Genomic DNA, 115,343 nt, shown 5'->3' with positions numbered 1-115,343 from the left:
ACCTTCTTCCAGATGTGCGGCAACTTCTCGTTCGGCGACTACTTCAAGGAAGGCGCCATCGAGCTCGCCTGGGCGGCGCTCACCAACTCCGTGGCCGACGGCGGCTTCGGCCTCGACCCCGAGCGCCTGTGGATCACGGTCTACCTGGACGACGACGAGGCCGAGCAGATCTGGCGCGAGAAGATCGGCGTCCCCGCGGAGCGCATCCAGCGTCTGGGCAAGAAGGACAACTTCTGGTCCATGGGCGTCCCCGGCCCCTGCGGCCCGTGCTCCGAGATCAACTACGACCGCGGCCCCGAGTTCGGGATCGAGGGCGGCCCGGCCGTCAACGACGAGCGCTACGTGGAGATCTGGAACCTGGTCTTCATGCAGTACGAGCGCGGCGCCGGCGACGGCAAGGAGGACTTCCCGATCCTCGGCGACCTGCCGTCGCAGAACATCGACACCGGTCTCGGCCTCGAACGCCTCGCGATGATCCTGCAGGGCGTGCAGAACATGTACGAGACCGACACCCTGCGCGTCGTCATGGACAAGGCCACCGAGCTCACCGGTGTGCGCTACGGCGCCGAGCAGGCCTCCGACGTCTCGCTCCGCGTCGTCGCCGACCACATCCGCACCTCGGTGATGCTCATCGGCGACGGTGTGACCCCCGGCAACGAGGGCCGGGGCTACGTCCTGCGCCGCATCATGCGCCGCGCCATCCGCAACATGCGGCTCATGGGCGCGACCGGCCCGGTCGTCAAGGACCTCGTCGACGTCGTCGTCGACACGATGGGCCAGCAGTACCCGGAGCTCGTCACCGACCGCAAGCGCATCGAGACCGTGGCCCTCGCCGAGGAGGCCGCCTTCCTCAAGGCGCTCAAGGGCGGCACCAACATCCTGGACACCGCCGTCACCGAGACCAAGGCCGCGGGCGGCAAGGTCCTGGCCGGCGACAAGGCGTTCCTGCTCCACGACACCTGGGGCTTCCCGATCGACCTCACGCTGGAGATGGCCGCCGAACAGGGCCTCTCGGTCGACGAGGACGGCTTCCGCCGCCTGATGAAGGAGCAGCGGGAGCGCGCCAAGGCCGACGCCAAGGCCAAGAAGACCGGTCACGCCGACCTCTCCGCCTACCGCGAGGTCGCCGACACCGCCGGACTCACCGAGTTCACCGGCTACTGCTCCATCGAGGGCGAGTCGAAGATCGTCGGCCTGCTCGTCGACGGGGTCTCCTCGCCGGCCGCCTCCGAGGGCGACGAGGTCGAGGTCGTCCTCGACCGCACGCCCTTCTACGCCGAGGGCGGCGGCCAGCTCGCCGACCAGGGCCGGATCAGGCTCGACTCCGGCGCCGTGATCCAGATCCGCGACGTCCAGCAGCCGGTACCCGGCGTCTCGGTCCACAAGGGCTCGGTCCAGGTGGGCGAGGTGACCGTGGGCGCCTCCGCCTACGCCGCCATCGACAACACCCGCCGCCGCGCCATCGCCCGTGCCCACAGCGCCACCCACCTCACGCACCAGGCGCTGCGCGACGCCCTGGGCCCGACGGCCGCGCAGGCCGGTTCGGAGAACTCGCCCGGCCGCTTCCGCTTCGACTTCGGCTCGCCCGCCGCCGTCCCCGGCACGGTCCTCACCGACGTCGAGCAGAAGATCAACGAGGTCCTCTCCCGGGAGCTCGACGTCCAGGCCGAGGTCATGTCGATCGACGACGCCAAGAAGCAGGGCGCCATCGCCGAGTTCGGTGAGAAGTACGGCGAGCGGGTCCGTGTCGTCACCATCGGGGACTTCTCCAAGGAGCTCTGCGGCGGTACGCACGTCGGCAACACCGCCCAGCTGGGCCTGGTGAAGCTCCTCGGCGAGTCGTCCATCGGCTCGGGGGTCCGGCGCATCGAGGCGCTCGTCGGCGTCGACGCGTACAACTTCCTCGCCAAGGAGCACACGGTCGTCGCCCAGCTCCAGGAGCTGCTCAAGGGCCGTCCCGAGGAGCTCCCCGAGAAGATCTCCGGCATGCTCGGCAAGCTGAAGGACGCCGAGAAGGAGATCGAGAAGTTCCGCGCGGAGAAGGTGCTGGCCGCCGCCGCCGGACTGGTGGAGTCGGCCAAGGACGTGCGCGGGGTCGCACTGGTGACCGGACAGGTGCCGGACGGCACCTCCGCCGACGACCTGCGCAAGCTGGTCCTCGACGTCCGGGGACGCATCCAGGGTGGCCGGGCCGCCGTCGTGGCCCTGTTCACCACGGCCAACGGCCGTCCGCTGACGGTCATCGCCACCAACGAGGCGGCCCGCGAGCGCGGTCTCAAGGCCGGTGACCTGGTGCGTACGGCCGCCAAGACCCTCGGCGGCGGTGGCGGCGGCAAGCCGGACGTCGCCCAGGGCGGCGGACAGAACCCGGACGCCATCGGCGACGCCGTCGCCGCTGTCGAACGCCTCGTCACCGAGACGGCGTGACGCCGGAGATGTCGCAGATGCGCCGTGGACGCCGACTCGCGATCGATGTCGGTGATGCCCGTATCGGGGTCGCCTCGTGCGACCCCGACGGGATCCTCGCGACGCCGGTGGAGACCGTGCCGGGACGTGATGTCCCGGCCGCCCACCGGCGGCTCGGCCAGATCGTCGCGGAGTACGAGCCGATCGAGGTCGTCGTGGGGCTGCCCCGCTCCCTCGGCGGCGGTGAGGGCCCCGCGGCCGCGAAGGTCCGTGCCTTCGCGCAGGTGTTCGCCGCTGCGATCGCACCGATTCCGGTACGTCTTCTGGACGAGAGGATGACCACAGTGACGGCCGCTCAGGGGATGCGCGCTTCGGGCGTGAAGTCCAAGAAGGGCCGGTCTGTCATCGACCAGGCTGCCGCTGTGGTGATCCTCCAGAACGCTCTGGAGTCCGAACGGGCGTCAGGCGTTGCCCCGGGAGAGGGCGTCGAAGTGGTGGCCTGATCGCGATACGGTAACGTTCCGCGCGATGCGCCGGTGTTCGAACAGACACCGCACAGCAAAGCGAAGAGACGGAGCGTCGTCTCGCGGCTCAAGGGGATCGATGACTGAGTATGGCCGGGGCTCCGGCTCCGAACCGTGGCATCCCGAGGACCCCTTGTACGGGGACCAGGGGTGGGGAGGCCATCAGGCCGCCCACGGCCAGGGGCAGGGCCAGGGTCAGTACGACGGCCGGCAGCAGCCCTACCCGCAGGACCCGTACGCGCAGCAGGGCTACCCGCAGGACCCGTACGCCCAGCAGCAGTACCCGCAGGACCCGTACCAGCAGCAGCCGCACGGCGCCCCGCAGGACCCCTACGCCCAGCAGCCCCGGCAGCCCCAGTACGACGAGGGCGGCTGGGACACCGGTCAGCACCCGGCGATGCCGTACGGCGCCCAGCAGCCGTACGGCAACGACGCCGGGGGCTACCACGGGCAGGCCGACCACTACGGCACCCCCGACGCCTACCCCCCGCCGCAGCCTCCCGGCCGTCGCGACCAGGCCCCCGCCCAGCAGCCGCGACAGGAGCAGGACTGGGACCCGGACGCCCCGCAGGAGGAGACGCATCCTTTCTTCACGGGTGCGGACGAACCGGCCGACGACCGTGAGTCCGGCCGGCGCACCCGTTCCCGCTCCCGCGAGGACGACCTCGACGAATACGACGACGACCCGCGCGACTCCCGCCGTGGCGGTGGCGAGCGCCGCGGCAAGGGCAAGAAGAAGAGCCGCAACGGCTGCGCCTGCCTCGGTGTTGCGGCGGTCCTCGTGGGCGGCCTCGGAGTCGTGGGGTACTTCGGGTACTCGTACTTCCAGAGCCAGTTCGGTGAAGCGCCCGACTACACGGGCAGCGGCACGGGGTCGGTCGAGGTGGAGATCCCGGAGGGCGCGTACGGGAACGAGATCGCGAACATCCTGAAGAAGGCCGGCGTGGTGAAATCCGAGGATGCCTTCATCTCGGCGCAGGGTGCGAACCCCAAGGGGAAGTCTCTTCAGGCGGGTGTGTATCTCCTCAAGAAGGAGATGTCGGCCGAGAACGCCGTCGAATTGATGCTCGACCCGAAGAGCCAGAACGCACTGGTCATTCCCGAGGGGACGAGTGCTGCCGGGATCTACCAGAAGATCGACACCAGGTTGGACCTGAAAGCCGGAACCACGGCCGGGGTCGCCAAGACCAAGGCCGAGAGTCTCGGGCTGCCCGACTGGGCGGACGACGATCCGAAGATCAAGGACCCTCTGGAAGGATTCCTCTTCCCGGCGGCCTACGCGGTCCCCAAGGGCTCGAAGCCCGAGGACGCGCTGAAGAAGATGGTCACCCGGGCCAACCAGGAGTACGGGAAGCTCGACCTGGAGCAGAACGCCAAGAAGCTGAACCTGAAGTCCCCGCTCGACGTCATCACCGTGGCGAGCCTGGTTCAGAAGGAAGGCAAGTACAAACACGACTTCGACAAGGTCGCGCGGGTGGTCTACAACCGGCTCAAACCGAACAACACACAGACCGTCGGGCGGCTGGAATTCGACTCGACCATCAATTACATCCGTGCGGAGAGCACGCTGGACGTGGGTGCGGTCGACGACCTCCGGAAGATCGACGATCCCTACAACACGTACAGCATCAAGGGCCTGCCGCTCGGGCCGATCTCCAATCCGGGTGCCGACGCCCTGCACTCGGCGATCAACCCCGCCGACGGTCCCTGGTACTACTTCGTCTCCGTCACCGAGGACAAGACCGTCTTCGCCGTGACCAACGAGGAGCACAACCGCAACCGCGAGAAGTACGAAGAGAACAAGGGAGACCAGTGAGTACCCGCCGCCGGGCCGCCGTCCTCGGCTCCCCGATCGCCCACTCGCTCTCCCCGGTCCTGCACAGGGCCGCCTACGCCGCGCTGGGGCTCGACACCTGGTCGTACGACCGCTTCGAGGTCGACGAGGCGGCGCTCCCCGGATTCGTGCAGGGACTGGACGCCGGCTGGGCGGGACTCTCCCTGACCATGCCGCTGAAGCGTGCGGTCATCCCGCTGCTCGACGGGATCAGCGCGACGGCCGCCTCCGTCGAAGCCGTCAACACCGTGGTCTTCGACGAGGACGGCGGCCGGACCGGCGACAACACCGACATCCCCGGCATGATCGCGGCGCTCCGTGAGCGCGGGGTCGAGAAGGTCGAGGCCGCGGCCGTTCTCGGGGCCGGCGCCACCGCGTCCTCCGCGCTGGCGGCGCTCGCGGAGATCTGCTCGGGCCAGGTCACCGCCTACGTGCGCAGCGCGGCACGGGCCGACGAGATGCGTGGCTGGGGCGAACGCCTCGGCGTCGACGTCCGGATCGCCGACTGGGCGGATGCCGATGAGGCCCTGCACGCACCCCTGGTGATCGCCACGACACCCGCCGGTGCCACGGACGCGCTCGCGGAAGCGATCCCCGCGGCGCCGGGCACCCTCTTCGACGTGCTGTACGACCCCTGGCCGACCGCCCTGGCCTCCCGCTGGTCCGGAGCCGGTGCCCAGGTCGTGGGAGGCCTCGACCTCCTGGTGCACCAGGCCGTCCTCCAGGTGGAGCAGATGACGGGGCTGGACGCGCCGCTCGGGGTCATGCGCGCGGCGGGGGAAGCGGCGCTCGTGGCGCAGGGCCACTAGGGCTCGCGCAACCCGCGGCTGACGTTCCGTACCGGCTCGGGTTCCCGTTCTCCCGGCACGGGGACGGGACCCGCCGCGTCCGTCCCCTGGACCGGAGGCAGGTGGTCGTCCCCGTTCATGGGAGGATCAGGGGCGGCGGGCCAGGGCCGCGCACCCGGTCGCGCCGTTGCAGTTACAGGCGCGAGCATGAGGAGCACCGTTGAGCAGGTTGCGCTGGCTGACCGCCGGAGAGTCGCACGGCCCCGCACTGGTGGCGACGCTGGAGGGTCTTCCCGCCGGTATCCCCGTCACCACGGAGATGGTGGCGGATGCGCTCGCCAGGCGACGGCTCGGTTACGGGCGTGGTGCCCGGATGAAGTTCGAGCGGGACGAGGTCACCTTCCTCGGCGGCGTCCGCCACGGCCTGACCATGGGTTCGCCGGTCGCGGTCATGGTGGGCAACACCGAGTGGCCCAAGTGGGAGCAGGTCATGTCGGCCGACCCGGTCGACCCCGAGGTGCTGGCCACCCAGGCCCGCAACGCCCCGCTGACCCGGCCCCGCCCCGGCCACGCCGACCTCGCGGGGATGCAGAAGTACGGCTTCGACGAGGCCCGCCCGGTCCTGGAGCGCGCGAGCGCCCGGGAGACCGCGGCCCGTGTCGCCCTCGGAGCCGTCGCACGCTCCTACCTCAAGGAGACCGCGGGCATCGAGATCGTCTCCCACGTCGTCGAACTGGCCGCGGCCAAGGCGCCCTACGGTGTCTACCCGAAGCCGTCCGACGTGGAGCGGCTCGACGCCGACCCCGTGCGCTGCCTCGACGCGGACGCGTCGAAGGCGATGGTGGCGGAGATCGACCAGGCCCACAAGGACGGCGACACCCTCGGCGGAGTCGTCGAGGTGCTCGCCTACGGCGTGCCCGTCGGCCTCGGCTCGCACGTGCACTGGGACCGCAAGCTGGACGCCCGACTGGCCGGCGCGCTCATGGGCATCCAGGCCATCAAGGGCGTCGAGGTCGGCGACGGATTCGACCTGGCGCGGGTGCCCGGTTCCAAGGCCCACGACGAGATCCTGGCCACCGAGAACGGCATCAAGCGGGCCTCCGGCCGCGCGGGCGGTACCGAGGGCGGCCTGACCACCGGCGAGCTGCTGCGCGTCCGCGCCGCGATGAAGCCCATCGCCACGGTGCCCCGCGCGCTTGCCACGGTCGACGTGGTGACCGGTGAGGCCGCCAAGGCCCACCACCAGCGGTCCGACGTCTGTGCAGTCCCGGCCGCCGGGATCGTCGCGGAGGCGATGGTGGCCCTGGTGCTCGCCGACGCGGTCGCGGAGAAGTTCGGCGGCGACAGCGTCGCCGAGACCCACCGCAACGTCCAGTCGTACCTCTCCCACCTCCAGATCCGGTGAGCGGCCCACTGATCGTCCTAGTCGGCCCGATGGGGGTCGGCAAGTCCACGGTGGGGGAGCTGCTCGCCGAGCGCCTCGGCACCACCTACCGCGACACCGACGCCGACGTCGTGGCGACGGCGGGCAAGGCGATCTCGGAGATCTTCTTCGACGAGGGCGAGGAACGCTTCCGCTCCCTGGAGCGGCAGGCCGTCCGGGACGCGGTCGAGCAGCACACCGGCGTCCTCGCGCTCGGTGGCGGGGCCGTGCTCGACGGGGAGACCCGCGCGCTGCTCGCCGGCCGCCGGGTGGTCTACCTCTCCATGGACGTGGACGAGGCCGTCCGGCGCGTCGGGCTGAACACCGCCCGCCCGCTGCTCGCGGTGAACCCGCGACGGCAGTGGCGTGAGCTGATGGACGCCCGGCGCCCCCTCTACGAAGAGGTGGCCGCCGTGACCGTCGCCACCGACGAACGCACCCCCGAAGAGGTCGCCCAGGCGATCATCGACGCAACGGAGCTGCCGGAGCGCACGGACCAGACCGTGACGTCCGGCCGGGAGAACCCAGGTATGACCGAGCAGGGCACCACGCGCATCCAGATCGCCGGCACCGCGGGCACCGACGCCTACGAGGTGCTCGTCGGGCGTCAGCTCCTCGGCGAGCTCCCCAACCTCATCGGTGACCGAGCCAAGCGGGTCGCCGTACTGCACCCCGAAGCGCTCGCCGAGACCGGTGAGGCCGTGCGTGAGGACCTCGCCGCCCAGGGCTACGAGGCCATCGCGATCCAACTGCCGAACGCCGAGGAGGCCAAGACCGTCGAGGTCGCCGCCTACTGCTGGAAGGCGCTCGGACAGACCGGGTTCACCCGGACCGACGTCATCGTCGGCGTCGGCGGCGGAGCCACCACCGACGTCGCCGGATTCGTCGCCGCCTCCTGGCTGCGCGGAGTCCGCTGGATCGCCGTACCGACGACCGTGCTCGCCATGGTCGACGCGGCCGTCGGCGGCAAGACCGGCATCAACACCGCCGAGGGCAAGAACCTCGTCGGCGCGTTCCACCCGCCCGCCGGCGTCCTCTGCGACCTGGCCGCGCTGGACTCGCTGCCGGTCCACGACTACGTCTCCGGGCTGGCCGAGATCATCAAGGCCGGCTTCATCGCCGACCCGGTGATCCTCGACCTGATCGAGGCGGACCCCGAGGCCGCGCGTACCCCCAACGGCCCGCACACCGCCGAGCTGATCGAGCGTTCCATCCGGGTCAAGGCCGAGGTCGTCTCCAGCGACCTCAAGGAGTCCGGCCTGCGGGAGATCCTCAACTACGGGCACACCCTGGGTCACGCCATCGAGAAGAACGAGCGCTACAAGTGGCGCCACGGTGCCGCCGTCTCGGTCGGCATGGTCTTCGCCGCCGAGCTCGGACGGCTCGCGGGACGCCTCGACGACGCCACCGCGGACCGGCACCGCGCCGTCCTGGAGTCCGTCGGGCTGCCTCTCACCTACCGGGGCGACCAGTGGCCCAAGCTCCTGGAGAACATGAAGGTCGACAAGAAGTCCCGGGGTGACCTGCTCCGCTTCATCGTCCTGGACGGCATCGGCAAGCCCAGCGTGCTGGAGGGCCCCGACCCGGCCGTCCTGCTCGCCGCGTACGGGGAGGTCTCCGCGTGACGGTCCGCCGCGTCCTGGTGCTGAACGGCCCGAACCTCGGACGGCTCGGTTCCCGGGAGCCCGACGTGTACGGGGCGACGTCCTACGCCGGCCTGGTCGACACCTGCCAGGCGCTCGGCAAGGAGCTCGGCTTCGACGTCGAGGTCCGCGAGACCAACGACGAGGGTGAGCTGATCCGCTGGCTCCACGAGGCGGCGGACGGTTCCGTCCCGGTCGTCATCAACCCGGGTGCCTTCACGCACTACTCGTACGGGATGCGCGACGCGGCCGCCCAGCGCACCGCCCCGCTGATCGAGGTGCACATCTCGAATCCGTACGCGCGTGAGGAGTTCCGCCACACCTCCGTCATCGCCCCGGTGGCCACCGGCACCGTGGCGGGGTTCGGCATCGGCTCCTACCGGCTCGCACTGCGGGCCCTGGCCGACGAACTGACGGACTGAGGAACGGATACGGGCACTTCGTACCCTCCCCGCCCGTTCACCCTGTGGCGGCCGGGGAGGGTACGGTTGCCGTTCGACCAGCGGCAGTTGCCTGTACGAGACGGAGTGCCACCGGATGCAGCACGCAGTGGGGGCTCCGCTGCCTCCGCCCCAGGGGCCGGCCGGCCATGGACCGTGGACGCACCACGCCCAGCACCCGGGGAACCCCGGCCAGGCGGGGCCGCCGCTCCCGCCTCCGGCGCCGGGAGGGCCGCCGCAGGCACCCGTCCCCCCGCACGCCATCCCCTCCCCGCCCCTGCCGGACACCACCGGGCACGTCCGGCTGCCACCGGGCGGGCCCGTCGGTCTGCCCGCGCCCGTCACGGACCAGGGGACCGGCTCCGCCACCCTGGCCGTACTCCTGATCGGTCCCGCCGGAGCGGGCAAGACGACGGTCGCGAAGCTCTGGGCGGGGCGCCGCCGCGTCCCCACGGCCCATGTCTCCCTCGACGACGTCCGCGAATGGGTCTGCTCCGGTTTCGCCGACCCCCAGGCCGGCTGGAACGACCACTCCGAGGCCCAGTACCGGCTGGCCCGGCGGACCTGCGGCTTCGCCGCCCGGAACTTCCTGGCCAACGGCATCTCCTGCATCCTCGACGACGCCGTCTTCCCCGACCGGCCCGTGGTCGGCCTCGGGGGCTGGAAGCGGCACGTCGGCCCGGGGCTGCTGCCCGTCGTCCTCCTCCCCGGCCTGGAGGTGGTCCTGGAACGCAACGCGGCGCGCAGTGGCAACCGCAGGCTCTCCGACGAGGAGGTCGCCCGGATCCACGGGCGGATGGCCGGCTGGTACGGCTCAGGTCTGCCGATCATCGACAACTCCACCTACGACGTCGAGACGACCGCACGGGTCCTGGACGACGTCCTGGCCCGCTCCATAGCCAGCCCGCCCGCCTGGTAGACGCCCCGCGTTGCCCGGTCGGGTGCACAGGCCGGGCGGGGTCGGGCCCCCGCTCGTAGGCTCGGTCTCATGTCAGAGGTGTACGCCGTCCGACGCGGGCTGCTGCGCGACCGGTTCGCCGCCGCCGGACACGCGGCCGCCCTGGTCTCCCGCCCCGCCAACGTCCGCTATCTCGCGGGCGGGGCTCCGCCCGGCGCCGTGCTGCTGCTCGGCCCCGGAGAGGACGTCCTGCTCTGCGGCCGCGCACCGGCCGGGGAACCCGCCCGAGGGCGGCCGGACGAACAGCTGAAGCTGCATCTCCTCCCCGAGAACGACGGCGACCCGGTCGTCGTCGCCGCGGGACTGGCCGGCGGCCTGGAGACCGGCTCCCTGGCCGTGGAGGAGCACGATCTGACGGTGGCCCGCCACCGCGCCATGAGCGCGGTCGCCCCCCGCCTGAGCCTCGGTGACCTCGGCAGCACGGTGGAGCAGCTGCGCCTGGTGAAGGACGAGGAGGAGATCGCCTGCCTGCGCATCGCGGCCGAGATCACCGACCAGGCCCTGGGCGAGCTGCTCGAATCGATCCTGGTGGGCCGCACCGAACGGCACCTCGCACTGGAGCTCGAACGCCGGCTCGTCGACCACGGCGCCGACGGCCCTGCCTTCGCCACATCCGTGGGTACGGGTCCCCACTCCGGTCTCGGCCGGCACAGGCCCACCGACCGAAGGGTCGAGGAAGGGGATTTCCTCTCGGTCTGCCTGGGCGCGAACTACCACGGGTACCGGTGCGAGATCGGCCGGACGTTCGTCATCGGGACGAGCCCGGCGGACTGGCAGATCGAGCTCTACGACCTTGTTTTCGCCGCTCAGAGAGCCGGCCGGGAGGCACTCGTCCCCGGCGCCGCCTACCGTGACGTGGACCGTGCGGCCCGCCATCTCCTGGACTCGGCGGGCCACTCGGAAGGCCTTCCGGCCAGCACCGGGCACGGGGTCGGACTCGAAATCGACGAGGACCCGCAGTTGGCACCGGCAGCCATGGGTAAACTGGACGCTTGTGTGCCGGTCACCGTCGAACCGGGGGTCCACCTCCCGGGCCGGGGCGGTGTCCGGATCGATGACACGCTCGTCGTGCGCCCCGAGGCGGACGGCGGACCCGAGCTACTCACCATTACGACCAAGGAGCTGCTCGCGCTCTAGGGAATCTCCTCACGGAGGCTCCGGCGCGCATCCTCGGTCGTTCCACCAGCTTCAGTCCAGGAGATTCCGCAACCGTGGCTTCCACGAACGACCTCAAGAACGGCCTGGTGCTCAAGCTCGACGGAGGCCAGCTCTGGTCCGTCGTCGAGTTCCAGCACGTCAAGCCCGGCAAGGGCCCCGCCTTCGTGCGCACCAAGCTCAAGAACGTGCTCTCCGGCAAGGTCGTCGACAAGACCTTCAACGCCGGCGTGAAGGTCGAGACGGCCACCATCGACCGCCGCGACATGCAGTTCTCGTACATGGACGGCGAGTACTTCGTCTTCATGGACATGAAGACGTACGACCAGCTGATGGTCGACCGCAAGGCCGTCGGCAACGCCGCCAACTTCCTGATCGAGGGCTTCGAGGCCTCCGTCGCCCAGCACGAGGGCGAGGTGCTCTACGTGGAGCTGCCCGCCGCGGTCGAGCTGACCATCCAGCACACCGACCCGGGCGTCCAGGGCGACCGCTCCACCGGCGGCACCAAGCCCGCCACGCTGGAGACCGGTTACGAGATCGGCGTGCCGCTCTTCGTCACCACCGGCGAGAAGATCAAGGTCGACACCCGTACGGGCGACTACCTCGGCCGGGTGAACAGCTAACCGTGGCTGCCCGGAACAAGGCCCGCAAGCGCGCCTTCCAGATCCTCTTCGAGGCCGACCAGCGCGGTGAGTCCGTGCAGACGGTCCTCGCGGACTGGGTACGCCACTCGCGGACCGACGACCGTCAGCCCCCGGTCGGCGAATTCACGATGGAGCTGGTCGAGGGGTACGCGCAGTACGCGGACCGGATCGACGACCTCATCGTCACCTACGCCGTGGACTGGGAGATCGACCGCATGCCGGTCGTCGACCGGAACATCCTCCGGCTCGGTGCGTACGAGCTGATCTGGATGGACTCGACCCCGGACGCCGTGGTCATCGACGAGGCGGTCCAGCTCGCCAAGGAGTTCTCCACGGACGACTCCCCGACGTTCGTGAACGGTCTGCTGGCCCGGTTCAAGGACCTCAAGCCGAACCTCCGCCGGGAGCAGTAGCCCAGCGGCGGCGCGAGCCGGACGAAGGGACCACGGTCATCGGCCGTGGTCCCTTCGGCGTACCGGGCCGGCCGCTGACCGGGGGAGCGGAGACATGAGAAACGCCGGGTGGCGGGGCTCGATGCCCCGCCACCCGGCGTTCTGAGTTTGTCGTACGGGCCTCTGTCAGCCCTCGTCGTGGGCGACCGCCCGGCGCGCGTCCGCGTCCAGCACGCCCCAGCTGATCAGCTGCTCCGTGAGCACGGACGGCGACTGGTCGTAGATCACGGCCAGGGTCCGCAGGTCGTCCTGGCGGATGGAGAGCACCTTGCCGTTGTAGTCACCACGCTGGCTCTGGATCGTCGCCGCGTAGCGCTGCAGCGGTCCGGCCTTCTCCGGCGGCACGTGCGCGAGGCGCTCGAGGTCCAGGACCAGCTTCGGCGGCGGCTCGGCCGCGCCGCCGGGGGTCGTACCGGGCAGGAGCTCCTGCACCGGGACGCCGTAGAAGTCGGCCAGCTCGGCAAGACGCTGCACGGTCACCGCGCGGTCCCCGCGCTCGTAGGAACCGACCACGACGGCCTTCCAGCGGCCCTGCGACTTCTCCTCCACGCCGTGGAGGGAGAGGCCCTGCTGGGTGCGGATGGCGCGGAGTTTGGCCCCGAGCTGCTTTGCGTATTCGCTGGACATAAGGCTCCCCGGACGCTGGAACATTCTGCGGCTGGGCCGCGTGGCTGGTAACTCACTGTGAGGTTACGCAGCGTTACTTGGCTGCGTCAAGCCGAAAGGTCCGCACTGCGGCCTCCCGGGGGTGGGGGCGGGGCCTCGCACAAGCCCTGGTAACGTGGATGACGCAATTTCGACGTCCTTTAACGTCCGTCCAGTGAGGCGGAGAAGGAGGTCCGTTTCTTATGGACGCACAGCATGACCACCCCGGCAATGCGGCACGCCCCGTTCTCGAGGCTCCCGACATCGCCCGGGTACTGACCCGCATCGCCCACGAGATCGTCGAACGCGCCAAGGGCGCCGACGACGTGGTGCTGCTCGGCATCCCGACCCGCGGGGTCTTCCTCGCCCGTCGGCTCGCCGGAAAGCTCGAAGAGATCACCGGCCGGAAGACGCCGGTCGGGTCACTCGACATCACGATGTACCGCGACGACCTCAGGATGCGTCCGGCGCGAGCGCTGGGACGTACCGAGATCCCGGGCGAAGGTATCGAGGGCAGTCTCGTCGTGCTCGTCGACGACGTGCTCTTCTCCGGTCGCACGATCCGGGCCGCGCTCGACGCACTGGGAGACATCGGCCGGCCGCGCGCCGTGCAGCTCGCGGTCCTCGTCGACCGCGGCCACCGAGAACTCCCCATCCGGGCCGACTACGTCGGCAAGAACCTCCCCACGTCGCTGCGGGAGACGGTCAAGGTCCAGCTCGCCGAGGAGGACGGCCGCGACACCGTGCTGCTCGGCGTCAAGCAGACCGCCCCGGCAGGCGAGCAGTAGCGAGGCCGGAACCCGTGCGCCCCACCGGCCGCACGGCTGCCTCCGCACGCCCACCCGCCTGAATCCTCCACCCTTCACGGAGACTCCCAGATGCTGCGCCCCGCCGGGGACAACCCCCGCACCCCCCGCCACCTCATCTCGGCCGCCGACCTCACCCGCGACGACGCCGTGCTGATCCTCGACACCGCCGAGGAGATGGCCCGGGTGGCGGACCGGCCGATCAAGAAACTCCCCACCCTGCGTGGACGAACGGTCGTCAACCTCTTCTTCGAGGACTCGACCCGGACGCGGATCTCCTTCGAGGCCGCCGCCAAGCGCCTCTCCGCCGACGTCATCAACTTCTCCGCCAAGGGCTCCTCGGTCTCCAAGGGCGAGTCCCTCAAGGACACCGCGCTCACCCTGGAGGCCATGGGCGCGGACGCCGTCGTCGTCCGGCACGGCGCCTCGGGAGCCCCCTACCGCCTGGCGACCTCGGGCTGGATCGACAGCGCCGTCGTCAACGCCGGTGACGGCACCCACGAGCACCCCACCCAGGCCCTGCTCGACGCCTTCACCATGCGGCGCAGGCTGGTCGGACCCGACGCGGGCATCGGCCGGGACCTCGAAGGGCGCCGCATCACCATCGTCGGCGACGTCCTGCACAGCCGCGTCGCCCGCTCCAACGTCCACCTCCTGCACACGCTCGGCGCGCAGGTCACCCTGGTGGCCCCGCCCACCCTGGTGCCGGTCGGCGTCGAGAGCTGGCCCTGCGAGGTCAGCTACCGTCTGGACGACGTGCTGCCGAAGTCGGACGCGGTCATGATGCTGCGTGTGCAGCGTGAGCGGATGAACGCCGCCTACTTCCCGACCGAGCGTGAGTACTCCCGCCGCTACGGCCTCGACGGCGAGCGCATGGCCAAGATGCCCGAGCACGCCATCGTGATGCACCCCGGCCCGATGGTCCGCGGCATGGAGATCACCGCCGAGGTCGCCGACTCCGACCGCTGCACCGCGGTGGAGCAGGTCGCGAACGGTGTCTCCACCCGAATGGCCGTCCTCTACCTCCTGCTGGGCGGCTCCGAGACCGCCCTGCCCTCCGCCTCCGCCCGTACCGAGGAGAACAAGTAACCATGAGCAAGATCCTGATCCGCGGTGCGAAGGTCCTCGGCGGCGAGCCGCAGGACGTCCTCATCGACGGCGAGACCATCGCCGAGACCGGCACCGGCATCGAGGCGGGCGACGCCACCGTGATCGAAGCCGCCGGCCAGATCCTGCTGCCCGGCCTCGTCGACCTGCACACCCACCTGCGCGAGCCGGGCCGCGAGGACTCCGAGACCGTCCTCACCGGTACCAAGGCGGCGGCGGTCGGCGGCTACACCGCCGTGCACGCCATGGCCAACACCTTCCCCGTCGCCGACACCGCGGGCGTCGTCGAGCAGGTCTGGCGCCTCGGCAAGGAGTCCGGCTACTGCGACGTGCAGCCCGTCGGCGCCGTCACCGTCGGCCTGGAGGGCAAGCAGCTCGCCGAGCTCGGCGCCATGCACGATTCCGCCGCCGGGGTGAAGGTCTTCTCCGACGACGGCAAGTGCGTCGACGACGCCGTGATCATGCGCCGCGCGCTGGAGTACGTGAAGGCCTTCGACGGCGTCGTCGCCCAGCACGCCCAGGAGCCCCGCCTCACCGAGGGCGCCCAGATGAACGAGGGCGTCGTCTCGGCCGAGCTCGGTCTCGGCGGCTGGCCCGCCGTCGCCGAGGAGTCGATCATCGCCCGCGACGTGCTCCTCGCCGCCCACGTCGGCTCCCGGGTGCACATCTGCCACCTGTCGACCGCGGGGTCGGTGGAGATCGTCCGCTGGGCCAAGTCCAAGGGCTGGAACGTCACCGCCGAGGTCACCCCGCACCACCTGCTGCTCACCGACGAACTCGTGCGGACCTACAACCCGGTCTACAAGGTGAACCCGCCGCTGCGCACCGAGGCGGACGTCATGGCGCTGCGCGAGGCCCTCGCCGACGGCACCATCGACTGCGTGGCCACCGACCACGCCCCGCACCCGCACGAGGACAAGGACTGCGAGTGGGCCGCCGCCGCCATGGGCATGGTCGGCCTGGAGACCGCGCTGTCCGTCGTCCAGCAGACGATGGTGGAGACCGGTCTCCTCGACTGGGCGGGCGTCGCCGACCGCATGTCGGCGCGTCCCGCGGCCATCGGCAGGCTCGAAGGACACGGCCGGCCCGTCTCGGCGGGTGAGCCCGCCAACCTCACTCTGGTCGATCCGTCATACCGTGGAGCAGTGGACCCCGCGGGCTTCGCCTCCCGCAGCCGCAACACTCCCTACGAGGGTCGCGAGCTGCCCGGACGAGTGACCCACACCTTCCTGCGGGGCCGTGCCACGGTCGTCGACGGGAAGCTCGCGTGACAACACTCAACCCAGGTCATCAGCTGTTCCAGCTGGCCGAACAGAAGTCGGCCGAGGTGACGGACTGGTCCGCCCGCATCAGCTGGGTCCTCGGCCTGCTCGTCCTCATCGCCTTCGTCTACTGGCTGATGCGCCAGGGATGGAAGTGGCGGGAGCGCCTGCAGTCCGGTCTGCCCGAGCTCCCGGCCACGCCCGAGGGCTTCGCGGACGGCGAGACGCTCCTCACGCTGGACGGCCGCTACCACGCCTCCACGACCGCCGGGCAGTGGCTCGACCGGATCGTGGCACACGGCCTCGGAACCCGCAGCCGGGTCGAGCTGACCCTCACCGCGGAAGGCCTCGACGTCGTACGCCCCGGGGCCGCCGGCTTCTTCGTACCGGCGTCCGCCCTGCGGGCGGCCAGGCTCGAGAAGGCGCTGGCCGGCAAGGTGCTGCCCGAGGGCGGCCTGCTGGTCATCACCTGGGAGCACGGCGGCACGCTGATCGACTCGGGCTTCCGCTCCGACCGCTCGGCCGAGCACCAGGCATGGGTCGACGCCGTCGGCCACCTCACCGGCGCAGCCGGCACGAACCTCAGCAGCACCACCATCAGCACGACGGAAGGCACCGCACGATGACGATCTCCACCCGGGGAGCCGGAAAAGCTCCCGCCGTACTCGTCCTGGAGGACGGCCGCTCCTTCCGCGGCCGCGCCTACGGGGCCGTGGGGGAGACCTTCGGCGAGGCGGTGTTCTCCACCGGTATGACCGGCTACCAGGAGACACTGACCGACCCGTCGTACCACCGCCAGGTCGTCGTCATGACCGCCCCCCACGTCGGCAACACCGGTGTGAACGACGACGACCCCGAGTCCGGGAAGATCTGGGTCTCCGGCTACGTCGTCCGCGACCCCGCCCGGATCCCCTCCAACTGGCGCTCCCGCCGCACCCTCGACGAGGAGCTCGCGAGCCAGGGCGTCGTCGGCATCAGCGGCATCGACACCCGCGCGCTCACCCGCCACCTGCGGGAGCGCGGCGCGATGCGCGTCGGGATCTTCTCCGGCAACGCCGTCCAGGACGAGGGCGTGCTGCTCGCCAAGGTCCGCCAGGCCCCCGAGATGAGCGGCGCCGACCTCGCGGCCGAGGTCGCCACCAAGGAGGCTTACGTCGTCCCCGCGATCGGCACGAAGAAGTTCACCGTCGCCGCGATCGACCTCGGCATCAAGGGCATGACCCCGCACCGCATGGCCGAGCGCGGCATCGAGGTGCACGTCCTGCCCGCGACCGCCACCCTGGAGGACGTGTACGCGGTCAAGCCCGACGGAGTCTTCTTCTCCAACGGCCCCGGCGACCCCTCCACCGCCGACCACCCGGTCTCCGTCATGCGCGGAGTCCTGGAGCGGAAGACGCCGCTCTTCGGCATCTGCTTCGGCAACCAGATCCTGGGCCGCTCGCTCGGCTTCGGCACCTACAAGCTGAAGTACGGCCACCGCGGCATCAACCAGCCGGTGCAGGACCGCACGACCGGCAAGGTCGAGGTCACCGCGCACAACCACGGCTTCGCCGTCGACGCTCCGCTCGACCGGGTCTCCGACACGGAGTTCGGCCGCGCCGAGGTCTCCCACGTATGCCTGAACGACCAGGTCGTCGAAGGCCTCCAGCTGCTCGACCAGCCGGCCTTCAGCGTCCAGTACCACCCCGAAGCAGCCGCGGGCCCGCACGACGCCGCGTACCTCTTCGACCGTTTCGTCACCCTGATGGAGGGCCAGCGTGCCTAAGCGCTCCGATATCCAGTCCGTCCTGGTCATCGGCTCCGGTCCGATCGTCATCGGGCAGGCCGCCGAGTTCGACTACTCCGGCACCCAGGCCTGCCGCGTACTCAAGGCCGAAGGCCTGCGCGTCATCCTGGTCAACTCCAACCCGGCGACGATCATGACCGACCCGGAGATCGCCGACGCCACGTACGTCGAGCCGATCACCCCCGAGTTCGTCGAGAAGATCATCGCCAAGGAGCGCCCCGACGCGCTCCTGCCCACGCTGGGCGGCCAGACCGCGCTCAACACCGCGATCTCCATGCACGAGAACGGTGTCCTGGAGAAGTACGGCGTCGAGCTGATCGGCGCCAACGTCGAGGCCATCAACAAGGGCGAGGACCGCGACCTCTTCAAGGGCGTCGTGGAAGCCGTCAAGCAGAAGATCGGATACGGCGAGTCCGCCCGCTCCGTCATCTGCCACTCCATGGACGACGTCCTCGCCGGCGTCGACACCCTCGGCGGCTACCCCGTCGTCGTCCGTCCCTCCTTCACCATGGGCGGCGCCGGCTCCGGCTTCGCCCACGACGAGGAGGAACTGCGCCGCATCGCCGGACAGGGCCTCACGCTCTCCCCGACCACCGAGGTGCTCCTGGAGGAGTCCATCCTCGGCTGGAAGGAGTACGAGCTGGAGCTGATGCGCGACAAGAACGACAACGTCGTGGTCGTCTGCTCCATCGAGAACTTCGACCCGATGGGCGTCCACACCGGTGACTCCATCACCGTCGCCCCGTCGATGACGCTCACCGACCGTGAGTACCAGCGGCTGCGTGACATCGGCATCGCGATCATCCGCGAGGTCGGCGTCGACACCGGCGGCTGCAACATCCAGTTCGCGATCGACCCGACCGACGGCCGGATCATCGTGATCGAGATGAACCCGCGCGTCTCCCGCTCCTCGGCGCTCGCCTCGAAGGCCACCGGCTTCCCGATCGCCAAGATCGCCGCCAAGCTGGCCGTCGGCTACACGCTCGACGAGATCCCCAACGACATCACCGAGAAGACCCCGGCCTCCTTCGAGCCGACGCTCGACTACGTCGTGGTCAAGGCCCCCCGCTTCGCCTTCGAGAAGTTCCCCTCCGCCGACTCCACCCTCACCACCACCATGAAGTCTGTTGGCGAGGCCATGGCGATCGGCCGCAACTTCACCGAGGCCCTGCAGAAGGCCCTGCGTTCCCTGGAGAAGAAGGGCTCGCAGTTCGCCTTCACGGGGGAGACCGGCGACAAGGCCGAACTGCTCGCCGAGGCCGTCCGGCCCACGGACGGCCGCATCAACACCGTGATGCAGGCCATCCGCGCCGGAGCCACCCAGGAGGAGGTCTTCGACGCCACGCGGATCGACCCCTGGTTCGTCGACCAGCTCTTCCTGATCAAGGAGATCGCGGACGAGCTGGCCTCCGCCGAGCGCCTGGACGCCGACCTCATCGCCGAGGCCAAGCGGCACGGCTTCTCCGACGCGCAGATCGCCGAGATCCGCGGGCTCCGTGAGGACGTCGTGCGCGAGGTCCGCCACGCGCTGGGCATCCGCCCGGTCTACAAGACGGTCGACACCTGCGCCGCCGAGTTCGCCGCGAAGACGCCGTACTTCTACTCCTCCTACGACGAGGAGAGCGAGGTCGCGACCCGCACCAAGCCCGCGGTGATCATCCTCGGCTCCGGCCCGAACCGCATCGGCCAGGGCATCGAGTTCGACTACTCCTGTGTCCACGCCTCCTTCGCCCTGAGCGACGCGGGCTACGAGACGGTGATGGTCAACTGCAACCCGGAGACCGTCTCCACGGACTACGACACCTCGGACCGGCTCTACTTCGAGCCGCTCACCCTCGAGGACGTCCTGGAGATCGTGCACGCGGAGTCCCTCGCGGGCCCGATCGCCGGTGTCGTCGTCCAGCTCGGCGGACAGACCCCGCTCGGCCTCTCGCAGGCGCTCAAGGACAACGGCGTGCCGGTCGTGGGCACCTCCCCGGAGGCCATCCACGCCGCGGAGGACCGCGGGGCGTTCGGCCGGGTCCTCGCCGAGGCCGGTCTGCCCGCGCCGAAGCACGGCACCGCCACCACCTTCGGCGAGGCCAAGGCCATCGCCGACGAGATCGGCTATCCCGTGCTCGTACGCCCGTCGTACGTGCTCGGCGGCCGCGGCATGGAGATCGTCTACGACGAGACCCGGCTCTCCTCGTACATCTCCGAGTCCACCGAGATCAGCCCCACCAGGCCGGTCCTGGTCGACCGCTTCCTCGACGACGCGATCGAGATCGACGTCGACGCGCTCTACGACGGCACCGAGCTCTACCTCGGCGGCGTCATGGAGCACATCGAAGAGGCCGGCATCCACTCCGGTGACTCCGCCTGCGCACTGCCCCCGATCACCCTCGGCGGCTACGACATCAAGCGGCTCCGGGCATCCACCGAAGGCATCGCCAAGGGCGTCGGCGTACGCGGACTGATCAACATCCAGTTCGCGCTCTCCGGCGACATCCTCTACGTCCTGGAGGCCAACCCCCGCGCCTCGCGGACCGTCCCCTTCACCTCGAAGGCGACCGCCGTCCCGCTCGCGAAGGCCGCCGCCCGCATCTCGCTGGGCGCCACCATCGCCGAGCTGCGCGAGGAGGGCCTGCTGCCCAAGGAGGGCGACGGCGGCACCCTGCCGCTGGACGCGCCGATCTCCGTCAAGGAGGCCGTCATGCCGTGGTCGCGCTTCCGCGACGTCCACGGCCGCGGCGTCGACACCGTCCTCGGCCCGGAGATGCGCTCCACCGGTGAGGTCATGGGCATCGACTCGGTCTTCGGCACGGCCTACGCCAAGTCGCAGGCCGGGGCCTACGGCCCGCTGCCCACCAAGGGCCGCGCCTTCATCTCGGTCGCCAACCGCGACAAGCGCACGATGATCTTCCCGGCACGTGAACTCGTCGCCCACGGCTTCGAGCTGTTCGCCACCTCCGGCACCGCCGAGGTGCTCAAGCGCAACGGCATCAACGCCACCGTCGTGCGCAAGCAGTCCGAGGGCGAGGGCCCGAACGGCGAGAAGACCATCGTCCAGCTGATCCACGACGGCGAGGTCGACCTCATCGTCAACACGCCGTACGGGACGGGCGGCCGGCTCGACGGCTACGAGATCCGCACGGCGGCCGTGGCCCGGTCCGTGCCCTGCCTCACGACGGTCCAGGCGCTCGCCGCCGCCGTCCAGGGCATCGACGCGCTCAACCACGGCGGGGTCGGCGTACGTTCCCTCCAGGAACACGCGGAACATCTGACCGCGGCCCGCGACTAGGAAGCGCCAGCCAGGGGGACACCGGAAACGGTGTCCCCCTCTTCATGAGGACACCCGGATGTACAAACTCTTCTTCCAGCTGGTCTTCAAGCGGATGGACCCCGAAGGGGCACATCACCTGGCCTTCCGCTGGATCCGCCTCGCCGCCCGTATCCCCGTCCTGCGTACCTTCGTCGCCGCCGCGCTCGCCCCCCGGTACGAGGAGCTGCGCACCGAGGCCCTGGGCCTGCGGATGCACGGCCCCTTCGGACTCGCCGCCGGCTTCGACAAGAACGCCGTCGCCATCGACGGCATGTCGATGCTCGGCTTCGACCACATCGAGATCGGCACCGTCACCGGGGAGCCCCAGCCCGGCAACCCGAAGAAGCGCCTCTTCCGCCTCGTCGCGGACCGGGCCCTGATCAACCGCATGGGCTTCAACAACGAGGGTTCCGCGGCCGTGGCGGAACGCCTCGCCGCCCGCAACCCGGTCTTCCGCACGACCGTCGGCGTCAACATCGGCAAGACCAAGGTCGTCCCCGAGGCCGAAGCGGTGGGCGACTACGTCAAGTCCACCGAGCGGCTCGCCGCCCACGCCGACTACCTCGTCGTCAACGTCTCCTCCCCGAACACCCCCGGGCTGCGCAACCTCCAGGCCACCGAGGCGCTCCGTCCGCTGCTCACCGCGGTGCGCGAGGCGGCCGACCGTACCGTCACCGGCCGCAGGGTGCCGCTGCTCGTCAAGATCGCCCCGGACCTCGCGGACGAGGACGTCGACGCGGTCGCGGACCTGGCCGTCGAGCTCGGCCTGGACGGCATCATCGCCACCAACACCACCATCGCCCGGGACGGCCTGGGGCTGAAGTCCCCCGCATTTTTGACCGGCGAGACCGGCGGACTCTCCGGGGCGCCCCTCAAGGAGCGCTCCCTGGAGGTCCTGAGCCGCCTGTACGCCCGTGTGGGCACCCGGATCACCCTGGTGGGCGTCGGAGGCATCGAGAACGCCGAGGACGCCTGGCAGCGCATCCTGGCCGGCGCCACGCTGGTGCAGGGCTACAGCGCCTTCATCTACGAGGGCCCCTTCTACGCCCGCGCGATCCACAAGGGCCTGGCCGCGCGCCTCGCCGCATCCCCGTACGCCACCCTCGCCGAGGCCGTCGGCGCCGAGACACGGAAGGTCATGCAGTGACCCTTGAACCCTTCGGCGCGCGCCTGCGCCACGCCATGGACACCCGCGGGCCGCTCTGCGTCGGCATCGATCCGCACGCCACCCTGCTCACCTCCTGGGGCCTGAACGACGACATCGCCGGCCTGGAGCGCTTCACCCGCACGGTCGTGGAGGCACTGGCCGACCGGGTCGCCGTGCTCAAGCCGCAGTCCGCGTTCTTCGAGCGCTTCGGCTCGCGCGGCGTCGGTGTCCTGGAGAAGGCGGTCGAGGAGGCGCGCTCGGCGGGGGCCCTGGTGCTCATGGACGCCAAGCGCGGCGACATCGGCTCCACGATGGGCGCCTACGCGGCCACCTACCTCGACAAGGACTCGCCGCTCTTCTCCGACGCGGTCACCGTCTCGCCCTACCTCGGTTTCGGCTCGCTGCGCCCCGCGCTGGACGCCGCCGCCGTCTCCGGCGCGGGAGTCTTCGTGCTCGCCCTCACCTCGAACCCGGAGGGCGCCGAGGTGCAGCGGGCCACCGCCGCGGACGGGCGGTCGCTCGCACAGGTGATGCTCGACCACATGGCCGCGGAGAACGCGGCCGCGACGCCGCTCGGGTCCGTCGGCGCGGTCGTCGGAGCCACTCTCGGGGACGCGGGCGCCGATCTGTCGATCAACGGCCCGCTGCTCGCTCCGGGCATCGGCGCGCAGGGCGCGACGCCGGCGGATCTGCCGCGCGTCTTCGGCGCCGCGGTGGGCAACGTCGTCCCCAGCGTGAGCCGGGGCGTGCTCCGCCACGGACCGGACGCGGCAGGGCTGCGCGAGGCCGCCGGACGGTTCGCGGACGAGATCCGTACGGCCGTTCAGGGAAGCTGACCATGCCACGTAACTGGCTGTTGACGGAAACCTGACCCGAAAACAGGGTTGTTATGGCCGATATGTCCGGGTCGACAGAGGCTGACCAGGACTTTTCCGCTGTTCTCGCTGACTCGGGCGGCCTTGGCCGCTAGTCTCCGTCGAGAGCCAACGAGCACGCGTTGTTCGTTGCTCACCAGGTGTGGGGTCATCAGGGCTCCCCGCCGGTCCGTATCCGACAGATCGACATCCGAGGTGACGTAGGCGTGGCTCTTCCGCCCCTTACCCCTGAACAGCGCGCAGCCGCGCTCGAAAAGGCCGCCGCGGCTCGCCGGGAGCGGGCCGAGGTCAAGAATCGACTCAAGCACTCCGGCGCCTCGCTCCACGAGGTCATCAAGCAGGGCCAGGAGAACGACGTCATCGGCAAGATGAAGGTCTCCGCCCTCCTCGAGTCCCTGCCGGGCGTGGGCAAGGTCCGCGCCAAGCAGATCATGGAGCGGCTCGGCATCTCCGAGAGCCGCCGGGTCCGGGGTCTCGGCTCCAACCAGATCGCATCCCTGGAACGTGAGTTCGGCGGCAGCCCGGCCTGACGTTCTCAGGCACTCCTGAGAACGGGGATAATCGCCCCATGGCTGCAACATCCCGGGGGACGTCCCCCGTACCCCCGGACGTACGTCCGCGGCTGACCGTGCTCTCCGGCCCCTCCGGGGTCGGCAAGAGCACGGTCGTCGCTCACATGCGCAAGGTCCACCCCGAGGTGTGGCTCTCCGTGTCGGCCACGACACGCAAGCCGCGTCCCGGCGAGCGCAACGGTGTCCACTACTTCTTCGTCGACGACGAGGAGTTCGACAAGCTGATCGCCAACGGCGAGCTGCTGGAGTGGGCCGAGTTCGCCGGCAACCGGTACGGCACCCCGCGCCGTGCCGTGCTCGACCGTCTGGACGCCGGTGAACCGGTGCTGCTCGAGATCGACCTCCAGGGTGCCCGGCTGGTCCGCCAGTCGATGCCCGAGGCGCAGCTCGTCTTCCTCGCGCCGCCAGGCTGGGACGAGCTGGTCCGCCGGCTCACCGGCCGGGGGACGGAGGCGCCGGACGTGATCGAACGCCGGCTCGCGGCCGCCAAGGTCGAACTCGCCGCGGAGGCGGAGTTCGACACGACGCTCGTCAACACCTCCGTCGAGGACGTCGCACGCGAGCTGCTAACGTTGATGCTGCAGGCTTCCGGCCTCCGCGGTACCGAGAGCTGACCCACCGGTCCTCGACGGTCCACGGACGCAGAGCATCACCACTGCGGAACCAGCATGATCAAAGATCTCTTTGATCTCTATCCCCTTCGGAAGGCAGAGAGTGTCCTCTTCCATCACCACGCCCGAGGGCATCATCAACCCGCCGATTGATGAGCTCCTCGAGGCCACCGACTCGAAGTACAGCCTCGTGATCTACGCCGCCAAGCGCGCGCGCCAGATCAACGCGTACTACTCGCAGCTCGGCGAAGGCCTCCTCGAGTACGTCGGTCCGCTCGTCGACACCCACGTGCACGAGAAGCCGCTCTCGATCGCGCTCCGCGAGATCAACGCGGGCCTGCTGACCTCCGAGGCCATCGAGGGCCCCGCGCAGTAATCAGCGGTACGCAGGAACGCACCTTCACCACAGGCCCGGCGGTCGGTACCCGCCGGGCCTGTGGTGTGTCCGCACCCCGCGTGGAGCCGCCCGCGCGGTGAGGCAGCATGGGGGAGTACGTCATGAGGCCGCACGTGAGTGCGCGGAGACACGAGTGCGGGGAGACGCAGTGGAGAAGCCGAGGGTCGTCCTGGGGGTCAGCGGTGGCATCGCCGCGTACAAGGCGTGCGAGCTGCTGCGCCGGCTGACCGAGTCCGGCCACGACGTGCGGGTCGTCCCGACCGAGGCGTCGTTGAACTTCGTCGGGGCCGCCACCTGGTCGGCCCTCTCCGGGAACCCGGTGTCGACCGAGGTGTGGGAGAGCGTGCACGAGGTGCCGCACGTCCGCATCGGCCAGGCGGCCGACCTCGTCGTGGTCGCGCCCGCCACCGCCGACATGCTCGCGAAGGCGGCCCACGGGCTGGCCGACGACCTGCTCACCAACACCCTCCTCACCGCGCGCTGTCCGGTCGTCTTCGCGCCCGCCATGCACACCGAGATGTGGGAGCACGCCGCAACCCAGGAGAACGTCGCGACCCTCCGCCGCCGGGGTGCCGTCGTCATCGAGCCCGCCGTCGGCAGGCTCACCGGTGTGGACACCGGCAAGGGCCGGCTGCCCGACCCCGGTGAGATCTTCGAGGTCTGCCGCCGCGTGCTCGCCCGCGGGCCCGTCGAAGCGGATCTCACCGGCCGGCACGTGGTGATCAGCGCGGGCGGCACCCGTGAGCCGCTCGACCCGGTGCGCTACCTGGGCAACCGGTCTTCGGGCAAGCAGGGCTACGCCCTCGCCCGCACCGCCGTGGCCCGCGGCGCCCGGGTGACGCTCGTCGAGGCCAACACCGGGCTGCCCGACCCCGCGGGCGCCGACGTCGTGCGGGTGGGTACCGCGGTGCAGCTGCGGGAGGCGGTGCTCAAGGCCGCGGCCGACGCGGACGTGGTCGTGATGGCCGCCGCGGTCGCGGACTTCCGTCCGGCGGAGTACGCCACGGGGAAGATCAAGAAGAAGGACGGCCAGGAGCCCGCGGCCGTCGCGCTCGTCCGCAATCCCGACATCCTCGCCGAGGTGGCGGCCGAGCGGCCGAGGCCGGGCCAGACGGTCGTCGGGTTCGCCGCGGAGACCGACGACGTCCTCGCCCACGGCAGGGAGAAGCTCCGCCGCAAGGGCTGCGACCTGCTCGTCGTGAACGAGGTGGGGGAGCGCAAGACCTTCGGGTCGGAGGAGAACGAGGCGGTCGTCCTCGGGGCCGACGGGACCGAGACGGCCGTGCCTCATGGGCCCAAGGAGGCACTTGCCGATACGGTGTGGGACCTGGTCGCGGCGCGTTTCGGCCGGACTGCGTAAACGCCGCCGGTCAGGGAAGAAAACCACGTGTCCCGCGCCCGGAAGGAGGGATTGTCGTACTGCTGTCAACAGTGCGGCAGATCACAGACCTCCCAAGGGGCGAGACGCGTGACTCAATCACCGGAAGCGACCGATAAACTGGTCGACGGAATGTGCCGGGCGCAGCTCCCGGACTTCCACCAAATGATCAGCCAGCAGCCGCTGCAACCCCAGGGAGCGATGTGTCCCGCCGTCTCTTCACCTCGGAGTCCGTCACCGAGGGTCACCCCGACAAGATCGCTGACCAGATCAGCGACACGATCCTCGACGCGCTCCTCCGCGAGGACCCCTCCTCGCGCGTCGCCGTCGAGACCCTGATCACCACCGGTCTGGTGCATGTCGCGGGTGAGGTCACCACCAAGGCCTACGCCGACATCCCCAACCTCGTGCGCAACAAGGTGCTGGAGATCGGCTACGACTCCTCCAAGAAGGGCTTCGACGGAGCCTCCTGCGGCGTCTCGGTGTCCATCGGGGCGCAGTCCCCGGACATCGCCCAGGGCGTCGACACCGCCTACGAGAAGCGGGTCGAGGGGGACGAGGACGAGCTCGACAAGCAGGGCGCCGGCGACCAGGGCCTGATGTTCGGCTACGCCTGCGACGAGACGCCCGAGCTGATGCCGCTGCCGATCCACCTCGCGCACCGGCTCTCGCGCCGCCTCTCCGAGGTCCGCAAGAACGGGACGATCCCCTACCTGCGTCCGGACGGCAAGACCCAGGTCACCATCGAGTACGACGGTGACAAGGCCGTCCGGCTCGACACGGTCGTCGTCTCCTCGCAGCACGCCTCCGACATCGACCTGGACTCGCTGCTCGCGCCCGACATCCGTGAGTTCGTCGTCGAGCACGTCCTGAACCAGCTGATCGAGGACGGCATCAAGCTGGACACCGAGGGCTACCGGCTGCTGGTGAACCCGACCGGCCGTTTCGAGATCGGCGGCCCGATGGGCGACGCCGGCCTCACCGGCCGCAAGATCATCATCGACACCTACGGCGGCATGGCCCGCCACGGTGGCGGCGCCTTCTCCGGCAAGGACCCGTCCAAGGTCGACCGCTCCGCCGCCTACGCGATGCGCTGGGTCGCCAAGAACGTCGTCGCGGCCGGCCTGGCCACCCGCTGCGAGGTCCAGGTCGCCTACGCGATCGGCAAGGCCGAGCCGGTGGGCCTCTTCGTCGAGACCTTCGGCACCGCCGCGGTCGACACGGAGAAGATCGAGCACGCCATCGCCGAGGTCTTCGACCTCCGCCCGGCCGCGATCATCCGCGACCTCGACCTGCTCCGCCCGATCTACGCCCAGACCGCGGCGTACGGCCACTTCGGCCGTGAGCTCCCCGACTTCACCTGGGAGCGCGCCGACCGTGTCGACGCGCTGCGCGCGGCCGCGGGGCTCTGACCCACGGCGGGCGACGCTCGCAGAACATCAGCAGGGGCCCGGACGCCGAGCGCGGTGTCCGGGCCCCCGCGCGTCCGGCCGACGCCGGGCGGGGCGGGCGTGTCGGTGGTGTCTGGTAGGAAGGTGGCTGTGAGCAGCGACGACGAGCGGTCCGAGGACCCCGGGACCGGGGAGCCCGAGCAGCTTGCGCTCATCAGGGAGACGGTACGACGCGCCAAGGTGCCCCGGGCCAAGCCGCGTACCTGGCGGGGCGCGGCGCTCGCCGAGGAACTGCCTGTCGCCCGTGTCCTCGTGAACAAGGGCGCGCTCCACCTCGACCAGTACTTCGACTACGCCGTCCCCGAGGAGCTCGACGCCGAGGCACAGCCGGGTGTCCGGGTCCGGGTCAGGTTCGGCGCCGGAGGACGCCAGGTCCGCGGCGGCAGACGGGAGGGCGGCGGTCTCATCGACGGCTTCCTGATCGAGCGCCGGGCCACGTCGGACTACCAGGGCGCCCTGGCCGCCCTCGCCTACGTCGTCTCACCCGAGCCCGTCCTCGGGCCCGAGCTGCTCGCCCTCTCACGCGCCGTGGCCGACCGCTACGCCGGAAGCCTCGCGGACGTGCTGCAGCTCGCCGTCCCGCCGCGCAACGGCCGTGCGGAGGCCAAGCCCTCCCCGGCACCCCTGCCGCCCCCGCCCGCCCCGGAGCCGGGTACCTGGGAGCGGTACGCCCAAGGGCCCGGATTCCTGCGCGCCCTCGGCGAGGGCGGCGCACCCCGGGCGGTGTGGACCGCGCTGCCCGGACCGCACTGGCCGCAGGAGATCGCCCGGGCCGTGGCGGCGACCCTCTCGTCGGGCCGGGGCGCCCTCGTCGTCGTACCCGACGGGCGCAGTGCCGGACGGGTCGACACGGCGCTCACCGCGGTCCTGGGAGAGGGGCGCCACGCCCTGCTGACGGCCGACTCCGGACCGGAGAAGCGCTACCGGCAGTGGCTCGCGGTCCGGCGCGGCTCGGTGCGCGCGGTCGTCGGGACCCGGGCCGCGATGTTCGCACCCGTCGCCGACCTGGGGCTGGTGGCGGTCTGGGACGACGGTGACTCCAGCCACAGCGACGACAACGCCCCCTTCCCGCACGTCAGAGAGGTCCTGGAGCTCCGCGCCACACACGGCCGCTGCGCCTTCCTGCTGGGCGGGACGAGCTGCACCGTGGAGGCCGCCCAGCTGGTCGAGAGCGGCTGGGCCCTGCCCCTGCGGGCAGAGCGCGACCAGCTGAGGAGCGCCGCGCCACTCGTGCGTACGGTCGGCGACGGGGAGCTCGCCCGGGACGGCGCCGCCCGATCGGCGCGCCTGCCCAGCCTCGCCTGGCAGACCGTCCGCGACGGACTGCGCACCGGCCCCGTCCTCGTCCAGGTGCCCCGCCGCGGCTACGCCCCGCGGCTGGCCTGCGAGCGGTGCAGGGAACCCGCGCGCTGCCGGCACTGCGCCGGGCCGCTGCAGGCCCCGGACCAGCGTGACCTGGACTGCGCCTGGTGCGGCCGGGCGGAGACCGGGTGGAGCTGCGCCGCCTGCGGCGGTGTGCGCCTGCGGGCACAGATCGTCGGCGCCCGCCGTACCGCCGAGGAGCTCGGCCGGGCCTTCCCCGCCGTACCGGTGCGGACGTCGGGCCGGGACCACGTGCTGGACTCCGTCCCCGACCAGCCGGCGCTCGTCGTCAGCACCCCGGGCGCCGAACCGGTGGCCGAGGGGGGCTACGCGGCCGCGCTGCTCCTGGACGGCTGGGCGATGGTCGGCCGCCCCGACCTCAGGGCGGGCGAGGAGGCACTACGGAGGTGGACGGCCGCCGCCGCGCTGGTCCGGGGGCAGGGCGAGGGCGGCACCGTGGTGATCGTGGCCGAGCCGACCCTGCGGCCGGTGCAGGCACTGGTCCGCTGGGATCCGGTCGGTCACGCCCGCCGTGAACTCGCCGAACGGGCGGAGCTCGGTTTTCCGCCCGTGTCCCGGATGGCATCGGTGACCGGTACTCCGGAGGCGGTGGCCGCCTGTCTCTCCGGCGCGGATCTCCCGGCGGAGGCCGAGGTGCTCGGTCCGGTACCCGTGCCTGGCCCCGCGGCGGGGCGGCCCCGCAGGCAGGGCGACCCCCCGCCCGGGGACACCTGGGAGAGAGCCCTGGTCAGGGTCCCGCCCGGGAGGGGAGCGGCGCTCGCGGCCGCCCTGAAGACGGCACAGGCCGCCCGGACGGCCAAGGGCACCGGAGACCCCGTCCGCATCAGGATCGACCCGCCGGACATCGGCTGACGGAGCGGCCGGCACCCGACCGCCTCCACCCGGCGTGGCCTCAGCCGTTGCGCGGGCCGGGGAAGGCGCCGGGGCGGTCCGAGGGCTGCGGAGGCATCGAACGGGCGGCGGGCACCGCCGGCACGGTGGCGGCGTGGCCGCCCGGCCCCGCCGGGACCGTGCGGTTCACGGCCTCCGGGGCGGTTTCGGCCGTCCCCTGCTGCGGGTTGGCGCGGCGCGCGCCGTAACGGCGGTGAACCGCCTGCTTGGTGACACCGAGCGCGGAACCCACCGCGTCCCACGAGAAACCCAGCGAACGGTCGAAGTCCACCGCCGCCGTCACCAGCGTCTCGACACTGTCCCGCAGCTCCTGGGCCAGCCGGACCGTCGGAGCCGGTGCCCTGCCGTAGACGACGAAGCCCGCGGACGGGCCGGACCTGCGGGGGCGGTAGACGTTGCCGAGCTGCGCAGTCAGGGTACGCAGGGCGTCCACCTGCCGCCGGACCCGCTCGATGTCCCGCACCAACAGGTGCAGACTGGCACGCGCTTGGGCGTCGTGGGTTGCGTGGTCGGCCATGAACAAGCCTTTCGAACCGGCGTTGAAAGGGATCGGACCGCGCCAGGGCGGTCCACTTCGGTCAATCTCTCTTGACCAACGCGTCACACGGCCATGTGGTCACGCAACAGGGGCGTATGTGCATATGCCCGGGGCGCCCGTTCCCCGAGGCGCGCCCCCGCGGCGGGCCGGGCGGGCCGGAGGGGCTCGGGAGGAGGGCGGCACTAGACTGGTGTGCTGCTCGCCACGTTCCTTCCGGCCCGAGAGGCAGTCCTCCACCCATGAAGCTCGTCTTCGCAGGCACCCCCGAGGTCGCCGTCCCCGCCCTGGACGCCCTGATCGCCTCCGAGCGCCATGAGGTGGCCGCCGTGGTGACCCGCCCCGACGCGCCGGCCGGGCGCGGACGACGGCTGGTCGCCAGCCCCGTGGCCGAGCGCGCCGAGGAGGCCGGCATCGAGGTCCTCAAGCCCTCCAGGCCGCGCGACGAGGACTTCCTTGCACGGCTGCGCGAGATCGCGCCGGACTGCTGCCCCGTCGTCGCCTACGGCGCCCTGCTCCCCAAGGTGGCGCTGGACGTGCCGGCCCGGGGCTGGGTCAACCTGCACTTCTCCCTGCTGCCCGCCTGGCGCGGCGCCGCGCCGGTGCAGCACTCCCTCATGGCGGGCGACGAGGTCACCGGCGCGTCCACCTTCCTGATCGAGGAGGGGCTCGACTCGGGGCCGGTCTACGGCGTACTCACCGAGGAGATCCGGCCCACCGACACCAGCGGCGACCTCCTCACCCGGCTGGCCTTCGCGGGCGCCGGGCTGCTCGCGGCGACGATGGACGGCATCGAGGACGGCACTCTGCACGCGGTCCCGCAGCCGGCCGAGGGCGTCACGCTCGCGCCGAAGCTCACCGTCGAGGACGCGCAGGTCCAGTGGTCGGCGCCCGCCCTGCGGGTCGACCGGGTGGTGCGCGGCTGCACGCCCGCCCCCGGGGCGTGGACCCTCTTCCGCGGGGAGCGCCTCAAACTGGTCCAGGCCGTCCCCGTCGTCGACCGCACCGACCTGGCACCGGGCGAGCTCTCCGCGGGGAAGAACAACGTCTACGCCGGCACGGGCTCCCACGCCGTGGAACTCCTCTGGGTCCAGCCGCAGGGCAAGAAGCCGATGAGGGCCGCCGACTGGGCGCGCGGTGTGCGCATCGTCCACGGGGAGCTGCTCGGCGCCTGAGACCCGGGAGGGGGCACCGCCGGGGGACCGGGGCCGCGGCGGCGACGTACGCTGGACGGGTTCGGCCCCCTCACCATCAGCGGAGCACCTTTCACGTGAACGACCAGCAGCGCCGCCGTCCCGCCAAGCCCCACCGGCGCCCGAAGAAGGACCCGGTCCGCTTCCTCGCCTTCGAGGTGCTCAGGGCGGTCGACGAGCGCGACGCCTACGCCAACCTCGTCCTCCCCCCGCTGCTGAAGAAGGCCCGGGCCAAGGGCGACTTCGAGGGCAGGGACGCGGCGCTCGCCACCGAGCTGGTCTACGGGACCCTCCGCCGCCAGGGCACCTACGACGCGATCGTCGCCGCCTGCATCGACCGGCCGCTGCGCGAGGTCGACCCGCCGGTGCTGGACGTGCTCAACATGGGCGTCCACCAGCTCCTGGGCACCCGTATCCCCACCCACGCCGCGGTCTCCGCCAGCGTCGAGCTCGCCCGGGTGGTGCTGGGGGAGGGCCGGGCCAAGTTCGTCAACGCGGTGCTCCGCAAGGTCTCCGCGCACGACCTGGACGGATGGGTGGAGAGGGTCGCGCCCCCGTACGAGGAGGACGCCGAGGAGCACCTCTCGGTGGTGCACTCGCACCCCCGCTGGGTCGTCTCCGCCCTCTGGGACTCCCTGGGAGGCGGCCGCGCCGGGATCGAGGACCTGCTGGAGGCCGACAACGAGCGGCCCGAGGTCACCCTGGCCGCCCGCCCCGGCCGCTCCACCACCGCCGAACTGCTCGACGCGCTCGGCGAGGAGAGCGGCCTGCCGGGCCGCTGGTCGCCGTACGCCGTGCGGATGGCCGAGGGCGGCGAGCCCGGAGCCCTGGCCGCGGTCCGGGACGGCAGCGCCGGAGTGCAGGACGAAGGCAGCCAGCTCGTCGCCACCGCCCTCGCGAACGCGCCGGTCGAGGGCGAGGACACCCGCTGGCTGGACGGCTGCGCGGGCCCGGGCGGCAAGGCCGCGCTGCTGGCCGCCCTCGCCTCGGAGCGCGGCGCGGCGCTGCTCGCCTCGGAGAAGCAGCCGCACCGCGCCAGGCTCGTCGAGCGCGCGCTGGCCGGCAACCCGGGCCCGTACCAGGTGATCACCGCCGACGGCACCCGGCCGCCATGGCGGCCGGGCTCCTTCGACCGGGTGCTGATGGACGTCCCGTGCTCCGGACTCGGAGCGCTGCGCCGCCGCCCGGAGTCCCGCTGGCGTCGCCGCCCGGAGGATCTGGAGGGCTTCGCCCCGCTGCAACGCGGTCTGCTGCGCGAGGCGTTGAAGGCGGTCCGGATCGGCGGGGTCGTCGGATACGCGACCTGCTCGCCCCACCTCGCCGAGACCAGGGTCGTCGTCGAGGACGTGCTCAAGGGGCGTGGCGGGGCGCCGGCCGAGGCCGAGTGGATCGACGCCCGGCCCCTGCTCCCCGGCGTGCCCGCGCTCGGCGACGGTCCGGACATCCAGCTCTGGCCGCATCTGCACGGCACCGACGCCATGTATCTCGCCCTGCTGCGGCGTACGGCCTGACCACGGGGGGAAAAGCCGGGAATGCGCGAACCGTAATGATCCCGTGAGGCTTTGAGGCCCACCGGGGCGGGGAAGTCGCGCGAAGCATGGCAGGCTTGGGGCATGGCCCAGATCAACCCCAGCATCCTGTCCGCCGACTTCGCCCGCCTCGCCGAGGAGGCGAAGGCCGTGGAGGGCGCCGACTGGCTCCATGTCGACGTCATGGACAACCACTTCGTGCCCAACCTGACGCTGGGCGTGCCCATCGTGGAGTCCCTGAGCAGGGCCACGGACACCCCGCTGGACTGCCACCTCATGATCGAGGACGCCGACCGCTGGGCGCCGCAGTACGTCGAGGCCGGTGCGGGCTCGGTCACCTTCCACGCGGAGGCCGCGGCCGCGCCCGTACGGCTGGCCAGGGAGATCAGGGCCAAGGGCGCCCGCGCGTCGATGGCGCTCAAGCCCGCCACACCCATCGAGCCCTACGAGGACCTGCTCCCCGAGCTGGACATGCTGCTGATCATGACGGTCGAGCCGGGATTCGGCGGGCAGGCGTTCCTCGACATCATGCTGCCGAAGATCCGCCGCACCCGTCAGCTGATCTCCAAGCACGGACTGGAGCTCTGGCTGCAGGTCGACGGCGGGGTCTCGGCCGCCACCATCGAACGGTGCGCGGAGGCGGGCGCGGACGTGTTCGTCGCCGGTTCGGCCGTCTACGGGGCCGAGGACCCCGCCGAGGCGGTACGGGCGCTCCGCGCGCAGGCCGACGCGGTCACGGCTTCGGCACCCTGGGCATGCGGCCACTGAACCAAGCTCAGGTGAACGCGGCCCGACGGGCCTGATCAAGCATCGCCGGATCTGACAGGATGGACGGCGTAACGAGCGTGTGAACAGCAGTGAGGAGATCGCGGTGTCTGGCATCTCGGCGGGTCGGTCAGCCATGCGGATGGGACCCGCGGAGCTGGTGCAGGCGGCGGCCATGGCCCGCCGGTTCTATCTCGAGGGAAAGTCGAAGATCCAGATCGCCGAGGAGTTCGGCGTCAGCCGCTTCAAGGTGGCCAGGGTCCTGGAGACGGCCCTCGAGCGGGATCTCGTACGCATCGAGATCCGGGTACCGGCGGAGCTGGACGCGGAGCGCTCGGACGCCCTCCGCGCGCGCTACGGACTGCGGCACGCCGTCGTGGTCGAATCCCCGGCGGAGGAGCAGGACGACGCCGCGGATCCGGAGAACCTGGGCGAGGTCGCGGCAGACCTGCTCGGCGAGCTGGTGAACGAGGGCGACGTGCTGGGGCTGGCCTGGGGCCGGTCCACCATTCACATGGCGGCGGCCCTCGACCGGCTCCCGCCGTGCACGGTCGTCCAGCTCACCGGTGTCTACGACGCGGGGACGGCCGAGCGCGGCTCGGTCGAGGCGGTCCGCCGAGCCGCGCAGGTCTCCGGCGGTGAGGCGCACCCCATCTACGCGCCGATGCTGCTTCCCGATCCGGCGACGGCGGCGGCGCTGCGCCACCAGACGGGGATCGCCCGCGCCTACGAGTACTTCGACAAGGTGACGGTCGCCGCGGTCTCCATCGGATCGTGGGAGCCCGGCATCTCCACCGTCCACGACATGCTCTCGGACGAGGAGCGGCGGCACTACGCCTCCCTCGGGGTGGCGGCGGAGATGTCCGCCCACCTCTTCGACACCCACGGCCGACGCGTCGGCCGGGACCTCGGTGAGCGCTGCATCACCGTCGAGGCCGACCGGCTCCGCAGGATTCCCGAGGTGGTGGCCATCGCCGGCGGACAGCGCAAGGCCGCGGCGATCGGGGCGGTGCTGCGTTCCGGGCTGGTCACCAGCCTGGTGACGGACACGGCGGCCGCCGACTACCTGCTGACCGAGTCGGCCGCCGGGCAGCGGCCCGCGCTGGAGCGGGCCGACCCCGACGAGTGATCCACCCGGCGGTGGACGGGAGCGGCGCCGGCACACCTCAGGGTGTCCGGCGCCGCTCCCGTCTCCGCCGGGACCCGCGTCAGCGAGGACCGTGGCCCGCCCGGAGCCGTTCGCCGGCGGTGTCGTGCCGTGCGCCTCCGGGCGCCTGCCGGGGTACTCCAGCACCGGGCTCGGTGGCTTCCCCGCCGACACCCAGCACGGATTCCTCCAGGTATGCCTCCGGCTCCGCGTACTGTCCGACCTCCGCCGGGTTGTAGCGGGGAGTCTGCCGCGACCAGTCGAGATTGCCCCGCATCCAGCTCCGCATCCCGTCGAGGTAGGGCACGAGCAGGCCGCCCAGGTCGGGGTGGAGGGAGAGGAGCTCGGCCTCGGCGGCGAGGAATCGCCGCGTCTCGGTGGCTATCTCGGCGCAGACATGCTCCAGGGCCTGCTGCTTCCCGTAGCCGCGGTGGTGGCGGACCAGGTGCACGAGATTGTGGATCTCGCCCAGCACCTGTTCCTTCTCGTAGGAGTACACGTCGTTCGCCCAGCAGACGACGTTGCAGGAGGCCTCCAGCGCGGTGATGAACCGGGCGTCGTTGTGGACGGACTCCGGGGCACCGGTGCCGGTCACGATCTCTATCAGGTCCATGCACACGTGGATCGCCCCGGTGTGGCGGCGGTTGGCGATGTAGGTCGCCTCGGCGGGCACGACTCCTTCCGCCCGGTTCCCGGCCTCCCAGGTGGTCGCGGTGGTCAGATACCTCATGAGGTGCCAGGCGAAGCGGGTGCGCCAGTGGGGCGCTGCCTGCGGAATCGTGCGTTCCCACAGATCGGCCAGCGCGACCAGTGCGGCGGGGGCCTCCTTGTCGCCCTCGGGGCCGGGCCCGGAGCCTTCGACCACCGCACGCATCCGCTCGACCACGTCACGTACGCGTTCGGGGGTGTGGCCCAGGTGGCCGTCGTCGAGCTGGTCGTCGACGAGGAAGAGCCAGACGAACCAGTCGGCCACCAGGTCGAGGTGCTCGGCGTTCGCCGTGGGATAGACCATGCCGACGAACGCGCCGAAGTCGGCGTGTTCGAAGCGCTCCCTCGCGGACTCGCGGTGGACGAGGCCGGTGCGCCGTGTCCACTCGTCGAGATGTTCCCGGGTGTGCCCCACATGCGGATTGGTGCGTGAGGGGAACGGACAGTAGATGTAGGGCAGTTCGCTCTCCACAGGCGGATCCCCATCCTCTCCGGCCGGACGCGCGTCAGGCGTTCCGGTTCGTGAGCCCCAGGGGCCCACCACCGAGACCTGCGGATTTGAAGTTACCTGACCGTTCGTCACCCGGTCCAGCGATCGTGATCACGAACGAGCGAATCGCGTTCGGGTAGGCTCCCTGGGTAAGGCAGGTTTCCCCTTGCCCGTGGCCCCCGGGCCTCCGTCTTGGAGGAAAGTACGAACGCGGGGGTGCATCGCTGTGTCTTCGTGGAAACGACCTGCGCGGTTTCTTGTGAAAAAATGAGTGTCATGCGTTTTCTTGAGCCCGGCACCGGTCGCTACACGGCCGCCCCCTCGGTCCCCTACGACCTGACGTACGACGACGTCTTCATGGTCCCCGGCCGCTCCGCGGTCGGATCCCGTCAGGCCGTGGACCTCTCCTCGCCGGACGGCAGCGGCACCACCATCCCGCTGGTCGTCGCGAACATGACCGCCATCGCGGGCCGCCGGATGGCGGAGACGGTCGCCCGCCGCGGCGGCCTCGTCGTGATCCCCCAGGACATCCCGATCGAGGTCGTCACCGAGGTCATCGGCTGGGTCAAGAAGCGTCACCTCGTCCTCGACACCCCGATCGTGCTGGCCCCCGGCCAGACGGTCGCCGACGCGCTGTCCCTCCTGCACAAGCGCGCCCACGGCGCGGGTGTCGTCGTCGACGCGGACAACCGCCCGGTCGGCGTCGTCACCGACCACGACCTGACCGGGGTGGACCGCTTCACCCAGCTGTCCGAGGTCATGTCCAAGGACCTGGTCGTGCTGGACGCGGACATCGACCCGCGCGAGGCCTTCAACAAGCTCGACGGCGCCAACCGCAAGCTCGCCCCCGCGGTCGACGCGGACGGCCGGCTCGTCGGCATCCTCACCCGGAAGGCGGCGCTGCGCGCCACCCTCTACACCCCCGCCACGGACGCGGACGGCAAGCTGCGCATCGCCGCGGCCGTCGGCATCAACGGCGATGTGGCCGGCAAGGCCAAGCAGCTCCTCGACGCCGGTGTGGACACCCTGGTCGTCGACACCGCGCACGGCCACCAGGAGTCGATGATCAGCGCCGTCGCGGCGGTGCGGGCGCTCGACCCGGCAGTGCCGATCGTCGCGGGCAACATCGTCGCAGCGGAGGGCGTGCGCGACCTCATCGAGGCGGGCGCCGACATCATCAAGGTCGGCGTGGGCCCCGGCGCGATGTGCACCACCCGGATGATGACCGGCGTCGGCCGGCCGCAGTTCTCGGCGGTACTCGAGTGCGCCACCGAGGCCAGGAAGCACGGTAAGCACGTCTGGGCCGACGGAGGCGTCCGCCACCCGCGCGACGTGGCGATGGCGCTCGCGGCCGGCGCGTCCAACGTCATGATCGGTTCCTGGTTCGCGGGCACGTACGAGTCGCCCGGTGACCTCCAGCAGTCCGCCGACGGGCGGTACTACAAGGAGTCGTTCGGGATGGCCTCGGCGCGCGCGGTCCGTAACCGCACCTCCGAGGAGTCCGCCTACGACCGGGCCCGCAAGGGGCTGTTCGAGGAGGGCATCTCCACCTCGCGGATGTTCCTCGACCCCGCCCGACCCGGCGTGGAGGACCTGATCGACTCGATCATCGCCGGTGTCCGCTCCTCCTGCACCTACGCGGGTGCCTCCTCGCTCGAGGAGTTCGCCGAGAAGGCCGTCGTGGGCGTGCAGAGTGCCGCCGGTTACGCGGAGGGCAAGCCGCTGCACGCCAGCTGGAGTTGATGACGCGGGCTCCGCGCCCCACCTCCGAACGCCCCTCCCGGGAGTATGTGCCGGGAGGGGCGCTTCCATGTGTCCAGGGGCCGCGACCGGTCCGGGAGTTCATGTGCGTGCATACGGGTCCGCCCCCAACTCAACTGTTCGATAAGTAATATGAGTCGCAATCAGTTGCCTGCCTCTCTGCGGTAAGGGATTCCATGACCTCCTTCTTCACCGATCTGGCCCAGCAGTACATCGACGGCGAGTGGAGGCCGGGGAAGGGGTCCTGGGACATCATCGACTTCAACCCCTACAGCGGGGAGAAGCTCGCCTCCATCACCGTCGCGACCACCGGTGAGGTCGACCAGGCCTACCGCGCGGCGGAGCGCGCACAGCCGGAATGGGCCGGCACCAATCCGTACGCCCGTCGCGCGGTGCTGGAGAAGGCGCTGTGCGTGGTCGAGGAGCGCGAGGCCGAGATCGCCGAGGCCATCGTCGCGGAACTGGGCGGCACCCGGCTGAAGGCCGGCTTCGAACTCCACCTGGCCAAGGAGTTCCTGCGCGAGGCCGCGCAGCTCACCCTGCGGTCGACGGGACAGATACTGCCCTCGCCCACCGACGGCAAGGAGAACCGTGTCTACCGGCTGCCCGCCGGAGTCGTCGGTGTCATCAGCCCCTTCAACTTCCCCTTCCTGCTGTCGCTCAAGTCGGTCGCGCCCGCGCTCGCCCTGGGCAACGCGGTCGTCCTCAAGCCGCACCAGAACACCCCGGTCTGCGGCGGCACCCTGATCGCCAGGGTCTTCGAGGAGGCGGGACTGCCCGGCGGGCTGCTGAACGTCGTGGTCACCGACATCGCCGAGATCGGCGACAGCCTGCTGGAGCACCCCGTTCCCCAGGTCATCTCCTTCACCGGCTCGGACAAGGTAGGCCGCCACGTCGCGACGGTCTGCGCGGCCAACCTCAAGCGCGCGGTGCTCGAACTGGGCGGCAACAGCGCCCTGATCGTCCTCGACGACGCCGATGTGGACTACGCCGTCGACGCCGCGGTCTTCAGCCGCTACATCCACCAGGGCCAGGTCTGCATGGCCGCCAACCGCATCCTGGTGGACCGCGCCGTGGAGGCGGAGTTCACCGAGAAGTTCGTCGCCAAGGTCGCGTCCCTGAGCGTCGGCGACCCCGCGGACCCCGCCACCCACATCGGTCCGCTCATCAACTCCTCGCAGGCCGAAGCCGTTTCCAGGCTCGTCGACGAGACCGTGGCGGCGGGCGCCACGGCTCTCCTGCACGGCCGGGCCGACGGCAACGTGGTCAGCCCTTCGGTGCTGACCGGCCTCGCAGCCGACTCCCCGGTGCTCCAGCAGGAGATCTTCGGCCCGGTGGCCCTGCTGGTCCCCTTCGACGGAGAGGACGAGGCCGTGCGGATCGCCAACGACACCCCGTACGGGCTGAGCGGCGCCGTCCACACCGGTGACATCGAGCGCGGGGTACGCGTGGGCCAGCGGATCCACACCGGCATGATCCACATCAACGACGGCACCGTCCACGACGAGCCCATCGTCCCCTTCGGCGGGGAGAAGAACTCCGGGCTGGGACGTCTCAACGGTGAGTCGATGCTGGAGGCCTTCACCACCCAGAAGTGGATCTCCGTACAGCACGGGCGTTCGCAGTTCCCCTTCTGACCCGGCCGCCCCCTGCGGCGGGCACGCCCTCAGGGGCTGCCCGTGGTCTACTTCGGGGGCGGCCCGTGCCGCCCCCGAAGCCACCGCAGAGAGATGATCCACCCGACGTGCGCCTGAACGACCTCGACGAACGCATCGTCCACGCCCTCGCCGAGGACGCCCGCCGCTCCTACGCCGACATCGGCGCGCTGATCGGCCTCTCCGCCCCCGCGGTCAAACGCCGGGTGGACAGGCTGCGCGCCGAGGGCGCCATCACCGGCTTCACCGTGCGGGTGGACCCCGCGGCGCTCGGCTGGGAGACCGAGGGGTTCATCGAGATCTACTGCAGCCGCAACACCGCCCCCGAGGCCATCAAGCGCGGCCTGTCCGCCTACCCGGAGATCGCCTCGGCCTCCACCGTCACCGGCGACGCCGACGCGATCGTCCAGGTCTTCGCCGCCGACATGCGGCACTTCGAACAGGTGCTGGAGCGGATCGCCGGTGAGCCGTACGTCGAGCGGACCAAGTCGGTCCTCGTCCTGTCCCCGCTGCTGCGGCGGTACTCCTCGGCGCCGCCGGCCTGAGGGTGCGGCGGCCCGAGAGCGCCCCGGCCTGAAGGCGCGGCCGGCCTGAGGGTGCCACCGCCCCGAGGACGCGGCCGACCCCCTGCGGAGGGGGAGCCGGGCGGTGCCCGACCGGGCCCGGACGGGTCCGGACGGAGACCGAGATCACAGGCCTGACCTGCGAAGTCCCCTCGCGCAACGAATCGTCGCGGGCGGTGCTCATGGCGCAACGGATCGATGGTGGACGCGCAACAATCGCGCCTTGTCCAGGGTGATCCCCTGACCGTACCTTCGATACGTCTCCCACCCCGCCCGTCCCGCCCGAGGTCAGCCATGCCGCCGTTGCGTACCGCCCTGCTCCAGAGCTCCGGACGGCCCGGCGCCGTCGCCGAGAACCTGGCGGCGCTCGACGCGGCCGCGGCCCGCGCCGCCGAGGCCGGGGCGCGGCTGCTGGTCTCGCCCGAGCTGTTCCTGACCGGCTACGCCATCGGTGACGACGTACCCACCCTCGCCGAGCCCGCGGACGGGCCGGGAGCCCGTGAGGTCGCCGCCATCGCCGTACGCCACGGGCTCGCGGTCCTCTACGGCTACCCCGAGCGCGACGGCGACCGCATCCACAACTCCGCCCAGCTCATCGGCCCCGACGGCATCCCGCTCGCCAACTACCGCAAGACGCACCTGTTCGGCGCCTTCGAGGAGAAGTGGTTCACGCCCGGGGACGTGCCGGTCGTCCAGGCCGAGCTGGACGGCATACGGATCGGGCTGCTGATCTGCTACGACGTCGAGTTCCCGGAGAACGTGCGCGCTCACGCCCTGGCCGGGACCGAGCTCCTGCTGGTGCCGACCGCGCTGATGCACCCGTTCACGTTCGTCGCCGAGGCAGTGGTGCCGGTGCGCGCCTTCGAGAGCCAGCTCTACGTCGCGTACGCCAACAGGGCAGGCGAGGAAGGCGAGTTCGACTTCACCGGGCTCAGCTGTCTGGCCGGCCCCGACGGCACCGCCCGCGTCCGTGCCGGACGGGGCGACGAGCTCCTCGTCGGTGAGGTCGACCCCGGTCTGCTGTCCGCCTCACGCGCCGTCAACCCATACCTCCGGGACCGCGTACCGGGGCTGTACGGCTCCCTCGCCTGAGCATCCTCTCCCGCCCTCCCGCAGCTTTCCGCCGCTTCCGCCGCTTCCGCCGCTTCCGCCGCTTCCGCCGCTTCCGCGCAAGGAGTCCGTACCCCATGACGTCCACGGTGCCCAACGCCGTCCAGCACACCGACGGCAAGCCGCCGATCACCATGTTCGGGCCGGACTTCCCCTACGCCTACGACGACTTCCTGGCGCACCCGGCCGGCATCGGGCAGATACCGGCCACCGAACACGGCACCGAGGTCGCGGTCATCGGCGGAGGTCTCTCAGGCATCATCACCGCCTACGAGCTCATGAAGATGGGCCTCAAGCCCGTCGTCTACGAAGCCGACCGGATCGGAGGCCGGCTGCGTACCGTGGGCTTCGACGGCTGCGACCCCTCGCTGACCGCCGAGATGGGCGCGATGCGCTTCCCGCCGTCCTCCACCGCGCTCCAGCACTACATCGACCTGGTGGATCTCGAGACCCGGCCCTTCCCCAACCCGCTCTCCCCGGCGACCCCCTCGACCGTCGTCGATCTCAAGGGCGAGTCCCACTACGCGCGGACCATCGACGACCTGCCGCCCGTCTACCGGGAGGTGATGGACGCCTGGAACACCTGCCTGGAGGAGGGGGCCGACTTCTCCGACATGAACCGCGCGATGCGCGAGCGCGACGTACCGCGCATCCGGGAGATCTGGGCGAGGCTCGTCGAGAAGCTCGACGACCAGACCTTCTACGGCTTCCTCTGCGCCTCCGACTCCTTCTCCTCCTTCCGGCACCGCGAGATCTTCGGACAGGTCGGCTTCGGGACGGGAGGCTGGGACACCGACTTCCCCAACTCGATCCTGGAGATCCTGCGCGTCGTCTACACCGAGGCCGACGACCACCACCGGGGGATCGTCGGCGGGAGCCAGCAGCTCCCGCTGCGACTGTGGGACCGCGAACCGCGGAAGATCACCCACTGGCCGCTCGGCACCTCGCTGTCCTCGCTGCACGGCGGGGAGCCGCGCGGAGCGGTCACCCGTCTCGACCGCACCGCCGGGAACCGGATCACCGTCACCGATGCCTCCGGTGACATCCGCAGCTACCGGGCCGCGGTCTTCACCGGACAGTCCTGGCTGCTGCTCTCCAAGATCGCCTGCGACGACGCGCTCTTCCCGATCGACCACTGGACGGCGATGGAGCGCACCCACTACATGGAGTCGTCCAAGCTGTTCGTCCCCGTCGACCGTCCGTTCTGGCTCGACAAGGACGAGGTGACCGGCAGGGACACCATGTCGATGACGCTCACCGACCGGATGACCCGGGGTACCTACCTCCTCGACGACGGGCCGGACAAGCCGGCCGTCATCTGCCTCTCCTACACCTGGTGCGACGACAGCCTGAAGTGGCTTCCGCTCTCCCCGGAGGAGCGCATGGACGTCATGCTCAAGTCCCTCGGCGAGATCTATCCGGGTGTCGACATCCGCAAGCACGTCATCGGCAACCCGGTCACGGTCTCCTGGGAGAACGAGCCGTACTTCATGGGCGCGTTCAAGGCCAACCTGCCCGGCCACTACCGATACCAGCGGCGCCTGTTCACCCACTTCATGCAGGACCGGCTGCCCGAGGACAAGCGCGGACTCTTCCTCGCGGGCGACGACATCTCCTGGACGGCCGGCTGGGCCGAGGGGGCGGTGCAGACCGCGCTCAACGCCGTGTGGGGCGTGATGGCACAGTTCGGCGGCAGCACCGACCCTTCGAACCCCGGGCCCGGGGACGTCTTCGACGAGATAGCGCCCGTGGAGCTCCCGGAGGGCTGAGACGGTTCGCGGAGCCGGTGCGACGTCTCACCGGCAAGGACCGAGGAGGAGCGCCCCACCCGCCTCGCCCCGGCCTCCCTCCGCTCCTGAGCCCCGGCCGGTAGCGGGCACCCACGCGGCTGCCACATTCCGCCGGCCGGGGCGGGGAGCGCGCATCTGCCCGATCACAGCCCCGGCACCGATCACCGCCCCGGCACCGGTCGTCCTGCCGGCCACGGCGCCGGGACGGGCGAACTGTCCGATCCGGTCCGTGCGCGGCGTCCAGACAATAGGCTCGCACCGCGGCGCCTCAGGCCGGACGTCTCATCGGAACGGACGTTCACCGGGCGCCTGGGAGGGGACGAGGAATGCCGGGCGCACGCGCAGGGGGCAGGACCGAGGCAAGGCGGCGCGGTCGCGCCGCGCGCCGTCACACCATGGCCGTGCTGGCGTCGGTCGTCGTGGCGGCCGGTGCGGTGACGGGCGTGATAGCCGCCGGAGCGAGCGACGGTGGGCGCACCACGGCGCGCCCGGACACGACCGCGTCCCCGGTCCTGGAACCGCTGCCCGCGGTGCCCACCCAGACGGTGTCACCGTCTGCCACCGCGACGGTGCCACCGTCCCCGAGCCCCGCCCGATCCGCGCGCAGGAGTCCTGCACCGTCCGAGTCCCCGAAGCGGTCGTCCGCGCCCGCGGCGTCCGCCAGGCTCTACCGCCACCCGGAGTCGCAGGTGCTGGACTGGGTCGGCGCCAACCGGGACGATCCGCGCCGCCCGCTGATCGAGTCCAGGATCGCGGCGCAGCCCGCCGCGGTGTGGTTCCCCGCCCACAACCCGGGCGCCGTCACCGGCCAGGTCCGGGGCGTGACGTCCGCCGCGGACGCAGCCGGCCGTACGCCCGTCCTCGTGCCGTACGCCATCCCCGACCGGGACTGCGGCGGGGCCTCCGAGGGGGGAGCGCCGAACCTGGACGCGTACGACGCCTGGATCGCCGACTTCGCCGCGGGTCTCGGCGGCGGCCCGGTCATCGTCATTCTGGAACCGGACGCGATTGCCCTGTCGGACTGCCTCTCGGACGGGCAGCGGGCCGCGCGCTTCGCGTCCCTGGCGCGCGCCGGACGCGCCCTGCACGCCGCGAACCCTCGTGCCAGGGTCTACTTCGACGGCGGGCACTCCGGCTGGCACAGCGCCGCGAAACAGGCCGCGGCGCTCCGCGAGGCGGGCGCCGCGACCAGCGGCGACGGCATCTTCACCAACGTGTCCAACTTCCGCGGCACCGCCGACGAGACCGCGTACGCCCGGCGGGTGCTCGCCGCGCTCGGCGGGCCGCCCGGCCTGGGCGCCGTCATCGACACCAGCCGCAACGGCAACGGCGCCCCGCAGGAGGGGGAGTGGTGCGACCCGTCGGGCCGGGCGCTCGGCAGGACCCCGACGACGGACACCGGCGTGACCGGCATCGACGCGTACCTCTGGGTGAAACTGCCGGGGGAGTCCGACGGCTGCAAGGGCTCGGCCGGCTCATTCACCCCGGACTACGCCTACGAGCTGGCCATCGGCTGAGCGTTCCCCGATATCAGGGCCGTCCCGCCGGCCGGCGCCTCACATCCCGGGCCGGTACCTCCGCTCCACGTGCCCCTCCAGCTCGTCCGGGTAGAAGTAGACGCGCCGCAGGTCGCCGCTCGCGTAGCGTTCGGCCTGGTCGTCGAAGTGCGGGGAGCCGGGGTGGCCGCTCACCCCGCCCGCCGTGACCGCCCAGGCGCGGACCCGCGGCCCGAACTCCACCACCGCCACGAAGGAGTTGCCGCTGGTGCCGTAGTAGCGCTTCGTACCCGGGTAGGCCTTCGCGCCGAACGACGCGAGCGAACCCCAGCGCGAGGAGGCGAAGGGGACCGGGATGCTCGGCTTGTCGTCATCGAACTGCTGGACGATCGCGCCGTCGTTGCGCTGGTAGCGGTTGATCTCGCCCCACTCCACTTCCCAGCCGCCGAAGTCCCGCTCCAGCCGCGCCACCGCGGTGCCGAGCGCCTCGACGCGCTCGGCGTCGGTGGCGCGGTCGGCGATGTAGTCCCATCCTGAGAGGCCGGCGTCAGCCGCCGCCTGGGCGGTCATCGCCCACAGGTCCTCACCCCAGAACACGGCCACCGACATGGCCGTCGACTCCGCCGACCAGCGGAAGTCCCAGTCGCGGAGCAGGGCGATCGGACCGGCGAGCCGCTTCCGCTGCTCGCCGCCGCGGGGAAGCCTGTCCCACGCCGCGACGAGGCCGGGGAGCAACCGGGCGAAGGCCGTGAGGTACGGGTCGAAGGCGGCCTCGATCAGCGTCCGCGGGGTGAAGTCCTTGCGCGCGCTGAGGACCCGGATCGCCTGCGGCCCGCGCGGATTCTCGCCGGCCTTGTCGAAGTAGCGCGGGTAGTCGGTGGCGTCGGGGCTCTCGTCGCCGGCGGCGGTCCAGGGCCAGTTGTTGGTGTTGAAGGCCCAGCCGTTCCGCGGGTTCACGGCCTTCGGCATGCTCGCCAGGCTGTGCAGTCCGTTCCAGTCGGTGGCGGGGTCGCTGCCGTCGACGTTCTCGCGGTAGTCGAAGCGGTCGTCGCGCTTCGGCATGAACTGAGGCATCAGGAAGGCGATGTCGCCCCCGGAGTCCGCGAAGAGGGTGTTGTTGGAGCTGTTCGCCTTGAGCTCGGCGATCCGTACGTACTCCTGGTAGTTCTTCGTGGTGGTGCGCAGGAAGCTCTGCTCGAGCGCGTCGACCGGCCTGTTCATCAGCGCGCACGCGATCCACTTGCCGTCCTCCTCGCGGACGACCGGGCCGTGGTGGGTGGCGTAAGTGGTGAAGCTCCGTTGCTCCTGGCCACCGTCCTCGGTGCGGAAGGACAGTGTGACCGTCCTCGTGGTGACAGGTCGCAGCTCGTCGCCGTATCGGTAGAAGTACTTCCCGTCCTTGCCGCTCACGATGGTCTCGGCGAAGTTGTCGATGTTGTCGACCCCGGACGTCGTGTGCATCCAGCCGGTGTGGGCGTTGAAGCCCTGGTAGATGAAGAACTGGCCCCAGGTGGCGGCCCCGTAGACGTCGAGTCCCCGCTTGCTCGTCACGTGCTGCTCGGCGCGGAAGAAGAAGCTGGTGTGGGGGTTGATGAGGAGCAGCGCGTGGCCGTCGCGGGTGTGGCCCGGCGCGATGGCCATGCCGTTCGACCCGGTCGGCTCGCGGTAGGCGAGGCCGATCTCGTCCTCGGTCATCGGGACTTCGCGCTCGGCGTGGAAGGCTTCGAGCTGGCTGAGCGGGATCGACTCGATGTCGCCGCCGATGCTGCCTTCCGAGAAGCTCAGCGGCATCCACGGCTCGAAGCGGTGGATCACGCGGGGGCGCACCTCGGGGTGGGTGGCGAGGTAGTGGTTGAGGCCGTCCGCCCACGCCCGCATCAAGGTGCGCAGCCAGGCGGGGCACTTGGCGTAATCCTTCTTCAGCTTTTCATGGTCGAGGTAGAGCCGTTGGCGCAGGTCCTGCCATATCGCGCTCTCGCCCTCGGCTTCGGCGAGCCGGCCGAGGGCGGTCAGGTAGTTCGTCTCGATCCGGTTGAAGTCGTCCTCGGCCTGGCTGTACATCATCCCGAACACGGCGTCGGCGTCACTCTCGCCGACCACGTGCGGGACGCCCCAGTCGTCGCGGGTGATCGTCACCCGAGCGGCGTGCCCGCGCCGGCGGGCCGCGTCCGACGCGGTGTCCGACGCCGCGAACGCGTTTCCGGCCGACAGCCCCGCCGCGACGGCGGCCAGCCCGGCGGCACCGCCCAGGACGCGGCGCCGGCTCACCCCTCCGTGCTGTGCTTGCGTCTGACCTGTGCTCTTTACGTCGCCCATCGAATGCTCCCCATCGGCTGTCGCGGCAGGACGCGTGGATCCCGGTGATCATCCACGCGGACAGTCCTATCCATGACATGAGGCGTTGACAAGATCACTGGTCGCGCTCGGAGCAGCCCACACTTGATCTCCACCACCGCACGGGGGCATGGGCGGCGCGCTCGGCCGGGGTCAGTCCTTCCCGGCCGGCGGGTTCTCGTCGTACTGCGAGGTGCCCGAATCCAGCAGCGGTTCCTGCGTCTTCAGATGCGCGGGGGCGAACGCCCGCAGCACGTGGTAGCCGGTGATCACGACGATCGTGCCCAGTGCGATGCCGCTCAGCTCGAAGTTGTCGGTGATCTTGAGGGCGACTCCGCCGACGCCGATGATGATGCCCGCGGCGGCCGGGACGAGGTTCAGCGGGTTGCGCAGGTCGACACCGGCGTTCAGCCAGATCTGGGCGCCGAGGAGGCCGATCATGCCGTAGAGGATGACGGTGATCCCTCCGAGCACCCCGCCCGGGATCGCGGCGACGACCGCGCCGAACTTGGGGCAGAGGCCGAAGAGCAGGGCGAAGAAGGCGGCGGCCCAATAGGCGGCGGTGGAGTAGACCCGGGTCGCCGCCATCACCCCGATGTTCTCGGAGTACGTGGTGTTCGGCGGCCCGCCGACGGCCGTGGACAGCATGGACGCGGCTCCGTCCGCGGCGATGGCGGTGCCCAGCTTGTCGTCGAGGGAGTCACCGGTCATCTCGCCCACGGCCTTCACATGGCCCGCGTTCTCGGCGATGAGAGCGATCACGACCGGCAGGGCGACCAGGATCGCCGACCACTCGAAGCTCGGCGCGTGGAAGGACGGCAGCCCGACCCAGTCGGCGTTCCCGACGGCGGAGAGGTCGAGCCGCCAGTGGTCGACCGCCTCTGCTCCGCCCGCGGGGGAGTGGATCTTCCCGAAGACCAGGTCGAGCACCCAGGACAGCAGATAGCCGAAGACCAGGCCGAGGAAGATCGCGATACGCGAGAAGAACCCCCGCAGGCACACCACGGCCAGACCGGTGAAGAGCATCACGGCGAGCGCGGTCCACTGGTCCTGCGGCCAGTACGTGGACGCGGTCACCGGGGCGAGGTTGAAACCGATCAGCATGACGACGGCTCCGGTCACCACGGGAGGCATCGCCGCGTGGATGATCCGCGCGCCGAACCGCTGGACCACGAGTCCCACCAGGAACAGCACGGCACCGACCACCAGGACGGCGCCCGTCACCGTGGCGCTGGTGCCGCCGGTGGCCCGGATCGTGGCGGCCACGCCGACGAACGAGAGCGAGCACCCCAGATAGCTGGGCACCCGGCCCTTCGTCGCCAGCAGGAAGATGGCGGTGGCGACACCGGACATCATGATCGCGAGGTTCGGGTCGAGGCCCATCAGGACGGGCGCCACGAAGGACGCGCCGAACATGGCGACCACGTGCTGGGCGCCGAGCCCGAACGTACGGGGCCAGGAGAGCCGCTCGTCGGGGCGTACCACGGCCCCCGGTGCGGGGGTCCTCCCGTCGCCGTGAAGGGTCCAGCGCACGCCGAGACTCATGGGGGTCACTCCTGAAGGGCTGCTCGGTGTGCCGGCGGGTCCGTGACCCGGTGTTCGGTGTTCACCTGCGGAAAAGATCAGCGCCATGGTAGTGGTGCCGCGGCCCGGACCGCCTCCCCGGCGCCCCGCCGCGTGGAGCGATCGGGCCCTCGCCGAGGGCCTGCGCAACCTTGGAGGCTTCCCGGAAGCAGCCGGTGAGCGACGCAGATCACAGAGGACCGACCCTTGACGACCGGCTTCCAAACCGGTTTGGTTGTGCTCGTTCGGCGGATCAAACCGGTTTGAACGCAGGCCCTGCGTGCTGCGTCGGCCGGAAGCACCAGAGCACCTCAGGGAGTACGGCGCATGGCACGCAAGCCCACCATCGCGGATGTAGCGCAGCGTGCGGGTGTGTCGCGTGCCACGGTCTCCTTCGCGCTGAACGACCGCCCCGGGGTCGCCGAGGAGACGAAGGCGCGGATCCTGACGGCGGCCTCGGAGCTCGGATGGACACCCAGCCGTCAGGCGAGGGCGCTGTCGCTCGGCAAGGCCGGGGCGATCGGGCTCGTCCTCGCGCGGGACCCGGAGCAGATCGGCACCGATCTGTTCTTCCCGGCCTTCATGGCCGGCGTCGAGGCGGTCATCGGACGACGTGGGGACGGGCTCATGGTCCACCTGACCACGCCCGAAGACGAGCAGAGCGTGTACGAGAGGCTGGCCGCGCAGCGGCAGGTGGACGGTGTCCTCCTGACCGACCTGCGCAGCGACGATCCGAGGCCCCGGCTGGTACGGGAGCTGGAGCTCCCCGCCGTCGTGGTCGGGCAGCCGGAGTGGGGCGGCGGTCTGTCGACGGTGAGTCTGGACGACGAACCGGCGTACGCGGCAGCCGTCCGACGGCTCGCGGAGCTGGGACACCGCCGTATCGCCCATGTCGAGGGGCCGCAGGAACTGCTCCACGCCCACCGGCGCAGGGGTGCCTGGGAGCGGACGCTGCGGGAGCTCGGCCTGCCCGAGGGCCCGGTGCGCCCCGGAGGATTCAGCGCCGACGGCGGCGACCGCGCCACCCGGGAGCTCCTCGCCCTCGACGAACCGCCCACCGCGATCGTCTACGGCACCGACCTCGCCGCCATGGCGGGCCTCTCGGTCGCCCAGGAGCTGTCCATCCGCGTACCGGACCAGCTCTCGGTGGTCGGCTACGACGATGTCCCCCTGACCCGCTACACCTACCCCCCGCTCTCCTCCGCCCGGGCCGACGCCCGCGGCTGGGGAGAGGCGGCGGCCCGCGCGCTCGACGCGGTGATCGCCACCGGTGAGGTGGCCCATGTGGAGCTGCCGCCCGCCAGGTTCATCCCCCGTGCGTCGATCGGGCCCGCTCCTCGCGGGTGACCGCGGCGGTCCGCGCACCCAAGGACCGCGGGCCCTCATCCACCGGTCGCCCCCGCGCGCACCGGAACCTCCGCACGGCAACGGTGCCGCGCGTGAACAGTTCGGAGATCAATCATGCTGAGGAGAACGGCGTACGCGCTGGTCGCGCTCGCACTCGCGGGAACGGCGACGGCCTGCGGGAGGCAGGCCGTGGACCCGGCCACCGCGCAGGACGCTCGCGGTCCGATCAAGGTCTGGCTTTCCAACAACGCGCAGGAGGTGAGCTGGGGTAAGCAGATGGTCGCCGCCTGGAACCGGAGCCACCCCGGCCAGCACGTCACCGCGCAGCAGATCCCGTCGGGCAAGACGTCCGAGGAGGCCATCAGCGCCTCGATCATCGCCGGCACGAGCGCCTGCCTCGTCTTCAACACCTCACCCGCCGCGGTGCCCACCTTCCAGAAGCAGAACGGGCTCGTCTCCCTGAGCGACCTGCCGGGCGGTGACGACTACATCACCGGTCGCGGGGGCTCCCTGACCGACCAGTACCGGTCGGCGGACGGGAAGTTCTACCAGCTGCCCTGGAAGAGCAACCCGGTCATGATCCTCTACAACAAGAAACTGTTCGAGAAGGCCGGACTCGACCCGGAGCACCCGAAGCTCGCCACCTACGACCAGTTCCTGGAGACCTCGCGGAAACTGGTGCGTTCCGGTGTCGCCAAAGCCGCGATATGGCCTTCGCCCAGCAGCGACTTCTTCCAGCCCTGGTACGACTTCTACCCCGCCTTCGCCGCCGAGAGCGGCGGCAGGCAACTCGTCGAGAACGGCGTACCGCAGTTCGACTCGCCGGCCGGACGCCAGGTCGCGGCCTTCTGGCGGAAGCTCTACGCCGAGAAGCTGGCGCCCCAGGAGGCGTACCCCGGCGACCCGATGAGTGACGGCAAGTCCGCCATGGCGACGGTCGGACCGTGGGCCGTCGCCGCGTACAAGGACAGTGTGGACATCGGGGTCGCCCCGGTGCCGACCGCCGGCGGCGGCACGGGCAAGCACTCCTTCAGCGACGAGAAGTCCGCCGCGATGTTCACCTCCTGCGAGAACCGGGCCACTGCCTGGGACCTGCTGAAGTTCGCAACCTCCACCGACCAGGACGGCGAGTTCCTGGACGCAACGGGCCAGATGCCCATGCGTGAGGACCTGACGGGCAAGTACGCGGGCTTCTTCAGCAAGAACCCGACGTACAAGCCCTTCGCGGAACAGGCCGACCGGGTCGTGGAGGTACCCAACGTCCCCGGTTCCGTCGACATCTGGCAGGCCTTCCGGGACGAGTGGACGAAGTCGGTCGTCTTCGGCCGCCAGTCCACGACGGCGGGACTGCGCAACGCGTCGTCCACCATCACCGACCTGCTGAACGAGTACGGAGACCCGTCATGAGCGTGCATCTCCAGTCCGCCCCGGCGCACTCCACGACGCGCGAACCCGCCCCCGCCCGGTCCTCGGCCCCGCGCCGCAAGGAGGGCGGGCGGTCCAGGGCCGGCGCGCTGTTCGTGTCGCCGTACGTGCTGTTCGTCCTCGTGGTCTTCGCGGTGCCGCTGGTCTACACGGTGTGGATCTCCTTCCACCGCTTCTACTTCACCGCTCCGGGCACCGACATCGACTCGCCGTGGGTCGGGCTGTCGAACTACCGGGACGTCTTCACCGACCCGGTGGTCGGACGGGCCTTCCTCAACATCGCGATCTTCCTGGTCATCAACGTGCCGCTCACCGTGGGCCTCTCCCTGGTCCTCGCCGCGGCGCTGAACTCGAAGATACGGGGGCGCGCCTTCTTCCGGGCCGCCTTCTACGTGCCGTACGTGACGGCGAGCGTCGCCCTGGTCGCCGTGTGGCAGTTCCTGTTCGGCTCGGACGGCTTCGTCAACCACCTCCTCGGCTCGCACGCGCCGGACCCCTCGTGGCTGGTCAACTCGCACCTCGCGATGCCGATGATCGCGGTCTTCGTGACCTGGAAGCAGCTCGGCTTCTTCGTGATGCTCTACCTCGCCGCACTGCAGAACGTCGGCAAGGAGCTGTACGAGGCGTCCGCCATGGACGGGGCCGGACGGGTGCGGCAGTTCTTCTCGGTGACGGTGCCCGGGGTACGCCCGGCGACGACCCTCGTCGTGATCTACGCGATCATCACCGGCGCCAACCTGTTCAGCGAGCCGTACCTGCTGACCGGGGGCGGCGGCCCCGACCACTCCTCCACCTCGCCGGTGCTGCTCATGTACCAGAAGGGCATCGAGCAGGGGCACCCCGACTCCGCAGCCGCGATCGGCGTCGTCCTCGTCGCCTTCGTGATGGTCATCTCGCTCGCCGCCCGCAAGCTCACCGAGAGGGGCAACTGACATGAGCGCCACCACTCCTGAGCCCTCGGGCCCCGGGATCACCGTCACCCGCCGCCGCCGTCGAGGCGGCCAGGCCGGACGCCTCGTCCTCCTGTCGATCGGCGCGGTCGCCTTCCTGTTCCCCTTCTACTACATGATCGTCGGCTCCCTGCGGAAGAAGACGGTCGGCGACCTGTCCGCGGCCGTACCCACCGGCCTGACCGGTGACAACTACACGGCCGTCAACGGCGCCATCTCACTGGGCCGCTCCCTCCTCAACTCCGGGATCATGACGATCGGCGTCCTGATCTGCACACTCGTCTTCGGCGTACTCGCCGGATACGCGCTGGCCCAGCTCAGGTTCCCCGGCAGGGGCGCGGTCTTCGCCGCGCTGCTGCTCGTGCAGATGGTCCCGTTCCAGCTGCTCACCCTGCCGCTGTACGTCCTGGTCGTGCGCGACTACGGACTGGGCGACAACTACCTCGGCATGATCCTGCCGTTCGCGATCAACTCCACGGCGGTGTTCCTGTTCCGCCAGTTCTTCTCCCAGATGCCGCAGTCGCTCTTCGAGGCGGCGCGCATCGACGGCGCGAGCGAACTGCGCATCCTGTGGAGGATCGCCCTGCCGATGGCCCGGCCCGCCGTGCTCACCGCACTGCTGCTGACGTTCATCGGCCCGTGGAACGAGTTCCTGTGGCCCTTCCTGGTCACCAAGAACGCCGACATGCAGCCGCTCGCGGTCTCGCTGGCGAGCTTCCTCTCCAACCTCCAGGGCACGGTGGCCAACCCCGCCGGCGCCCTGCTGGCCGGCGCGTGTGTGCTGGCCGTCCCCGCGGTGGCCCTGTTCCTCCTGTTCCAGCGCCACTTCACCTCCACCGACATCGACTCCGCAACAAAGGGCTGATCGCACATGAGTAACACCACCCCCCACATCCCCTACCGCATGGTGCGCAAGGGCGTCGTGATGTCCCCGCTGCCCGGTGAGGCGAACGAGACCGAGGGTGTGCTGAACCCCGCCGCGGGCCGTACCCCGGACGGCAAGCTCCACCTGCTGCCGAGGCTGGTCTCCGAGGGCAACGTCTCCCGTGTCGGCCTCGCCGAGGTCACCTTCGACGAGGACGGCGTACCCGACGGCGTCGAGCGCCGAGGCGTGGTCCTCGCCCCCGACGAGGGCTGGGAGCGCGGCAAGAACAACGCGGGCGTAGAGGACCCCCGCATCACCTGGATCCCCTCGCTCGGCAAGCACGTGATGAGCTACGTCGCCTACGGCCCGCTCGGCCCCAAGCCGGCGCTCGCCGTCTCCGAGAACCTCACCGAGTGGACCCGGCTCGGACCGATCCAGTTCCAGTACCAGGCGGACCTGGACACCGACCTCAACCTCTTCCCGAACAAGGACGTCGTCCACTTCCCCGAGCCGGTCCCCGGCCCGGACGGCGAGATGGCGTACGCGATGCTGCACCGGCCCATGTGGGACCTGGGCTGGTTCCGCCCGGGCGAGGGCGTGCACCTGCCCGCCGGTGTCACCGACGAGCGTCCCGGCATCTGGATCTCCTACGTCCCCGTCGCCGAGGTCGAGGCCGACATCCGCGCCCTGACCCGCCCCCGCGACCACCGCCTGGTGGCGCTGTCGGAGTACCCGTGGGAGTCGCTGAAGATCGGCGGCGGCCCGGCGCCGATCCGGGTGCCCGAAGGCTGGCTGCTGATCCACCACGGTGTGTCCGGCTCCATCGAGGACCCGTGGGCGCAGAACCAGGACGTGTCGTACGCGGCCGGAGCGATGATCCTCGACCCGGCGGACCCGTCGCGTGTCCTCGCCCGGTCCGACAAGCCGCTGATGGCCCCGGAGACCGAGGAGGAGCGCGCGGGCACCGTCCCGAACGTCGTCTTCCCGACGGCCATCGAGGAGATCGACGGCGCGCTGTACGTCTTCTACGGCATGGCCGACGCGCACATCGGCGTCGCCCTCCTGGAGCGCACGGCATGACCGGCGCCCCCGCACCCGTGGGTGTCGGTCTGGTCGGCTGCGGCGGATTCGCCGAGTTCGTCCTGGACGCCGTGGCCGGCCTGCCCGGTCTGCGCCTGGCGGCCGTCGCCGACCCCTCGCGCGAACGGGCGGAGCGGCTCGGGACCCGGCACGGGGTGCCGGCGCTCGCCGGTCTCGACGAACTGCTGGCGCGCGACGACGTGTCGGCCGTGCTGATCGCGACACCGCCCGCCACGCACGCCGCGATGGCCACCACCGCACTGCGTGCGGGGCGCCACGTCTTCTGCGAGAAACCCCTCGCCACCACGACCGAGGACGCGGCGGCGGTCGCCCGTGAGGCCGAACGTGCCGGCCGCGTCCTGGTCGTGGACCACGTACTGCGCTACAACCCGCTGCTGCGCGCCGTACGGCGCCTGACCGACCGGGGGCTGCTGGCGCCCCCGCGCCGGTTCCTCTTCGAGAACGACGCCTCGGACGAGGACCTCGGACCCGGCCACTGGTTCTGGGACCCGGAGCACAGCGGGGGGATATTCGTCGAGCACGGCGTGCACTTCTTCGACGCCGCCCGGGAGCTGATCGGCTCGGACCCTGTCAGCGTGCGTGCCACGGCCGTGGCACGTCCCGGCGGTCCCGTGGACATGGTGAGCGCCGATGTCGTCCACCCCGGTGGGGTTCTCGCCTCGCACCTCCACTCCTTCACCCACGCCCACCGCGCGGAACGTCAGCTGATACGCCTGGACCACGGATTCGCCGAGACGCGGATCAGCGGCTGGATCCCCGTGCGTGCGGAGATCTCCGCGTGGACGGACGAGGAGGGCGCCCGGAGCTGGGAGGGGATCCCCCACGAGACGGCCGGACTGCTGGCCGTGGACGGCTTCCGGCCGCACGGCGAGGAGCGTGTCACGGTGCGTGTGGAGCGTGACGCGGGCGGCGCCGCTCCGGCCCGCGGGCGCGGAGAGCCGCGCACCGTACCCCACCACGTCGGGGTCGTCGTCGACCTGGGCGGAGAGGCCCGCAAGCCGTACGTGTACGCGCAGAGCGTGCGCGCCGCGATGGCCGACCTGGTACGGGCGGTGTCCGAGGGCACGGCCCCGGTGGCGGACGCCAGGAGCGGGCTGAGCGCCGTCGCGGTGGCCGAGGCCGCGACCGTAGCCGCCCGGACCGGCCGCGATCAGGCAGTGACGTACGACGGGGGTGCGGCATGAACTGGTGGCAGGACATGGTCTGTTACGAGGTCTACCCCCGTGCCTTCGCCGACTCCGACGGCGACGGCGTCGGCGACCTGCCAGGAGTCACCGCGCGCCTCGCGCACATCAGGGAGCTGGGCGCGGACGCCGTCTGGATCACACCGTTCTACCCCTCACCGCTGGCCGACGGTGGCTACGACATCGCGGACCACACCGGTGTCGCCGAAGACCTCGGGACCCCCGAGGACGTCGACCGGCTGACCGCCCGCGCCCACGAGTTGGGGCTCAAGCTGATCGTCGACCTGGTCCCGAACCACACCTCCGACCGGCACCCCTGGTTTCAGGAGGCACTCGCGGCCGGCCCCGGTTCCGCGGAGCGGGAGATGTACCTCTTCCGCGACGGCCGGGGCGCGCACGGTGAACTGCCCCCCAACGACTGGGTGTCCGCGTTCGGCGGACCCGCCTGGAGCAGGACCGGGGACGGCGAGTGGTACTGCCACCTGCACGCGCCCGAGCAACCCGACCTGAACTGGCGCAACCCCAAGGTCCAGGACGCGTTCACCGAGGTGCTCCGGCACTGGCTCGACCGGGGCGTGGACGGCTTCCGCGTCGATGTCGCGCACGCCCTGTTCAAGGCCGAGGGACTGCCCGACGCCGGCCCCGGCCAGCACCGGGACCCGCTGCGCAACCACCTGATGCCGTACTACGACCAGGAGGAGCTGCACCCGCTCTACCGCCGCTGGCGGGCGCTGCTGGACACCCATCCGGCGCCGCCGGGCGCGGTGGCACCCGAGCACCGGGTGATGGTCGCGGAGTCCGCGGTCTTCGACCCGGAGCGGCTGGCCCGCTACATCAGACCCGACGAGATGCACCAGGCGTTCAACTTCGCCTTCCTGGAGGCCCCCTGGGACGCGCCGGAACTGCGTCGCGTGATCGACGGATCGTTCGCCGTGCCGGGGAGCGCCGTCACCTGGCTGCTGTCCAGCCACGACGCGGTGCGTCCGGTGACCCGGTACGGATCACCCGCCCGAGCCCGCGCCGCCGCGCTGCTGATGCTGGCACTGCCCGGATCCGCCTACCTCTACCAGGGCGAGGAACTGGGCCTGCCCCAGGCCCAGGTGCCGGAGAGCCGCATCCTCGATCCGCTGTGGGAACGCTCCGGCCGCACCGAACGGGGCCGCGACGGTGCCCGGGTGCCGCTTCCCTGGTCCGGCGAGGCCGCACCCTACGGCTTCACGACCGCGCCGCCCGACGAGACCTGGCTTCCGCAGCCCGACGACTGGGCCCGGCTCACGGCCGCGGCCCAGGAACAGGACCCGGACTCCACCCTCCGCCTCTACCGGGCGGCGCTGCGACTGCGGCGTGCCCACCCCGCGCCGGACCCGGCGGCCCCGCCGTCCTGGCTCTCCGCACCCGGAGCGCACCACCTCGCCCTCCGCCGCGGAGACCTCACCTGCGTGGTCAACCTGGACGGCCGGCCCCTGCCGCTGGACACCCTCGGCCTGACCGGCCGGCCGGTGCTGAGCAGCGGCGAGCCGGTCACGGACCTGCTGCCACCCGACACCGCCGTATGGCTCACCGAAGGAGACCCCGATGGCGCCCACTGCTGAACCGGCGCACCGTACCGACCTGTCCGGCCTGGTCAAGGCCTATGACATACGCGGACTGGTCCCCGACCAGTGGGACGAGGCGACGGCGGAACTCTTCGGCGCCGCGTTCGTGCGGGTCACCGGCGCCGCGGCGATCGTCACCGGACACGACATGCGGCCGTCCTCGCCGGGGCTCGCCGAGGCGTTCGCCCGCGGTGCCCGCGCGCAGGGAGCCGACGTCACCGAGACGGGCCTCTGCTCCACCGACCAGCTCTACTTCGCCTCGGGCTCGCTCGGACTGCCCGGCGCCATGTTCACCGCCTCGCACAACCCGGCCCGGTACAACGGCATCAAGCTGTGCCGGGCGGGCGCCGTTCCCGTCGGGCAGGACACCGGACTCGCCGACATCCGCACGCTCGTCGAGCGCTGGACGGACGAAGGCGCTCCCGAACCCGCCGCCCGGCAGGGCTCGGTGACGCGCCGGGAGACGTTGGGGGAGTACGCCGCGCACCTGCGCTCGCTCGTCGACCTCGGCTCCGTCAGGCCGCTGAAGGTGGTCGTCGACGCGGGCAACGGCATGGCCGGGCACACCGTCCCGGCCGTGCTCGCGGGGCTGCCGCTCGATGTGGTCCCGATGTACTTCGAGCTGGACGGGACGTTCCCGAACCACGAGGCCAATCCACTGGACCCGGCCAACATCGTGGACCTGCGTGCCCGGGTCCGGGCCGAGGGGGCCGACCTCGGCCTCGCCTTCGACGGGGACGCGGACCGCTGCTTCGTCGTCGACGAGAACGGCGACCCCGTATCCCCCTCGGCCGTCACCGCGCTCGTCGCCTCCCGCGAGCTCGCCCGCTACCCGGGCGCCCGGGTGATCCACAACCTGATCACCTCGCGCACGGTGCCCGAGGTGATCCGTGAGGCCGGGGGCACCCCCGTCCGTACCCGGGTCGGACACTCGTTCATCAAGGCGGAGATGGCCCGTACCGGCGCGGTGTTCGGCGGGGAACACTCCGCGCACTACTACTTCCGTGACTTCTGGAACGCGGACACGGGCATGCTCGCGGCCCTGCACGTGCTCGCCGCCCTCGGCGAGCAGAGCGGGCCGCTCTCCGCGCTGACCGGCCGGTTCGAGCGCTACGCGGCCTCCGGCGAGATCAATTCCACGGTCACCGACCCGGCCGGGCGTACGGCAGCGGTCCGTGACGCGTGGGAGCGGGGCGAAGGGGTGAGCGTGGACGAACTCGACGGCCTGACGGTGAGCGGCCCCGACTGGTGGTTCAACCTCCGGCCGTCCAACACGGAACCGCTGCTCCGGCTCAATGTGGAGGCGCGTGACGAGATGACGATGAGCCGCCTCCGCGACGCGGTGCTCGCCGTCGTCCGAGTCTGAGCGCGGGGCCGGGCCGGACGACGGCCCGGCCCCGGGATGCCCGCTCAGGCTCCGGTGGAACTCCGCGTGGGCGCGGGAGCGGCGTCCGCCGGGCCCGAGACCTTCCGGTCGCCCGCCCGCAGCACCCCGGCCGCCAGAACCAGGCCGAAGGCCAGGGCCGTGACCACACCGAAGGACACCACCAGCGACGTCGCCTCGGCCAGCGAGCCGATCAGCGAGGGGGCGACGAGTCCACAGGTGTAGGTGACGGTCGCGACGCCCGCGATGGCCTGGCTGGGGTTCGGTCCGCTGCGCCCGGCCGCGGCGAAGGCCAGCGGGACCACCACCGCCACACCGAGCCCGAGCAGCCCGAACCCGCACATCGCGACGGCCGGGGCGGGGGCGACCACGACCAGCAGCCCTCCGGCGGTCGCCAGCAGCCCGCCGGTCCGCACGGTCCGTACGGCGCCGAAGCGGTCGACGACCCTGTCCCCGGCGATCCGGGCCACCGCCATCGTGAGGGCGAACGCCGTGGTGGACGCGGCCGCGAGCCCGGCGGAGCCGCCGAGGACGTCCTTCAGGTAGACCGCGGACCAGTCCAGGCTCGCGCCCTCCGCGAACACCGCGCAGAACCCGACGGCGCCGATGATCAGAGCGGACCTGGGCGGCAGGGCGAAGCGGGGCGGCGGCTCCTCGTCCTGGGCGCTGCGCAGGTCGAGGACGTCCCGGCAGGCGATCAGGCCCAGGGCTGTCAGGACGAGCGCCATGACGGTGTGGTGGAGCCGGGCGTCGGTCCCGATGTGGGCGGCCACCGTCCCCGCGGCCGAGCCGATCAGCGCGCCGACGCTCCACATGCCGTGCAGCCCAGACATGATCGACTTGTCGAGGCGGTTCTCCACCTCGATCCCGAGCGCGTTCATCGCCACGTCGGACATCCCCGCCGTGGCCCCGTACACGAGGAGCGCGGCGCAGAGAGCCACGAGGTTCGGCGCCAGCGCGGGCAGGATCAGCGCCAGCGTCCACAGCGACAACAGGCCGCGCAGCGCCGTACGGGCCCCGAAGCGGTGACTGATCCGGCTCGCCAGGGGCATGGCCAGCGAGGCGCCGATGGCGGGGAAGGCCAGGGCGAGCCCGAGCTGCCCGGCGCTCACCGAGGCGTGGTCCTGGATCCACGGGACCCGGGTCGCGAAGCTCCCGGTCACCGCGCCGTGCACGGTGAAGACCGCGGCGACCGCGTACCTGGCCCTTCTGACCCGCTCCGTGCCGAAGACCGGGACCTCTGGATCCTTCGTCATACGCCGTGCCCTCCCTCTGGACGCCCTCGCTCGTCGGCGTCCACGACGCCGCCTCCCACCGGATGGGTAAACTATCAGGAACCCTGCCTGATAAATACCCCACGGCGTGGGACGGTCAGTGATCTGGAAGGATCCCGGCATGCCCGCATCCCCGAGCACCGCCCGAGCCATCAACGACCGGCTCGCCCTGCGACTGCTCCAGCAGGACGGCCCGCTGACGGCCACTCAGCTGAAGTCGCAGACCGGACTGTCCCGCCCCACGGTCTCCGATCTGGTGGACCGGCTGCAGGGCGCCGGCCTCATCCGCGTCGTCGGCGAGAGCGGCTCGGACCGCCGCGGTCCCAACGCCCGGCTGTACGGGATCGTCGCCGACCGTGCCCACCTCGCCGCTCTCGACGTACGTATGGACAGCGTGGCCGTGGCCGTGACGGACCTGCTGGGCGTCACCCTCGCCGAGGCCACCCTCCCGATCGCCGGCGACACCGGGACGCGGCCTGCCGTCGAGCGTGCCGCGGCACTGCTGGAGCGGACCGCCCGCACCGCGGGCACGGCGCCTCTGCACAGCGTGGGGATCGGGGCCCCCGGGCTGATCGACCCCGTGACCGGTGAGCTCAGGAACACCGCCAGGCTTCCGGCCTGGCACCGGGACCTGGTCGGCGAGCTCCAGCAACGCCTCTCCGCCACCGTCCTGGTGGAGAACGAGACCAATCTCGCCGCGATCGCGGAGCACCGGGTGGGCGCCGCGCAGGACCGGGACACCTTCGTCCTCCTGTGGCTCGGCCACGGTGTCGGTGCCGCTGTCATGCTCGACGGGAAGCTGCGCCGCGGCGCCTCGGGCGGGGCGGGCGAGATCGGCTTCCTGCCGATGCCCGGGACCTCCGGGGTCCCGTCGGCCGACAACTGCGAAGGCGGGTTCCACTCCCTGGCAGGCTCGGCCGCCGTCCGCGACCTGGCCTCCGGACACGGCATCGACGCCGGGCGGTCCTCCGACGACGACACGCAGGAGCCGGCCGCGGTGTCCGTGGTCCGGGCGGCGCTGCGGGCGGACGGGCCGGGCGCGGCGGCCTTCCTGGGGGCGCTCGCCGACCGGCTGGCTCTCGGTGCCGCGGCCGTCGTCTCCGTGCTCGATCCCGGATGCCTCGTCCTGGCCGGTGAGGTCGGGCGTGCCGGGGGCGACGAGCTGGCCTCGCTGGTGGAGGAACGGCTGGCGCGGATGTCACCGCTGCGCACGGAGGTCAGGGCGGGTGTGCTGGGCGGGGGTGCGGTCCTGCGTGGCGCCCTCTTCGCCGCGCAGGACGCGGCGCAGGACGCCCTGTTCGCGCCGGGAGTGCCGAGCGCGACGGTCTGACGGCCTGACGGGCGCTCGGCCCTCGCCTCCTGCCGCGCGCCTCGGCCCCATCTCCTGCCCTGCGTCGCGTCCCCTTCTGCTGCGCGCCTCCGCCCCGCCTCCTGCCACGCCCGGCCCGTACGACGGAGCCCCGCGGTGACCGGCGGTGCGCCGGTCACCGCGGGGCGGTGTGTCCGTGGAACGCTTGGTCCCAGGGATGGGATCAGCAGGCCCCGAGGTCCTGCCAGACACCCCACTCACCCGTGGTGCCGGGGGTCTCGCCCTTCGTCCACCAGCGGGCCTTCCAGGTGTGCGAGCCGTGGCTCACCGTGGAGCCGCCCCCGTACTCGGCCGTGGCGCTCCACGCCGCCGCCGTGCAGCTGCCGCCGCCCGTGCTCGACGTCGGGCTCGGAGTGGGGGTCGGGGTGGGAGACGTGGGCGTCGGGGTCGGGGTCGGCGTCGAGCCGGTCCCCGGCTGGACGACGGTGGTGCCACGGGCCAGGTCACCCGCGAGAGCGTACGTGGAACCCCCGAAGGTAACGGTCCAGTTGGACGGCGTCGACGTCGGGAGGTAGTAGACGAAGTCCAGCTGCACGGAGGCGCCAGGAGCCAGCGTCTGCCACGACGGCAGCTTCAGCGAGACCCTGTTGTAGTCACCCTTCAGCCCGCCGACGTTGTTCGCCGCGGTGTGGTCGCTGCGCACGATCTTCGTACCGAAGCCGGACTGGTCCTTGGCGTTGGCGGGTGCGGAGGTCGCGTAGTCGAACTGGAACTCCGTGCCCCCGGGCAGCGTCGCCGTGGTGTTGTTGGTGATCTTCAGCTTGGGGCTGATCGGGTAGTTGGAGTCACCCAGCGGGAACTGGTCGAACGACACGTCGATGTCGAGTGCCTGGGAGGGAAGGCCGATGGTGGACCGCTTCGCGCCGTACGGCGAGGCCGACTTGAAGGTGTCGTAGAGCGACGAGGTCAGCGTCGATCCCGGCTCGTACTGGCCCTTGGCGGCGTTCCACGCGTAGTCGCCGGCGAGCTCCCAGATCATCGTGCCGCCGATGCCCTTGTCGACGACGTAGTTCGCCTTGGCGGCCACCGACTGCTCGTCCTCGGTGGAGAGGAACACCTTCTTCTGGGCGTTCCACAGCCATGGCGCGACGAGCGTGGAGTCGTAGTTGCGGACGTAGGTGCCGGTCAGCTGGGTCGACGCGGGGATGCCGAACTTCGTGACGTAGTCGCCGACCACGCCCTTCTCGAGGTTCTTCGCGTGCCACATCGGGTTGGAACCGGCAGGAGACTCCTTGCCGTTGGTGTCCAGGTCGTGCCAGAGGTTGTCGATGCCGACCGCTCCGTCACCGCACTTGGTCAGGCCGGCGCCCGCCGGGCAGTCCGTCGTGGCGGCCTTGCCCCACAGGCCGTTCGTGCCGCCCTGGACGTTCTTGAAGCCCCGTGTGTAGTAGGGGAGTCCGATGTTGATCCGGCCGGCCGGCATCGAGCCGCGGAAGTAGTGGTAGGCCCAGTCGGTGTTGAGGTACCCGACGCCTCCGTACTGCGAGGTGGAGTAGACCCCGGCCTGGGCGAGCTCGGCGTCCTTGCCGTCGTCGAACAGCGAGGCGTTGGGGCCGACGTACTCGTTCCAGGCGCCGTGCAGGTCGTAGGACATGATGTTCACGTAGTCCAGGTACTTCTGGACCTGGAAGGTCTCCATCCCGCGCAGCAGGTAGCCGGAGGAGGGGGCGGCGACCGTCAGCATGTAGTGCTTGCCGTCGGCGGCCGACGCGCGGTCCAGCTTCTCGCGCAGGGTCTTCATCAGGGCGGCGTAGCTCTTGACGAGACCGGCGCGGCGGGCGTTGGCCAGGGTGTGGTCCAGCGGGTTGCCCGCGTCCTTCATCGTCGTCGGGTACTCGTAGTCGATGTCGACCCCGTTGAACCCGTACTTCTTGATGAACGCGACGGTGGAGTCGGCGAAGGTGTTGATGCCGGTCTGGTTCACCGAGCCGTCGGCGTTCGTGGTCATCGAGTAGAAGCCGCCGGAGTCCACCCGGGCGCCCTTGTCGTCGAAGTAGCCACCGGTCTCGGCCCAACCGCCGACGGAGACCAGGGTCTTCACGTTCGGGTGCTGCTTCTTGAATTTGTTCAGCAGGTTGAAGTGGCCCTTGTAGGGGAGCGCGGGGTCCATCTCGGCTCCCGTGACGCCCGGCCAGGTCATCCCGGTGGAGGCGTTGTCGGGACCGTCGGTGCCCACGGAGATCTTGTTGCCGCCGTCGACGTGCGCGAAGGCGTAGTTGAGGTGGGTGACCTTGTCCCACGGGATGTCCGAGGCGAGGTAGGCCGGCTTGCCGTCCTTGCCCGTACGCCAGTTGGTGAAGTAGCCGATGACGCGCCGCTGGTGGTCGGCGCCCATCTTCTCGCGGCCCTCGCTGTCGTAGACCGAGCAGTAGGGGACGTCGACACCGGGGGTCTCGTAGAGCCCGTCGGGCCGACAGGACTCCTGGTCGGCCGCGGCGGCCGACGGGGACACGGTGAGAGAACCCAGCAGCAGGGCGGCGGCTGCGCCGGCTGCCATCAGGGTGGCTCTCGCGCGGGTGGGGGACAGCATGTGTTGATCCTCCTGGGAGGTCGGCAGAACACAACTGGCATACGGGGATGGCATTGCGTGGTGTCCGGGTGTGCGCACACCCTGCGGACGTTCCTCGGGAGGTGGAGCAGAGATTAAGAGGACTAGACCAATGAGTCAATAGGTACGGACCATTCGCCCTGGGCGGGGGGCATCGCAGGTCACGGCGGTGGTCTCCGTCCTGCGACGGCTTGTTGCCTCGTCCTGATGGGGGAGGGGCGGCTGTACGCTCGCGGAAAGGTGGAGAGGTGACCGGGGGCAGGACCACTTTCGACCGAGAACCGGCGGGTGGTGGGTCATCTCCTGGCTGCGGGGTCGAACACGCGGGCCGTCGCAGCAAGCGTGAGCGCGCAAGCGCGTCGAGGCCGGGAATCCATGCGTACGTTGACCTGTCGGATCTGCGTTTTAACCGCTGCGCGAGGCCAGGACGGCGAAGGATCACACTGCCGAGCTGGGGGCGCGCCGATTCAAGGCGGATTCCCTTGTGGGGCGGCGGCTTGGACCGAGGCCCCCGTTGCGATGCTCTGGCCCCGAATCCTGTCCGCCGGATAGTGTGATCGCCGGGGCGAAGTTGGCTAACTCCGGTGAAACTCACCGGTGTTGAATGTCGATTACGGGGGAGAGCTCGTGGCTGGTTGGTGGCGAAAGAAGTCCGCGTCGGAGAAGAACGTGCCTGAGAAGGACGTGCCTGAGAAGGACGTGCCTGTCACGGGCGAGCCGGAGTTCTCGGCCGGATCGGCGCGCGGGAAGCTGCCTGCGCATATCGACGGACCTGGCGGGCGGCGGGGGGTGACGCTCGCCGTGCACGATGACGGCGTGGTGCTGACCGGCGGCGATGAGCGCCGCGCCTTCCAGTGGTCGGAGGTTGCCCACGTGTGGCACGCCAACGACATGGACGGCGAAGCGGCCGACGGTTTGATGATCACGAAGTGGCTGCATGAACTGCTGCTGGAGTTCACCGACGGCACGGTCGTGGGCTCACTGCTGGCCGACCCGCCCGTCGTCACGCCGGAGCCCGCCTTCCGTACCGGCCAGTTGTCGTCCTCGCCCCCCTCTGTCATCGCGCCGCTGATGCAGCGCGTCATCGCTCCTGTGACCGAACTGCATCTCGCCAGGGCGAAGGCGACGCTCGCGGCCGGCGGCCAGGTGGATTTCGGCCCACTGACCGCCACGGCGTACGGGCTGCACCATGACGGCAAGAAGATCCCCTGGCACACCATCACCTCGTGCCGCTACAGCGTCGTCATCTTCTCCGAGGACGAGGAGGAACTGGGCGCGATGCTCCGCGTGGAGTACGAAGTCGACGGCGGCGAGTTCGGATTCCCGTTCGCCTGGCTGCGGATACCGGCGCTGGACGTCCCGGACCTGGATGTCCTGGTGCGGCTCGCCGAAGACAGCCGCACCTGAGCAGCAGTGACCCCGCCACGATCGGCTGCACCACTCTCCCATCGTCCTGGGTGGTGACGCAGGAGTGCAGCGGGTCGCGCACGGGTTCGAGGAAGCCGTGCGGGCCCTGATCTCTGGCGACTGGGACATGACGTTCTTCTAGTCGCCCCAGCCTCAGGTGAAGAAGAGTGCTGGGTCGTACCGAGGGCGGCCACCGGGCGGTGGTCTCGCAGGCCGGGGGTGCGCTGCTGGTCTTGCCAGGATCACGCACTGCCCGAGCCCTCCGCCCGTCGGCTGAAGTAGGAACCAGGACCTCAGAATCCTCATTCTCGCTGGTCAAGGGCGCTTCTCACTTACTTGCCCATCCGTCGGACAGCCCGCTCCCGTGAAGGCGGGTTAGGCTGCACTGATCGTTGCGGAAGAATCTTGACCACTGAGGAAGGCGCGGTACGGATGCCCCGAGCCATGCGGCAGGGCGGACCGGTGAAGAACCCCTCGGCGCCTCGACTGCCGTCCCAGCTCGACCCGGCGGAACCATGGCGGGACGCCCTGGAGGACGACGCGACCGTGAAGGGCGTCGCGTATGTCGGCACCTCGTTCGCCGGTGTGCATGCCGAGGCGTTCGAGGCTGAGAGCTGCCGGTTCGAGGGGGTCCGCTTCTCCGGGGCCATGATTCGGCAGAGCCAGTTCTCCGACTCGGTCCTCGACACCTGTGACTTCGCCGAGCTGAAGGCCGGCGATGTCTCCCTGATCCGCTGCACTGTGTCGGGCAGTCGTGTCACCGGATCGTCGTGGAGATCTTCGACCTTCCGTGATGTGCGTTTCGAGGGCGGCAAGGCCGACCACGTGCTTTTCCGTGAGTGCAGGTTCTACAGCGTCGCCTTCGAGGACGTCCCCATGCGCGGTGTGGACTTCCAGAGGTCCGAGATGCACAACGTCCGGTTCACCAACTGCGACCTCACAGGCGCCCAGTTCGCGCACCTGGTTCCGGGAAGCGTCCGCTTCGAGAACTGCACCCTTGCCGACGTGGGCGGCGCGGCCTCACTCAGGGGAGTCGTGGTGAAGGGTCCGGGCTCGATGGAACTGGCTCTGAGTCTGGCGAGCGAGGCCGGCATCGTCTTCGAGTAGTTCGCTGCCAGTGGTTCGTCGGCTGGTAAGCGGCGAGCTCGGGGCTCGAAGCGCTGTGGGCCCGACACGCACACCCCACTCCCAGCGATTGCAGAATGATGGTGGCCGCCGTCCGAGGGCCCCGGCACGGGCCAACTCGGACTTCGCCGTGTCGGTCAGCTGTCGCTGTCCGTCGCGCCGATGCGCAGGTCGAGGGTCCAGTTCTGGCCGACGAGATCCTTGCCGTAGCTGTGGTGGCGCTCCTCGTCGGCGAGGGTGAAGCCGAAGCTTCGGTAGAGCTTCCGCGCCGCAGTGAGCACGTCGTTGGTCCGCAGCGTCACCCGCTCATAACCCGCTTCACGGGCGAAGGTGAGGCACTCCTCCACCAGGTGCGTCCCGAGGCGAAGGCCTCTGCCCTCCGGGGTGACGAGCAGAATCCGCAGTTTGGCCACTTCCGGCCGGTCGCCCGCGACGAGGAAGACGCAGCCCACGCGTCGGCCGCCGACCTCGGCGATCCAGCCCGCCTCTCGTGCCGGATCGTGCCTGGTTCCGTAGTCGGCGACGATATTGGCGACCAGGACCTCGAAGTCCGTGTTCCAGCCGAACTGCTGGTCGTATGCCTCACCGTGGGCCATCACGACCCATCCCAGGTCGCCGGGACGGTCGGCGCGGCGTATGACGACTTGCTTCTGATCTTGCTGATGCATGCGCTGCTCTCCCGGCCCCGCGACTGAACCGCACTACTGAAACGACTGTTTCAGTTAGGCTAGCTGCATGTCCAGGGAAGCGCCAACCCCCTCCGCCCGGCAGGCCGAGCTGCTGGAAGCGGCCTACCGGTACGCCCTCGCCCACGGTCTGACCGACCTGTCGCTGCGCCCGCTGGCTGAGGCCATCGGCTCCAGTCCACGGGTCCTGCTCTTCCTCTTCGAGAGCAAGGACGGTCTGCTGCGGGCGCTCCTGGCGCGCGCCCGGGCCGACGAGCTGGCACTCCTGGACCGGGCCCGGCAGCCGGACGGCCCCGGTGGACTCGTGCCCGCCGTCGAACGGCTCTGGACGTGGCTCGCCGCGAAGGAGCATCGGCCGCTGCTGCGGCTATGGGCCGAGGCGTACACCCGCTCCCTCGTCCAGCCCGACGGGGCCTGGGCGGGATTCGCCCGGGCGACGGTGGAGGACTGGCTCGGCGTCCTGGCCGGCTTCCAGCCGCCGTCCGAGCGCGACAGCGAGGACGGTGTCACCTGCCGGACCCTGGCCCTGGCCGTTCTGCGGGGCGCCCTGCTCGACCTCCTCGCCACCGACGACGATGCGCGGCTCACCGTGGCCGTCGAGCACCAGCTCGCCCTGCTGCACGCCGGCACCACAGGCGCCTGACGCCTGACCCCCTCGATGCCGGACCGGTCCTCCTCCAGCTCCGGCACGTCTGCGGCGCGGCCTCAACATGATCTCGGCCAAGCCGATCGAAACGGACACCCGCCAACGGTCTGCGGATACGGGACCGCCCTCGACTCTGCGTGCACGTCGCGTTCGGCAGGGGGTGTTGCATCCGGAGGCCGACCGGCTCACGCGCCGCGCCGCTGACCAGCAGGGACGCGCTCGGCCGCCGAGCCCGGGCGCGATCACTGCTCCCGCAGTCGCGCCCACGCTCTGTGAGCCGTCCCACAGAGGTCACCCGTATGGACCGTTGACGGGCGTGGCAGAATGACCTGTGTACCAGCAGCAGCGCACTCCGGGGTCGGTGTAATTCCGAACCGGCGGTTATAGTCCGCGACCCGTCCGCATCCAGCGGCCGGTTGACCAGGTGAGATTCCTGGACCGACGGTGAAAGTCCGGATGGGAGGCAGTGCGCGGCGGGCCGTCACAGGTACGCCGTCGTGTCGGCGGACGCGTTCCGGGTTGTCCCGGGAGCGATCGCGTCCGTGTATCCGGCCGGAGGCGTTCCCTGTCGCGTTCCGCTTCATCTGTCGTCATCGACAGCCCCGGAGTCCGTGCCCGAAGAGGCAGGAGGACCCGGTGGCCACCGCAGCCGAAAGAACCGCCATGCGGCGAGCGATCACGCTCGCGGCACGCGGACTCGGCGCCACCAGCCCGAACCCGGTCGTCGGATGCGTGATCCTCGACGCGACGGGCGAGCAGGCCGGTGAAGGCTTCCACCGGCGCGCCGGGGGACCGCACGCCGAGATCCACGCCCTGCGCGACGCCGGGGAGCTGGCCAGGGGCGGCACCGCCCTCGTCACCCTCGAACCGTGCAACCACACCGGACGCACCGGGCCCTGCGCCCAGGCGCTCGTCGAGGCCGGGATCCGGCGCGTCGTGTACGCGGTGGGCGACCCGAACCCGCAGGCCACCGGTGGTGCGGACACCCTGCGCGCCGCCGGGATCGAGGTGGAACAGGGCCTCCTCGCCGAGGAGGCGGAGGCCGGGAACGCGGCGTGGCTGACCTCGGTCCGCCTCGGCCGCCCGTACGTCCTCTGGAAGTACGCCGCCACCCTCGACGGCAGGATCGCCGCCGCGGACTCCACCAGCCGCTGGATCACCTCGGCCGACGCCCGCGCCGACGTGCACCGGCTGCGCGCCGAGGCCGACGCCGTCGTGGTCGGTTCGGGCACCGCCCGTACCGACGACCCCCAGCTGGGTGTACGCGGCATCGAGGGCGCCACCCAGCCCCTCCGGGTGGTCGTCGACACCTCCGCCACCGCCGTCCGGCCCGGCGCCCGGGTCCTCGACGGGACCGCGCCCACGCTGGTCGCGGTCGCCGACGACGCCGAGGCCGGGCATCTGCCCGCGGAGGCCGTCCTGCGACTGCCGCGTGCCGCCACCGGCCCGGGCCTGGACATCCCCGCGCTGCTCGCCGCCCTGGAGGGGCGTGGGATCCGCTCCGTACTCCTCGAGGGAGGTCCGGTCCTGGCCGGCTCCTTCGTCGCCGCGGGAGCGGTCGACACCGTCGTCGGCTATCTCGCTCCGGTACTCCTCGGCGCGGGCCCCGCGGCCCTCGCCGACGCCGGAATCTCCACCATCTCGCAGGCGTTGCGCCTCGATGTGACCGAGACGGTCCGCATCGGCCCCGATCTGCGCATCACCGCCGTCCCCGTTCCCGCTCGGAAGGGAAACTGAGAGTGTTCACCGGAATCGTCGAAGAACTGGGTGAGGTCACCGCCGTCGAGAAGCTCGACGACGCCTCCCGTTTCCGACTGCGCGGCCCCGTGGTGACCGAGGGCGCCAAGCACGGCGACTCCATCGCCGTCAACGGCGTCTGCCTGACCGTGGTGGATCTCGGCGAGGGCGAGTTCACCGCCGACGTCATGGCGGAGACGCTGAACCGCTCCAGCCTCGGCGCGCTGACCACCGGGTCACGGGTCAACCTGGAGCGTCCGATGGCACTGGGCGGACGCCTCGGCGGCCACATCGTCCAGGGACACGTCGACGGCACGGGCCGCATCGTCGAACGCCGGCCCTCGGAGAACTGGGAGATCGTCAAGATCTCGCTGCCCTCGGGGCTCGCCCGCTACGTGGTGGAGAAGGGGTCGATCACCGTCGACGGTGTGAGCCTGACCGTCGTCGACGCCGCCCCGGACCACTTCACCATCAGCCTCATCCCCACGACCCTCGCGCTGACCACGCTCGGCATCAAGCAGCCCGGCGACCCGGTCAACCTCGAGGTGGACGTCCTGGCCAAGTACGTCGAACGCCTGCTCGCCCACGGCGTCACGCCCGCATCCGGGGAGAGCCTCGCATGAGCACTCTGGACTGGCTGAACTCGGAGGCGTTCACCGCCTTCGGGCAGCACATCATCTGGTCGGACATGCTGGGCAACACGATCGGCCTGGCCGCGCTGGCGCTCGGCTGGCTCCGCTCCGTTTGGACCTGGCCGGCCCAGCTCCTGTCGGGCGTCGTCCTGGTCGCGGCCAACGTCTCCGTCCAGCAGGCCGGCAGCGTCGGCAAGCAGCTGATCGTCATCGCCGTCGCCGTCTGGGGCTGGCAGCAGTGGACCCGCGGCAGGCAGCAGGCGCAGGACGGAACACTGGCCGTGCGCTTCGCCACCTGGCGCGAACGCGGCTACCTCGTGGGCGGCGCCGCCCTCGGGACGCTCGCCGTCGGCGGCCTGTTCACCGCCTTCCCGTCCCTGTCCTGGAGCCCCTGGGCCGACGCCTACATCTTCGCCGGAACCCTGGTGGCCATGATCGCCCAGGCACGCGGCATGGTCGAGTTCTGGTTCGCCTGGCTGCTCGTCGACCTCGTCGGCGTACCGCTCAACTTCCACAGCGGTCTCGCCTTCTCCGGTCTCATCTACGTCGTCTACGGCGCCCTCGTCCTGTGGGGCATGCGCGACTGGTGGCTGCGTACGCGGACACCCGCTCTGGAAGGAGCCCCGGCATGACTGCCCAGCCCGCCTGGCTGCACGACCGCACCATGGAGGACCTCTCGCTCGACCCCGTCGAGCAGGCGATCCGCGACATCGCCGCCGGACGGCCCGTCGTGGTCGTCGACGACGAGGACCGGGAGAACGAGGGCGACCTCGTCATCGCCGCCGAGAAGGCGACCCCCGAGATCGTCGCGTTCATGATGAGCGAGTGCCGCGGCCTGATCTGCGCGCCCATGGAGAACGACGAGCTGGAACGCCTCGAACTCCCGCAGATGGTCAGTCACAACACCGAGTCGATGAAGACCGCCTTCACGGTCTCCGTCGACGCCTCGCCCGCGCACGGCGTGACCACCGGGATCTCCGCCGCCGACCGCGCCACCACGCTGCGGATGCTGGCCGGCGGCAAGGCGGAGGCGGCCGACTTCGTGCGCCCCGGCCACATCTTCCCGCTCCGTGCCAGGACCGGCGGTGTGCTCGTCCGCAACGGCCACACCGAGGCCGCCGTCGACCTCGCCCGGCTCGCCGGACTGCGTCCCGCCGGTGCCATCGTCGAGATCGCCGGTGAGGACGGGGTGATGCTGCGCCTCCCCGAACTCGTCCCCTTCGCCCGGAAACACGGCCTGACGATCATCTCCATCGAGGACCTGATCGCCTACCGGCGGAGCTCCGAACCCACCGTGCGCCGTGAGGCCGAGGTGCGGCTCCCCACCACCTTCGGCCCCTTCACCGCGTACGGCTACCGCTCCACCGTCGACGGGGTCGAGCACGTGGCCCTCGTCCACGGAGACATCGGGGACGGCCAGGACGTGCTGGTCAGGGTCCACTCGGAGTGCCTGACCGGGGACATCTTCCAGTCCCAGCGCTGCGACTGCGGACCGCAGCTGCACACCTCCATGGAACGCGTGACCGCCGAGGGGCGCGGGATCGTCGTCTACCTGCGGGGCCACGAGGGCCGCGGCATCGGCCTGCTGTCCAAGCTGCGCGCCTACGAACTCCAGGAGCGCGGCTCCGACACCCTCGACGCCAACCTCGAACTCGGCCTCCCCGCCGATGCCAGGGACTACGCGGCGGGCGCCCAGATCCTGCGGGACCTCGGCGTACGCAGCCTGCGGCTGATGACGAACAACCCGGACAAGACCGCCGCACTCGTACGGAACGGCCTCAAGGTCACCGGGCGCGAGCCCATGCCCGTCCAGGCCGGCGAGCACAACCTGCGGTACCTGCGCACCAAGCGCGACCGCATGGGCCACGACCTGCCCTGGCTCGACGCCTCCGCGTCCGCCTGCGGCAACCAGTAAGCACCGAACACCAGCATCAGCACCACACACAGGAGAGACATGAGCGGCAAGGGCGCACCCGAACTGTCCGTACGCAACTGCGGCGACCTGCGGGTGGCGGTGATCGCGGCCCAGTGGCACGAGAAGGTCATGGACGGGCTCGTCGACGGGGCCCTGCGGGCCCTGCACGACCTGGGCATCGACGAGCCCACGCTGCTCAGGGTCCCCGGCAGCTTCGAGCTGCCGGTGGTGGCTAAGGTGCTCGCCGGCCGCGGCTACGACGCGATCGTCGCCCTCGGCGTGATCATCCGCGGCGGCACCCCCCACTTCGAATACGTGTCCCAGGGGGTGACCAGCGGCCTCACTCAGGTCACGGTCGACACCGGCGTCCCCGTCGGCTTCGGCGTGCTCACCTGTGACAACGAGGAGCAGGCCCTGGACCGGGCCGGGCTCGAGGGCTCCAGCGAGGACAAGGGCCACGAGGCGGTCACCGCGGCCGTGGCCACTGCCGCCACGCTGCGCACCGTGAGCGAACCCTGGCGCTGAGCGGCACGCGGGGACCCCGTATTCTAAGGACCATCATGGCCAACAAAACCTTCGAAGAGCTCTTCGCCGAGCTGCAGCTCAAGGCCGCCGACGGCGACCCCTCCACCTCCCGAACCGCCGAGCTGGTGGGCAAGGGCGTGCATGCCATCGGAAAGAAGGTCGTCGAGGAGGCCGCCGAGGTCTGGATGGCCGCCGAGTACGAGGGCAAGGAAGCCGCCGCCGAGGAGATCTCGCAGCTGCTCTACCACGTCCAGGTGATGATGGTCGCCCGCGGGATCTCCCTCGACGACGTCTACGCCCACCTCTGAGCCACTCACCGCTCGTTCACCCCGAACATCCCTTCGTGCAAAGGAAACCTGACCTCATGCTGCGCATCGCCGTCCCCAACAAGGGTTCTCTCTCCGGGCCTGCGATGGCGATGCTCCATGAGGCCGGTTACCAGCAGCGCAAGGAGTCGAAGGAACTCGTCCTGGTCGACCCGGTCAACGAGGTCGAGTTCTTCTACCTGCGACCGCGCGACATCGCGATCTACGTGAGCTCCGGCCGTCTCGACATCGGCATCACCGGCCGCGACCTGCTGCTGGACTCCGGGGCGGACGCCGAGGAGATCCTCCAGCTCGGCTTCGCCCGCTCCACCTTCCGCTACGCCACGAAGCCCGGGACGGCCACCGGCCCCCAGGACTTCGACGGCATGACGATCGCCACCTCCTACGAGGGAATCGTCGCGGCCCACCTCGCCGAGGCGGGAGCCAAGGCCTCCGTCGTCCACCTCGACGGCGCCGTCGAGACCGCCATCGAGCTGGGTGTGGCCCAGGTCATCGCGGACGTCGTCGAGACCGGCACCAGCCTCCGCAACGCCGGGCTGGAGGTCATCGGCGAGCCGATCATGACGTCCGAGGCCGTCGTGATCCGCCGCAGGGGCGCCGACGCCGAGGACCCCAAGGTGCAGCAGTTCCTCCGCCGCCTGCAGGGCGTACTGGTGGCCCGCAGCTACGTGATGATGGACTACGACTGCCGCGTCGAGCACCTGGAGCGCGCCGTCGCCCTCACCCCGGGCCTGGAGTCGCCCACCATCTCCCCGCTCCACCACGAGGGCTGGGTCGCCGTCCGCTCGATGGTCGAGTCCAAGGAGGCCCAGCGGGTCATGGACGACCTGTACGAACTGGGTGCGCGCGCCATCCTCACGACAGCCATCCACGCCTGCCGCCTCTGACGGCCGGTTCACGCACCCCCCGAGGACGACTCCCCGCCATGTCCGCCCCCAACCCCGGACCGAACGAACTCCCCGTCCTGCCCGCCACCTTCAGGCCCACCCTCACCCGGGTGGTCCTGCTGGCGGTGGGGGCGGCCATGTTCGTCGTGATCACCGCGGTCGCGATGATCCTGGAGAACCTCGGCGCGGGGGAGCGGGCCAGCTTCGTCTTCGTCGCCCTGCTCTTCTTCGGTGTCCTCGCCATGCTCAGCCGGCCTCGGGTCACCGCTGACGAGGCGGGCGTCACGGTCGTCAACATCACCCGGTCGCGCCGCCTGGCCTGGGCGGAGATCCTCCGCGTCAACCTGCGGGCAGGAGACCCCTGGGTCTTCCTCGACCTCAGCGACGGCACCAGCCTCCCGGCACTCGGCATCCAGCCCGGAATCGCCCGGGAGCGCGCCATCCGTGACGCGCGGGCGCTGCGCGCGCTCGCCGAACTCCACGGCAGCGGAGTGAACGAGGCCACGGAGAACGGCTGAGCCCCCTGCCCCGTACGGCCGGATCCCGATTATTCTGGGACCGGCGGCGCACCCGGTGCGCCCCGCCCCGCACAGAAGGCCGGTCAGGCCCGCGGGGCACTTTCCTGCGACCCAAGGAGTGACTCCCTCCAGCAATGGACGGATCGTCCGGTAGTACCTGCGCCGCCCCCTCCCCGGAGGCGGCGGCATGACAACCCCCCTGTTGCTGCTCCTCGCGGCATTCCTCCTCATCCTCGCCAACGGGTTCTTCGTGGCGGCCGAATTCGGGCTCGTCACGGTGGAGCGGCCGGACGCCGAGCGCGCCGCCGCGGAAGGCGACCGCCGGTCCCGGACCGTCGTCGCCGCCCTGCGCGAACTCTCCTTCCAGCTGTCCGGCACCCAGCTCGGCATCACGATCACCTCGCTGGTCGTCGGCATGCTGGCCGAACCGGCGCTCGCCCAGCTCCTCGAGGGGCCTCTCACCGCCACCGGACTGCCCCGAGGGGTCGTACCCGGCGTGAGCGTCGTGATCGGTATGCTGCTCGCCTCCGCGGTGCAGATGGTCATCGGCGAGCTGGTGCCCAAGAACTGGGCGGTCTCCCGGCCGCTCCAGGTCGCCCGGTTCGTCGCGGGGCCCCAGCACCGCTTCTCCGCCCTGCTGCGGCCGGTCATCACCGTCCTGAACACGGTCGCCAACCGGCTCGTCCGGCTGCTCGGCGTCGAACCGACCGACGAGCTCGCCTCCGCGAGGACGCCGGGCGAGCTGGTCTCACTCGCGAGGCACTCCGCCGAAGCCGGAACCCTGGAGCAGGACACCGCCGATCTCTTCGTGCGGACCCTGTCCCTCGCCGGCCTCACCGCGCAGCACGTCATGACTCCGCGGGTGCGGGTCAGCGCGCTCCAGGCGTCCGCCACGGCCGCGGACGTCCTCAACCTCACCCGGGCCACCGGTCTGTCCCGCTTCCCCGTCTACCGTGAACGCATCGACGAGGTCGTCGGCATGGTCCACCTCAAGAACGCCCTGGCCGTGCCCGCCGAGGAACGGCTGCGCACCCCGGTGAGCCGTATCGCCGTGCCGCCGCTCCTGGTGCCGGAGACCCTGCCCGTCGAACAGCTGCTCCAGCGACTGCGCAGCGAGCAGCCGATAGCCGTCGTGGTCGACGAGTACGGCGGCACCGCCGGTGTCGTCACCCTCGAGGACATCATCGAGGAGCTCGTCGGCGAGGTGCGCGACGAGCACGACGCGGAAGGCGACGACCGCCCCGAACTCGTCCCGGTCGTCGCCGACGACGGACGGCCGGGCTGGGACGTGGAGGGCAGCACACGGGTGCTGACCCTGCTCCGGATAGGCCTCGACGTCCCGGAAGGACCGTACGAGACCGTAGCGGGTCTGGTCGCCGATCTGCTCGGGCGCATCCCGGCTCCCGGGGACCGCGCGGAACTGCCCGGCTGGCGGATCCACGTACGACAGGTCGGCCACTACCGGGCCGAGCAGGTCCGCTTCGTCCGGCTGACCGATCCGCGGGCGTTCCCCGCCGTGGAGCCGCTCTCCCAGGACCTGCTGGAGGCAGCGCGATGAGCCTCGTACAACTCGTGCTCGCCGGCCTCCTCGTGCTGGCCAACGGCTTCTTCGTCGGTGCGGAGTTCGCCCTCGTCTCCGTCCGTCGCAGCCAGGTCGAACCCCTCGCGGCCGGAGGGTCCGGCAGGGCCCGGCAGGTGCTGTACGGCCTGGAGAACCTGCCGCAGATGATGGCGGCCGCCCAGTTCGGCATCACCGTCTGCTCCCTCACCCTCGGCGCCGTCGCCGAGCCGACCGTCGCCCACCTCCTCGAGCCGGTCTTCCACGCCGCGCACGTGCCGGAAGGCCTCATCCACCCGCTCGGCTTCGCGGTGGCCCTGGTCACCGTGGTCTTCCTCCACCTCGTCATCGGCGAGATGGTCCCGAAGAACCTGGCGATGGCCGCCCCCGAGAGGACCGCACTGTGGCTCAGCCCCGGCCTGGTCGGCTTCGCCCGGCTCTGCCGGCCGGTCACCACGGCGCTCGGGGCCTGCTCCACGCTGGTCCTGCGGCTCTTCAAGGTCGAACCCAAGGACGAGGTCGAGGCCGTCTTCACCAGCGAGCAGCTCAACCGGCTGGTGGAGGACGCCGGAGAGGCGGGGCTGCTTGAGCCCGAGGCACGGGAACGCCTCGGTGACGCACTCGAACTGGGCAGCAGGCCCGTCACGGACGTGCTGCTCGACCGGGCCTCCCTGGTGACGGTGGATCCGTCCGCGACCCCGCGGATGGTCGAGGAACTGACCGTACGGACCGGCTTCTCACGTTTTCCCGTCCGCGCCGAGGGCGGCGGACCCTTCATGGGGTACCTGCACGTCAAGGACGTCCTGGAGCTGGAGGACGGCGAGCGTGCCGTTCCGCAGCAGATCTGGCGGCCGATGGCGACCGTACGCGCGGAACTCCCGCTGGACGACGCCCTGACGGTCATGCGGCGTGCCGCCACCCACCTCGCCCAGGTCGCGGACGCGTCGGGCAGGGTGCTCGGCCTCGTCGCCATGGAGGACGTCCTGGAGATGCTGGTGGGAGAGGTCCGCGACCCCGCCCACCGGGTCTCGGTGCCGCGCCGCACGGTGGACGCCCCGAAGGCGAAGGCCATGGCACCCCTCGGGTGATCACGACCGCCGGGCCGCTCCCTCGGGGCGGCCCGGCGGACTTGCGAGTGGCCGGGCGCTCACAGAGCGCCCGGCTCCTGCGTGTCCCGGTTCACCGGCCCGCGCCCGGACAGCACCTCGCCGTAGGCCTGCATCAGGTCGGGCAGCCGCAGGGTCGCCAGATCGTCCCGGGTGGGCGCCGCGCCGTATCCCGACAGCCGCAGGTCCCGGTAGGCGCAGCTCTTCTCGTACAGGGTGCGCAGGAAGCGGCCGTTGCCCAGTTCGTCGATCCAGCCCTGGTCGACCACGTGCCCGCTGATGCTGCGCAGCTCGTCGAGCGACTCCTCGTCCCACGTGTCGCCGTTCTCCGCGGCCAGTACCTCGCCGATCGCGGTGAGTTCGAGGGGGCGGTAGCTCGGGAAGTCGACGCGGGTGGTGAACCGGGAGGACAGACCCGGGTTCGCCGTGAGCAGCCTGTCCATGCCCTCCGGGTACCCGGCCAGGATGACCACGAGATGGTTCCTGTTGTCCTCGGCCCGCTTCAGAAGCACCTGCAGGGCTTCGTCGCCGTACGCGTCGCCTTTGCTGTAACCGGAGTTGGACAGGCTGTACGCCTCGTCCACGAACAGCACACCGCCCAGCGCCGAGTCGATCAGTTCGTTGGCCTTGACCGCGGTCTGCCCGAGGAACTCGCCCACCAGATCGGACCGCTGAGCCTCCACCAGATGATCCCCGCCGAGGAGACCGAGCGCGTAGAACACCCGGCCCAGGATGCGGGCCACCGTGGTCTTGCCCGTCCCGGACGGGCCGGAGAAGACGAAATGGCGCTTCGGGGGCTGGACCGGGAGCCCTTGCTCCGCACGCAGACGCGCCATGTTCAGCTGTGCGGACAGGGCCTTGACCTGGCGTTTCACCGGTTCGAGCCCGACCATCCGCTCCAGCTCGGCCAGCGCCTGCGCGAGCAGCACCGGGTCGCTGGGACCGGCGGGGAAGACCGCTGTCCGGGGCGCCCCCGGCTTCACCCGGGGCCCGTCGACTCCGGGTGCGCCCGGTGACGGCGCGCCCGTGGCCACGCCCGGCGCGTCACCCCCGAACCCGGGCGCGCGGCCGTCCGCCAGATCCGTGCCCAGTGCCGTGTCCCCGTCGGTCCTGGCCTCGGTGCCCGGCAGGTCCGAACCGAAGCCGGCCAGCGAAAGGGGGGCGAGATCGACCGCCTCGTCGTACCCGTCCCCCTCGGAGATCGCCGCGAGTCTGGCCGAGGTGTCCATGAACGCCGGGTCCACGCGGTGCACCGCCCGGTACAGCGGCAGGGCCGCCGCGCTGCGGCCGGTGCCCTCGTGGGCACGTGCCAGCCAGTAGCGCAGCTCCTTGCGCTGGGGCTGCTCACTGCGGCAGCGCATCAGCGCGGTGGACAGCAGCGGCTCGGCCTGCCCGTACATCTCCAGGCGGACCCGCGCCATGCCGCCGAACAGCCCGGCCTCGATGCCGAGCAGCGGGTCCTCGATGAGCTGCTCGGTGGTGCGCACCAACTGTTCCCAGTCCTTGACCAGATAGGACCGGCAGGCGTGCAGAAAGCGGACCTGAGGATCGGCGTCCACCGGCGGCAGACCGGCCAGCGCGCGGTCGAGCTCGGCCACATGGCGGCCGTCCAGCCAGTGCGAGGCGTGGGCGAGCAGCAGGTCGCGCGGGCTCTCCAGCACGGGCTGCACCCACCACCCCAGCCAGTACCAGGAGTTGAGCGTACGGCGATGACGCGTGCGCTGCTCGCCGAAGCGGTCGCGGTGGCGGTACATGCGTAACAGCGCCGTCGTGGTGTCGATCCGAAGCGCGTGCAGCCCCAGCCAGCCGTCGGCCATGCCGGGGTCGAACCGCACCGCGGTTCTGAACTCCTCCTCGGCCTGTGGGTAGGCGCCCATCGTGTAGGCGTCCACCCCGCGCAGCCAGGCAAGGTCGGCCGGGGCGTGCGTGCCCTGCGTGCCGATGTCCATCAGGTCCCCCACATGCCGTGCCCCGGAATGCCCCGCCCGCACAGCATGCCCAGCCCGGCGCTCCTAATCACCGTGTCGGGGAGGGGAATTGACCACACCCGAGAGGCATCGTACCCGTCGGGTGAGCGCGTGATCAGACGGCATGTCAGCACTTCGGCGGCGGTGACCGAGGGTGAGTGGGGGTGGGCGCGGGAGGGTGGCCGGGGCAGGACGAAGCCCCCGGTCACGGGGGAACGACCGGGGGCTTCGCGTACGGGAGGGCTTCGGAAAGCCGCACGTTGAGACCGTAGAACCTGTACGGCCGCTCGGTCAAGACGAGTTGGGGGCAGTCGGGGCGGTGATTCCCCGTGGCCGGCCACCGGCCGGTACCAGCGGCGTCAGGTCTCACGTTCAGTGATGAAGCGACCCGTTCCCGCAGCCGAACGGGGCCCTTCCAGCCACTCGTAACCCGTGGGCACCAGGCGAATCACCGCATCGGCGAACGGCCGGGAAGGATCCTCGGCGAAATGCCGTCGCTCCGCGACGGTCCACCCGTCCCAGAAGTCCGAGAGCTCCGGTCCGTCACGGCGGCGTCCCCGCGCCCAGGACGCCTCGCTGTCCCCCTCGATCCAGAGCAGGGCCGCCAGGAACGGCCGCACCGCGGCACGGCCCGCGCCGACCCCTTCGATCAGCATCACCGGGGCGGGTGGCACGGTCCTCGGCGGCCCGAACACCCGGGCCGTCCAGTCGTACGGGGCGTAGCGCGCCGGCTCCCCGCGGGAGAGCGGTTCCAGCACCTGCTCCCGGAGCCGGCCCGTCCAGGTGAAGAGTTCCTCATGGGTGGCCAGGTCGTCCAGCGCGAGCACGGGAGCGCCCCCCAGGTTCGCGGCCAGACGTCCCGTGAAGGTGCTCTTCCCGGACCCCGCGTGGCCGTCGACGGCGATGAGCCTGACCGGCCCGCAGGACGGTTCCAGGGACCGCAGTCTCCGTGCTCGGTCCATAAGGTCGTCCATGCGCCCACCCTATGCCAGCCGGGCGCGGCCGTTCGGGTTCCCCGCAGGTCACGCCAGTGGACCAGACCAATATTGGTTCTGCGGCACGGGAAGAATCACTGGCCGGATCCGGCCTCGACCGGCGATAGTTGGCGCACCGATCGGCACCCGTAGCCCCAATCCGCCCGACGACCGGGGGTCTCGCCCATGACCAGACCGACTTCACGCAGGACCGTGCTCACCGCCGCGCTCGCGGCAGCGGCGGGGGCAGGCGCCGTGGCCACCGCCGGCCAGGCGGGCGCCGCCCCTATCCGTACCTCCTCACCCCCGGCGGCATCCTCGCTCGTGGACAACAGCTTCTGGAGCAGCTACACCGACTGGCGGTGCGGCTCCGCGTCCGGCACCCGCGCCGTCGCCGGGCTCCGGCCGGGCCTCGTCCTCGCGACGCCCGCCGGCAGCACCGACTACACCGACCCGCACACGGGTACCACCAGGACGTGGGAGTACGCGACCTGGACCTCCCCGGTCCACCGCTCCGCGGTACCCGCCACCGAGGTGATCGCCTCCTGGAACGCACACACACCGGAGGGCACCTGGATCCAGATCGAACTGCTCGGCACGTACTCCGACGGGACGGACACCCCCTGGTACGTCATGGGCCGCTGGGCATCCGGGGACACCGACATCCGCCGTACCTCCGTGGACGATCAGACGGACGGCAGGAGCACCGTCTGGACGGACACCTTCTCGGTGGACGACGCGGCGAGCGGCCTGCGCCTGAAGTCCTACCGCCTGCGCCTCACCCTCTACCGGACCCCGGGTACCCGCCTGACGCCCACCGTCCACCGGCTGGGCGCCATGGCATCGGACGTCCCCGACCGCTTCACCGTGCCCGCCACCACCCCGGGGGTCGTACGGGAACTCGCGGTGCCCCGCTACTCGCAGAACGTCCACGTCGGGCAGTACCCCGAGTACGACAACGGCGGCGAGGCGTGGTGCAGTCCCACCTCCTCGCAGATGATCATCGAGTACTGGGGCCGTAAGCCCACAGCCGAGGACCTCGCCTGGGTGAAGCCGGGCCTCGTGGACCCACAGGTCTGCCACGCGGCCCGCCACACCTTCGACTGGCAGTACGACGGCTGCGGCAACTGGCCCTTCAACGCGGCCTACGCGGCGACGTACAAGGACATGCACGCGGCCGTCACGCGGCTCGGATCCATGGCCGACCTGGAGGCGCTGGTCGACGCGGGAATCCCGGTCATAACGTCACAGTCCTTCCTGAAGGAGGAGCTGACGGGGGCCGGCTACGGCACCTCCGGCCATCTGATGACGGTCATCGGCTTCACCGCGGACGGCGACATCATCGCCAACGACCCGGCATCGCCGTCCGACGAGGCGGTACGCCGGGTGTACAAGCGGAGCGAATGGTCGAACATCTGGCTGAGGACGAAGAGGTACGACGCGACGGGCAAGGTCAGGAGCGGGACCGGCGGGGTCTGCTACATCTACTGGCCGGCCGCACCGACCTACCGTCAGCGGCGCGTACTCCGGTCGCTCGGCCTGCTGTGAGCACGGGTGCCCTCGTCCCCGCCACCAGGATCCGAAGGCGGGGCTCCCGTCCGTCCCGCCCGAGGCGGCCGCACCAATCCACCGTGACCTCGACCGGACGACGTCCGAGCCGGTAGGGGGCCTGACGGCGGCGGCCGGTCCCGGGCACGCGCCGGCCGGAAGCCGAAGCAAGGGGCCGTCATGGCACGGGGTCCGGCGCGCCGCTGCGGCGTCGCGCCGGACCTTCGCGGGTCCCCGCCTCAGGAGGCGGTTTCGAGCTCCGGCGCCAACAGCTCCGCCACCGTCTGGCGGCGGCGGATCAACCTGGTCTCGTCCCCGTCGACCAGGACCTCGGGGATGAGCGGCCTGGAGTTGTAGTTGGACGACATGCTCGCGCCGTACGCGCCGGTGTCGTGGAACACGACGAGATCGCCTACCTCGGTGCGGGGCAGCGGCACCGGCTCGACATCGCCTCCCTCGATCTGCGTGAAGACGTCTCCCGACTCGCAGAGAGGACCGGCCAGGACCGTGTCGCGGGCGTCCCGGTCGCAGAGTGCGCCGTCCGGGCCGAGGACCGAGACACGATGGGTGCTGCCGTACATGGCTGGCCGCATCAGGTCGTTGAACCCGGCGTCGACCAGCACGAAGTAGTTGCTGCCCACCGGCTTCTGCGCGCGGACCTCGGCGGCCAGCACGCCCGAGCCCGCCACCAGGAAGCGTCCGGGCTCGATCTCCAGACGGACCGGGTGGCCGAGTTCGGAGACGAGCTCCCGGCGGGCCGAATCCCAGAGCTCGAAGTAGCGGTCGGTGTCGATCTCCGGGTCGCCCGGCCCGTACGGTACGGAGAGGCCACCTCCGGCCGAGATGGCCCGGATGTCCCGCCCGGCCATCCTGACCTGCTTGACCATGGTTTCGCAGACCGACTCCAGGTGGCCGTAGTCCACCCCCGAGCCGATGTGCATGTGCAGGCCGACGAGGTCGAGCCCGTGCCGGTCGACCAGCGCGAGGCTCTCCTCCAGGTGCTCGTGCCAGATGCCGTGCTTGCTCTGCTCGCCACCGGTGTTGGTCTTGCGGCTGTGACCGTGCCCGAAGCCGGGGTTCACCCTGATCCACACCGGGTGCCCCGGGGAGGCCGCGCCCACCTGGTCGAGCATCTGCGGGGACCCGGCGTTGACCGGGATGCCCAGCTCGACGACCCGGCGAAGCGTGGAGCGGTTCAGCAGGTCGGCGGTGAAGACGATCGGCTCGTCGGCTCCCTCGACCTGGTACCCGGCCGCCAGGGCCCGCTCGATCTCCCCTTCCGAGACCGCGTCGACCAGCACGCCCTCCTCGCGCATCAGACGCAGGATGTGCAGGTTCGAGCACGCCTTCTGGGCGAAGCGGATGACGTCGAAGCGGCGCAGCCGGGCGATCTGCGCGCGGATCGTCCCGGCGTCGTACGCCCACAGGGGGGTGCCGTACTCCGCGGCCGCGTCGGCGAGCCGCGGCCCGTCGAGGGCGCCGGGAAGAGGCGGGGCGGCGTGGGAAGAGGAGGAAACAGCGGTCATGGTCAGTCCTTCTCACCGATCATCAGGGCTACGCCCAGATCCTCTTCCAAACGGCGCAGGATCCGCTCGGCCGTCCGTACCACGGACGGATGGTCCGGGCCGCGCAGCATGAAACGGGCCACGATCTGCCCCGCGGAGACCCGTTGGCCGGGCCCGGTGCCGTAGCTGTCGAAGCCGACGACCTCCAGGACCCCCGGCTCGTCGGCGATCCACTCCAGGGCGGCACCGGCCGCGAGGGTGCCACCGTCGCGGGCCATCACCTTGCGCCCGCCGACGCAGCCGTCGAGCGCCCCCGGACGCACCACTTCGGCTCCGGGCTCCAGGATGCTCAGCAGGCCGGAGAAGATGTCCGTGCCGGTGGCGTGACGGTAGATCGTGGGCAGCGCGCCGCCCATCACACGGGGGTTGACCTCCACCAGGACCGGTCCGCGCTCGGTGACCATGATCTCCAGGTGGAAGACGCCCAGGTCCAGGCCGATCGCCCGGCAGACGTCGACGGCGTACGCGACGCAGGCGGCGGTCCCGTCGCCGGGGAGGTTCGCGGGGATGTACGAACCGAGCTCCACCACCTCGTCCTCGGCCCAGCGGAACCGGCCGGAGACGGCGAACGGGAAGAACTCTCCGTCCCTCGCGCCCAGTTCGACCGAGACCAGTGTGCCCACCAGGTACTCCTCGACGAGGACCCCGCGGGTGAACTGCTCGTGCCACTGCGCGGGTACGGCGTCCAGGCCGGTGAGCACGGCACGGCAGCCGGCCGCCGCCTCGTCGGCGTTCGTGGCCACGCAGGAGAGCAGGCTGTCCGCGCCCGACGGCGGCTTGAGGATCACCGGGTAGCCGATCTCCTCGGCCGCGGCCAGCACCTCCTCCTCGGTCCCGGCCAGGGCGTACCGCGCGGAGGCGAGTCCGGCCTTCTCCAGGGCCGCCCGGCAGCGGTCCTTGCGGCGGGCGGTCAGGACGGCGTCGGTGTCCGTGCCCCGGAGTCCGAGCTCCCGGCAGGCGATCGCCACGGCCTCGGCGCTCAGCTCGAGTTGGCCGGTGACGACGTCGATGGGGTCCACGGCGTGGCGCTCCGCGAGCACCCGGGTGACGGTCCCGGCGTCGGTCGTCACCAGCCCGTCGACCAGGTGGTCCACGGAACCGACGATCCGCAGGTTCTTCTCGGTGGGCGGGTAGAACGGCTCGGCGGACTGGAGGTAGGTGACCCGGTGGCCGGCTTCCTTGGCCAGCCTGATCGCTTCGAGTGCTGCGGGGTTCGAGTCGACGAACGCGATGTGCATGGTTCTGCCTTGCGGTCGGTTGAGGGGGCGGACGAGCGGTGGGGAGGCCGCTCAGAAGGTTACGGCGATGAGGCCGGACAGATCCGGGACGCAGCCCGGAGCGGCATCCTCGTACCGGTCCTCGATCGTGGACGCCAGTCCGGGCACCAGCGGCGAGGCCTGGGCGGCGAGGACGCGCAGTCCGGCGGTGGCGAGCCCGGGATCATCGGACGCCCTGGCCGCGAGCAGCACGAGCAGGTTGGCCGTCGTCTCCGCCGCCAGACGCATCGAGAACGTCTCCAGCGTGTACGCCCGACGCATCCGGTCCCGGTAGCGGTCCAGGAGAGCCTCGGTGCCGGGTCCCGCGGCGACCGGCCGACCGGTGTACGCGGCCAGCTCCGCGGTGATCCTCCGGAGCGGCTCGTGCAGCCGGGTGCGTACGGTCTCCAGGAAGCCGGCCTCCGTGAAGTCGGCCGGCTGGTGCTCCGGGTTACCCAGGGCGAGGTGGAAGCGCACGTTGTCCGGACCGTACTTGCCCACCAGGTCCCGGGCCCAGATCAGGTGGCGCCGGCTGGTGGAGAACTTGGCCCCGTCGAGGTGGTAGAACTCGTTGGTCACGATGGCCGTCGGCTCGATCAGGCCTCCGTGAGCGAACGCCAGTCCGAGATGGGCGAACGAGAAGTAGAACGTGTTGTCGTAGCCGAGGAACTGCACGAGTTCGAAGCCGGACCCTTTGTCCCACACACCGGCAGGCGTCTCCGGTGTCCGATCGGCCCTGGCCGCCTCGGCCATGTGCCGCAGTCCCGGCAGCATCTCGGCCCAGACGTTGATCACCTGCCCCTCGAAACCCTCGATCCCCACGGGGATCCCCCAGTCGGCCGGATAGCTGACCGGGAAGTCGGGCAGCGGGCGGGAGAGCATCTCGTCCACGAAGCGCAGCACGTGCGGGCGCATCGTCGAACGCCGCCTGCGATAGAACTCCGTGAACCGCTCCCGGTAGTCCTCGAGGGGAAGGACCAGGATCTCCACCTCGCGCGGCTCCTTCGCGGAGCCCTCCCCGGCACCGGTGCTCTCGGGGAAGAGCAGCGAACCGGCGTCGTTCGGGTGGCCGCAGTTCTCACAGATCGCGCCGCAGGTGCCGGCCAGGCACTCGGGGCAGAAACCGGTGGCGAAGGCCTCCAGGAGGTAGCGCCCCGTCTCGGCGCAGTACGGGAACGTCCAGGTGCGCGGCACCAGCCCGCCCGCCCGGTACAGCCCCGCGAAGAACTCACGGATCTCCTCCCGGTAGGCGTCGTCGGGGCGGGTGAACGCGTCGATGGCGACGTCGGCGAGTTCCAGTGTCCCGGTGATCTCGTCGTTGCACCGCGCGGCCAGCTCGACCGGGTCGACGCCCAGGCGCTGCGCCGTGGTGACCACATAGGTCTGGTGGTCGTCGCCCCCGGAGGCGTACAGGGCGGTGTGCCCCGCCATCCGCTGGGCGCGGCTGAAGACGTCCGCGCCCAGGTACGGCCCGGAGAGGTGGCCCACGTGGAGATCGCCGTTGGTGGTCGGGGGAGTGGCGGTGACCAGGAAACGGCGTGGTTCAGTCGTCATCGGCCCTCCTCCGGGCCTCCGGCCAGCTCGGGCTTCCCGCCGAGCGGGCCGAGGGACCACACCGACACGAGTTCCAGCTCCTCGGTGTCCGAGCCGTTCTCGAAGTGGTGCGTCCGGTGGGAGCCCACCACCAGGGCGTCACCCGCCGCGATGTCGGTGCGGGTCCCGTCCACCTCGACGCGGCCGCTGCCTCGGACCACGTAGAACTGCTCATGGTCCTCGTGGGAGTGGGGGGTGGTCACCGCGCCGGGCGCGACCGTACAGACGCCCATTCCGGTGTCCGAGGGACCGTTGGACCCCCAGGGCAGGATGCGCCGGAACGCGCAGCCGTACTCGTCCTCGGTGACGGCTTCGTGCCGCCGCTGGATCTGGATGCCGCTCACGCGTGGACTCCTTCGAGAAGAGGGGCGGAAGGGATGGGACGAACAGGGTTGTCCAGCACCGCGTCGAGGATGTCCCCGGCGCGGTGGGCGAGCAGGGACAGCAGGGTGCTGGTCAGGCCGTGGGTGTGCTCGGCGGCGCCGTGCAGGAAGACCCGCGGGGCGAAGCCCTCGGCCGTCCGCACCGCGTAGTCACGGTCGACGAGCAGCTCGCCGTCCCCGTCACGCAGCAGATACGGGTCGAGCCCCGTCAACAGGCCGCGAGCCTCACGGAAGTCGTAGCCGGTGGCCAGCACGACCGCGTCGTAGCGCCCGGTGCGCGCCTCGCCGGAGAGGAGGTCGCGCAGTGTCGCCGCGGCGAGCCCGTCCTCCGCGTGGGCACCGGCAAGCTCCGTGAACCTGCGGAGCCGCAGCCGGTCACCCCCGTGCACCCGCTGGTCGTAGAGGAGTTCGGCGACGGCCGTGATGTCCTCGTCGTCGACGGCCGCGTAGTTGGTGGCCCTGAGGTCGTCGAGGATGGCGCGGCGGCGCCCGGGATCGGCACCGTGGAACAGGTCGACCGAGGCCGGGTCGAAGATGGCGTTGGCCAGCGCGCTGCTGTTGGCCGGCATCAGGGCGAAGCCGCGGTGCGCCAGCGTCACTTCGGCCGCGGGGAACTCGCCCGCGAGATACCTGAAGATCTCTGCGGCACTCTGTCCGGCTCCCACCACCAGGAAGCGGTAGGGGAGTTCACGGCCGCGGTCGTGGAAGGAGCTGATGCGGCCGAGGAAGGAACTGCTGTGGAAGACGCTTCCGCCCTCCAGGGCGAGCGGATCGACCCCGGGCGGGACGACCGGTGTGCCGCCCGGCGCCAGGGAGACGTGCTCGGCCGAGACGGTGTGCCGTACGCCGTCCGGCCCGCGATGGTCCACCTCCAGGCGGGTGACCTCCCCGTCCGGCCCGGTCACCGGGCGGATCCGCTCGGCCGTGCTGCCGTACGTGACGTACGGGGCGAGCCGCCCGGCCGCCCAGCGGAAGTAGTCCACGTACTCCCGGCGGGTCGGGTTGAGCGTGCCCAGGTTCAGGAACGACTCCAGCCTGCCCTTGGACACCAGGTAGTTGACGAAGCTGTACGGACTGGTCGGGTCCCGGGGGGTCACCAGGTCCTTCAGGAAGGCGACCTGCATCCGGGCGCCGGGCAGCAGCATGTCCGGGTGCCAGGAGAAGGCGTCCCTGGACTCCAGGAAGTGAAGTCCGTTCCCGGGTACGGCCGTTCCGGCCGACGCGTGGAGCGCGCTCATGGACAGGTGCGACGGGCCGAAGCCGATGCCCAGGAGCCGGTGGTGCGCGTGCCCGGGGGAGGCGCTGGTCATGCGATCCGCCTCCACGGGTCAGCCGGCCTGCACGGCGGGGCCGGCCTGGCCGGCCTCGGCCGGCCGGTAGTGGGCGTAGAACTTCTTGGTCGGCTCCAGGACCTCCCAGGTGCCGGTGAACCCGGCGGGGACGACGATGGTGTCGCCGGGGACGAACGTGCGGGCGTTGCCCTCGTCGTCGGCGATGATCACCCGTCCGTGGAGCATGTGGTAGAACTCGTCCTCCTCGTACACCGCGCGGAACTTCCCCGGTGTGCTCTCCCAGATGCCCGAGGTGAAGGCGCCGTCGGAGCTGGAGAAGTGCAGGGTGTTGGTGATCGCCAGCTCCCCGGAGATCCAGCGGTCGGGACCCTTCTTGACGTTCCGTACGTTCTCCGGCTCGGACTCACCGAAGACCACGATGTCCTTGATCGTTCTGCTGGTCATGCCGATCCCTTCGATATCTGGGTGCGGAGGAGTTCCGCGACGAGCCCGGCGGCGGCCCCGCGGACCACCGAGTAGTGCGATTCGGGCAGCGGCCGGACGGCCGCTTCGGACGGGACGAGGGCGCCCGGATGCAGATGGAGCGGAGCCAGGCCCCGGAAGGCGTCGGGGCGTTGCCGCTCGGCCGTCACCAGGAGGAGCGGGCAGTCCCCCGGAAGCGGTTCCGGCCGGTGGGCGAGCAGCAGCCGGTACAGGGCGCGGTACTGGCCGTACAGGTCGCGCAGGGCCTCCGGCGCCTCGTCCGGGAGGTGGACCGCTGCGAGGTGACCGAACGGGTCCGGGTGGCCGGAGGGCACGGTGATCGTCACCTCGCCGCCGTCGCCCTGCCCCAGGTGGTCGGTGAAGAAGCCCACGGCGGCTGCCGACTCGTCGAAGTCCTCCACCGCGCCGCCGGCGGCGACGAAGCTGTCCACCAGGGTCAGCGACCGGACGTGCACGAGGTCCGTGCGGCGCGCCGTCTCCGCCGCGAGGACGCCGCCCATCGACCAGCCCAGCAGGTGCACCGGCCTGCCCAGTGCCGCGAGCGCGGTCGCGTACTCGGCCGCCAGACCGGCCAGGCTGTCGGGCAGTTCGTGCTCCGCAGGCGACTGGAGGCCGTAGACGGCGTACGAGTCGGGCAGCGCGTCGATCACGGCGCGGTAGCCGAGGAGGTGTCCGCCCACCGGGTGGACCAGTACGACCACCGGCCCGCCCGTCGGCCGGACCGGGACGAGGAGCCCGTCGACCCGCTGGTCGAGAAGGGCGCACTGGCCGGCGATCGTGCTCGCCTCGAACAGGCTGGACGGCGCCAGCCGCACGCCGAACTCCTCCCTGATCCGGCGGACCAGGCGCACGGCGGAGACGGAACTGCCGCCGACGGCGAAGAAGTCGTCGTCGACCGAGCGGACGGACGTCCCGCAGACCTCCCGCCACAGCCGCGCCAGCGCCGCCTCCCTCTCGGTGCTCGGAGGACGGCCGGCCGTCACACCGGAATCCCCGCAGCGCACGGCCTGTTCCTCGGCGAGGGCGAGCAGCGCCCGTGCGTCCCGCTTGCCGTTCGCGGTCAACGGCAGTGCGGCAACGGTGTGGAAGACGCTGGGCACCGCGTACGAGGGAAGAGCGGCACCGAGCCCGGCACGCAGCGCCACGGGATCGAGGAGCGTGACGTCCTCCGCGCCCTCCGCGTCCGCCGGACCGGGCACCACGAAGGCGACCAGCCTGCCGTCGGCGCCGCTGCCCGTGACGGCGCAGGCGGCAGCCGATACACCGGGGCACGCCGTCAGCTGCTGCTCGACCTCCAGCAGGTCCACCCGGTAGCCACGTACCTTGACCTGGCTGTCCACCCGGCCGAGGAACTCCAGGGTGCCGTCGGGACGATAGCGGGCGTGGTCGCCGGTTCGGTACAGACGTTCGCCGGTGCGGGGATGGAGGGGGAAGCGGGCCGCGGTGAGTTCCGGCTGTCCGTAGTACGCCGTGGCGAGGCCGTCGCCCGCGATGAACAGCTCTCCGGGCACCCAGTGCGGCACGTCCGCGAAGTCCTGGTCCAGTACGTGGTAGCGCTGGTTGGCGAGCGGCAGACCGTACGGCACGGACTTCCACGACGGGTCGATCCGTTCCACCACGTGGTAGTTGGACCAGATCGACGCCTCGGTCGCCCCGCCCAGGGCGACCACCTGGGCCTTCGGCGCGGCCCGCCGGAGACGGTCGGGCAGGCCCAGCGGGATCCAGTCCCCGCTGAGCAGCACCAGCCGCAGACCGCCCAGTACGTCGGTGGCCCGCTCCCCGAGGTGGTCGAGCAGCATCTCGAGCAGCGCCGGAACCGTGTTCCATACCGTGGCGCCGCTGCGCCGCACCCAGTCCGCCCACAGGTCGGGGTCGGGCCGTGAACCGCAGGGCGGGACCACGACGGTGCCCCCGGCGCACAGGCCGCCGAACAGGTCGAACGCCGAGAGGTCGAAGTGCAGTTCGGAGAGGGACAGCAGCCGGTCGTCCGGCCCGACGCCGAAGCGTTCGACCATGTCCTGGACGGTGTTGAGCAGACCGCCGTGCGGGATGGCGACGCCCTTGGGGACCCCGGTCGACCCCGAGGTGAAGATGACGTACGCGAGCTCGTCGGGCGCGGGGACCGGCAGCGGCCCCGATTCACCTGACGGACCGGGGGCGCCGATGTCCAGCGTGGTGACCGGCCGTCCGAGCTCCGCGAGGAGCCGCGCGCCCTCCGCGTCAGCCAGCACCCTGCCGATGCCGTGCCGGGCGAGCAGCGCGTCGACGCGGGCGGGCGGCCAGTCCGCGCCCAGGGGCACGTAGGCCCCTCCGGCGGCGATCACCGACAGGGCGGCGAGGTACTGGGCAGGGCTCTTGCGCGCCAGCACACCGATCAGCTCACCGGGAGCCGACCCGGACGCGGTGAGTGCCCCCGCGGTGCGTGCGACGCGCTCCGAAGCCTCGCGATAGGTGATCTCCCCCTCCTCGCCGTTGAACGCGACGCGTTCCGGCGTCCGGGACGCACCCTCGCGCAGTCCGTCCAGGACCCCGCCGCCGGGGAACGTCCGGCCGGTGGCGTTGGCGGACCTGCGGGCCGCCGAAAGGGCCTCGGGCAGCGGCGGTACGTGCCGCGCCGACCAGGGCTCCTCCTCCTCGGCGAGCCGTCGCAGCAGGTCGGCGTGGGCCGCCGCCAGCTCCTGGGCCATGCCCTCGGGGAACGCCTCGGCGACATGGTCGAAGGTGCAGACGAGCTCGCCGTCCTCCTCGGACACCTGGTGGTCGAGGAGGACCTGCGGGGTGTGCATCGACTTGAACACCAGATCCCAGCCCCGGGCACGCAGGTGCGGGGGCAGCTCCCCGGCCGTCGAGTCGTCGAGACCCGACGCGAAGACGTACGGGCTGCCCACCGCCGAGCCCGGGTGGTGGCGACGCGCGCGGCGGGCCACCTCGACCCCGGACACCCAGGCGTGCGGGAGGTCCGTCATCAGCCGTCGCTGGAGTGCGGTGGCCCGCTCCGCGAAGGAGCCGCCGGCGCCGTCGCACTCAAGGAGCAGTGTGCTGCCGAAGTTGCCCACGCAGCCGGCCAGGGCCGGGCCCTCCTCCGGCTCCGCCGCCAGCATGCCGCGGGTGGCGACGAGGACGGTCAGGGAGAAGGACGCCTGGCCCGACCAGCGACGCAGCACCTCGGCGTAGGCGGCGCAGAGCACACTGTTCGCGGAGAGGCTCGCCCCGCGGGCCCGCTCGCGCAGCCGCTGCCAGGTGCCGGCCGGCAGCCGGTGCCGAACCCGGGAGAACCTGGCCTCGGCGGGGCGGGAGAGCGCGGGCAGCTCCGGAGGGCCGGGCAGCACGGACGACCGCCGCTGCCAGTGCGCGACGGCGTTGCGGTACGCCTGGCTGTCCCGGTGCGTGCCGAGGGCCTCCACGTACCGGGCGAAGTGACCGGCGGGCACAGGCGGGTCCTCGAACTCCCGTCCCTCGTAGGCGTCGGCGAGGTCCCGGCAGACCAGCCCGATCGAACGGGCGTCGAGGACGAACAGCCGCAGACACAGCAGGACGAACGTCGTGTCCCGCGCCGAGTAGACGGTGCAGCCCACCTGGGGCCCGTCGGTGAGGGCGGGCAGGTGCGCGGCCGCCGTGTCCCGCTCCTCCTGGAACGCGGCACGCGCCTCCGCGGCGTCCAGGTGGGTCCAGTCCACCCGGGCGGGCTCCCAGGAGCCGTCGAGCGGGACGACCCGCTGGAGCCCGTCCGCGTCGACCGCGCAGCGCAGCATCTCGTGGCGGTCCAGGACCGCGCGGAGCGCCGTACTCCAGCGCCCGGCCTCGAAGCCGGCGACCTCGAAGCCGTGCGCGATGTAGGCGGGTGTGGCCAGCTGAGGGAAGTCCGACTCGCCGACCTGGTAGGCACTCTGGAGATCGGTCACCGGGAACGGGGCCGGAGCCGCCGCCGGTCCGGCCTCCGCACCCGCTGCGGGCAGGCGGGGTCCGGGAAGGCCGGTCCCGGCCGCGATCGTGTCGAGCACCGGCCCCTCGTCCGCGGTGAGACGGCGCAGCAGCTCCACCGGGGTGTCCGGCGGGGCGTCGACCGACAGCCGGCCACGGCGTGACCGCACCGAGACGCCGTGCTCGGCCAGCTCACCGAGGAGCGCGAGAGCGCCCCGCTCCTCCGTGCCCCACCGTCTGTTCTCCACCGTGCCGTCCCCTTCCGACCTGCGTACGTCTCGCCCTGTGGTCCCGGCCCGGCGGGAGCCCGTCGCTCCCGCCGGGCGCGTCGGCTACCCCGCGGCCCCGTCCGCCGCGAGCCGGTGGACGGTGCCGTCCTCCGTGAACAGCTCGCTCAGCTCGAAGTCGAAGCCCTCCGCCTGGGCCAGAGCGAGGAGCCGCATGGCCGCCAGCGAACTGCCGCCCAGCGCCAGGAACGGCGCGTGGACGTCGACCTGCTCGACCTGGAGCACCTCGGCCCAGATCCTGGCCAGTGCGATCTCGTCCTCGGTGCCCGGTGCGGTGCCCGCCCCGGCCGTGGCGGCGGTGCCGCGCGCGGGGAACAGTGCAGGTGCGGCCGCGCTCCCGGCGGGCGGTCCGGCCGCCTCAACGGGCACGCCGGCCGCGATGTGCTCCGCGAGCTTGCCCACCGGCTCCGTACCGCCGTCGGCTATCGACTCCAGGACACCGCGGAACGCCCCGAGGATGCGGTCCACGGACTCCGCGTCGAAGAACGCCAGGTCGTACTTGACCTGGAAGAAGAGCTGCTCCTCGGGCATCGCCTCGATGGCGAACGGGTAGTTCGTCCAGCCGACGTAGCGTTCCTGACGCACATGGACGCCGCCCCGCCCCGACCAGCCGGTGCCCCGGGGAAAGTTCTCGAAGATCAGCAGGGACTCGAAGAGGGGCTGGCCGCTCGGCAGGTCGGTGCGCTGCTGGATCAGCGGAAGCGGGTAGTGGTCGTGCGAGCGGGCCGCGACCTGGGTGCGCTGGATCTGCTGCAGCCAGCGGCCGATCGGCTGGTCACGCTCCAGGCCCACCCGCATCGGGAGGCTGTTGATGAAGATCCCCACGATGTCCTCGACACCGGCCAGCGCCACCGGACGGTGGGTGATGGTGATGCCGAAGCAGACGTCGTCCTGCGCGCTGCAGCCGCCGACCACCACGGCCCAGGCGCCCTGCACCAGGGAGTTGAGGGTCAGCTGGTTGGCGCGGCCGAATGCAAGGAGGCGCTCGGTCAGTTCCTCGCCGAGGTCGAGGCGTGCCTCGGCGTGCATCTCCTGCGAGCTGGCGGAGAGGCCGAGCTGCGCCGACCGGCCGATCACCGTAGGACGGCGGAACCCGGCGAGCCGTTCCAGCCAGTAGCCGCGGGCTCCCGCGATGTCCTCGTGCTCCAGGAAGGCCACGTAGTCACCGAAGGAACGCGTGGGCCGGAGTTCGGGCAGGCGCCCCTCCAGCTTCGAGTGGTAGATCTCCAGCGAGTCGCGCAGCAGGACGAAGAGCGACCAGGCGTCGAGGATCAGGTGGTGATAGCTCATCACCAGCTTGTAGGCGGTCTCGCCGAGCCGGACCAGGGTCAGTCTGAACAGCGGCGCCCGGTCGTACGCGAACCCCCGGCGCCGGTCCTCGTCGAGGTACCGCTCCAGGAGCTCCGCCTGCTCCGCCTCGGTCCGGCCGGACCAGTCCAGTACCGTCCAGCCGAGCTCGGCCGTCCTCTGCACGGCCTGGAGCGGCTCGGAGAGCCCCTTGGTGGCGATCCAGACCCGCAGGATCTCGTGCCGGTCGACGACCTGCTGCCACGCCTGGTGGTAGGCGTCGAGGTCGACCTCGCCGTCGACGGCGTACAGGAACTGCTCGAAGTACACACCGGAGTCGGGGTCGAGCAGCGAGTGGAAGAGCATGCCCTTCTGCATCTCGGTCAGCGGGTACACCGTCTCGACCCCGTCGGGGTCGGCGGCGGCCGCGCGCACCGCGGCCAGGTCCGCCTCCGTGAGCGTGAAGGCCTCCGGGTCGAAGGCCCCGGTCAGAGCCGGCCGTGTCCGGCGCTGCTCCTCGATGAAGGCGGCGGTCTCCGCGACGGTGGGGGTGGCGAAGACCTGGGTGGCGCTCAGACTGATGCCCTCGCGGTTGGCCTTGGCACTGATCAGGAAGCCCTGGATGGAATCCCCGCCCAGCGCGAAGAAGTTGTCGTGGATGCCCACGGCCGGCAGTTCGAGGGTCTCGGACCACAGCGTGCACAGATAGCTCTCGAGCTCGTTGCGCGCCGCCGTGTACTCCTCGGCCAGCTCCAGATGGGCGCCCCGCAGCTCGTGCAGGGAGCGGCGGTCCACCTTGCCGTTGTGGGTCAGCGGGATCTCGTCGATGACGGTGAAGGCCGCCGGGACCATGTAGTACGGCAGCCGGTCGGCGAGACGGGCGCGGATCAGAGCTGCTGTCGGCGGTTCGTCCGTGCAGGTGAGATGGGCGACCAGACGCTGGTGCCCGCCGGCTCCGCGGAGGCCGGAGGCGACGGCGCCGGTGACGCCGGGGACCTCCAGGAGACGGGCCTCGACCTCGCCGAGCTCCACCCGATAGCCCGCGATCTTGACCTGGTCGTCCATCCGGCCGAGGAGTTCCAGGCAGCCGTCCTCGGTCTGCCGTGCGAGGTCGCCGGTCCGGAACACCCGGCCCTGGGCGGTCTCGGCGAACTTCGCCGCGGTGAGCTCGGGCAGCCGGTCGTAGCCCTCCGCGATGCCCACACCGGCCAGGCACAGCTCGCCCGTCTCGCCCGGCGCGACCGGGGAGAGGTCCTCGCCGAGCACCCGGGGCGTGAGCTCCGCCGCGTGTCCGACCGGGACGAAGCCGTCGTACTCGGCGCCCGGCAGGCACTCCCAGTACGTGCTGTAGAGGGCTTCGGTCAGGCCGTAGACGTTGAACAGCCGTGCGCCGAGACCGGTGGCGAAGTACCTCTCGGGCAGGGCGCCGGGCATCACGTCGCTGCTGCAGAAGACGTACTTCAGCGAGGTGTTGGTGGCGAACGCCGGGTTCTCCAGGATGCCGGAGAGCAGCGCCGGCACGACCATGAGAGTCGTCACCGAACCGCTGTTGATCAGCTCCACCAGGCGGTCGGGGTCCTTGTGGTCGCCGGGCGGCACGATGACGACGGTGCCGCCCGAGAGCACGGGCCAGAAGACCTCGCGGACCAGGTTGGTGATGCTGAGGGTGGTGCGCAGCAGCTGGCGGTCCCCGGGCTGGAGCGGGAAGGTGCGCTGGAGCCACCGCTGGCCGCTGAGCAGGGCACGGTGGGTGAGCATCACGCCCTTGGGCGTGCCGGTGGAGCCGGAGGTGTAGAAGATGAACGCCAGTGCGTCCGGCGCGAGTTCGACGGGCCCGGCGAGCGGCTGCGCCGCACCGTCGAGCAGGTCCTCGAAGGCCAGGAGGCGGACGCCGTCGGGAGCGCCTCCCCCGAGCAGGGCGCGCTCGGTGAGGACGAGTCCGGCGCCGGAGAACTCCAGGATGGTGGAGCGGCGTTCCTCGGGGTCCTCCGGGTCGACCGGAACACAGACGCCGCCCGCGCGCAGCACGCCGAAGAGGGCGGGGAGCAGGGCGGAGGAGCGGGACATGTGCAGACCGACACGGCTGCCGGGACGGACGCCCTCGGCGACGAGAGCCGCCGCGATCCGGTCCGCCTCGGCTTCCACCTGGGCGTAGGAGGCCGAGGAGTCCCCGTGGAGGGAGGCGATGGCGGTGGGGGCCGACGTGGCCTGCGCCGTGAGCAGGTCATGCAGGAACGACATGCGTGGACACCACTTTCCGTGTGGTCGGTGCGGAACGGGTAGCGGACTGAAGTGAGTCGAGGGAGTCGAGCGGGGAGCGGGGAGCGGGGAGCGGGACGCGAGGAGGGCGGATCAGCTCCGAGTCGCGGGGGACGCGTCGGCCTGGCCGGCGGGTGTGTCCGCGGCCGCGTCCTCCGCGCGCTCGCCGGCCTTCTCGACCGTGGGCGAGGCCCCGGGCGGGGACAGCAGGGCCCCCGCGATCAGAGGCAGTGCGCCCGCGGCCAGGAAGACCCAGGTGATACCGGCGGTCGAGGCCAGGACGCCACCGATCAGCGAGCCGAACGGGATGACGCCCCAGGTCAGCCACCGGTAGGTGGCGTTGACACGGCCGAAGAGCGGTACGGGGATGGTCGTCTGGCGGTAGTGCACCACCGCCAGGCTCCAGACCATGGACCCCAGCCCGTAGGTGAAGAGACCGGCCGCCACGACCGGCACGCTGGGCACGGCCAGGGAGAGGAAGCAGACGCCGAGCAGCGGCGTCCCGAACCGCAGGACGGGCCCGTCCCCGAGCGTGGCCCGGACCCGGCCGGTCACAGCCCCGGCGAGGATGCTGCCGACCGCCAGGCAGGTGAGCAGCAGCCCGTACCCGGTCGAGGACAGGCCGAGCCGTCCGGGCGACACGGCCCACAGTGGCAGCATGGTCAGGCACATCGCGTACGAGAGGTTGTTGACGGCTGCCGCGCTCGCGAGCCGGGCGAGATCCCTGTGGTCGCGGAAGTAACGCAGCCCGTCGCCCAGTTCGCCGGCGAGCGAGCGGAACGTGGTACGCCGATCAGGCCCGGGGGCGGACGCCGACGGCTGCTCGTGGCTCGCCTCCCGGACGGCCGCGGGCAGCAGCCCGAGCGCCCAGACGGTGATCACGTACAGGCCCACCACGACGGCGAGCCCGCCACCCGATCCCAGCGCGGCCACGTAACCGCCGAGAGCCGGGCCGATCAGCTGCGCCAGGAACATCTGGGTGGACTGCAGGGACGCGTTCGCCCGGGGCAGCCGCTCCGACGGCACCAGTCTGGGCAGCTGGGACTGGGAAGCCACGTCGACGAAGTTCCCCGCGCAGCCGATGAGGAAGGCGGCGGCCACGAGGGGCCACAGGGACAGCCGGTCGAACGCCGCCAGGGCGCACATCACGGCGACCAGCGGAAGCCGGACCGCTGAGGCCCAGCGCATCACGGTCCGGGGTGGGTACCGGTCCGCGATCACTCCGGCGGGGAGGGTGGAGATCAGCCAGGGCAGCCGTACGGCGAAGCCCACCACCGTCACCGAGAGCGCTGAGTGGCTGATCCCGAGTGCCAGCAGCGGGACCGCGATCTTGTAGATGCCGTCCGCCAGGTCCGAGGCGACGACGGCGGACTGGAAGAGCCTGAACGGCGAACCGAGCCGCTCCTTGCCCGGGGTGTCCCGTCCCCTCCGGAGGACGCTCAACATCGGTCCACGAGCAGGACGGAACTCATCACGGCGCCGTGGTGGGCGTTGAGCACGGGGCCACCGCCGGGCACGCCGTGCCGGACCAGAACCCCCGACGGCGCGCCGCCGAACATGAACGGTCCCAGTACGAAAGGCACTTCCGCGTGCTCGACCGCGCCGGTCTCCTGGTCACGGAAGTCCAGGGCGAGCCGGTCGGGCGTCACGTGCCGCTGAAGGATGTGGTGTCCCTCCCGCGCCGCCCGCTCCAGTGCTTCCCGCCACTCCTCGTCGGAGACCTCGGGGCCGAGGACGACGCCCCCGCCGCCGTACCCGCCGGCCGGCTTGAGGACCAGTTCCGAGCGGTGGGACAGGGCGTGCGCGAGCAGTTCGGGGCCCCCGGTGCCGGAAGCGGGGAAGAGGACCGTCCAGGGCAGATGACGCTCGACGAGCCGCTGGTCGGCGCTCGGGAGCGACTCCTTGTCCTCCCAGAGCCAGGCCATCGTGGTCTTGTCGCTGAGCAGCCAGGTCGCCTCGGAGGTGTGCATGCGCACGCGCCCGGCGCGCACGGCACGGATCAGCGCGTCCAGGCCGTCGCCCGGTGGCTGGTCGAAGCTGAGGAAGAGCCTGAACACCGCGTCCACCCGCCGGCCGTCGAGCAGCAGGACGTCCTGCTCGCCGGTCTCCAGCTGATCCATCCGGCAGGCGACGGTGTCCATCCCGTGCTGCCGCCCGCTGTCGCACATCGGACCCAGCCAGGCGAGGAAGGCGTCGGCCTCCTCCAGCCCTGGTGCGGCGCCCTTGCTGAAGACGGGGATGGCGACCCGCGAGCCCTCGGAAAGCTCCAGCGACCTGCGGATCCAGGCGAACCGGGAATCCACCGCGGAAGGCGGGGCGTCGATACGGTCCCCTCCGGGAAGCGGGCGACAGAGGTCCCGGAATCGCGAGGCGAGCAGATCGGCCTGGAGCGTGCCGCCGAGCGCCCCGTCGATGTTGAACTCGACGAACCACGGGATCCCGGACCGGTAGACGACATCGGGCCGCGCCGCGACGAGAAGGCTCTCGTCGAGTGGCTCCGCGCGGGACAGCAGCGGGGTGTCGGCCGGGTCGACGCCGAGGACGTCCTGGAGCTCGCCGGCGGTGCCGGCTCTGCGGCGGCAGGAATCGAGGAGAAGAGTCATCAGGCGCGCGGAGACGCGTCCCAGTTCCTCGTAGTGCTCCCGGTCGACGAAAGCCGGCCGGAGAGGGCGCCAAGTCCCCTTGGAGCCGCTGATTCCGCCGTGAACGCGCCGTGCCCCGGTGACGGAACCGCTGAGCAGGCCGTCCCTGAAGGACTGGGGGAGTTCGCTCCACACATCCACTGAGCGGCGGAGAGAATCGACAATTCCGCTTTCCATGCCCCCACGTTTCCCTGATCGCCAACCGCAGGTGGGGGGTCTGGTCGGCGTCCCCCCGGTCGCCGGAACGAGACACTATCGCTGCGAAGTCGGTGGTGATCTTGGTTCCCGGAGCATGTCGCTGGTCGGCGCGGACCTGGGCGAAGGAGTTTCACGACGCGCCGGAGGGGGCGTGAGTATTTACGAAACGTTCACATGAAACCGAGAAGTATCACTACTCGGACAGAAGAGTGTTTGTTGTGTGTTGTCCCGAACGGTCCCTGCAGGAAGGGCAGTTGTATGCTGCGCCGGTGACGACCCGGGTGATGTCCAGCGAGATACGTCCACCCCTGGAGCTGGGTGACGGGCTCCGGGGCGGGCCGCCACCGGCGCTGGAGGAGGGCGGGCAACCCGTGCTGTGGCTCGTGCGCTCCGACCGCTTCGGGGACGTCGCCGCGGGGTCGGCCGCCTCCGTGCTCGACCGCGGTGAACGCGGGCGGGCCGAGCAGTTCCGGCGGGACGAGGACCGGGCCACCTATCTCGCGGGGCATGTGGGGCTGCGGTCGCTGCTCGGCGCCTACCTGGGCGTGCCGCCCCGGGAGGTTCCGCTGGAGCGGGAGCCCTGCTTCTCGTGCGGACGGCCCCACGGCCGTCCCTTCGTGCGGGGCAACCCCCTCCACTTCTCCCTCTCGCACACCGGAGGGCTCTGCCTGCTGGCCTTCGCGGTGGCACAGGTGGGGGCGGACATCGAGGCGATCCCCACGCTCACCGTCGCCGACGAGGCCGGCGCGTCCCTCCACCCCCGCGAGACGGCCGAGCTGGGAGCCTTGGGTCCCGCGGACCGTCCGGCCGCGTTCGCCCGGACCTGGGTGCGCAAGGAAGCGTGGCTGAAAGGGCTGGGCACCGGACTGGCGCGCTCTCCCTCCCTGGACTATCTGGGAACGGCGCGGGCGGAGGTCGCCGGACCGCGGGGCTGGTGGGTGGGTGACGTCCCGGTGGACGACGGATACGCCGCCGCGGTCGCGGTGGCGGACTGACGCCGAGGAAGGCTCCGGGGCCGCCGCGGTCCGGCGACCTCCGCACCAGGATCGTCGGCCGGGGCGGTCCCGAGCCACCTGGGGTCCGGGCCCGGGGAGGGGAATCCGTGGCGGGCCAGGCACACTCTGAGTGTCGTAGTTCCCGCACCGGAGGATGATTCACGCATGATCACGCTCAGCAAGGAAGACGGACCGGCGGACCTGGACGGAGTCACCCACCTGTCCATCGGGGTGTCCTGGGACCCCACCGCGGGCAGCAGCGGCGGAGTGATGGGTGTCCTGCGCCGCAAGACCGGCACCGACCTCGACCTGATCGCCATCGCCATGCAGGGTGCGGATCCGGTGCGTCTGGCGGGCCTGGACTCGCTGGATCCCATGGGTAACGGTTCCATCGTCCACAGCGGCGACAACCAGACGGGACGCGGCGACGGGGACGACGAGACGGTCACCGTCGAGTTCGGGCGCATCCCCACGAACATCACGTCGGTCGTGTTCGTCGCCGCCGCCTTCAAGAAGGGCAGCTCGTTCCAGAAGGCCCGCAACATCAGCTTCAAGGTCTACGACGCGACCGGCGGCAGCAGCCAGCAGGTGGCCGACATCTGGCCGAGCCTGCTCACCCAGGACAACGCCTGCGCGGTGGCCAAGGCCGTACGGGTCGGAGGCTCGTGGAAGCTCGAAGTGATCAATACGACGGGGAAGGTCAAGCAGGGCGACGAGCACGCCCTGATGCGCTTCGCGATCAGCAAGTAGTACGGCGTTCCGGCCGTCGAGGACGGGGACCGGGACAACGGGTCCGCGCGACCGGCCGGTGCGCGGGGCCCGCCTCCCGCCCCGTCCCCGGCCGGCCGCGGGGCGACCGCCCGGGGCGTCCGCCGCTTCAACTCTCCTGGAGCACGGACGACTTCGCCCTCGATCCGGATGCCGGAGTCACGCGGGGTAGGCGTGGGTCTGGGTCGCCTTGACGGCGGCCCAGACCGATGCTCCGGGGTGAAGGCCGAGTTCGGCGGCGCCGGCCGTGGTGAGATCGGCGGCGAGCGGGAGTTCACCGGTCAGGTCCGCCCGGATCCGGTCGCCGTGCGTCTCCAGCCCCGCCACCTCGCAGCGCCACACGTTCCGGGCGCTGGAGCCGGTGGGGCGCTCACCGAACAGGGTGACGGCGCCGGGCGGGAAGGCGACGAAGACAGGCCCGGAGAGTTCCTCGGTCGTGGTGATCAGCGGCCCCGTCTCCAACCGCACCGTGTGCCCGTCCGCCCGGCCCCGGTAGAGGTTCAGGCCGACCAGCTGCGCGATGTAGTCGGTACGCGGATGGCGGGCGATGTCCGACGGGGTCCCCTCCTGGACGACCCGGCCGTGTTCGACGACGACGAGCCGGTCGGCCAGCACCATGGCATCGAGCGGGTCGTGGGTGACCAGCACGGCCACCGCCTCGAAGTCCGCCAGGTGACGGCGGAGCTGGGTACGCACCTCGAGCCGGGTGCGTGCGTCGAGCGCCGCGAGCGGCTCGTCCAGGAGCAGCAGCCGGGGGTGCGTGGCCAGGGCTCGGGCGAGCGCCACTCGCTGGGCCTGGCCGCCGGAGAGACGGCGGGGCCGGGAGCCTGCATGGTCGGCCAGCCCCATCCGGTCGAGCCACGCGGCGGCCTGCACGCGGGCGTCGGCCTTGGACGCGCCCTGGCACCGGGGGCCGAAGGCGACGTTGTCCAGCGCGGTCAGGTGCGGGAAGAGTAGGTAGTCCTGGAAGACCACGCCGACCGGCCGCGACTCGGTCGGCGTCCCGTGCAGCGACGTCCCGTCGAGGCGCAGATGGCCGCCGCTCGGCGGGACGAGCCCGGCGAGGGCGCGCAGAGCGGTGGTCTTTCCGGCCCCGTTCGGGCCGAGCAGCGCGACGACATCACCGGGCGCGGCCGTGAGTGCCACATCGAGGCGGAAGCCGTCCCGGTCGACGACGAGGTGGGCGTCCAGCCCCTCCGCGGGGGCGGGGCCCGCCTCGGAGCCTTCGTGGGAATCCCGTTCGGTACGGGTCATGAGCAGGCCGTCCAGCGGTCGTACGGCCCGCCGTGGACCGTGGGAGAGGAACAGGGGCAGGGGCAGATCATGACACCGTCATCCAGCGGTCCCGCAGCCCCGCCAGGACCGCGATGGACACGGCCAGCAGGACGAGGCTCAGCGCGATGGCGGCTGCCGGGTCGCTCTGCAACGCCAGGTAGACGGCGAGCGGCATCGTCTGCGTACGGCCGGGGAAGTTGCCCGCGAAGGTGATGGTCGCGCCGAACTCGCCGAGCGCGCGCGCCCACGCCAGCACCGCGCCCGCCGCGATACCCGGCATGATCAGCGGCAGCGTCACCCTGCGGAACGCCGTGAACCGGGACGCGCCCAGGGTCATCGCCGCCTCCTCGAAGCGCGGGTCCGCGGCGCGCAGCGTGCCCTCGACGCTGATGACCAGGAACGGCAGTGCCACGAACGTCTCCGCGATCACCACACCCGCCGTCGTGAACGGCAGGGTGATCCCGAACCACGAGTCCAGCCACTGACCCACGACCCCGTTGCGGCCGAGCGCCAGCAGCAGCGCCACACCGCCCACCACCGGGGGCAGGACCAGGGGAAGCGTGACCAGGGCGCGGACGAGGCCGCGCCCTGGGAACTCGGTACGCGCCAGAAGCCACGCGAGGGGCACCCCTAGGACCAGGCTCAGCGCCGTCGCGGCGGTGGCGCAGACCAGCGACAGCCGGAGGGCGTCCCAGACCTCCGGACTGGTGAGCTGCTCCGGAAGGCTGCGCCAGGGCGCGCGTACGAGGAGGGCGACCAGCGGCAGGAGCAGGAAGGCCAGCCCGACGAGAGCGGGCAGCAGGAGCGGCAGAGGCGTCCCGCGCACCGGACCCGTCCGGGCACGCCGGCGCCGCGGCCGGCCGTCACGGGCGTCGCCACCCGTGACGGCCCGGTCCGCGGCGCCCGTCCGGTCCTTCTCCGTCACGGCTTGAGGAACCCGGACGCCGTGAGCACCTTCTGGCCCTCCGCGGACCGCACGTAGGCGATGAACTCCTTGGCCGCGGCGGCGTTCGGGGCGTCCTTCAGGAGCGCGATCGGGTAGTCGTTGACCGCGTTGGCGGACTCGGGGAACTCCACGCCCTCCACCTTGTCACCCGCGGCCTTCACATCGGTCTTGTAGACGACCGCGGCGTCCGCCTCCTTCAGTTCCACCTTCGTCAGGGCACTCTTGACGTCCTGTTCGTAGGAGACGGGGGTGAGCTCGAGCTTGTCGGCGTCGAGGGCCTTCTGCGCCGCCGCTCCGCACGGCACGGTCTTGTCGCAGAGCACGACCTTGAGACCGGCCTTCGTCAGGTCCTTCAGCGAGCCGATCCCGTCGGGGTTGCCGGGCAGGGTGGCGATCTCCAGCTCGTTGCGGACGAAGGTGGCAGGCGTGCCTGAGGCGTCACCCGCGTCCGTGACGATGGCCATCGTCTTCGGGCTGGCCGCGGCGAAGACGTCCGCGGGCGCGCCACCGGTGATCCCGGAGGCGAGGCTGTCGCTGCCACCGAAGTTGAAGGTGACCTTCGTTCCCGGGTGCGCCTTCTCGAAGTCCGCGCCCAGGGTGGTGAAGCTCTCCTTGAGGGACGCCGCGGCGAAGACGGTGACGGTGCCGGAGAGCTTCTCCGGGGCTCCCGCCGATGAGGCGTCCTCCGTGGAGCTGTCGCCGGAGGAGGAGCAGGCGGACAGTGCCAGCAGCGCGGCTGCGGCCGCACCGGTTACCCGCAGGGTCCTGCGCACGGAACGAGTCATCACGGGGCTACTCCCTCTGGCTCTTCTCGGAAGAGTCCGTCTGCGTGTCTGCCGGGAGGGACCGTGGTGCCCCTCCGAGCCTTGCGTGACCGCACCACCGGCGTGACCCCGGTGTGGTGCCGTCGCCCCGTTTCCGGCCGGCCGGCTGTCCGAACCGCCGTCCGGACCGACGCTCCGGTGAGCGGCTGTGTGCTGATCATAGTGCCGCAGATTCTAGGGAGAAGTCACTTGTGGTATCGCATGAGCAAGACCTGGTGTGCATTGGAGCCGCATGTGCGTTTGTACGGGGCGGTGGCGTGGGTACGGTCCCGCGCGGAGGTGGTGGCCCGTGAGTCGGCCCACGACGACCGACGGCCCGGTGGCGGAGCTCGCCCTGACCGGTGACCTCGCACGTCCCGCGACTCTGACCGTGCGCGACCTGCTCGCATGGCCGCAGCGATGCGCGGAGGTCAGCTTCGAGTGCGCCACCAGCGGGATCCGCCGCCATCGCTTCGAGGGGCCGCTGCTGCACGACGTGCTGAAGGACGCCGGGCCCGGTTTCGACCCGGCGCGGCGGAAGGACAGGCTGCGTTTCCTCATCGCCCTGTCAGGGGCTGACGGCCACCGCGTCCTCCTGTCCTGGGCGGAGATCGACCCGGACTTCGGGCGGGCTCCCGTGCTGCTGGGGGTGAGCATCGACGGCGTCCCCCTCGATCGGGCCGGACCTCAACTGGTCCTGCCCCAGGACCGCTGCGGAGCCCGGCACGTCAGCGCCGTCGACTCGATCCTCGTGGACGGCCGTTACCGGGCGGGCGGCTGATGCGTGGCCGCGGACCCGCCACTCGGTCGGCACCTCACCCGCCTTCCCGGTTGCCTGTCCGGCTTCCGTGAGGGGCGTTCGCCCGACAGCTCAGGCGCGGTCGATGTGCACGTTGGTCGACTTGATCCGGGCGGTGGCCTCCATGCCGACCTCCAGGGCCAGTTCCTCCACCGCCTCGCGGGTGAGGAGCGAGACGAGGCGGTGGGGGCCTGCCTGGATCTCCACCTGGGCCGCGACGTCGCCCAGCTTCACGGCCGTGACGATTCCGGGGAACGCGTTGCGCACCGAGGTGTAGGAGGCGTCCGCCTCGCCGCTGGTACCGGCGATCTCCACCGAGAACGCGGCCAGATCCCTGCCGTCGATGAGCCGCCGCCCGGTCTCGTCCCGGTGCGTCGCCACTCTGCCCGCGTCCGCCCACCGGCGCGCGGTGTCGGAACTGACGCCCAGTAGCCGAGCCGCCTGGCCAATTGTGTAAACCTGCATATGCGGCACTTTACAGCCGGGAAGTTCTCAAATGGACGATCGAAACGCCAATATGCCTGGCATGTGCAATGGTGCGTCACCACCGCTACTGGACCGCGTGCGATCCGCGGCTCAACCGCACCCGGTCGCTGGACCTGGCGTTCCCGCTGGCAGTGATGTACCGGGATCCGGGGTCCCGGCCGGCGGCCACGACCGGTTGACGAGGTCGAACGGTGCGGCGTCCGAAAGGTAGAAATGGCCTCCGGGCAGGGTGTGCAGGGAGAACCCGGCCCGGGACATCTCCCGCCACCGGGCGGCCTGGTCCGCGCCGACCTGAGGGTCGTCCGCGCCGACGAGCACCGTGACCGGACAGTCGAGGAGGGCCTCCTCCCGGCAGGAGTACGCGGCGAGCATCCTGAAGTCCGCCTTGACGTAGGGCATGACGAGCTCCGCGAAGAGCGGGTTCTCCAGGATCCCGGCGTCCGTACCGCCGAGCGTGAGCAGCGCGGCCCTGACGGATGCGTCGTCCCATGTCCGCCGTGGATCAGCCGAGGGGGTCATCAGATGGGGGGCGCGGGCGCCCGAGGCGAAGAAGTGTGACGGACCGTCTCCGGAACCCTGCAGAGCCAGCGCGGTCTCGAACGCCACCATGGCGCCCATGCTGTGGCCGAAGAACGCGGTCGGCCGGCCGTCGGCGCGGGAGCGTACCTCGTCCGCGATCTCCTCGGCCAGGGCACGCAGGTCCTGCGGGGGAGTCTCGGCTATTCGGTCCGCCCGCCCCGGATAGCAGACCGTGTGCACCTCGCAGTCCTCGATCCCGCTGCCCCAGCCGCGAAACGCGTAGGGTGACCCGCCCGCGTGCGGAAAGCAGATCAACCGCCTTCCGGCGAAGGGCCGATGCTCCACATGGCGAACCCACACTGCTCCAACGCCCTTCGTCACCCGGCACGGCCGTGGTTCAGCATAGATTCCCCACGCTGACGGCGAACCGACACCCGTCGGACCGGCTCCCGGCGGGCGTCCGTAGATGAGCGCTCACACAACGTTCACCCCCTGGTCGACCGCCCTCCCTGGCCATGTTCCTGCCAATCCAGTGGGATCGCGCCATGGGAGACCAGGGACACCACCACACACACGACCACCACGGGCACACCCATGACGGGCACGGGGCGGAAACGCGGCCCGGCGGTCCCGGCCGGCGGGCGCTGCTCGGCGCAGCCGCCGGCGGGATGCTCTTCCTCGCGGCTTCGCCGGGCAGCGCCGCGGCCGCGACCACGGGTACGGCCTCCTCCGGGGATTCCCGGGCGAAGGCCGCGGGCGGAGCGGCCCGCTCGTCGCTGATCACGCAGGGCACGACCCTCGTCCACGCGGACCTGCACAATCACACGGCGATGTCGGACGGCGACGGGGACCCCGCTCTCGCCTTCGCGTCGATGCGCAGCGCCGGCCTCGACGTGGCCGCCCTCACCGACCACAGCGGCGTGTTCACCATCGGAGGACTCAGCTCCTCCGAGTGGAAGCGCACGGCCCAGTTGGCGGACGCGGCCAACGTCCCCGGCGTCTACACCGCGATCCGCGGCTTCGAGTGGACACACGCGCTGCTCGGCCACGCCAACGTGTGGTTCTCCGACTCCTACGTCGACATGTCGCTGGCGCCGGGCATGGGCGCCTTCTTCGACTGGCTCGACGACCGGGACGCCATCGCGGGCTTCAACCACCCCGGGCGGGAGGAACTGCGGTTCAACGAGTTCGGGTACAACGCGGCCGTGCACGACCGGATGGTCAGCCTGGAGATGTTCAACCGCGGTGACGACTACCTCTTCGAGGGCTGGTCGTCAGGCAAGAGCTCACCGCTGGTGGCCTGTCTGAACGCCGGCTGGCGTACCGGCCTGACCGGTGTGACCGACGAGCACGGGACCGACTGGGGCTTCCCCGAGGGGAAGGGCCGCAGCGGGCTGTGGGTCACCGAGAACACCAGGGCGGGCGTCCTCGAGGCGATGCGCGCGCGGCGGTTCTTCGCCACCCGTGTCTCCGGCCTGCGCCTGGACGCCACCGCCGCCGGCGTGCGGATGGGTGGGCAGCTGCCCCTCACCTCCGGTGACGTCCGCTTTCGGGTCGACCTCGACCGGGGCCCCGAGTGGGTCGGCAAGCAGCTGAACATCCAGGTTCTGCGGCCCGGCACGGCGGCACCCGAGGTCATCGACGTCGTCCCCACGACGGCCGGCCGGATCGCCGAGTTCACGGTCCCGCTGGACACCGCTGACGGCGACTGGGTGGTCCTTCGGGTCTCCGACCCGACCCAGGCCAACGGCTCACCAGGCCCGGCCGGGCACGCGTGCAACGACTGGGGTGTGGCCTACAGCAGTCCGTGGTGGCTCCAGGGCTGACCGGCCAAGTGTCCGAGGACCCAGGCCGCGCGGACGCTCCGGCCACGGGGACGCACGTACCGGTATGACCTGCCGCACATCCGGCCCGGCCGCGCCCGGTGCGGGGGCCCGTGGATTCCCCGGAGCGACGGGGATCCGCGCCCCCGGCCGGTTCGTGCACGCCGGTCGCTGTGACCCGGATCTCTACCGCGCCGAGGGCTCCCGCTGGCAATGTGGTGGGGTCACGGGGGGAACCGACTGCCGACCGACCGAGTGAGATGCCATGACCGCGACCACGGCTGAGAACCGCACCCACGCCCGCGCCCGCACCGGCGGGCCCGACGACGGGCCGAAGGTGCTGGAGCACGTGCTCGGCTGGACCCTCGTCGTCGTCCTCGCCATGTTCGTCACGCAGGCCGGACTCATGTGACCTGCGGAGTCCCGTAAAGACGGGTGGGGTGGGGCGCCCGCCCGGCACCCCACCCCTGACCCGCCCTGCTGTTCGCCTACCCCGTCAGGGCCGGTTGATTGCAGGGTCAGTCGATGGCTTTGATGAGCTCACCGTCGGCGGTGTCGCCGCTCAACTCCCAGAAGAAGGTGCCTCCCAGGCCCTGCTGGTTCTTGTAGTCCATCTTCGTGGCGATGGTGGCCGGGGTGTCGTAGCTCCACCAGTCGGTGCCGCAGTGGGCGTAGGCGGTGCCGGCGACGGTGCCGGTGGCGGGGCAGCTGTTCTTGAGGACCTTGTAGTCCTCGATGCCCGCCTCGTACGTGCCGGCGGCGGCTCCGGTGGCCGTACCACCGGGGGCGTCCTGGGTGACGCCGGTCCAGCCGCGGCCGTAGAAGCCGATGCCGAGCAGCAGCTTCGAGGCGGGAACACCCTTGGCCTTCAGCTTGCTGATGGCCGCGTCGGTGTCGAAGCCGTCCTGCGGGATGCCGTCGTACGTGGTCAGCGGTGAGTGCGGGGCGGTCGGGCCCTTGGCCTCCCAGGCGCCGAAGAAGTCGTACGTCATCACGTTGTACCAGTCGAAGCTGGTCGCGGCGCCGGCGTAGTCGGCGGCGTCGATCTTGCCGCCGTCCGAGCCGTCCGCGGTGATCGCGGCGGTGACCAGGTTGTCGGAGCCGAACTTGGTGCGCAGCGCCGAGGCGAGGTTCTTCAGTGCGGCGGGGCCGCTGGTGTCACAGGTCAGGCCGCAGGCGTTGGGGTACTCCCAGTCGATGTCGATGCCGTCGAAGACATCGGCCCAGCGCGGGTCCTCCACCAGGTTGTAGCAGGACTCGGCGAACGCGGCCGGGTTCTGCGCCGCGGCACCGAAACCACCGGACCAGGTCCAGCCGCCGAACGACCAGATGATCTTCAGGTCGGGGTGAAGCTTCTTCAGCTTGCGCAACTGGTTGAAGTTGCCCCGCAGTTCCTGGTCCCAGGTGTCCGCGACGCCGTCGACCGACTGGTCGGCGGTGTAGGACTTCTCGTAGTCGGCGTAGGAGTCGCCGATGGTGCACTTGCCGCCCTGCACGTTGCCGAAGGCGTAGTTGATGTGCGTGAGCTTGTCGCCCGAGCCCGAGGTCTCGATGTTCTTGACGTGGTAATTGCGGTCGTAGACACCCCAGTTGGTGAAGTATCCGACTACCTTGTTCCCGGCTGCCGTGGGGGCGGCTGCCGCGGCCGGTTGTGCGGCGGTGGGGGCAGTGCCGGCCGATGCGGCACCGGCAACGCCGAGAAGGGCGGCTCCGAGCGCGACCGTGCACAGCGTCGCGGCGAGCGCCCGGAGGCGGGCGCGAGGACGGTGAAGTCCGTTCATTGTGGCTCCTCGTGGGGGAGGGCGTGGTGGTGTGGGGGGTGCGTACCCGGGCTGTCCGTTTGGCATGGACGCGCCGAGGCATGGGGCAGACCGTAGATGGACTAGACCAGTTGGGTCAATGGTTCGGACCAATTTCCCCCGGAGCCCCCTCCGTCGACCGGTGACGCGCGGCCTCCGATCGGGCATACTCGACGCGCCACAGCCGCTGACCGGCGCCTCCCGTGATCCGGGCGGGCAGGATCGGCTGAGGAGTCGTTGTTTTCCGGGCAGGGCCCGGGACCACCCGGCGGTGCCGCACACCCCGCGCGCGACCGTCGCCACGCCCGACAGGGAGGAGAGCGCCGTCATGTCCGACCGTGCCCCGCAGCCGGTGGAACGCCGTCTGCCCACCGAGGAGTCCCGGCAGCTCGTCGAGCTCGTACGCGACATCATCTCGAAGGAAATCGCTCCCAGGGCGGCCGAGGAGGAGGAGGCGGGCGTCTTCCCGCGCCCGGTCTTCACGCTGCTCTCCGAGTCCGGACTGCTCGGTCTGCCCTACCCGTCCGCGCACGGCGGCGGTGACCAGCCCTACGAGGTCTACCTCCAGGTGCTCGAGGAGCTGGCGGCAGCCCGGCTCACCGTCGGGCTCGGCGTCAGCGTCCACTCGCTCGCCTGTCACGCACTCGCCGGATTCGGCACCCCCGACCAACAGGCCGCGCACCTCCCCGCGATGCTCGGGGGCGGCCTCCTCGGCGCCTACTGCCTCTCCGAGCCCTCCTCCGGCTCCGACGCGGCCTCCCTCCGCACCAAGGCCGTCCGGGACGGAGAGGACTGGGTGCTCACCGGGACCAAGGCCTGGATCACGCACGGGGGCATCGCCGACTTCTACACCGTCCTCGCCCGTACAGGGGAGGACGGGCCGCGGGGGATCACCGCCTTCCTCGTCCCCGGGGACTCCCCGGGGCTCGAAGCGGCCCTGCCCGAGAAGAAGATGGGCATGAAGGGCTCGCCCACCGCCCAGCTGCACTTCGACGGCGTGCGGATCTCCGGCGACCGCCGCATCGGTGAGGAAGGGCAGGGGTTCGCCATCGCCCTCTCCGCGCTCGACTCGGGGCGTCTGGGAATCGCCGCCTGCGCCATCGGAGTCGCGCAGGCCGCCCTGGACGAGGCCGTCGGATACGCCGCCGACCGGCGCCAGTTCGGCAGGCCCGTCGCCGACTTCCAGGGGCTGCGTTTCATGCTGGCCGACATGGCCACCCAGATCGAGGCCGGCCGGGCCCTCTACCTGGAGGCGGCACGGCTGCGCGACGCCGGCCTGCCGTTCTCGCGCCAGGCCGCCATGGCCAAGCTGTTCTGCACCGACGCGGCCATGCGGGTGACCACGGACGCGGTCCAGGTGCTGGGCGGTTACGGCTACACCCTCGACTTCCCCGTGGAGCGCCTGATGCGCGAGGCGAAGGTGCTGCAGATCGTCGAGGGGACCAATCAGATCCAGCGCATGGTCATCGCACGTCACCTGGCCGGTCCCGAGACGCGCTGATCCGGACGGGCCGGTCGGACCAGACCGGGGTCGTCATGATCCGGTTCCACTCCTGGTCGCGACGGCCCGGCACGGTCCGGCCCGTGCCTTCCCAATGGCGCAGCATGGCGCGGTAGATGGGCGGGTCCGTGCTGTGCGGCGTGGACTGGCGCGCGGGCTCGCCGGGCGGCGGTCCGGGCTGCGGAACCGATTCGCCGGACGCCGGTTCCGGGAGACGGTGCCGTGCGGGTCCGGCCGTTGAATGCAGCGTGGTCATACCGAGCCAACGCCGCTACGGCCTCCAGGGTCACTGTCCGGCCGAATCGCGCGCCCGTTCCTCGGGTGCCGGGACGGGCCGGCGACCGGTCTTGCGCGGCACGGCGGGCGGACCGCCGTGGCGCACGTGGGCCCGCGCCGCAGGGGCGCGGGAACCGTTCAGGCGGCGTGCCGCCGCGTCTGCGGCACGAACCGCAGGGGACGGGAGCCAGGCCCTCCGGCGTGTGAGAAGGGCTGCATCCGCCAGTCGAGCCCCTGAGGGAGCGTCAGCAGAAGTCCGGTCTCCTGCTCCTGGGCGTCGGACGAGTCGTCGGCCGGGAGCGCCTGCGAGGCGTCACGCCTCGTGCCGGGGCACACGGTGAGCACGAACGGGTTCCACGGCGTGGGGCAGAGCGCGTGCTCGGGAAGCACGTCCTCGTCCGCCAGCAGGGCGATCGGCTGTGCGCAGTCCGGGCAGATGACCCGGTACATCTCGAACGTGTCGTACGCGTCGGGGACGATGTCCTCGTCCTGCGCGGCGTACGACTCGGGTTCCGGTTCGACAGGTCCGGTGAGCTTCAGGCTCTGCATGGGTCTTTCCCCCCTCGGGTGGGCCGGCCAGGCGCCACGGCCTCGGCCACAGCAAGCACTTCCCGCCGGAAGTCGGCCGTAACCCGCGAGCCGTCCGGCTACCGGAGCGTAAACATGTGGCATTCATCACATGGACGTCGAACGTGCCCCTCCTGAGCTCCCGCGGCTGTGCCTGGAGGGTCCCGGGGCCATAGGTTGATCCGCATGGAGGAGCTGGACCGTCAGATTGTTGAGTTGCTCGTCAAGGACGGGCGCATGAGCTACACCGACCTGGGCAAGGCCACCGGCCTGTCCACCTCGGCCGTTCATCAGCGCGTCCGCAGGCTGGAGCAGCGCGGGGTGATCCGGGGCTATGCCGCCGTGGTCGACCCCGAAGCCGTCGGTCTGCCCCTCACCGCCTTCATCTCCGTGAAACCCTTCGACCCCAGTGCCCCGGACGACATCGCGGAGCGACTCGCCGGGGTGCCGGAGCTGGAGGCCTGCCACAGCGTCGCCGGTGACGAGAACTACATCCTCAAGGTGCGGGTCGCGAGCCCGCTGGAGCTCGAGCACCTGCTCACCCGGATCCGTTCGCTGGCCGGAGTGTCCACCCGTACGACCGTCGTCCTCTCCACGCCCTACGAGGCGCGGCCGCCGCGCGTCTGAGGGGCACCCGGCCCGGGGTGGAGGGGGCCGGGGGCGGAGCCGCGCCCGCGAGGCGCGAGACTGGTCCCATGACCGAGAGCACCGCCCCCCAGAGCGAACACCGCACCGTGCTGCTGCGCGGTGGAGACGTCCACAGCCCCGCCGATCCGTTCGCCACCGCGATGGTGGTCGAACGCGGCCATGTCGCCTGGGTCGGCTCCGAGGGGGCGGCAGACGCGTTCGCCGGCGGGGTCGACGAGGTGATCGATCTCGAAGGGGCCCTCGTCACACCCGCGTTCACCGATTCGCATGTGCACGTCACTTCGACCGGACTCGCGCTGACGGGGCTGGACCTGTCGGCCGCCCGGACCCTCGCCGAGGCACTCCGGAGCGTACGCGCGTACGCGGACGCCCAGCCGTCGGGCGGAGTGATCCTCGGTCACGGCTGGGACGCCGCCCGCTGGCCCGAGCAGCGGCCGCCGTCGCGGGCCGAACTCGACGAGGCGGCCGGCGGGAGGGCGCTCTACCTGCCCCGCGTCGACGTCCACTCGGCCGTGGTGACCACCGCGCTCCTCGACCTCGTACCGGGGGTGACGGCCCTGGCGGGGTACCACCCCGACGCCCCCCTGACCGGCGACGCCCACCACGCGGTCCGGGCCGCCGCCCACCGGGCCGTCACACCCCGGCAGCGGGCCCAGGCACAGCGCGAAGCCCTGGCGCACGCCGCCTCGCTCGGCATCGGCACCCTGCACGAGTGCGGGGGCCCGGACATCTCCGACGAGGAGGACTTCACCGGACTGCTGAAGCTCGCGTCGGAGCAGCCGGGCCCGCGCGTCCTCGGGTACTGGGCCGAACGCGTAAGCGGTACCGAGGACGCCCGCCGGATCCGTGAGATGGGCGCGATCGGTGCCGCCGGCGACCTGTTCGTCGACGGCTCGCTCGGGTCGCACACGGCGCTCCTCCACGAGCCGTACGCGGACGCCCCGCACACCGGCACCGGCCGGCTCGACGCCGCGGAGATCGCCGCCCATGTCACCGCGTGCACCGAGGCCGGGCTCCAGGCGGGCTTCCACGCCATCGGGGACGCGGCGGTCTCCGCCGTCGTGGAGGGCGTCCGCACCGCATCCGAGAACCTCGGTCTCGCCCGTGTCCGGGCCGCCCGGCACAGGGTGGAGCACGCCGAGATGCTCACTCCGGCGACCGTCGCGGCCTTCGCCGAACTCGGCCTGACCGCCTCGGTGCAGCCGGCCTTCGACGCCGCGTGGGGAGGCCCCGACGGCATGTACGCACGACGGCTGGGGACCGAGCGCGCCGCGACCCTCAATCCGTACGCCGCGCTGCTTCGGGCCGGAGTGCCCCTCGCCTTCGGCTCGGACAGTCCGGTCACCCCGCTCGACCCCTGGGGCACCGTGCGGGCGGCGGCCCACCACCGCACGCCGGAGCACCGTGTCTCCGTGCGCGCCGGTTTCACCGCCCACACGAGGGGCGGCTGGCGGGCCGTCGGCAGGGACGACGGCGGCGTGCTGGTGCCGGGGGCGCCCGCCGACTACGCCGTCTGGCGCACCGGAGACCTGCTGGTCCAGGCCCCGGACGACCGGGTGGCGCGGTGGTCGACGGATCCCCGGTCCGGCACCCCCGGCCTGCCCGACCTCACTCCTGGGGCGGCGCTCCCGGTCTGCCTGCGCACCGTGGTTCTCGGACAAACGGTCTACATGCGTCCGAACGAGTGACGTCGTTCCGTTCCGTACCTCCGATCGATGGCGGCCAGGCTCCGCCGCGACCTGCTGCTCCTCATCACTGACCAGGCGTTTTCGAGAGAATGCGCAGGTCGGGGGTGTGTTGACAGAAAGCGCCCACAGGCCGGTAGGTTCGGCCGGGTCCACCACTGGACGTCCGACCGGACAAGACCTTCCACGCAGTCGTCGAACGCCGCTGGGTCACGGGGTGGTGTGCCGCACCGGCGCACCACCACTGACAGCCAGGTTCAGCGCCCGCGCCTCGGGGGCGAGGGAAGGTTTCGTCCGGACGGCAGGTGTGACCCGGGTGGGGCCCGGAGGTTCAGTAGACAACGGCTCTCGGTCGACCCGCAGCCAGCGGGTCCCAGGTCGGCCCGAAGGACGCCGGGCCCCGATCCGCAGGCGCGTCCTTCTGTCCGCAGTTCCACGCTTCTGTCCGCGCGGCACACGCCGTCCCTCGACCGCGTCGGCGTCCGGCCGCGGTGCGCTGGATATGGTGTGCACCTGCGTACGGACTTTAAGGGGCAGTAGTGAACGACGGCGGTCAGCGGCAGTTCGGCCCGCTCGGCAAAGTCTTGGTGATCATTCCGACCTACAACGAGGCCGAGAACGTCAAGCCGATCGTCGCGCGGGTGCGAGCCGCCGTCCCGGAGGCGCACGTCCTCGTCGCCGACGACAACAGCCCCGACGGCACCGGCAAGGTCGCCGACGAACTGGCCGCCGCCGACGACCAGGTGCATGTGCTGCACCGCAAGGGCAAGGAAGGCCTCGGGGCCGCGTATCTGGCCGGCTTCCGCTGGGGCTCCGAGCACGGCTACGGCGTCCTGGTCGAGATGGACGCCGACGGCTCCCACCAGCCCGAGGAACTGCCGCGCCTCCTCACCGCCCTGAAGGGCGCCGACCTGGTGCTCGGATCGCGCTGGGTCCCGGGCGGCCGGGTGGTCAACTGGCCCAGGCACAGGGAACTCATCTCGCGCGGCGGCAGCATGTACTCCCGGCTGCTCCTCGGCCTGTCGGTACGGGACGTCACCGGCGGCTACCGTGCCTTCCGCACCGAGACCCTGGACGGACTCGGCCTCGACGAGGTGGCCTCCCAGGGCTACTGCTTCCAGGTCGATCTCGCCAGGCGGGCGGTGGAGGCCGGGTTCCACGTGGTGGAGGTGCCGATCACCTTCATGGAGCGGGAGATCGGCGACAGCAAGATGAGCCGTGACATCCTCGTGGAGGCCCTCTGGCGGGTCACCGGCTGGGGAGTCACCGGACGGGCCAACAAGGTACTGGGGCGCAAGGCCCCCTGAGACCGGCCTTGATCACCCCCTTACGCCGCTCGCACGCCGCTGCAGGCACACTGGGGGCATGACGACCGGCACACCGCCTCCGAACCGTCCACGGCGCTCGCGCGCCCGTACCCTCCTGCCGCTCGGCGTCGCAGCCTGGATCGTGCTGGAGATCTGGCTGCTGACCGTCGTGGCCGGTGCGGCGAACGGTTTCACCGTGCTGCTGATCCTGGTCGGCGGCGCCTTCCTCGGCGCGGCCGTCATCAAGCGGGCGGGCCGCAGGGCCTTCCGCAACCTCACCGAGACCCTCCAGCGGATGCCGGGGCAGTCGGACGCCTCCGAGGCCCCTGCCTCGGCCACGTCGGGCAGCAAGGGCAACGGCTTCCTGATGCTGGGCGGCCTGCTCCTGATGATCCCCGGTCTGATCTCGGACGTCCTGGGACTTCTGCTCCTCGTGCCGCCCGTCCGCTCCCTGCTCGGACGCTACGCGGAGCGTTCACTGGAACGCCGGATGAGGGCGACCACGCCCGGCGGTCTCTCCGACGCCTTCCAGCAGGCACGCATCCACCGGCCGGACGGCAAGGTGGTCCAGGGCGAGGTCATCCGCGAGGACACGGCCCCCGGAAGTCCCCGCCCCGACGACGGCGGGCAGCGTCCGCCTCTGACTCCCTGAGCACGACCGACTCCCTGAGCGTGAGCGGCCTCCTCCCACCGACGGTGGGAGGAGGCCGCTCACGGCACCTCGCACAAGAGCCGCGGGGGGGGGGCCCCCCCCGGGGGGGGGGGGCCCCGGGGGGGGGGGGGGGGGGGGGGGGGGCGGGGCGCCGGCGGCCAACCGTGGCGCCGGGGCCACGCGCGGGTTTGTTGACAGGCCCCCAAACAAC

Annotated in this window: 94 protein-coding genes, 1 pseudogene and 1 riboswitch (1 of these 96 running past the window's edge); of the genes and pseudogenes, 68 read left to right on the top strand and 27 right to left on the bottom strand. The window is 71.3% G+C overall.

Features of this window, described 5'->3' with window-relative positions; all coding sequences use genetic code 11:
- The 11 genes from alaS to nusB all read left to right on the top strand — a co-directional run.
- Positions 1-2,427: the 3' portion of an alanine--tRNA ligase gene (gene alaS / locus ACGFNN_RS31245; protein WP_393560990.1), read on the top strand. The gene continues 243 nt to the left of window position 1, outside the view; the window shows 2,427 of its 2,670 coding nt (coding positions 244-2,670); its start codon lies off the left edge, out of view; the stop codon is at positions 2,425-2,427.
- Between the two features lie 8 nt (positions 2,428-2,435).
- The gene (ruvX, locus tag ACGFNN_RS31240; RefSeq protein WP_362554065.1) at positions 2,436-2,909 is read left to right on the top strand and encodes a Holliday junction resolvase RuvX; all 474 of its coding nucleotides are present in this window, start codon (positions 2,436-2,438) and stop codon (positions 2,907-2,909) included.
- A 100-nt stretch (positions 2,910-3,009) separates the two neighbouring features.
- Positions 3,010-4,746 (top strand): endolytic transglycosylase MltG, encoded by a 1,737-nt coding sequence (gene mltG / locus ACGFNN_RS31235; protein ID WP_393560988.1) that lies wholly within the window; start codon positions 3,010-3,012, stop codon positions 4,744-4,746.
- A complete protein-coding gene (locus tag ACGFNN_RS31230; protein ID WP_393560986.1) occupies positions 4,743-5,573 on the top strand; it encodes a shikimate dehydrogenase in 831 nt (276 codons plus the stop codon). Before mltG ends, ACGFNN_RS31230 begins: the two co-directional genes overlap by 4 nt.
- 199 nt (positions 5,574-5,772) lie before the next feature.
- Positions 5,773-6,957, top strand: coding sequence for a chorismate synthase (gene aroC / locus ACGFNN_RS31225; protein ID WP_362553943.1), 1,185 nt, complete (start codon positions 5,773-5,775; stop codon positions 6,955-6,957).
- On the top strand, positions 6,954-8,600 hold the full coding sequence (gene aroB, locus ACGFNN_RS31220) for a 3-dehydroquinate synthase (protein ID WP_393560983.1): 1,647 nt from the start codon (positions 6,954-6,956) through the stop codon (positions 8,598-8,600). Before aroC ends, aroB begins: the two co-directional genes overlap by 4 nt.
- Positions 8,597-9,040, top strand: a complete 444-nt coding sequence (gene aroQ / locus ACGFNN_RS31215) for a type II 3-dehydroquinate dehydratase (RefSeq protein ID WP_362553937.1) — start codon at positions 8,597-8,599, stop codon at positions 9,038-9,040. Before aroB ends, aroQ begins: the two co-directional genes overlap by 4 nt.
- A 115-nt stretch (positions 9,041-9,155) precedes the next feature.
- Positions 9,156-9,977 (top strand): Pro-rich N-terminal domain-containing protein, encoded by an 822-nt coding sequence (locus tag ACGFNN_RS31210; protein WP_393560981.1) that lies wholly within the window; start codon positions 9,156-9,158, stop codon positions 9,975-9,977.
- 69 nt (positions 9,978-10,046) lie between these two features.
- Positions 10,047-11,153, top strand: a complete 1,107-nt coding sequence (locus ACGFNN_RS31205) for an aminopeptidase P family protein (protein ID WP_362553931.1) — start codon at positions 10,047-10,049, stop codon at positions 11,151-11,153.
- A 74-nt stretch (positions 11,154-11,227) separates the two neighbouring features.
- Positions 11,228-11,794, top strand: coding sequence for an elongation factor P (efp, locus tag ACGFNN_RS31200; protein ID WP_362553928.1), 567 nt, complete (start codon positions 11,228-11,230; stop codon positions 11,792-11,794).
- 2 nt (positions 11,795-11,796) lie between these two features.
- Entirely contained in the window at positions 11,797-12,228 is a 432-nt protein-coding gene (nusB, locus tag ACGFNN_RS31195; protein ID WP_362553925.1) for a transcription antitermination factor NusB, read from the top strand.
- A gap of 165 nt (positions 12,229-12,393) precedes the next feature.
- Here the strand turns inward: nusB and bldD are convergent, their stop codons facing one another.
- Complete coding sequence (gene bldD / locus ACGFNN_RS31190; protein ID WP_014157378.1) at positions 12,394-12,894, bottom strand: transcriptional regulator BldD; 501 nt, start codon at positions 12,892-12,894, stop codon at positions 12,394-12,396.
- Between the two features lie 221 nt (positions 12,895-13,115).
- On the opposite strand from bldD, the gene pyrR reads away from it, so the two are divergent.
- The 14 genes from pyrR to ACGFNN_RS31120 all read left to right on the top strand — a co-directional run bounded on the left by pyrR (position 13,116) and on the right by ACGFNN_RS31120 (position 29,840).
- Positions 13,116-13,700 carry a bifunctional pyr operon transcriptional regulator/uracil phosphoribosyltransferase PyrR gene (gene pyrR, locus ACGFNN_RS31185; RefSeq protein ID WP_362550589.1) on the top strand — a complete coding sequence of 195 codons (585 nt, stop codon included), beginning with the start codon at positions 13,116-13,118 and terminating at the stop codon, positions 13,698-13,700.
- Positions 13,701-13,790: 90 nt separating this feature from the next.
- Positions 13,791-14,807, top strand: a complete 1,017-nt coding sequence (locus tag ACGFNN_RS31180; RefSeq protein WP_362550592.1) for an aspartate carbamoyltransferase catalytic subunit — start codon at positions 13,791-13,793, stop codon at positions 14,805-14,807.
- Positions 14,808-14,809: 2 nt separating this feature from the next.
- Positions 14,810-16,096, top strand: a complete 1,287-nt coding sequence (locus ACGFNN_RS31175) for a dihydroorotase (protein WP_393560977.1) — start codon at positions 14,810-14,812, stop codon at positions 16,094-16,096.
- Positions 16,093-16,713 carry a hypothetical protein gene (locus ACGFNN_RS31170; protein WP_393560975.1) on the top strand — a complete coding sequence of 207 codons (621 nt, stop codon included), beginning with the start codon at positions 16,093-16,095 and terminating at the stop codon, positions 16,711-16,713. The genes ACGFNN_RS31175 and ACGFNN_RS31170 overlap by 4 nt, the downstream gene beginning before the upstream one ends.
- Entirely contained in the window at positions 16,710-17,852 is a 1,143-nt protein-coding gene (gene carA / locus ACGFNN_RS31165) for a glutamine-hydrolyzing carbamoyl-phosphate synthase small subunit (RefSeq protein ID WP_393560973.1), read from the top strand. The genes ACGFNN_RS31170 and carA overlap by 4 nt, the downstream gene beginning before the upstream one ends.
- Complete coding sequence (gene carB / locus ACGFNN_RS31160) at positions 17,845-21,153, top strand: carbamoyl-phosphate synthase large subunit (RefSeq protein ID WP_393560971.1); 3,309 nt, start codon at positions 17,845-17,847, stop codon at positions 21,151-21,153. Before carA ends, carB begins: the two co-directional genes overlap by 8 nt.
- A 58-nt stretch (positions 21,154-21,211) precedes the next feature.
- A complete protein-coding gene (locus tag ACGFNN_RS31155) occupies positions 21,212-22,321 on the top strand; it encodes a quinone-dependent dihydroorotate dehydrogenase (protein WP_393560969.1) in 1,110 nt (369 codons plus the stop codon).
- Positions 22,318-23,157 carry an orotidine-5'-phosphate decarboxylase gene (gene pyrF / locus ACGFNN_RS31150; protein WP_393560967.1) on the top strand — a complete coding sequence of 280 codons (840 nt, stop codon included), beginning with the start codon at positions 22,318-22,320 and terminating at the stop codon, positions 23,155-23,157. Before ACGFNN_RS31155 ends, pyrF begins: the two co-directional genes overlap by 4 nt.
- Before the next feature lie 245 nt (positions 23,158-23,402).
- A complete protein-coding gene (locus ACGFNN_RS31145) occupies positions 23,403-23,726 on the top strand; it encodes an integration host factor (protein ID WP_003970367.1) in 324 nt (107 codons plus the stop codon).
- A gap of 38 nt (positions 23,727-23,764) precedes the next feature.
- Positions 23,765-24,382, top strand: a complete 618-nt coding sequence (gmk, locus tag ACGFNN_RS31140) for a guanylate kinase (RefSeq protein WP_362668254.1) — start codon at positions 23,765-23,767, stop codon at positions 24,380-24,382.
- A 100-nt stretch (positions 24,383-24,482) separates the two neighbouring features.
- Positions 24,483-24,755, top strand: a complete 273-nt coding sequence (gene rpoZ, locus ACGFNN_RS31135) for a DNA-directed RNA polymerase subunit omega (RefSeq protein ID WP_003970369.1) — start codon at positions 24,483-24,485, stop codon at positions 24,753-24,755.
- Between the two features lie 169 nt (positions 24,756-24,924).
- Positions 24,925-26,136, top strand: coding sequence for a bifunctional phosphopantothenoylcysteine decarboxylase/phosphopantothenate--cysteine ligase CoaBC (gene coaBC, locus ACGFNN_RS31130; protein ID WP_393560964.1), 1,212 nt, complete (start codon positions 24,925-24,927; stop codon positions 26,134-26,136).
- A 221-nt stretch (positions 26,137-26,357) separates the two neighbouring features.
- Positions 26,358-27,566 (top strand): methionine adenosyltransferase, encoded by a 1,209-nt coding sequence (gene metK / locus ACGFNN_RS31125; RefSeq protein WP_362550618.1) that lies wholly within the window; start codon positions 26,358-26,360, stop codon positions 27,564-27,566.
- A 129-nt stretch (positions 27,567-27,695) separates the two neighbouring features.
- Positions 27,696-29,840, top strand: a complete 2,145-nt coding sequence (locus ACGFNN_RS31120) for a primosomal protein N' (RefSeq protein WP_393560962.1) — start codon at positions 27,696-27,698, stop codon at positions 29,838-29,840.
- Between the two features lie 40 nt (positions 29,841-29,880).
- Here ACGFNN_RS31120 and ACGFNN_RS31115 read toward each other — a convergent pair whose 3' ends face one another.
- Positions 29,881-30,396 carry a hypothetical protein gene (locus tag ACGFNN_RS31115; protein WP_393560960.1) on the bottom strand — a complete coding sequence of 172 codons (516 nt, stop codon included), beginning with the start codon at positions 30,394-30,396 and terminating at the stop codon, positions 29,881-29,883.
- A 260-nt stretch (positions 30,397-30,656) separates the two neighbouring features.
- On the opposite strand from ACGFNN_RS31115, the gene fmt reads away from it, so the two are divergent.
- From fmt to ACGFNN_RS31095, 4 genes are all read left to right on the top strand, one after another.
- The gene (gene fmt, locus ACGFNN_RS31110) at positions 30,657-31,589 is read left to right on the top strand and encodes a methionyl-tRNA formyltransferase (RefSeq protein ID WP_393560958.1); all 933 of its coding nucleotides are present in this window, start codon (positions 30,657-30,659) and stop codon (positions 31,587-31,589) included.
- Between the two features lie 95 nt (positions 31,590-31,684).
- Positions 31,685-33,118 carry a transcription antitermination factor NusB gene (locus tag ACGFNN_RS31105; RefSeq protein WP_362550630.1) on the top strand — a complete coding sequence of 478 codons (1,434 nt, stop codon included), beginning with the start codon at positions 31,685-31,687 and terminating at the stop codon, positions 33,116-33,118.
- Positions 33,119-33,220: 102 nt separating this feature from the next.
- Complete coding sequence (gene rpe, locus ACGFNN_RS31100) at positions 33,221-33,904, top strand: ribulose-phosphate 3-epimerase (protein WP_362550633.1); 684 nt, start codon at positions 33,221-33,223, stop codon at positions 33,902-33,904.
- 139 nt (positions 33,905-34,043) lie between these two features.
- Positions 34,044-35,030: a sugar-binding domain-containing protein gene (locus ACGFNN_RS31095; protein WP_362550809.1), complete on the top strand. Its 987-nt coding sequence runs from the start codon at positions 34,044-34,046 to the stop codon at positions 35,028-35,030.
- Between the two features lie 79 nt (positions 35,031-35,109).
- On the opposite strand, the gene ACGFNN_RS31090 is transcribed toward ACGFNN_RS31095, so the two are convergent.
- Positions 35,110-36,228 carry a terpene cyclase gene (locus ACGFNN_RS31090; protein WP_393560956.1) on the bottom strand — a complete coding sequence of 373 codons (1,119 nt, stop codon included), beginning with the start codon at positions 36,226-36,228 and terminating at the stop codon, positions 35,110-35,112.
- 294 nt (positions 36,229-36,522) lie between these two features.
- Here ACGFNN_RS31090 and ACGFNN_RS31085 point away from each other — a divergent pair, with 294 nt between their 5' ends.
- The 6 genes from ACGFNN_RS31085 (at position 36,523) to ACGFNN_RS31060 (ending at position 44,642) form a co-directional block, all read left to right on the top strand.
- Positions 36,523-37,989, top strand: coding sequence for a GuaB1 family IMP dehydrogenase-related protein (locus ACGFNN_RS31085; RefSeq protein WP_362550639.1), 1,467 nt, complete (start codon positions 36,523-36,525; stop codon positions 37,987-37,989).
- 194 nt (positions 37,990-38,183) lie between these two features.
- Positions 38,184-39,644, top strand: a complete 1,461-nt coding sequence (locus tag ACGFNN_RS31080; protein WP_393560954.1) for an aldehyde dehydrogenase family protein — start codon at positions 38,184-38,186, stop codon at positions 39,642-39,644.
- 107 nt (positions 39,645-39,751) lie between these two features.
- Positions 39,752-40,207: an Lrp/AsnC family transcriptional regulator gene (locus ACGFNN_RS31075; protein ID WP_362671204.1), complete on the top strand. Its 456-nt coding sequence runs from the start codon at positions 39,752-39,754 to the stop codon at positions 40,205-40,207.
- 312 nt (positions 40,208-40,519) lie between these two features.
- Positions 40,520-41,317, top strand: a complete 798-nt coding sequence (locus tag ACGFNN_RS31070; RefSeq protein WP_393560952.1) for a carbon-nitrogen hydrolase family protein — start codon at positions 40,520-40,522, stop codon at positions 41,315-41,317.
- A 95-nt stretch (positions 41,318-41,412) separates the two neighbouring features.
- Complete coding sequence (locus tag ACGFNN_RS31065; protein WP_393560950.1) at positions 41,413-43,104, top strand: flavin monoamine oxidase family protein; 1,692 nt, start codon at positions 41,413-41,415, stop codon at positions 43,102-43,104.
- Between the two features lie 416 nt (positions 43,105-43,520).
- Positions 43,521-44,642, top strand: a complete 1,122-nt coding sequence (locus tag ACGFNN_RS31060; RefSeq protein ID WP_393560948.1) for a glycoside hydrolase family 6 protein — start codon at positions 43,521-43,523, stop codon at positions 44,640-44,642.
- A gap of 39 nt (positions 44,643-44,681) precedes the next feature.
- On the opposite strand, the gene ACGFNN_RS31055 is transcribed toward ACGFNN_RS31060, so the two are convergent.
- Entirely contained in the window at positions 44,682-46,889 is a 2,208-nt protein-coding gene (locus tag ACGFNN_RS31055; protein WP_393560946.1) for a penicillin acylase family protein, read from the bottom strand.
- A 219-nt stretch (positions 46,890-47,108) separates the two neighbouring features.
- Positions 47,109-48,500 (bottom strand): uracil-xanthine permease family protein, encoded by a 1,392-nt coding sequence (locus ACGFNN_RS31050; protein ID WP_393560945.1) that lies wholly within the window; start codon positions 48,498-48,500, stop codon positions 47,109-47,111.
- 345 nt (positions 48,501-48,845) lie between these two features.
- Between ACGFNN_RS31050 and ACGFNN_RS31045 the strand changes: the two genes are divergently transcribed.
- The 8 genes from ACGFNN_RS31045 to ACGFNN_RS31010 all read left to right on the top strand — a co-directional run bounded on the left by ACGFNN_RS31045 (position 48,846) and on the right by ACGFNN_RS31010 (position 58,351).
- Complete coding sequence (locus ACGFNN_RS31045) at positions 48,846-49,865, top strand: LacI family DNA-binding transcriptional regulator (protein WP_393560943.1); 1,020 nt, start codon at positions 48,846-48,848, stop codon at positions 49,863-49,865.
- Positions 49,866-49,979: 114 nt separating this feature from the next.
- Complete coding sequence (locus tag ACGFNN_RS31040) at positions 49,980-51,272, top strand: extracellular solute-binding protein (RefSeq protein WP_393560941.1); 1,293 nt, start codon at positions 49,980-49,982, stop codon at positions 51,270-51,272.
- Positions 51,269-52,222 carry a carbohydrate ABC transporter permease gene (locus ACGFNN_RS31035; RefSeq protein ID WP_393560939.1) on the top strand — a complete coding sequence of 318 codons (954 nt, stop codon included), beginning with the start codon at positions 51,269-51,271 and terminating at the stop codon, positions 52,220-52,222. Before ACGFNN_RS31040 ends, ACGFNN_RS31035 begins: the two co-directional genes overlap by 4 nt.
- Position 52,223: 1 nt before the next feature.
- On the top strand, positions 52,224-53,105 hold the full coding sequence (locus ACGFNN_RS31030) for a carbohydrate ABC transporter permease (protein ID WP_393560937.1): 882 nt from the start codon (positions 52,224-52,226) through the stop codon (positions 53,103-53,105).
- Between the two features lie 6 nt (positions 53,106-53,111).
- On the top strand, positions 53,112-54,185 hold the full coding sequence (locus ACGFNN_RS31025; RefSeq protein WP_393560935.1) for a glycosidase: 1,074 nt from the start codon (positions 53,112-53,114) through the stop codon (positions 54,183-54,185).
- Positions 54,182-55,390: a Gfo/Idh/MocA family protein gene (locus tag ACGFNN_RS31020; protein WP_393560933.1), complete on the top strand. Its 1,209-nt coding sequence runs from the start codon at positions 54,182-54,184 to the stop codon at positions 55,388-55,390. Before ACGFNN_RS31025 ends, ACGFNN_RS31020 begins: the two co-directional genes overlap by 4 nt.
- Positions 55,387-56,982, top strand: coding sequence for a glycoside hydrolase family 13 protein (locus tag ACGFNN_RS31015; protein WP_393560931.1), 1,596 nt, complete (start codon positions 55,387-55,389; stop codon positions 56,980-56,982). The genes ACGFNN_RS31020 and ACGFNN_RS31015 overlap by 4 nt, the downstream gene beginning before the upstream one ends.
- Positions 56,966-58,351: a phosphomannomutase/phosphoglucomutase gene (locus ACGFNN_RS31010; RefSeq protein ID WP_393560929.1), complete on the top strand. Its 1,386-nt coding sequence runs from the start codon at positions 56,966-56,968 to the stop codon at positions 58,349-58,351. Before ACGFNN_RS31015 ends, ACGFNN_RS31010 begins: the two co-directional genes overlap by 17 nt.
- 44 nt (positions 58,352-58,395) lie before the next feature.
- Here the strand turns inward: ACGFNN_RS31010 and ACGFNN_RS31005 are convergent, their stop codons facing one another.
- Positions 58,396-59,625 (bottom strand): MFS transporter, encoded by a 1,230-nt coding sequence (locus ACGFNN_RS31005; RefSeq protein WP_393560927.1) that lies wholly within the window; start codon positions 59,623-59,625, stop codon positions 58,396-58,398.
- A 139-nt stretch (positions 59,626-59,764) separates the two neighbouring features.
- Between ACGFNN_RS31005 and ACGFNN_RS31000 the strand changes: the two genes are divergently transcribed.
- A complete protein-coding gene (locus ACGFNN_RS31000; protein WP_393560925.1) occupies positions 59,765-60,973 on the top strand; it encodes an ROK family transcriptional regulator in 1,209 nt (402 codons plus the stop codon).
- Between the two features lie 202 nt (positions 60,974-61,175).
- Here ACGFNN_RS31000 and ACGFNN_RS30995 read toward each other — a convergent pair whose 3' ends face one another.
- Positions 61,176-63,542 (bottom strand): chitinase C-terminal domain-containing protein, encoded by a 2,367-nt coding sequence (locus ACGFNN_RS30995; RefSeq protein ID WP_393560923.1) that lies wholly within the window; start codon positions 63,540-63,542, stop codon positions 61,176-61,178.
- Between the two features lie 687 nt (positions 63,543-64,229).
- Here ACGFNN_RS30995 and ACGFNN_RS30990 point away from each other — a divergent pair.
- The gene (locus tag ACGFNN_RS30990; protein ID WP_393560921.1) at positions 64,230-64,967 is read left to right on the top strand and encodes a hypothetical protein; all 738 of its coding nucleotides are present in this window, start codon (positions 64,230-64,232) and stop codon (positions 64,965-64,967) included.
- A gap of 405 nt (positions 64,968-65,372) precedes the next feature.
- On the top strand, positions 65,373-66,074 hold the full coding sequence (locus ACGFNN_RS30985) for a pentapeptide repeat-containing protein (protein WP_393560919.1): 702 nt from the start codon (positions 65,373-65,375) through the stop codon (positions 66,072-66,074).
- A 155-nt stretch (positions 66,075-66,229) separates the two neighbouring features.
- Here ACGFNN_RS30985 and ACGFNN_RS30980 read toward each other — a convergent pair whose 3' ends face one another.
- The gene (locus tag ACGFNN_RS30980) at positions 66,230-66,760 is read right to left on the bottom strand and encodes a GNAT family N-acetyltransferase (RefSeq protein ID WP_393560917.1); all 531 of its coding nucleotides are present in this window, start codon (positions 66,758-66,760) and stop codon (positions 66,230-66,232) included.
- 67 nt (positions 66,761-66,827) lie between these two features.
- Here ACGFNN_RS30980 and ACGFNN_RS30975 point away from each other — a divergent pair, with 67 nt between their 5' ends.
- From ACGFNN_RS30975 to ACGFNN_RS30925, 11 genes are all read left to right on the top strand, one after another.
- Positions 66,828-67,421 (top strand): TetR family transcriptional regulator, encoded by a 594-nt coding sequence (locus tag ACGFNN_RS30975; protein WP_393560915.1) that lies wholly within the window; start codon positions 66,828-66,830, stop codon positions 67,419-67,421.
- A gap of 346 nt (positions 67,422-67,767) precedes the next feature.
- Positions 67,768-67,898: riboswitch (FMN riboswitch) on the top strand.
- A gap of 162 nt (positions 67,899-68,060) precedes the next feature.
- Positions 68,061-69,161: a bifunctional diaminohydroxyphosphoribosylaminopyrimidine deaminase/5-amino-6-(5-phosphoribosylamino)uracil reductase RibD gene (gene ribD / locus ACGFNN_RS30970; protein ID WP_393560913.1), complete on the top strand. Its 1,101-nt coding sequence runs from the start codon at positions 68,061-68,063 to the stop codon at positions 69,159-69,161.
- Between the two features lie 2 nt (positions 69,162-69,163).
- A complete protein-coding gene (locus tag ACGFNN_RS30965) occupies positions 69,164-69,784 on the top strand; it encodes a riboflavin synthase (protein ID WP_393560911.1) in 621 nt (206 codons plus the stop codon).
- Positions 69,781-70,425 (top strand): nicotinamide mononucleotide transporter family protein, encoded by a 645-nt coding sequence (locus tag ACGFNN_RS30960; protein WP_362550702.1) that lies wholly within the window; start codon positions 69,781-69,783, stop codon positions 70,423-70,425. Before ACGFNN_RS30965 ends, ACGFNN_RS30960 begins: the two co-directional genes overlap by 4 nt.
- Entirely contained in the window at positions 70,422-71,708 is a 1,287-nt protein-coding gene (locus ACGFNN_RS30955; RefSeq protein WP_393560909.1) for a bifunctional 3,4-dihydroxy-2-butanone-4-phosphate synthase/GTP cyclohydrolase II, read from the top strand. Before ACGFNN_RS30960 ends, ACGFNN_RS30955 begins: the two co-directional genes overlap by 4 nt.
- Before the next feature lie 39 nt (positions 71,709-71,747).
- Positions 71,748-72,233, top strand: coding sequence for a 6,7-dimethyl-8-ribityllumazine synthase (gene ribH, locus ACGFNN_RS30950; protein ID WP_362550708.1), 486 nt, complete (start codon positions 71,748-71,750; stop codon positions 72,231-72,233).
- A 35-nt stretch (positions 72,234-72,268) separates the two neighbouring features.
- Positions 72,269-72,541, top strand: a complete 273-nt coding sequence (locus ACGFNN_RS30945; protein ID WP_014157415.1) for a phosphoribosyl-ATP diphosphatase — start codon at positions 72,269-72,271, stop codon at positions 72,539-72,541.
- Positions 72,542-72,597: 56 nt separating this feature from the next.
- A complete protein-coding gene (gene hisG / locus ACGFNN_RS30940; protein WP_362550711.1) occupies positions 72,598-73,446 on the top strand; it encodes an ATP phosphoribosyltransferase in 849 nt (282 codons plus the stop codon).
- 38 nt (positions 73,447-73,484) lie between these two features.
- A complete protein-coding gene (locus ACGFNN_RS30935) occupies positions 73,485-73,964 on the top strand; it encodes a PH domain-containing protein (RefSeq protein ID WP_393560906.1) in 480 nt (159 codons plus the stop codon).
- A gap of 187 nt (positions 73,965-74,151) precedes the next feature.
- Complete coding sequence (locus ACGFNN_RS30930) at positions 74,152-75,522, top strand: hemolysin family protein (protein ID WP_393560904.1); 1,371 nt, start codon at positions 74,152-74,154, stop codon at positions 75,520-75,522.
- Complete coding sequence (locus ACGFNN_RS30925; RefSeq protein ID WP_393560902.1) at positions 75,519-76,610, top strand: hemolysin family protein; 1,092 nt, start codon at positions 75,519-75,521, stop codon at positions 76,608-76,610. Before ACGFNN_RS30930 ends, ACGFNN_RS30925 begins: the two co-directional genes overlap by 4 nt.
- A 59-nt stretch (positions 76,611-76,669) precedes the next feature.
- Here the strand turns inward: ACGFNN_RS30925 and ACGFNN_RS30920 are convergent, their stop codons facing one another.
- Entirely contained in the window at positions 76,670-78,577 is a 1,908-nt protein-coding gene (locus tag ACGFNN_RS30920) for an AAA family ATPase (protein ID WP_393560900.1), read from the bottom strand.
- A 377-nt stretch (positions 78,578-78,954) separates the two neighbouring features.
- A complete protein-coding gene (locus ACGFNN_RS30915; RefSeq protein WP_393560898.1) occupies positions 78,955-79,569 on the bottom strand; it encodes a uridine kinase in 615 nt (204 codons plus the stop codon).
- Positions 79,570-79,755: 186 nt separating this feature from the next.
- On the opposite strand from ACGFNN_RS30915, the gene ACGFNN_RS30910 reads away from it, so the two are divergent.
- A complete protein-coding gene (locus ACGFNN_RS30910) occupies positions 79,756-81,117 on the top strand; it encodes a peptidase C39 family protein (RefSeq protein WP_393560896.1) in 1,362 nt (453 codons plus the stop codon).
- 239 nt (positions 81,118-81,356) lie between these two features.
- Here ACGFNN_RS30910 and lysA read toward each other — a convergent pair whose 3' ends face one another.
- From lysA to ACGFNN_RS30860, 10 genes are all read right to left on the bottom strand, one after another.
- Positions 81,357-82,643 (bottom strand): diaminopimelate decarboxylase, encoded by a 1,287-nt coding sequence (lysA, locus tag ACGFNN_RS30905; protein WP_393560894.1) that lies wholly within the window; start codon positions 82,641-82,643, stop codon positions 81,357-81,359.
- Positions 82,644-82,645: 2 nt separating this feature from the next.
- Positions 82,646-83,920, bottom strand: a complete 1,275-nt coding sequence (locus ACGFNN_RS30900) for an acetyl-CoA carboxylase biotin carboxylase subunit family protein (RefSeq protein WP_393560892.1) — start codon at positions 83,918-83,920, stop codon at positions 82,646-82,648.
- A 51-nt stretch (positions 83,921-83,971) separates the two neighbouring features.
- On the bottom strand, positions 83,972-85,492 hold the full coding sequence (locus ACGFNN_RS30895; protein ID WP_393560890.1) for a class I tRNA ligase family protein: 1,521 nt from the start codon (positions 85,490-85,492) through the stop codon (positions 83,972-83,974).
- On the bottom strand, positions 85,489-85,875 hold the full coding sequence (locus tag ACGFNN_RS30890; protein WP_393560888.1) for a cupin domain-containing protein: 387 nt from the start codon (positions 85,873-85,875) through the stop codon (positions 85,489-85,491). Before ACGFNN_RS30890 ends, ACGFNN_RS30895 begins: the two co-directional genes overlap by 4 nt.
- Positions 85,872-87,224, bottom strand: a complete 1,353-nt coding sequence (locus tag ACGFNN_RS30885) for a lysine N(6)-hydroxylase/L-ornithine N(5)-oxygenase family protein (protein WP_393560886.1) — start codon at positions 87,222-87,224, stop codon at positions 85,872-85,874. The genes ACGFNN_RS30890 and ACGFNN_RS30885 overlap by 4 nt, the downstream gene beginning before the upstream one ends.
- An 18-nt stretch (positions 87,225-87,242) precedes the next feature.
- Complete coding sequence (locus ACGFNN_RS30880; protein ID WP_393560884.1) at positions 87,243-87,650, bottom strand: cupin domain-containing protein; 408 nt, start codon at positions 87,648-87,650, stop codon at positions 87,243-87,245.
- Positions 87,647-91,858, bottom strand: coding sequence for an amino acid adenylation domain-containing protein (locus tag ACGFNN_RS30875; protein ID WP_393560882.1), 4,212 nt, complete (start codon positions 91,856-91,858; stop codon positions 87,647-87,649). Before ACGFNN_RS30875 ends, ACGFNN_RS30880 begins: the two co-directional genes overlap by 4 nt.
- An 84-nt stretch (positions 91,859-91,942) precedes the next feature.
- Entirely contained in the window at positions 91,943-95,425 is a 3,483-nt protein-coding gene (locus tag ACGFNN_RS30870; protein ID WP_393560880.1) for an amino acid adenylation domain-containing protein, read from the bottom strand.
- Positions 95,426-95,536: 111 nt separating this feature from the next.
- On the bottom strand, positions 95,537-96,886 hold the full coding sequence (locus ACGFNN_RS30865) for an MFS transporter (protein ID WP_393560878.1): 1,350 nt from the start codon (positions 96,884-96,886) through the stop codon (positions 95,537-95,539).
- On the bottom strand, positions 96,883-98,262 hold the full coding sequence (locus tag ACGFNN_RS30860; protein ID WP_393560876.1) for a hypothetical protein: 1,380 nt from the start codon (positions 98,260-98,262) through the stop codon (positions 96,883-96,885). Before ACGFNN_RS30860 ends, ACGFNN_RS30865 begins: the two co-directional genes overlap by 4 nt.
- A 290-nt stretch (positions 98,263-98,552) precedes the next feature.
- Between ACGFNN_RS30860 and ACGFNN_RS30855 the strand changes: the two genes are divergently transcribed.
- Positions 98,553-99,278 carry a 4'-phosphopantetheinyl transferase family protein gene (locus tag ACGFNN_RS30855; RefSeq protein ID WP_393560874.1) on the top strand — a complete coding sequence of 242 codons (726 nt, stop codon included), beginning with the start codon at positions 98,553-98,555 and terminating at the stop codon, positions 99,276-99,278.
- A 165-nt stretch (positions 99,279-99,443) separates the two neighbouring features.
- On the top strand, positions 99,444-100,028 hold the full coding sequence (locus tag ACGFNN_RS30850; protein ID WP_362550764.1) for a TerD family protein: 585 nt from the start codon (positions 99,444-99,446) through the stop codon (positions 100,026-100,028).
- 177 nt (positions 100,029-100,205) lie between these two features.
- On the opposite strand, the gene ACGFNN_RS30845 is transcribed toward ACGFNN_RS30850, so the two are convergent.
- From ACGFNN_RS30845 to modA, 3 genes are all read right to left on the bottom strand, one after another.
- Positions 100,206-101,300: an ABC transporter ATP-binding protein gene (locus ACGFNN_RS30845; protein ID WP_393560872.1), complete on the bottom strand. Its 1,095-nt coding sequence runs from the start codon at positions 101,298-101,300 to the stop codon at positions 100,206-100,208.
- Between the two features lie 67 nt (positions 101,301-101,367).
- Positions 101,368-102,246 carry a molybdate ABC transporter permease subunit gene (gene modB / locus ACGFNN_RS30840; protein ID WP_362550770.1) on the bottom strand — a complete coding sequence of 293 codons (879 nt, stop codon included), beginning with the start codon at positions 102,244-102,246 and terminating at the stop codon, positions 101,368-101,370.
- Positions 102,243-103,052: a molybdate ABC transporter substrate-binding protein gene (modA, locus tag ACGFNN_RS30835; protein ID WP_393561095.1), complete on the bottom strand. Its 810-nt coding sequence runs from the start codon at positions 103,050-103,052 to the stop codon at positions 102,243-102,245. Before modA ends, modB begins: the two co-directional genes overlap by 4 nt.
- 328 nt (positions 103,053-103,380) lie before the next feature.
- Between modA and ACGFNN_RS30830 the strand changes: the two genes are divergently transcribed.
- Positions 103,381-103,851, top strand: a complete 471-nt coding sequence (locus ACGFNN_RS30830; RefSeq protein ID WP_393560870.1) for a molybdopterin-dependent oxidoreductase — start codon at positions 103,381-103,383, stop codon at positions 103,849-103,851.
- 90 nt (positions 103,852-103,941) lie between these two features.
- On the opposite strand, the gene ACGFNN_RS30825 is transcribed toward ACGFNN_RS30830, so the two are convergent.
- Both ACGFNN_RS30825 and ACGFNN_RS30820 read right to left on the bottom strand, forming a co-directional pair.
- Positions 103,942-104,334 (bottom strand): molybdopterin-binding protein, encoded by a 393-nt coding sequence (locus tag ACGFNN_RS30825; RefSeq protein WP_393560868.1) that lies wholly within the window; start codon positions 104,332-104,334, stop codon positions 103,942-103,944.
- A 222-nt stretch (positions 104,335-104,556) separates the two neighbouring features.
- Positions 104,557-105,219, bottom strand: a pseudogene (locus tag ACGFNN_RS30820) (thioesterase II family protein); the annotation flags it as partial.
- Between the two features lie 200 nt (positions 105,220-105,419).
- Here ACGFNN_RS30820 and ACGFNN_RS30815 point away from each other — a divergent pair.
- Together ACGFNN_RS30815 and ACGFNN_RS30810 are read left to right on the top strand one after the other, a co-directional pair.
- Positions 105,420-106,700, top strand: coding sequence for a CehA/McbA family metallohydrolase (locus ACGFNN_RS30815; RefSeq protein ID WP_393560866.1), 1,281 nt, complete (start codon positions 105,420-105,422; stop codon positions 106,698-106,700).
- Between the two features lie 262 nt (positions 106,701-106,962).
- Positions 106,963-107,109, top strand: coding sequence for an SCO1431 family membrane protein (locus ACGFNN_RS30810; protein WP_362550785.1), 147 nt, complete (start codon positions 106,963-106,965; stop codon positions 107,107-107,109).
- A 106-nt stretch (positions 107,110-107,215) separates the two neighbouring features.
- On the opposite strand, the gene ACGFNN_RS30805 is transcribed toward ACGFNN_RS30810, so the two are convergent.
- Entirely contained in the window at positions 107,216-108,478 is a 1,263-nt protein-coding gene (locus ACGFNN_RS30805) for a glycoside hydrolase family 18 protein (RefSeq protein ID WP_393560864.1), read from the bottom strand.
- Between the two features lie 346 nt (positions 108,479-108,824).
- Between ACGFNN_RS30805 and ACGFNN_RS30800 the strand changes: the two genes are divergently transcribed.
- Positions 108,825-109,997 (top strand): acyl-CoA dehydrogenase family protein, encoded by a 1,173-nt coding sequence (locus ACGFNN_RS30800; protein ID WP_362550791.1) that lies wholly within the window; start codon positions 108,825-108,827, stop codon positions 109,995-109,997.
- A gap of 414 nt (positions 109,998-110,411) precedes the next feature.
- Here ACGFNN_RS30800 and ACGFNN_RS30795 read toward each other — a convergent pair whose 3' ends face one another.
- Positions 110,412-110,822 (bottom strand): hypothetical protein, encoded by a 411-nt coding sequence (locus ACGFNN_RS30795; RefSeq protein ID WP_393560862.1) that lies wholly within the window; start codon positions 110,820-110,822, stop codon positions 110,412-110,414.
- 204 nt (positions 110,823-111,026) lie between these two features.
- On the opposite strand from ACGFNN_RS30795, the gene ACGFNN_RS30790 reads away from it, so the two are divergent.
- From ACGFNN_RS30790 to fxsA, 4 genes are all read left to right on the top strand, one after another.
- Positions 111,027-111,467, top strand: a complete 441-nt coding sequence (locus ACGFNN_RS30790) for an Lrp/AsnC family transcriptional regulator (protein WP_362550797.1) — start codon at positions 111,027-111,029, stop codon at positions 111,465-111,467.
- 68 nt (positions 111,468-111,535) lie between these two features.
- The gene (locus ACGFNN_RS30785) at positions 111,536-113,176 is read left to right on the top strand and encodes an amidohydrolase (RefSeq protein WP_393560860.1); all 1,641 of its coding nucleotides are present in this window, start codon (positions 111,536-111,538) and stop codon (positions 113,174-113,176) included.
- 536 nt (positions 113,177-113,712) lie between these two features.
- Positions 113,713-114,480: a polyprenol monophosphomannose synthase gene (locus ACGFNN_RS30780; RefSeq protein ID WP_365525102.1), complete on the top strand. Its 768-nt coding sequence runs from the start codon at positions 113,713-113,715 to the stop codon at positions 114,478-114,480.
- Between the two features lie 58 nt (positions 114,481-114,538).
- Positions 114,539-115,132: an FxsA family membrane protein gene (gene fxsA, locus ACGFNN_RS30775; RefSeq protein WP_393560858.1), complete on the top strand. Its 594-nt coding sequence runs from the start codon at positions 114,539-114,541 to the stop codon at positions 115,130-115,132.
- The last annotated feature ends 211 nt before the right edge of the window (positions 115,133-115,343 follow it).

Source organism: Streptomyces sp. NPDC048590 (genome assembly GCF_043199535.1).
In the GTDB taxonomy this organism is placed as follows: Bacteria; Actinomycetota; Actinomycetes; order Streptomycetales; family Streptomycetaceae; genus Streptomyces.
Note: the sequence above shows the minus strand (reverse complement) of the source record. Positions and strands in the feature narration are given on the sequence as shown.

Bases quoted from the DNA above. Each gene is read 5' to 3' on its own strand.
- ruvX (WP_362554065.1), top strand. From the start codon at position 2,436: ATGTCGCAGATGCGCCGTGGACGCCGACTCGCGATCGATGTCGGTGAT.
- mltG (WP_393560988.1), top strand. From the start codon at position 3,010: ATGACTGAGTATGGCCGGGGCTCCGGCTCCGAACCGTGGCATCCCGAG.
- ACGFNN_RS31210 (WP_393560981.1), top strand. From the start codon at position 9,156: ATGCAGCACGCAGTGGGGGCTCCGCTGCCTCCGCCCCAGGGGCCGGCC.
- ACGFNN_RS31205 (WP_362553931.1), top strand. From the start codon at position 10,047: ATGTCAGAGGTGTACGCCGTCCGACGCGGGCTGCTGCGCGACCGGTTC.
- bldD (WP_014157378.1), bottom strand. From the start codon at position 12,894: ATGTCCAGCGAATACGCAAAGCAGCTCGGGGCCAAACTCCGCGCCATC.
- pyrR (WP_362550589.1), top strand. From the start codon at position 13,116: ATGGACGCACAGCATGACCACCCCGGCAATGCGGCACGCCCCGTTCTC.
- ACGFNN_RS31180 (WP_362550592.1), top strand. From the start codon at position 13,791: ATGCTGCGCCCCGCCGGGGACAACCCCCGCACCCCCCGCCACCTCATC.
- ACGFNN_RS31175 (WP_393560977.1), top strand. From the start codon at position 14,810: ATGAGCAAGATCCTGATCCGCGGTGCGAAGGTCCTCGGCGGCGAGCCG.
- carA (WP_393560973.1), top strand. From the start codon at position 16,710: ATGACGATCTCCACCCGGGGAGCCGGAAAAGCTCCCGCCGTACTCGTC.
- ACGFNN_RS31155 (WP_393560969.1), top strand. From the start codon at position 21,212: ATGTACAAACTCTTCTTCCAGCTGGTCTTCAAGCGGATGGACCCCGAA.
- gmk (WP_362668254.1), top strand. From the start codon at position 23,765: ATGGCTGCAACATCCCGGGGGACGTCCCCCGTACCCCCGGACGTACGT.
- ACGFNN_RS31115 (WP_393560960.1), bottom strand. From the start codon at position 30,396: ATGGCCGACCACGCAACCCACGACGCCCAAGCGCGTGCCAGTCTGCAC.
- fmt (WP_393560958.1), top strand. From the start codon at position 30,657: ATGAAGCTCGTCTTCGCAGGCACCCCCGAGGTCGCCGTCCCCGCCCTG.
- rpe (WP_362550633.1), top strand. From the start codon at position 33,221: ATGGCCCAGATCAACCCCAGCATCCTGTCCGCCGACTTCGCCCGCCTC.
- ACGFNN_RS31095 (WP_362550809.1), top strand. From the start codon at position 34,044: ATGGGACCCGCGGAGCTGGTGCAGGCGGCGGCCATGGCCCGCCGGTTC.
- ACGFNN_RS31085 (WP_362550639.1), top strand. From the start codon at position 36,523: ATGCGTTTTCTTGAGCCCGGCACCGGTCGCTACACGGCCGCCCCCTCG.
- ACGFNN_RS31080 (WP_393560954.1), top strand. From the start codon at position 38,184: ATGACCTCCTTCTTCACCGATCTGGCCCAGCAGTACATCGACGGCGAG.
- ACGFNN_RS31070 (WP_393560952.1), top strand. From the start codon at position 40,520: ATGCCGCCGTTGCGTACCGCCCTGCTCCAGAGCTCCGGACGGCCCGGC.
- ACGFNN_RS31065 (WP_393560950.1), top strand. From the start codon at position 41,413: ATGACGTCCACGGTGCCCAACGCCGTCCAGCACACCGACGGCAAGCCG.
- ACGFNN_RS31060 (WP_393560948.1), top strand. From the start codon at position 43,521: ATGGCCGTGCTGGCGTCGGTCGTCGTGGCGGCCGGTGCGGTGACGGGC.
- ACGFNN_RS31050 (WP_393560945.1), bottom strand. From the start codon at position 48,500: ATGAGTCTCGGCGTGCGCTGGACCCTTCACGGCGACGGGAGGACCCCC.
- ACGFNN_RS31045 (WP_393560943.1), top strand. From the start codon at position 48,846: ATGGCACGCAAGCCCACCATCGCGGATGTAGCGCAGCGTGCGGGTGTG.
- ACGFNN_RS31040 (WP_393560941.1), top strand. From the start codon at position 49,980: ATGCTGAGGAGAACGGCGTACGCGCTGGTCGCGCTCGCACTCGCGGGA.
- ACGFNN_RS31035 (WP_393560939.1), top strand. From the start codon at position 51,269: ATGAGCGTGCATCTCCAGTCCGCCCCGGCGCACTCCACGACGCGCGAA.
- ACGFNN_RS31030 (WP_393560937.1), top strand. From the start codon at position 52,224: ATGAGCGCCACCACTCCTGAGCCCTCGGGCCCCGGGATCACCGTCACC.
- ACGFNN_RS31025 (WP_393560935.1), top strand. From the start codon at position 53,112: ATGAGTAACACCACCCCCCACATCCCCTACCGCATGGTGCGCAAGGGC.
- ACGFNN_RS31020 (WP_393560933.1), top strand. From the start codon at position 54,182: ATGACCGGCGCCCCCGCACCCGTGGGTGTCGGTCTGGTCGGCTGCGGC.
- ACGFNN_RS31015 (WP_393560931.1), top strand. From the start codon at position 55,387: ATGAACTGGTGGCAGGACATGGTCTGTTACGAGGTCTACCCCCGTGCC.
- ACGFNN_RS31010 (WP_393560929.1), top strand. From the start codon at position 56,966: ATGGCGCCCACTGCTGAACCGGCGCACCGTACCGACCTGTCCGGCCTG.
- ACGFNN_RS31005 (WP_393560927.1), bottom strand. From the start codon at position 59,625: ATGACGAAGGATCCAGAGGTCCCGGTCTTCGGCACGGAGCGGGTCAGA.
- ACGFNN_RS31000 (WP_393560925.1), top strand. From the start codon at position 59,765: ATGCCCGCATCCCCGAGCACCGCCCGAGCCATCAACGACCGGCTCGCC.
- ACGFNN_RS30995 (WP_393560923.1), bottom strand. From the start codon at position 63,542: ATGCTGTCCCCCACCCGCGCGAGAGCCACCCTGATGGCAGCCGGCGCA.
- ACGFNN_RS30980 (WP_393560917.1), bottom strand. From the start codon at position 66,760: ATGCATCAGCAAGATCAGAAGCAAGTCGTCATACGCCGCGCCGACCGT.
- ACGFNN_RS30975 (WP_393560915.1), top strand. From the start codon at position 66,828: ATGTCCAGGGAAGCGCCAACCCCCTCCGCCCGGCAGGCCGAGCTGCTG.
- ACGFNN_RS30960 (WP_362550702.1), top strand. From the start codon at position 69,781: ATGAGCACTCTGGACTGGCTGAACTCGGAGGCGTTCACCGCCTTCGGG.
- ACGFNN_RS30955 (WP_393560909.1), top strand. From the start codon at position 70,422: ATGACTGCCCAGCCCGCCTGGCTGCACGACCGCACCATGGAGGACCTC.
- ribH (WP_362550708.1), top strand. From the start codon at position 71,748: ATGAGCGGCAAGGGCGCACCCGAACTGTCCGTACGCAACTGCGGCGAC.
- ACGFNN_RS30945 (WP_014157415.1), top strand. From the start codon at position 72,269: ATGGCCAACAAAACCTTCGAAGAGCTCTTCGCCGAGCTGCAGCTCAAG.
- hisG (WP_362550711.1), top strand. From the start codon at position 72,598: ATGCTGCGCATCGCCGTCCCCAACAAGGGTTCTCTCTCCGGGCCTGCG.
- ACGFNN_RS30935 (WP_393560906.1), top strand. From the start codon at position 73,485: ATGTCCGCCCCCAACCCCGGACCGAACGAACTCCCCGTCCTGCCCGCC.
- ACGFNN_RS30930 (WP_393560904.1), top strand. From the start codon at position 74,152: ATGACAACCCCCCTGTTGCTGCTCCTCGCGGCATTCCTCCTCATCCTC.
- ACGFNN_RS30925 (WP_393560902.1), top strand. From the start codon at position 75,519: ATGAGCCTCGTACAACTCGTGCTCGCCGGCCTCCTCGTGCTGGCCAAC.
- ACGFNN_RS30920 (WP_393560900.1), bottom strand. From the start codon at position 78,577: ATGGACATCGGCACGCAGGGCACGCACGCCCCGGCCGACCTTGCCTGG.
- ACGFNN_RS30915 (WP_393560898.1), bottom strand. From the start codon at position 79,569: ATGGACGACCTTATGGACCGAGCACGGAGACTGCGGTCCCTGGAACCG.
- ACGFNN_RS30910 (WP_393560896.1), top strand. From the start codon at position 79,756: ATGACCAGACCGACTTCACGCAGGACCGTGCTCACCGCCGCGCTCGCG.
- lysA (WP_393560894.1), bottom strand. From the start codon at position 82,643: ATGACCGCTGTTTCCTCCTCTTCCCACGCCGCCCCGCCTCTTCCCGGC.
- ACGFNN_RS30900 (WP_393560892.1), bottom strand. From the start codon at position 83,920: ATGCACATCGCGTTCGTCGACTCGAACCCCGCAGCACTCGAAGCGATC.
- ACGFNN_RS30895 (WP_393560890.1), bottom strand. From the start codon at position 85,492: ATGACGACTGAACCACGCCGTTTCCTGGTCACCGCCACTCCCCCGACC.
- ACGFNN_RS30885 (WP_393560886.1), bottom strand. From the start codon at position 87,224: ATGACCAGCGCCTCCCCCGGGCACGCGCACCACCGGCTCCTGGGCATC.
- ACGFNN_RS30880 (WP_393560884.1), bottom strand. From the start codon at position 87,650: ATGACCAGCAGAACGATCAAGGACATCGTGGTCTTCGGTGAGTCCGAG.
- ACGFNN_RS30870 (WP_393560880.1), bottom strand. From the start codon at position 95,425: ATGTCGTTCCTGCATGACCTGCTCACGGCGCAGGCCACGTCGGCCCCC.
- ACGFNN_RS30860 (WP_393560876.1), bottom strand. From the start codon at position 98,262: ATGGAAAGCGGAATTGTCGATTCTCTCCGCCGCTCAGTGGATGTGTGG.
- ACGFNN_RS30850 (WP_362550764.1), top strand. From the start codon at position 99,444: ATGATCACGCTCAGCAAGGAAGACGGACCGGCGGACCTGGACGGAGTC.
- ACGFNN_RS30845 (WP_393560872.1), bottom strand. From the start codon at position 101,300: ATGACCCGTACCGAACGGGATTCCCACGAAGGCTCCGAGGCGGGCCCC.
- modA (WP_393561095.1), bottom strand. From the start codon at position 103,052: ATGACTCGTTCCGTGCGCAGGACCCTGCGGGTAACCGGTGCGGCCGCA.
- ACGFNN_RS30825 (WP_393560868.1), bottom strand. From the start codon at position 104,334: ATGCAGGTTTACACAATTGGCCAGGCGGCTCGGCTACTGGGCGTCAGT.
- ACGFNN_RS30815 (WP_393560866.1), top strand. From the start codon at position 105,420: ATGGGAGACCAGGGACACCACCACACACACGACCACCACGGGCACACC.
- ACGFNN_RS30810 (WP_362550785.1), top strand. From the start codon at position 106,963: ATGACCGCGACCACGGCTGAGAACCGCACCCACGCCCGCGCCCGCACC.
- ACGFNN_RS30805 (WP_393560864.1), bottom strand. From the start codon at position 108,478: ATGAACGGACTTCACCGTCCTCGCGCCCGCCTCCGGGCGCTCGCCGCG.
- ACGFNN_RS30800 (WP_362550791.1), top strand. From the start codon at position 108,825: ATGTCCGACCGTGCCCCGCAGCCGGTGGAACGCCGTCTGCCCACCGAG.
- ACGFNN_RS30795 (WP_393560862.1), bottom strand. From the start codon at position 110,822: ATGCAGAGCCTGAAGCTCACCGGACCTGTCGAACCGGAACCCGAGTCG.
- ACGFNN_RS30790 (WP_362550797.1), top strand. From the start codon at position 111,027: ATGGAGGAGCTGGACCGTCAGATTGTTGAGTTGCTCGTCAAGGACGGG.
- ACGFNN_RS30785 (WP_393560860.1), top strand. From the start codon at position 111,536: ATGACCGAGAGCACCGCCCCCCAGAGCGAACACCGCACCGTGCTGCTG.
- fxsA (WP_393560858.1), top strand. From the start codon at position 114,539: ATGACGACCGGCACACCGCCTCCGAACCGTCCACGGCGCTCGCGCGCC.